This is a genomic window from Metapseudomonas resinovorans DSM 21078 (assembly GCF_000423545.1).
Taxonomy (GTDB): Bacteria; Pseudomonadota; Gammaproteobacteria; order Pseudomonadales; family Pseudomonadaceae; genus Metapseudomonas; species Metapseudomonas resinovorans.
Window position 1 is genome coordinate 1 of the sequence record NZ_AUIE01000009.1, and the last position, 113969, is coordinate 113969.

At 64.8% G+C, this 113969-nt stretch carries 109 protein-coding genes (1 of these 109 running past the window's edge); 78 read left to right on the forward strand and 31 right to left on the reverse strand.

Annotated features, from left to right (window positions below; translation table 11 throughout):
* The coding region (locus tag G559_RS0109825) for a transposase (RefSeq protein ID WP_036997285.1) at positions 1–287 on the reverse strand (287 nt) is incomplete at its 3' end.
* Between the two features lie 167 nt (positions 288–454).
* Between G559_RS0109825 and G559_RS0109830 the strand changes: the two genes are divergently transcribed.
* Both G559_RS0109830 and G559_RS29600 read left to right on the forward strand, forming a co-directional pair.
* On the forward strand, positions 455–1153 hold the full coding sequence (locus tag G559_RS0109830; RefSeq protein ID WP_028628054.1) for an ion channel: 699 nt from the start codon (positions 455–457) through the stop codon (positions 1151–1153).
* The gene (locus tag G559_RS29600) at positions 1150–1611 is read left to right on the forward strand and encodes a transposase (protein WP_051246537.1); all 462 of its coding nucleotides are present in this window, start codon (positions 1150–1152) and stop codon (positions 1609–1611) included. Before G559_RS0109830 ends, G559_RS29600 begins: the two co-directional genes overlap by 4 nt.
* Before the next feature lie 274 nt (positions 1612–1885).
* Here G559_RS29600 and G559_RS0109840 read toward each other — a convergent pair whose 3' ends face one another.
* The gene (locus tag G559_RS0109840) at positions 1886–2851 is read right to left on the reverse strand and encodes a LysR family transcriptional regulator (protein WP_028628055.1); all 966 of its coding nucleotides are present in this window, start codon (positions 2849–2851) and stop codon (positions 1886–1888) included.
* 308 nt (positions 2852–3159) lie between these two features.
* Here G559_RS0109840 and argH point away from each other — a divergent pair, with 308 nt between their 5' ends.
* From argH to G559_RS28790, 10 genes are all read left to right on the forward strand, one after another.
* Positions 3160–4587 carry an argininosuccinate lyase gene (gene argH, locus G559_RS0109845; RefSeq protein ID WP_028628056.1) on the forward strand — a complete coding sequence of 476 codons (1428 nt, stop codon included), beginning with the start codon at positions 3160–3162 and terminating at the stop codon, positions 4585–4587.
* Between the two features lie 92 nt (positions 4588–4679).
* On the forward strand, positions 4680–5558 hold the full coding sequence (locus G559_RS0109850) for an amino acid ABC transporter permease (RefSeq protein ID WP_028628057.1): 879 nt from the start codon (positions 4680–4682) through the stop codon (positions 5556–5558).
* Between the two features lie 26 nt (positions 5559–5584).
* On the forward strand, positions 5585–6349 hold the full coding sequence (locus tag G559_RS0109855) for an amino acid ABC transporter ATP-binding protein (protein ID WP_028628058.1): 765 nt from the start codon (positions 5585–5587) through the stop codon (positions 6347–6349).
* Positions 6350–6382: 33 nt separating this feature from the next.
* Positions 6383–7201 carry an ABC transporter substrate-binding protein gene (locus G559_RS0109860; RefSeq protein ID WP_028628059.1) on the forward strand — a complete coding sequence of 273 codons (819 nt, stop codon included), beginning with the start codon at positions 6383–6385 and terminating at the stop codon, positions 7199–7201.
* A gap of 15 nt (positions 7202–7216) precedes the next feature.
* Positions 7217–8065, forward strand: a complete 849-nt coding sequence (locus G559_RS0109865; protein ID WP_028628060.1) for a polysaccharide deacetylase family protein — start codon at positions 7217–7219, stop codon at positions 8063–8065.
* Positions 8058–8957, forward strand: a complete 900-nt coding sequence (locus tag G559_RS0109870) for a polysaccharide deacetylase family protein (RefSeq protein WP_028628061.1) — start codon at positions 8058–8060, stop codon at positions 8955–8957. Before G559_RS0109865 ends, G559_RS0109870 begins: the two co-directional genes overlap by 8 nt.
* Positions 8954–10315 (forward strand): MmgE/PrpD family protein, encoded by a 1362-nt coding sequence (locus G559_RS0109875; protein WP_028628062.1) that lies wholly within the window; start codon positions 8954–8956, stop codon positions 10313–10315. Before G559_RS0109870 ends, G559_RS0109875 begins: the two co-directional genes overlap by 4 nt.
* Positions 10316–10385: 70 nt before the next feature.
* A complete protein-coding gene (locus G559_RS0109880) occupies positions 10386–11564 on the forward strand; it encodes an MFS transporter (RefSeq protein WP_028628063.1) in 1179 nt (392 codons plus the stop codon).
* A 42-nt stretch (positions 11565–11606) separates the two neighbouring features.
* A complete protein-coding gene (locus G559_RS0109885) occupies positions 11607–11894 on the forward strand; it encodes a hypothetical protein (RefSeq protein WP_028628064.1) in 288 nt (95 codons plus the stop codon).
* A gap of 371 nt (positions 11895–12265) precedes the next feature.
* A complete protein-coding gene (locus G559_RS28790; RefSeq protein WP_051246540.1) occupies positions 12266–12508 on the forward strand; it encodes a BRO-N domain-containing protein in 243 nt (80 codons plus the stop codon).
* A 191-nt stretch (positions 12509–12699) separates the two neighbouring features.
* On the opposite strand, the gene rlmE is transcribed toward G559_RS28790, so the two are convergent.
* Entirely contained in the window at positions 12700–13320 is a 621-nt protein-coding gene (gene rlmE / locus G559_RS0109895; protein WP_028628065.1) for a 23S rRNA (uridine(2552)-2'-O)-methyltransferase RlmE, read from the reverse strand.
* 271 nt (positions 13321–13591) lie between these two features.
* Here rlmE and G559_RS0109900 point away from each other — a divergent pair, with 271 nt between their 5' ends.
* The 16 genes from G559_RS0109900 to G559_RS0109975 all read left to right on the forward strand — a co-directional run bounded on the left by G559_RS0109900 (position 13592) and on the right by G559_RS0109975 (position 29780).
* Positions 13592–15220: an NAD(P)/FAD-dependent oxidoreductase gene (locus tag G559_RS0109900; protein WP_028628066.1), complete on the forward strand. Its 1629-nt coding sequence runs from the start codon at positions 13592–13594 to the stop codon at positions 15218–15220.
* An 11-nt stretch (positions 15221–15231) separates the two neighbouring features.
* On the forward strand, positions 15232–15963 hold the full coding sequence (locus tag G559_RS0109905; protein ID WP_028628067.1) for a TrmH family RNA methyltransferase: 732 nt from the start codon (positions 15232–15234) through the stop codon (positions 15961–15963).
* 452 nt (positions 15964–16415) lie between these two features.
* Entirely contained in the window at positions 16416–17282 is an 867-nt protein-coding gene (gene purU, locus G559_RS0109910) for a formyltetrahydrofolate deformylase (RefSeq protein ID WP_028628068.1), read from the forward strand.
* Complete coding sequence (folD, locus tag G559_RS0109915; protein WP_028628069.1) at positions 17279–18202, forward strand: bifunctional methylenetetrahydrofolate dehydrogenase/methenyltetrahydrofolate cyclohydrolase FolD; 924 nt, start codon at positions 17279–17281, stop codon at positions 18200–18202. Before purU ends, folD begins: the two co-directional genes overlap by 4 nt.
* Positions 18184–19425: an FAD-dependent oxidoreductase gene (locus tag G559_RS0109920; protein ID WP_028628070.1), complete on the forward strand. Its 1242-nt coding sequence runs from the start codon at positions 18184–18186 to the stop codon at positions 19423–19425. The genes folD and G559_RS0109920 overlap by 19 nt, the downstream gene beginning before the upstream one ends.
* A gap of 53 nt (positions 19426–19478) precedes the next feature.
* A complete protein-coding gene (locus G559_RS0109925; RefSeq protein ID WP_028628071.1) occupies positions 19479–19781 on the forward strand; it encodes a sarcosine oxidase subunit delta in 303 nt (100 codons plus the stop codon).
* Positions 19778–22684, forward strand: coding sequence for an FAD-dependent oxidoreductase (locus tag G559_RS0109930; RefSeq protein ID WP_028628072.1), 2907 nt, complete (start codon positions 19778–19780; stop codon positions 22682–22684). The genes G559_RS0109925 and G559_RS0109930 overlap by 4 nt, the downstream gene beginning before the upstream one ends.
* 3 nt (positions 22685–22687) lie before the next feature.
* Entirely contained in the window at positions 22688–23257 is a 570-nt protein-coding gene (locus G559_RS0109935; RefSeq protein ID WP_028628073.1) for a sarcosine oxidase subunit gamma, read from the forward strand.
* A gap of 49 nt (positions 23258–23306) precedes the next feature.
* Positions 23307–24095 (forward strand): IclR family transcriptional regulator, encoded by a 789-nt coding sequence (locus G559_RS0109940; RefSeq protein ID WP_028628074.1) that lies wholly within the window; start codon positions 23307–23309, stop codon positions 24093–24095.
* 325 nt (positions 24096–24420) lie between these two features.
* Complete coding sequence (locus G559_RS0109945; protein WP_028628075.1) at positions 24421–25011, forward strand: amino acid synthesis family protein; 591 nt, start codon at positions 24421–24423, stop codon at positions 25009–25011.
* Positions 25012–25037: 26 nt separating this feature from the next.
* Entirely contained in the window at positions 25038–25871 is an 834-nt protein-coding gene (locus G559_RS0109950; RefSeq protein ID WP_028628076.1) for an alpha/beta fold hydrolase, read from the forward strand.
* Positions 25868–27349: an aldehyde dehydrogenase gene (locus G559_RS0109955; RefSeq protein WP_028628077.1), complete on the forward strand. Its 1482-nt coding sequence runs from the start codon at positions 25868–25870 to the stop codon at positions 27347–27349. Before G559_RS0109950 ends, G559_RS0109955 begins: the two co-directional genes overlap by 4 nt.
* 12 nt (positions 27350–27361) lie before the next feature.
* A complete protein-coding gene (locus G559_RS0109960) occupies positions 27362–27847 on the forward strand; it encodes a flavin reductase family protein (protein ID WP_028628078.1) in 486 nt (161 codons plus the stop codon).
* Between the two features lie 141 nt (positions 27848–27988).
* A complete protein-coding gene (locus G559_RS0109965) occupies positions 27989–28378 on the forward strand; it encodes a carboxymuconolactone decarboxylase family protein (protein WP_028628079.1) in 390 nt (129 codons plus the stop codon).
* A gap of 81 nt (positions 28379–28459) precedes the next feature.
* Positions 28460–29212 (forward strand): GntR family transcriptional regulator, encoded by a 753-nt coding sequence (locus G559_RS0109970; protein WP_028628080.1) that lies wholly within the window; start codon positions 28460–28462, stop codon positions 29210–29212.
* 4 nt (positions 29213–29216) lie between these two features.
* A complete protein-coding gene (locus G559_RS0109975; RefSeq protein WP_028628081.1) occupies positions 29217–29780 on the forward strand; it encodes an NUDIX hydrolase in 564 nt (187 codons plus the stop codon).
* 7 nt (positions 29781–29787) lie between these two features.
* Here G559_RS0109975 and G559_RS0109980 read toward each other — a convergent pair whose 3' ends face one another.
* Positions 29788–30081 carry a DUF1330 domain-containing protein gene (locus G559_RS0109980; protein ID WP_028628082.1) on the reverse strand — a complete coding sequence of 98 codons (294 nt, stop codon included), beginning with the start codon at positions 30079–30081 and terminating at the stop codon, positions 29788–29790.
* A gap of 80 nt (positions 30082–30161) precedes the next feature.
* On the opposite strand from G559_RS0109980, the gene ribBA reads away from it, so the two are divergent.
* The 5 genes from ribBA to G559_RS0110010 all read left to right on the forward strand — a co-directional run bounded on the left by ribBA (position 30162) and on the right by G559_RS0110010 (position 35538).
* Positions 30162–31271, forward strand: a complete 1110-nt coding sequence (ribBA, locus tag G559_RS0109985) for a bifunctional 3,4-dihydroxy-2-butanone-4-phosphate synthase/GTP cyclohydrolase II (protein WP_028628083.1) — start codon at positions 30162–30164, stop codon at positions 31269–31271.
* A gap of 318 nt (positions 31272–31589) precedes the next feature.
* Complete coding sequence (locus G559_RS0109995; RefSeq protein WP_028628084.1) at positions 31590–32615, forward strand: ABC transporter substrate-binding protein; 1026 nt, start codon at positions 31590–31592, stop codon at positions 32613–32615.
* The gene (locus G559_RS0110000) at positions 32600–33559 is read left to right on the forward strand and encodes an ABC transporter permease (protein ID WP_028628085.1); all 960 of its coding nucleotides are present in this window, start codon (positions 32600–32602) and stop codon (positions 33557–33559) included. The genes G559_RS0109995 and G559_RS0110000 overlap by 16 nt, the downstream gene beginning before the upstream one ends.
* 3 nt (positions 33560–33562) lie before the next feature.
* Entirely contained in the window at positions 33563–34372 is an 810-nt protein-coding gene (locus G559_RS0110005; protein WP_028628086.1) for an ABC transporter permease, read from the forward strand.
* 17 nt (positions 34373–34389) lie between these two features.
* Complete coding sequence (locus tag G559_RS0110010) at positions 34390–35538, forward strand: ABC transporter ATP-binding protein (RefSeq protein ID WP_028628087.1); 1149 nt, start codon at positions 34390–34392, stop codon at positions 35536–35538.
* A 447-nt stretch (positions 35539–35985) separates the two neighbouring features.
* On the opposite strand, the gene rfaH is transcribed toward G559_RS0110010, so the two are convergent.
* Positions 35986–36489, reverse strand: coding sequence for a transcription/translation regulatory transformer protein RfaH (rfaH, locus tag G559_RS0110015; RefSeq protein WP_028628088.1), 504 nt, complete (start codon positions 36487–36489; stop codon positions 35986–35988).
* Positions 36490–37000: 511 nt separating this feature from the next.
* Between rfaH and G559_RS0110020 the strand changes: the two genes are divergently transcribed.
* From G559_RS0110020 to G559_RS29615, 20 genes are all read left to right on the forward strand, one after another.
* Entirely contained in the window at positions 37001–38890 is a 1890-nt protein-coding gene (locus G559_RS0110020) for a phage tail sheath C-terminal domain-containing protein (protein ID WP_028628089.1), read from the forward strand.
* A gap of 13 nt (positions 38891–38903) precedes the next feature.
* Positions 38904–39422 (forward strand): phage tail protein, encoded by a 519-nt coding sequence (locus tag G559_RS0110025; protein ID WP_028628090.1) that lies wholly within the window; start codon positions 38904–38906, stop codon positions 39420–39422.
* 8 nt (positions 39423–39430) lie between these two features.
* Positions 39431–40165, forward strand: a complete 735-nt coding sequence (locus tag G559_RS29605) for a hypothetical protein (protein WP_051246543.1) — start codon at positions 39431–39433, stop codon at positions 40163–40165.
* The gene (locus G559_RS0110035) at positions 40165–41001 is read left to right on the forward strand and encodes a hypothetical protein (protein WP_028628091.1); all 837 of its coding nucleotides are present in this window, start codon (positions 40165–40167) and stop codon (positions 40999–41001) included. The genes G559_RS29605 and G559_RS0110035 overlap by 1 nt, the downstream gene beginning before the upstream one ends.
* A 2-nt stretch (positions 41002–41003) precedes the next feature.
* Entirely contained in the window at positions 41004–42173 is a 1170-nt protein-coding gene (locus G559_RS0110040; RefSeq protein WP_028628092.1) for a Pvc16 family protein, read from the forward strand.
* On the forward strand, positions 42170–44281 hold the full coding sequence (locus G559_RS0110045) for an ATP-binding protein (protein ID WP_028628093.1): 2112 nt from the start codon (positions 42170–42172) through the stop codon (positions 44279–44281). Before G559_RS0110040 ends, G559_RS0110045 begins: the two co-directional genes overlap by 4 nt.
* Before the next feature lie 16 nt (positions 44282–44297).
* Positions 44298–44549: a hypothetical protein gene (locus G559_RS0110050; protein ID WP_028628094.1), complete on the forward strand. Its 252-nt coding sequence runs from the start codon at positions 44298–44300 to the stop codon at positions 44547–44549.
* Positions 44546–45214, forward strand: coding sequence for a hypothetical protein (locus G559_RS0110055; RefSeq protein ID WP_028628095.1), 669 nt, complete (start codon positions 44546–44548; stop codon positions 45212–45214). Before G559_RS0110050 ends, G559_RS0110055 begins: the two co-directional genes overlap by 4 nt.
* A 9-nt stretch (positions 45215–45223) precedes the next feature.
* Positions 45224–45496: a hypothetical protein gene (locus G559_RS28800; protein WP_051246546.1), complete on the forward strand. Its 273-nt coding sequence runs from the start codon at positions 45224–45226 to the stop codon at positions 45494–45496.
* Positions 45497–45498: 2 nt separating this feature from the next.
* Positions 45499–46644: a hypothetical protein gene (locus tag G559_RS0110065; RefSeq protein ID WP_028628096.1), complete on the forward strand. Its 1146-nt coding sequence runs from the start codon at positions 45499–45501 to the stop codon at positions 46642–46644.
* Positions 46645–47232, forward strand: a complete 588-nt coding sequence (locus tag G559_RS0110070) for a phage baseplate assembly protein V (RefSeq protein ID WP_028628097.1) — start codon at positions 46645–46647, stop codon at positions 47230–47232.
* Entirely contained in the window at positions 47229–47555 is a 327-nt protein-coding gene (locus tag G559_RS0110075) for a hypothetical protein (RefSeq protein WP_028628098.1), read from the forward strand. Before G559_RS0110070 ends, G559_RS0110075 begins: the two co-directional genes overlap by 4 nt.
* A gap of 2 nt (positions 47556–47557) precedes the next feature.
* On the forward strand, positions 47558–47944 hold the full coding sequence (locus G559_RS0110080; RefSeq protein WP_028628099.1) for a GPW/gp25 family protein: 387 nt from the start codon (positions 47558–47560) through the stop codon (positions 47942–47944).
* A 12-nt stretch (positions 47945–47956) separates the two neighbouring features.
* A complete protein-coding gene (locus G559_RS0110085) occupies positions 47957–50518 on the forward strand; it encodes a baseplate J/gp47 family protein (RefSeq protein WP_028628100.1) in 2562 nt (853 codons plus the stop codon).
* Positions 50518–53172: a baseplate J/gp47 family protein gene (locus tag G559_RS0110090; protein ID WP_036997279.1), complete on the forward strand. Its 2655-nt coding sequence runs from the start codon at positions 50518–50520 to the stop codon at positions 53170–53172. The genes G559_RS0110085 and G559_RS0110090 overlap by 1 nt, the downstream gene beginning before the upstream one ends.
* Positions 53169–55514, forward strand: coding sequence for a phage tail protein (locus tag G559_RS0110095; RefSeq protein WP_211228787.1), 2346 nt, complete (start codon positions 53169–53171; stop codon positions 55512–55514). The genes G559_RS0110090 and G559_RS0110095 overlap by 4 nt, the downstream gene beginning before the upstream one ends.
* A 13-nt stretch (positions 55515–55527) precedes the next feature.
* Complete coding sequence (locus tag G559_RS0110100) at positions 55528–60240, forward strand: right-handed parallel beta-helix repeat-containing protein (protein ID WP_028628103.1); 4713 nt, start codon at positions 55528–55530, stop codon at positions 60238–60240.
* A gap of 345 nt (positions 60241–60585) precedes the next feature.
* Positions 60586–61554 (forward strand): eCIS core domain-containing protein, encoded by a 969-nt coding sequence (locus G559_RS29610; protein WP_211228788.1) that lies wholly within the window; start codon positions 60586–60588, stop codon positions 61552–61554.
* Positions 61555–61599: 45 nt separating this feature from the next.
* Complete coding sequence (locus G559_RS0110110) at positions 61600–62415, forward strand: hypothetical protein (protein ID WP_028628104.1); 816 nt, start codon at positions 61600–61602, stop codon at positions 62413–62415.
* Positions 62416–62502: 87 nt separating this feature from the next.
* Complete coding sequence (locus G559_RS29615) at positions 62503–63996, forward strand: eCIS core domain-containing protein (protein WP_211228789.1); 1494 nt, start codon at positions 62503–62505, stop codon at positions 63994–63996.
* Positions 63997–64109: 113 nt separating this feature from the next.
* Here the strand turns inward: G559_RS29615 and G559_RS0110120 are convergent, their stop codons facing one another.
* Entirely contained in the window at positions 64110–65015 is a 906-nt protein-coding gene (locus G559_RS0110120; RefSeq protein ID WP_028628105.1) for a LysR family transcriptional regulator, read from the reverse strand.
* 157 nt (positions 65016–65172) lie between these two features.
* Between G559_RS0110120 and G559_RS0110125 the strand changes: the two genes are divergently transcribed.
* Positions 65173–65817 (forward strand): hydrolase, encoded by a 645-nt coding sequence (locus G559_RS0110125; RefSeq protein ID WP_028628106.1) that lies wholly within the window; start codon positions 65173–65175, stop codon positions 65815–65817.
* Positions 65818–65884: 67 nt separating this feature from the next.
* Positions 65885–66442 (forward strand): antibiotic biosynthesis monooxygenase, encoded by a 558-nt coding sequence (locus G559_RS0110130; RefSeq protein ID WP_028628107.1) that lies wholly within the window; start codon positions 65885–65887, stop codon positions 66440–66442.
* A 298-nt stretch (positions 66443–66740) separates the two neighbouring features.
* Here G559_RS0110130 and G559_RS0110135 read toward each other — a convergent pair whose 3' ends face one another.
* Complete coding sequence (locus tag G559_RS0110135) at positions 66741–67649, reverse strand: LysR family transcriptional regulator (protein ID WP_028628108.1); 909 nt, start codon at positions 67647–67649, stop codon at positions 66741–66743.
* A 96-nt stretch (positions 67650–67745) separates the two neighbouring features.
* On the opposite strand from G559_RS0110135, the gene G559_RS0110140 reads away from it, so the two are divergent.
* The 4 genes from G559_RS0110140 to G559_RS0110155 all read left to right on the forward strand — a co-directional run bounded on the left by G559_RS0110140 (position 67746) and on the right by G559_RS0110155 (position 72005).
* A complete protein-coding gene (locus G559_RS0110140) occupies positions 67746–68612 on the forward strand; it encodes a pirin family protein (RefSeq protein ID WP_028628109.1) in 867 nt (288 codons plus the stop codon).
* A gap of 120 nt (positions 68613–68732) precedes the next feature.
* Positions 68733–69419, forward strand: coding sequence for a hydrolase (locus G559_RS0110145; RefSeq protein ID WP_028628110.1), 687 nt, complete (start codon positions 68733–68735; stop codon positions 69417–69419).
* Between the two features lie 55 nt (positions 69420–69474).
* A complete protein-coding gene (ycaC, locus tag G559_RS0110150) occupies positions 69475–70098 on the forward strand; it encodes an isochorismate family cysteine hydrolase YcaC (protein WP_028628111.1) in 624 nt (207 codons plus the stop codon).
* 101 nt (positions 70099–70199) lie between these two features.
* A complete protein-coding gene (locus G559_RS0110155) occupies positions 70200–72005 on the forward strand; it encodes a monovalent cation:proton antiporter-2 (CPA2) family protein (RefSeq protein WP_028628112.1) in 1806 nt (601 codons plus the stop codon).
* Positions 72006–72153: 148 nt separating this feature from the next.
* On the opposite strand, the gene G559_RS0110160 is transcribed toward G559_RS0110155, so the two are convergent.
* Positions 72154–73389: an NADH:flavin oxidoreductase/NADH oxidase family protein gene (locus G559_RS0110160; protein WP_028628113.1), complete on the reverse strand. Its 1236-nt coding sequence runs from the start codon at positions 73387–73389 to the stop codon at positions 72154–72156.
* A 125-nt stretch (positions 73390–73514) separates the two neighbouring features.
* On the opposite strand from G559_RS0110160, the gene G559_RS0110165 reads away from it, so the two are divergent.
* The 4 genes from G559_RS0110165 to znuA all read left to right on the forward strand — a co-directional run bounded on the left by G559_RS0110165 (position 73515) and on the right by znuA (position 77237).
* The gene (locus G559_RS0110165; RefSeq protein WP_028628114.1) at positions 73515–73937 is read left to right on the forward strand and encodes a MerR family transcriptional regulator; all 423 of its coding nucleotides are present in this window, start codon (positions 73515–73517) and stop codon (positions 73935–73937) included.
* A gap of 226 nt (positions 73938–74163) precedes the next feature.
* Complete coding sequence (locus G559_RS0110170) at positions 74164–74589, forward strand: CBS domain-containing protein (RefSeq protein ID WP_028628115.1); 426 nt, start codon at positions 74164–74166, stop codon at positions 74587–74589.
* 150 nt (positions 74590–74739) lie between these two features.
* Entirely contained in the window at positions 74740–76101 is a 1362-nt protein-coding gene (locus G559_RS0110175) for a hemolysin family protein (protein WP_028628116.1), read from the forward strand.
* Positions 76102–76274: 173 nt separating this feature from the next.
* Positions 76275–77237 carry a zinc ABC transporter substrate-binding protein ZnuA gene (znuA, locus tag G559_RS0110180; RefSeq protein WP_028628117.1) on the forward strand — a complete coding sequence of 321 codons (963 nt, stop codon included), beginning with the start codon at positions 76275–76277 and terminating at the stop codon, positions 77235–77237.
* A gap of 73 nt (positions 77238–77310) precedes the next feature.
* Here znuA and G559_RS0110185 read toward each other — a convergent pair whose 3' ends face one another.
* Together G559_RS0110185 and G559_RS0110190 are read right to left on the reverse strand one after the other, a co-directional pair.
* Complete coding sequence (locus tag G559_RS0110185; protein WP_028628118.1) at positions 77311–78021, reverse strand: hypothetical protein; 711 nt, start codon at positions 78019–78021, stop codon at positions 77311–77313.
* A 12-nt stretch (positions 78022–78033) separates the two neighbouring features.
* Positions 78034–78771, reverse strand: coding sequence for a HupE/UreJ family protein (locus G559_RS0110190; RefSeq protein WP_028628119.1), 738 nt, complete (start codon positions 78769–78771; stop codon positions 78034–78036).
* Positions 78772–79274: 503 nt separating this feature from the next.
* On the opposite strand from G559_RS0110190, the gene G559_RS0110200 reads away from it, so the two are divergent.
* The 3 genes from G559_RS0110200 to G559_RS0110210 are packed head-to-tail and all read left to right on the forward strand — an operon-like array spanning position 79275 to position 81450.
* A complete protein-coding gene (locus tag G559_RS0110200) occupies positions 79275–79562 on the forward strand; it encodes a metal-sensing transcriptional repressor (protein WP_028628121.1) in 288 nt (95 codons plus the stop codon).
* Positions 79563–79569: 7 nt separating this feature from the next.
* On the forward strand, positions 79570–80703 hold the full coding sequence (locus G559_RS0110205) for a nickel/cobalt efflux protein RcnA (RefSeq protein ID WP_028628122.1): 1134 nt from the start codon (positions 79570–79572) through the stop codon (positions 80701–80703).
* Between the two features lie 3 nt (positions 80704–80706).
* Entirely contained in the window at positions 80707–81450 is a 744-nt protein-coding gene (locus G559_RS0110210) for a TraX family protein (protein ID WP_081668016.1), read from the forward strand.
* A 9-nt stretch (positions 81451–81459) separates the two neighbouring features.
* Here G559_RS0110210 and G559_RS0110215 read toward each other — a convergent pair whose 3' ends face one another.
* From G559_RS0110215 to G559_RS0110240, 6 genes are all read right to left on the reverse strand, one after another.
* Positions 81460–82932, reverse strand: coding sequence for a sensor histidine kinase (locus tag G559_RS0110215; protein WP_028628124.1), 1473 nt, complete (start codon positions 82930–82932; stop codon positions 81460–81462).
* Positions 82933–83111: 179 nt separating this feature from the next.
* The gene (locus G559_RS0110220) at positions 83112–83564 is read right to left on the reverse strand and encodes a chromate resistance protein ChrB domain-containing protein (RefSeq protein WP_028628125.1); all 453 of its coding nucleotides are present in this window, start codon (positions 83562–83564) and stop codon (positions 83112–83114) included.
* A 20-nt stretch (positions 83565–83584) separates the two neighbouring features.
* Positions 83585–83905 (reverse strand): rhodanese-like domain-containing protein, encoded by a 321-nt coding sequence (locus G559_RS0110225; RefSeq protein WP_028628126.1) that lies wholly within the window; start codon positions 83903–83905, stop codon positions 83585–83587.
* Positions 83906–83915: 10 nt separating this feature from the next.
* Positions 83916–85280, reverse strand: coding sequence for a chromate efflux transporter (gene chrA / locus G559_RS0110230; protein WP_028628127.1), 1365 nt, complete (start codon positions 85278–85280; stop codon positions 83916–83918).
* Positions 85273–86217, reverse strand: coding sequence for a chromate resistance protein ChrB domain-containing protein (locus G559_RS0110235; protein WP_028628128.1), 945 nt, complete (start codon positions 86215–86217; stop codon positions 85273–85275). Before G559_RS0110235 ends, chrA begins: the two co-directional genes overlap by 8 nt.
* Positions 86218–86456: 239 nt before the next feature.
* Positions 86457–87317 (reverse strand): CAP domain-containing protein, encoded by an 861-nt coding sequence (locus tag G559_RS0110240; protein WP_028628129.1) that lies wholly within the window; start codon positions 87315–87317, stop codon positions 86457–86459.
* 522 nt (positions 87318–87839) lie between these two features.
* Here G559_RS0110240 and G559_RS31160 point away from each other — a divergent pair.
* From G559_RS31160 to G559_RS0110280, 9 genes are all read left to right on the forward strand, one after another.
* Positions 87840–87992 (forward strand): PSPA7_2676 family Cys-rich small protein, encoded by a 153-nt coding sequence (locus tag G559_RS31160; RefSeq protein WP_338053611.1) that lies wholly within the window; start codon positions 87840–87842, stop codon positions 87990–87992.
* Between the two features lie 107 nt (positions 87993–88099).
* Positions 88100–89272 (forward strand): methyl-accepting chemotaxis protein, encoded by a 1173-nt coding sequence (locus G559_RS31320; RefSeq protein WP_455429670.1) that lies wholly within the window; start codon positions 88100–88102, stop codon positions 89270–89272.
* 210 nt (positions 89273–89482) lie between these two features.
* Positions 89483–89848, forward strand: a complete 366-nt coding sequence (locus G559_RS0110250; protein WP_028628131.1) for a response regulator — start codon at positions 89483–89485, stop codon at positions 89846–89848.
* 21 nt (positions 89849–89869) lie between these two features.
* On the forward strand, positions 89870–91687 hold the full coding sequence (locus G559_RS0110255; protein ID WP_028628132.1) for a chemotaxis protein CheA: 1818 nt from the start codon (positions 89870–89872) through the stop codon (positions 91685–91687).
* Complete coding sequence (locus tag G559_RS0110260) at positions 91674–92159, forward strand: chemotaxis protein CheW (protein ID WP_028628133.1); 486 nt, start codon at positions 91674–91676, stop codon at positions 92157–92159. The genes G559_RS0110255 and G559_RS0110260 overlap by 14 nt, the downstream gene beginning before the upstream one ends.
* A gap of 18 nt (positions 92160–92177) precedes the next feature.
* Complete coding sequence (locus G559_RS0110265) at positions 92178–94184, forward strand: methyl-accepting chemotaxis protein (protein ID WP_028628134.1); 2007 nt, start codon at positions 92178–92180, stop codon at positions 94182–94184.
* A gap of 49 nt (positions 94185–94233) precedes the next feature.
* Positions 94234–95079, forward strand: coding sequence for a CheR family methyltransferase (locus G559_RS0110270; protein ID WP_028628135.1), 846 nt, complete (start codon positions 94234–94236; stop codon positions 95077–95079).
* Entirely contained in the window at positions 95076–95693 is a 618-nt protein-coding gene (locus G559_RS0110275) for a chemotaxis protein CheD (protein ID WP_028628136.1), read from the forward strand. The genes G559_RS0110270 and G559_RS0110275 overlap by 4 nt, the downstream gene beginning before the upstream one ends.
* 4 nt (positions 95694–95697) lie before the next feature.
* Positions 95698–96744, forward strand: coding sequence for a protein-glutamate methylesterase/protein-glutamine glutaminase (locus G559_RS0110280; protein WP_028628137.1), 1047 nt, complete (start codon positions 95698–95700; stop codon positions 96742–96744).
* Between the two features lie 110 nt (positions 96745–96854).
* Here the strand turns inward: G559_RS0110280 and G559_RS0110285 are convergent, their stop codons facing one another.
* From G559_RS0110285 to G559_RS0110315, 7 genes are all read right to left on the reverse strand, one after another.
* Positions 96855–97256 (reverse strand): DUF1850 domain-containing protein, encoded by a 402-nt coding sequence (locus G559_RS0110285; protein WP_028628138.1) that lies wholly within the window; start codon positions 97254–97256, stop codon positions 96855–96857.
* Positions 97253–99280, reverse strand: coding sequence for a TRAP transporter permease (locus G559_RS0110290; protein ID WP_028628139.1), 2028 nt, complete (start codon positions 99278–99280; stop codon positions 97253–97255). The genes G559_RS0110285 and G559_RS0110290 overlap by 4 nt, the downstream gene beginning before the upstream one ends.
* A gap of 54 nt (positions 99281–99334) precedes the next feature.
* The gene (locus tag G559_RS0110295) at positions 99335–100291 is read right to left on the reverse strand and encodes a TAXI family TRAP transporter solute-binding subunit (protein ID WP_028628140.1); all 957 of its coding nucleotides are present in this window, start codon (positions 100289–100291) and stop codon (positions 99335–99337) included.
* A 153-nt stretch (positions 100292–100444) separates the two neighbouring features.
* The gene (gene dmpG, locus G559_RS0110300; protein ID WP_028628141.1) at positions 100445–101479 is read right to left on the reverse strand and encodes a 4-hydroxy-2-oxovalerate aldolase; all 1035 of its coding nucleotides are present in this window, start codon (positions 101477–101479) and stop codon (positions 100445–100447) included.
* Positions 101480–101492: 13 nt separating this feature from the next.
* Positions 101493–102401, reverse strand: coding sequence for an acetaldehyde dehydrogenase (acetylating) (locus tag G559_RS0110305; RefSeq protein ID WP_028628142.1), 909 nt, complete (start codon positions 102399–102401; stop codon positions 101493–101495).
* Positions 102402–102417: 16 nt separating this feature from the next.
* Entirely contained in the window at positions 102418–103209 is a 792-nt protein-coding gene (locus G559_RS0110310; RefSeq protein ID WP_028628143.1) for a fumarylacetoacetate hydrolase family protein, read from the reverse strand.
* Entirely contained in the window at positions 103206–104033 is an 828-nt protein-coding gene (locus tag G559_RS0110315; RefSeq protein ID WP_028628144.1) for an alpha/beta fold hydrolase, read from the reverse strand. The genes G559_RS0110310 and G559_RS0110315 overlap by 4 nt, the downstream gene beginning before the upstream one ends.
* 230 nt (positions 104034–104263) lie before the next feature.
* On the opposite strand from G559_RS0110315, the gene G559_RS0110320 reads away from it, so the two are divergent.
* The gene (locus G559_RS0110320) at positions 104264–105037 is read left to right on the forward strand and encodes an SDR family oxidoreductase (RefSeq protein WP_028628145.1); all 774 of its coding nucleotides are present in this window, start codon (positions 104264–104266) and stop codon (positions 105035–105037) included.
* A gap of 79 nt (positions 105038–105116) precedes the next feature.
* On the opposite strand, the gene G559_RS0110325 is transcribed toward G559_RS0110320, so the two are convergent.
* The 7 genes from G559_RS0110325 to G559_RS0110355 are packed head-to-tail and all read right to left on the reverse strand — an operon-like array spanning position 105117 to position 110799.
* On the reverse strand, positions 105117–105560 hold the full coding sequence (locus G559_RS0110325; protein ID WP_028628146.1) for a nuclear transport factor 2 family protein: 444 nt from the start codon (positions 105558–105560) through the stop codon (positions 105117–105119).
* Positions 105557–105946: a nuclear transport factor 2 family protein gene (locus G559_RS0110330; RefSeq protein ID WP_028628147.1), complete on the reverse strand. Its 390-nt coding sequence runs from the start codon at positions 105944–105946 to the stop codon at positions 105557–105559. Before G559_RS0110330 ends, G559_RS0110325 begins: the two co-directional genes overlap by 4 nt.
* A 10-nt stretch (positions 105947–105956) precedes the next feature.
* Positions 105957–107159 (reverse strand): acetyl-CoA C-acyltransferase, encoded by a 1203-nt coding sequence (locus G559_RS0110335; protein ID WP_028628148.1) that lies wholly within the window; start codon positions 107157–107159, stop codon positions 105957–105959.
* Positions 107160–107199: 40 nt separating this feature from the next.
* Positions 107200–107658 carry a MaoC family dehydratase gene (locus G559_RS0110340; protein WP_028628149.1) on the reverse strand — a complete coding sequence of 153 codons (459 nt, stop codon included), beginning with the start codon at positions 107656–107658 and terminating at the stop codon, positions 107200–107202.
* A gap of 2 nt (positions 107659–107660) precedes the next feature.
* Positions 107661–108443, reverse strand: a complete 783-nt coding sequence (locus G559_RS0110345) for an SDR family oxidoreductase (RefSeq protein ID WP_028628150.1) — start codon at positions 108441–108443, stop codon at positions 107661–107663.
* Positions 108444–108457: 14 nt separating this feature from the next.
* Complete coding sequence (locus G559_RS0110350) at positions 108458–109645, reverse strand: acyl-CoA dehydrogenase family protein (RefSeq protein WP_028628151.1); 1188 nt, start codon at positions 109643–109645, stop codon at positions 108458–108460.
* Positions 109642–110799: an acyl-CoA dehydrogenase family protein gene (locus G559_RS0110355; RefSeq protein ID WP_028628152.1), complete on the reverse strand. Its 1158-nt coding sequence runs from the start codon at positions 110797–110799 to the stop codon at positions 109642–109644. Before G559_RS0110355 ends, G559_RS0110350 begins: the two co-directional genes overlap by 4 nt.
* A gap of 303 nt (positions 110800–111102) precedes the next feature.
* Here G559_RS0110355 and G559_RS0110360 point away from each other — a divergent pair, with 303 nt between their 5' ends.
* Positions 111103–112167 carry an alpha/beta fold hydrolase gene (locus tag G559_RS0110360; RefSeq protein ID WP_028628153.1) on the forward strand — a complete coding sequence of 355 codons (1065 nt, stop codon included), beginning with the start codon at positions 111103–111105 and terminating at the stop codon, positions 112165–112167.
* Positions 112168–112484: 317 nt separating this feature from the next.
* The gene (locus tag G559_RS0110365) at positions 112485–112910 is read left to right on the forward strand and encodes a hypothetical protein (RefSeq protein ID WP_028628154.1); all 426 of its coding nucleotides are present in this window, start codon (positions 112485–112487) and stop codon (positions 112908–112910) included.
* 247 nt (positions 112911–113157) lie between these two features.
* On the opposite strand, the gene G559_RS0110370 is transcribed toward G559_RS0110365, so the two are convergent.
* Positions 113158–113969, reverse strand: the 3' portion of a protein-coding gene (locus G559_RS0110370) for an SDR family oxidoreductase (protein WP_028628155.1). The gene runs 64 nt beyond the window's last position; 812 of the gene's 876 nt are visible here — the last part of the coding sequence; its start codon lies beyond the right edge, outside the window — the gene reads right to left on this strand; the stop codon is at positions 113158–113160.

A 113969-nucleotide genomic window follows, 5' to 3' on the forward strand; every position in this document is an offset into this window, starting at 1 on the left:
AAATACGCACTGGCCAGGCGCAGAATCTCGTTGGCTTTGCGCAGCTCGCGATTTTCGCGCTCCAGGGCTTTGATGCGTTCACGCTCGTCAGTGGTCGGCCCAGGACGTTGGCCGGCATCGGTCTGATGGCGACGAATCCAGCCATGCAGGGTTTGCGCTGCACAGCCGATCTTCGGGGCAATGGCCTCAATGGCCGCCCACTCGGAGGGGTAGTCGTTCAGGTGCTCCAGAACCATGCGCACGGCACGTTCACGGACTTCAGGGGAGTAGGTCGCAGTCTTTCTCATGGCCTCATCTTCTCAAGAGTTGAGGCCTCCACGAAACCCGGGGCGATTCAGAATCCCCTCACACGCAATCGCGACTAGAATTTCGCTGTCGACTCCTCTGAAGCCAGGTCAGATTTCCCCATGCAACGTCAGGTCACGAGCGTAAGTTCGGTCTCCAGGATACGGGTATGACAAATCGACATGATAAAGCTGAAGCCGACGAGGATTTAGCACAGCTGGTAATAGGCCACGGACCCTGCACTTATCTAATGCTGCTCTTACTGGGCTTGATCCTCCTGTTTCCCTTTCTTGAGGAAGGTATCTTCGCCCGCACATTGCTCGGCATTCTGTTTTCAATCGTGCTGCTCTTGGGCGCTTTTGCCACCAGGCAGACTCGGTGGGGGTTCAGTCTCAAACTGGGCTTGGCGTTGCTCGGGGTTGGCCTTCAATGGGCGGCATTGTCGACTGCGAGTATCGCGATTCTTAAACTTGCCGGGGTAGCTTATGCGACGTCTCTTGCCGTCTCGTTCAGCGGAGTGCTTCGCTATATTCTCAAGCGCGGGCCAATTACAGCCGACAAGCTGCATGGCGCGCTCGCGGGCTACATCATGCTGGCCTTCATGTGGTCCTTCATCTATGCCATGGTCGAGATATCCAGCGCTGGCTCATTTGGCCCTGGACACCTCGATTTCACACAGCCCGGCACTTTTTTCAAACTGATCTATTTTAGCCTGACGACGCTCACGACCACCGGTTTCGGTGATGTTCTTCCATTGACCAATCACGCTCGCTCACTTGTGATGGTCGAAGAATTTTCAGGCGTCTTTTACGTTGGTGTTGTGATAGCGCGGCTCGCCGGTCTTTATCCGTCGAATCAGACTAAGTGACGCTCGACTTGCCCGAGCCGCCTAAATACACAATCAACCTGACTCTTCAGAGATTCGGGCGGCGATGTGTCCAGGTTTACAAGGGTGAACATCTGAAGCTGGCTCCGGGCGAGCCCTATCGGGGGATCGGCGCGGGCGCCCATTGTAACGCCCGCGAGCATCGAGCGATCACCGCCTTTGCTGGGCTTACCCCCAAGTTGCAGGAATCGGGCAAGCACAAAGGGCACGTGCGCATTTCCCGTGTGGGGTCGGCTCGACTCCACTCAGGTCTGTACATGCCGGCGATCACCTCGATGACCCACTACCCAGCGATCAATGCCCTGGCACAGCGTTTACTCACCCGCGACAAGGCCAGCAAGCAGATCGTCTGCGCAGCCATACGCAAGCTGCTGCACATCGCGTACGGAGTCCTGAAATGGAGCAAGCCTTCCGATGTGCAAAAGGCACGTGCCCGATAGAAATCAAGACGGTATCTACGTACAAAAAGAGCGGCCTGCCCAAAGTCTGTGAGGGAGATTGCGTTCAGAAAAGAAGATGCGGCTAACAACTGGCACAATCTGTACCACCAAGGGGAAGCAACTCGTACTCTCCCGGCAACATGGGATGCAATCATCGGGATGGGGTGATGTCACTCATCCACGCACTCCTGATACAGCCGAGCAACTACGAAATTGTCGCTCCGAAGCTCGGCAACCCTGCCGAACATGGCTCAGTGGCATCAATGTCTGGCGTTCAGGGTGCACGCTTGAGATCGATCTTCATGGCATCAGCAAATGCCTTGATCAGAGGGCTTCGCGGCGTGTTGTGACGCAGAATCAGGCTGAAGGGTGTCTGGAGGCTGACAGCATCAGGGCGAATTGCCCTCAAACGCCCGTCCTTGACCAGTTGAGCGGCATACTGACAGGGAAGAAAACCGATGAATCTACCCGTGAGGATCAGTATTGCGACAGCTTCGACCTGCATCGCTGACGTGCTGACTTTCTCGGCATCAAAAAACTCTCTTTTGGCAGAATGTATCGCATAGCGATGATTGATGAAGTTAAAGTCTCTCAAATTCCCTATATCAACATCTTCATCTGACTGATCAAACAATTCGTGCCCAGCGCCGCAATACAAATTCGACTGCTCCTGATACATATCAAAATAATCAAACTCTTCCCGTTTCTGATAGACCGGAACGATTCCCGCCACGAACCTCCCCTCGACAACTCCCCGCTCAACTTCATCCAACTGAGAAACACTCAGTCGTATTCTGACCCTGGGGGCTTCATCAGTGATACTTTTGAGTGCAGATATTAGCAATGAGTTCTTATCGAACAGCGTATTATCAATAACCCCAATACTAAGATCGCCGATCAACTCATTCTGCGCACAACTTATCCTGTCGCGAAAACTCTCAACCGAGTTAAAGAGTTCGATGGATGCCTGATAGACCATCTGTCCCTCGTCGGTCAGGCTAAAACCCTCACGCCCCCGGCTGCATAGACGCATTCCAATGCGGATTTCAAGGTCAGAAATCTGTTTACTGATGGCCGCCAGGCCGACATTCAACTCGTTTTGCGCCGCACTGAAGCCACCTGCCTCCACAACTGCCTTGAAAACTTTCAGCAGTTTGAAGTCCTGGCCGCTTAGCGCCATGGGCGCTCGAATTCTTGTCTTTCCGGGCAGGTTTCCGGATGTGGAAAGTGAGGTTTCCATGATGATTATTTACCTCGCGGTCGGCATTCAACAGGCTAGATCCCACAACAAGAAACCAGCCGGCCTAATCATCATGAACACATACAACGGATCATTGCAACACGCTTTCTATCCGCGATTGAAGTCTCAACCGGCTGAATTCTATAGGTTTTATCTCGTCCACAAGGACAGGAAATCTTCCGCACTCCCATTCTGCCCAGAAACAAGTTATTGCCAGTGACCTTCAGGCCCTCAAGCATGTACTGAAAGACACTTCGAAGTATTTGGGTACAACCGTTCTAAGTCGAAAAACGCGAGGAAAAACAACAATGACTCAACCCACTGATCGCCTTTGGGGTGCCCGTTTCAAGAGTGGCCCGTCCGCAGCGCTGGCAGCTCTCTCGCGCTGCCCCGAACGCTACTTCCAACTCGCTCCGTACGATCTCGCCGGTTCCCGAGCGCATGCCCGCGAGCTGCAACGAGCCGGGCTGCTGGACGACGCAGAAACCCAGCGCATGCTGGAAGCAATCGACAGCATCGATGAAGATTTCCGCGCCGGCCGTATTAGCCCCACGCTGGACGACGAGGACGTGCATACCTTCCTTGAGCGCTTGCTGACCGAGCGGCTGGGCGCTTTGGGCGGGAAGCTCCGTGCTGGCCGTTCTCGAAATGACCAGGCCTCCAACGACCTGCGTCTTTTCCTGCGTGACCATGCCCGTAAGTTGGCCGTACAGGTCCTGGACCTCCAGGACGCATTGGTGGAGCAGGCCGAGCAGCATATCGAGACCATCTGCCCCGGTTTTACCCACCTCCAGCAGGCCCAACCCATCACTTTCGCCCATCAGTTGCTGGCCCATTCGCAAGCCATGTTGCGCGACATACAGCGCCTGGCCGACTGGGACGCGCGCACCGGGTTGTCGCCCCTCGGCGCTGCGGCCATGGCCGGTTCGGCCATCGCACGCCAACCCCAGCAGTCCGCTGTTGAAATGGGATTCACCGCCCCCTGCGAAAACTCCATCGATGCAGTCGCCAGCCGGGACCATGTCGCTGAGTTCCTGTTCGTAACCGCCATGCTGGGTATCAACATTTCCCGCCTGTCGGAAGAGTTCTGCCTGTGGTCCTCGCGCCAGTTCCGCTGGGTCGATCTGGATGACGCCTATGCCACCGGCAGTTCGATCATGCCGCAGAAGAAGAACCCTGATATTGCCGAACTGTCGCGCGGCAAGGCTGGCCGCCTGATTGGCAACCTGACCGGTCTGCTGTCAACGCTGAAATCTCTGCCGCTGTCCTATAACCGCGATCTTGCCGAAGACAAGAACGAAGTCCTGGACACCGTCGAAACGCTGAGCCTGGTCCTTCCCGCCATGGCGGGCATGGTCCGCACCATGCAGGTTCGCACGGACGAACTGCGCCGCCAGGCACCGCTCGGCTTCACCCTGGCAACCGAAGTCGCCGATTGGCTGGCAGTACGCGGCGTGCCGTTCAAGGAGGCCCACGAGATCACTGGCGCGCTGGTACGTGCCTGTGAGGAGCAGGACATCGAACTGTGGGAAGCCAGTCCCGCCACCCTGGCAGATATCGATTCGCGTCTGACTGCGGATGTGCGTGACAGCCTGACCCTAGAGGCAGCCATTGCTGCGCGCAGTGGTTGGGGCGGTACAGCTCCGGAGCGCGTCCTGGAGCAGATCACCCGGCTGAAATCGGCCCTGGAAGGCCAGCGGGAGTGGACCGCGAATTACACCGGCCCACGCATTTGAGCCTTACCTGAACGAAGCGCGCTCCCCTGGGACGCGCTTTCAAGATCGACCGATAAGCCGCAGCGCTCTTGCGCCGCCTTCGGAGCAACACCATGAGTCAATTACAAGCACAACGCCTGGCCGCCGAACGCAAGAAAGCTGAAAGCGAGTTCGACATCACGCAGTACGAGCATGTGCCACGTCGCTACTACGGGCGCATGTTCTTCGCCACGCTGATCGTGGTCCTGTTGATCGGCCTCGGGAACGCCTTCGCCAAGGGACAGATCGAGTGGTCCTACGTCGGCCAGTTCCTGACCTCAGAAGCGATTCTCTTCGGCCTCCTGAACACCATTGTGATGTCCGTGCTGGCCATGATCCTTGGGGTCATCTTCGGGGTAGTCACTGCGGTCATGCGCATGTCGCATAACCCTATCCTTCAGTACGTTGCCCTGGCCTATACCTGGCTGTTTCGCGGTACGCCGCTGATCCTGCAGCTGCTGCTGTGGTTCAACCTTGCGCTGATCTTCCCCGTCATCAGCATTCCGGGCCTTTTCCAGATCGAGACCGTGACCGTGATGACGCCCTTCGTCGCGGCCCTGCTTGGTCTGAGCATCAACCAGGGGGCCTACACCGCCGAAGTGGTACGTGCCGGTCTGCTCTCCGTCGATACCGGCCAATATGAAGCGGCCAAGTCCATTGGCATGCCGCGCCTGCAGTCGCTCAAGCGAATCATCCTGCCCCAGGCCATGCGGATCATCATCCCGCCGGTGGGCAATGAGTTTATCGGCATGGTGAAGATGACCAGTCTGGCCAGCGTCATCCAGTACTCCGAGCTGCTGCATAACGCCCAGAACATCTACTACGCCAACGCCCGCGTCATGGAGCTGCTGATTGTTGCGGGTATCTGGTACCTCGCCGTCGTTACCGTCCTGTCGTTCGGCCAGAGCCGGCTGGAACGCTACTTCGCCAAAGGCGCAGGCAAGCGCTCCTGATCGCCCACGTCGTGAGAGATATCCCCATGAGAAGCATCGTCAAGGCTGTCGGCCTGAATAAATATTACGGCGATTTCCACGCCCTCAAAGACGTCAACCTGGAGATCGAACAAGGCGAAGTGCTCTGCGTCATCGGCCCTTCCGGGTCGGGCAAGAGCACCTTCCTGCGCTGCATCAACCAACTCGAGAAAGTCGATAGCGGCGGTCTCTGGGTAGACGGCGAACTGGTTGGCTATCGCATGGTCGGCCGCAAGCTCTACGAGTTGAACGAAACCCAGATCGCCCGCCAGCGCCTGGCCACCGGCATGGTTTTCCAGCGCTTCAACCTTTTCCCGCACATGACTGTGCTGGAGAACATCGTCGAAGGCCCCTGTCAGGTACTCAAGCGTTCACCCAAGGAAGCCACCGACGAGGCCGTCGAGTTGCTGGCCCGAGTCGGTCTGGCCGACAAGCGCAATCACTACCCCATTCAGCTTTCCGGCGGTCAGCAGCAGCGTGTTGCAATCGCCCGGGCTCTGGCCATGCGGCCGAAGCTGATGCTGTTCGACGAACCCACCTCCGCACTCGACCCGGAACTGGTCGGCGAGGTGCTCTCGGTCATGCGTGACCTCGCCAAAAGCGGGATGACCATGGTCGTTGTAACCCACGAACTGGGTTTCGCCCGCGAGGTTTCCAACCGCGTGGTGTTCATGGATGGCGGCCAAGTCGTGGAAGCCGGAAGCCCTGAAGAAGTCCTGTTGACCCCACAAAATCCACGCACCCAAAACTTTATTTCTGCCGTTCGCGCCTAGTCGCCAATAACAATCCCAAGAGAATGAACGTACATGAAAAAGCTGATCCTCTCCTCCGTACTAATGGGCCTTGCCGTTTCCGCGCAGGCATCCGCTGAACTCCCGGCAGCTATCAAGGAAAAAGGCGAAATCGTTGCGGCAATCATGCCCAACTACCCGCCCATGGACTTCAAGGACCCCGCGACCAACGAGCTGACCGGCGTCGACTATGACCTCGGCAACGCGCTGGCCGAACGCCTTGGCGTGAAGATCAAATGGCAGGAAACCGCCTTCGAGCAGATGGTCAGCGCGCTGACCACCAAACGTGTGGACATCATCCTGTCCGGTATGACCGATACCGAGGAGCGACAGAAGACGGTCACCTTCGTCGACTATTTCACCAGCGGGCCGCAGTTCTACACCCTGCAGAGCCGCGAGGACCTCACGGAGATGACCGACCTCTGCGGCAAGAAAGTGGGGACCAGCCGACGCACCACCTTCCCCGCCGAAATCGCAGCCTGGAGCAAGGCCAACTGCGAAGCCGCCGGCAAGCCGGCAGTTATCGTCGTCGGTGCGGAAGGCAGCGCAGATGCGCGCGCCCAGCTTCGCCAGCGCCGCCTGGACGCCGCCATGCAGGGCAGTGAAACCGTGCCCTACATCATGTCCCTGGAGAAGAACACCTTCAAACCGCTGGGCAATGCCATCTCCCGCCAACTGACCGGGCTGGGCGTCAGCAACACCAACCCCGAGCTGGCCAAGGCTGTGGCCGATGCGCTGCAAAGCATGATCGCCGATGGCAGCTATCAGGCGATCCTGAAGAAATGGGACCTTGAGGAAGGCGCTATTGAGCGCGTCACCATCAACGGCAAGTAACTTCGGAGCACACTCATGTCCCCCTCGACCACGCCCAACTGGCCCGGCGAAAGCCGGGCCAGCATGGCCTTGGCCTTCGACGTTGACGGCCCGACGGGCGATGCGATGCTCAACGGATCGATCTGGCAAAAGCCTGAGTATTTCGGCTTCGGCGCATACGATCCTTATCGCGCCCTGCCACGCATCCTTGATCTGCTCGACGCCGTCCGCATCCCGGCGACATTCTTCGTACCCGCATGGGTGGTGGAGAACTGGCCCCGGCAGTGCCAGGCGATTGTCGAGCGGGGACATGAAGTGGCTTATCACGGCTACAAACATGAATCCTTCTATGCGCTGGAGCTGGAGGAGCAGCGCCAGGTGATGGAGAAGTGTCGGGAAGTCTTCTGGAAGGTTCTGGGTATCCGCGCCGAAGGATTCCGCACCCCGTCCGGAGATTGGCACACCCATACACCCGGAATGCTCCTGGACGCTGGCGTGATCTACTCCAGCAGCATGCGCGGCGATGACCGCCCCTACCTGGTCAACGTCGCCGGTCACTCCCGGCCGCTGGTGGAAATCCCGGGCCACTGGGAGCTCGACGACTATGCCTCCCTGGCTTACACCAAGGGGCCGAACTTCCCTTCCGGGCTGGACCGCACGGCCAGCTATGAACTGACCCTCGATAACTGGTGCCGCGAATTTGACGGCGCCATGGACGAAGGGTTGTGCCTGACCACCCTGTTCCATCCGAAGATTACCGGTAAGCCCGGCAGGCTCCTGCTTCTGGAGCGCCTCTTCGAGCATATGCGTAAACGTGACGATGTGTGGTTCGCCACCTGCCGCGATGTTGCGCACTGGACGCTGAAGGAGCATGGCAATGACTGACCTGCCAATCTGGCCCACTCCCTATCGCTGCGCGGTGGTGGTAACCGTCGACTACAACGACACTCACGGCATTCTCACCCAGGCACCTGCGGTAGCTGGCCGCGACAAGACATTGTCCGTCTGGCGCTATGGCACCACTCGCGGCGTCGCCCGCCTGCTGGATACCCTGGCGGACCTGAACGTACGTAGTTCCTGGTGCATTCCCGGCATAGTCGCTGAGGAAAACCCCGATCAGATCGATGCGATTCTCAAAGGCGGACACGAGATCGCCTGTGCCGGCTACCGGCACCAGGACTACGACTTGCTCAGCCTCGCTGAACAGGAGGCTGAACTGGAGCGCGGCTGCAGCGTCCTGGCCCGCCTCACCGGCCACAAGCCACGGGGTTTCCGCTTGCCTGCGGGCAACTGGGCACCAGGCTTCCCCGAAGCAATGCGCCGCCTGGGCATTCGCTGGTCGTCGTCCCTGCGCGGCGATGATCTGCCCTTTGCGCACCTGCAGTCAGTTCCGGGTAGCGCGCCCTTGATCGAGTTGCCGCTGCATTATGAGTTGGAGGACGAGCCCTATTTCGCGTTCAACCTCAGCCCAGCGGTGCCGCCCGCCCAATCACGAATTGCCTCGTATAGCCACACTCTGAAGAACCTGCAGATGGACTTCGCCGGGTTCCACCGCTATGGCCTTTGCTACGTGCTGCGGCTTCACCCGGAGATCATCGGAACTCCGGGCCGCATTGGACTCCTGCGCGAGCTTATGGAAGGCATCCAACAGCACCCAGATGTCTGGATCGCCACTGCCGAAGAGGTGGCGCAGTGGTGGGCGCAATCCGGCCCCGCACTCCCCGATGACCATCCTGCCGCTGTATACGCCCGCCATACCACGGAGCATCAACTGTGACTGCACGCTTCCAAAAACTGGTCCGTTTTGTGGTCGAGACCCGCTTCGACGACCTTCCCCCATCTCTGGTCGAGAAAGCCAAACGGCACATTCTGGATACCTTCGGAGCGACCCTGGCGGGCGCCGATAGTGAGATCTTCAAAGCCTCCTACCAGCTCTGCGTACAGCACGAAGCACCAGGCAATACCGTGCTGTGGGGCACCAACCATCGCGCCAGTCCGCGCAATGCTGCCCTGTTGAATGGTATTGCCGCACACTCCCTGGAACTGGACGATGCCGGCGGCTGCGACCATTCCGGCGCGGTTGTTCTGCCCGCCGTGATGGCAGCGTTGCAGGCAAGTGGCAAGGCAGTTTCCGGGAAGGAATTGCTGGTGGCCGTGGTCATCGGCTACGAAGTCGGCCGGCGTGTGCTCGAAGCCTGCGGCAGCTACTCCGCGCACAACGGTGCAGGGTGGCACTCGACCGCCACTTGCGGTGTGTTCGGCGCCGCGGCGGCATGCGCACGCATATTCGGGCTGGACCAGGTGCAGACCCTCTCTGCGCTCGGTATCGCTGGCAGTTTCAGTGGCGGCCTGTGGGCATTCATCCACGACGGCTCCCAGACCAAGAAGCTGCATACCGGCCGTGCGGCAGAGGGTGGCTTGCTCGCCGTCATGCTGGCGCAGCAAGGGATCACAGGACCGTCTTACCTCTTCGACGATGTATGGGGTGGGTTCCTCAAGACCCTAGCGAGAGACGACGCCGAGCCACAAGCCCTGGACGAAACCCTGGGTGAAATCTGGAAACTGGCGCGTTGCTCTATCAAACCCTATGCCTCGTGCCGGGGCACCCACGCCGCAATCGATGCAATCGGGTTGCTGCTGGAGAAGCTGAACATCACGCCGGATCAAATCGCCGAAATCCGCGTGGAGATGTGTGCATTCCTCAAGGACATGTGTGGCCATACCCGCATTGAGACGTTGGCATCGGCGCAGATGAGCCTGCCCTATGCGCTGGCGGCCAGGCTCACCTATGGCCACGCCGGACTGGACGCTTACGAGGACAAGTGCCGAGAAAACCCGGCGATCACTTCGTGGTTCAGGCGCATCCACCTTGACGTGAACCCTTCACTGTCCGAAGACGGTGAACCTATCGTCACCCTGCGCACTGACGACGGTCGCGAGGCCAGTCTGTGTGTTGAAGTGGCGCTTGGTGCGCCGGGCAACCCCATCAGTGACGAGGCTCTACTGGACAAGTTCTACAGCCTGGCTGTCCGCGTGCTCCCGCCACTCAAGGTCAAGCAGTTAGCCAACCTTCTCCTGAAACTGGAAGACGTGTCCTCTACCCAGCAACTTGCCGAGATGCTGTCAGCCGCATAGCGCAGCTGCATGCATCGAGTGGACGCTCCCACTCCATGACGGCAAGACTTCCAGGACAGACAGGATCTCTGTGACTACTTACTCGCTTGTCATTCGCCGCCTGATGGTGTGTTCGCTGACGATCGTGATCAGCCGGGCCATCACCAGCCCGTTGCTGGCACTCTTCCTCAGCACCCGGCTTGGGCTAGATCAGAAAGACGTTGGGCTCCTGGTGGGGATTGCCGCCTTCACCGGTACATTGCTTGGCCTCTACGGCGGCTACGTCGTGGACCGTTTCGAGAAACGCCGGCTGCTTATCCTGGCGATGCTTTCCAGTTCAATCGGGTTCCTCTTGCTGACCTTTGCCAGCAACCTGTATCTGGCAACGCTGACCCTGGTCATCACCGAGTCGGCCGCAGCACTGTTCGTCATTGGCTCCAAGGCCATCCTCAGCGACAACCTGCCTGTCGAACAACGGGCCAAAGCGTTCTCCCTCCGATACACCCTGACCAACATCGGATACGCCACCGGCCCGATGCTTGGCGTCATTCTCGCAGGCGCTCAACCCACGGCGCCCTTCTGGACCGCCAGCGCCATCGCCTTCCTGAGTATCTTCCTGATGAGTGCCGTGCCGCCCAGCAAGCACGCGAAGACATCCACTCAACTCCAGCCACCCAGCTTCCTGGCCACGCTGGCCACACTCAGAAATGATCGCACCCTGATCCTATTCACCCTGGGTAGCCTGCTCAATGCGGTGGTTCATGGTCGATTCACCATCTATCTGTCGCAGTACCTGCTGGTTGGCTATCCATCCGAGGAGGCCATGAGGATTCTCTCTGCGGTACTGGCCTGCAACGCGATCACAGTGATCGTTATGCAATACCAGTTCGGTCGTCTGCTCAAACGAGAGCACTTGGCGTTCTGGATGGGCATCGGCTCGATGTTGTTCATCAGCGGCCTACTGGGCTTCATGTACGCGGAGAACATGGTCAGTTGGTGCTTGGCGATGTTTGTTTTCACGCTTGGTGAAATGATCGTGCTGCCAGGTGAGTACCTGTTCATCGACAGCATCGCGCCAGAGCATCTGCGTGGCAGCTATTACGGCGCTCAGAACCTGGCCGCCCTTGGCGGCGCCCTCAGCCCCATTCTGTGCGGATACCTCCTCACCTATTCCGTACCCACCAGCATGTTTCTTGTCTTGATGGGGCTTTCAGCGTTGGGTGGGTTGCTTTGTTTCGCAACTGGCAGGCGGGTCCGGGCGAGGAATTGATCGTATCTCTCCTAGTATCAGTCGAAGCACAAAGGCTGCTAAATGAATAACAATCAGGAATTCCGCTTCATCAACGGGGCCTCCAAGCGACTGCTATTGGTAATCGAGCCGATCTCCAGCGAGTTCTGGATCGAAAGTCATGCCACGGTCAAGATTCTTGTGGAAGTAGAGGAAGCACCTGCGACCTTCGATGTCGAGTATCTGGCAGGCGGTATGGTGGTCTACACCCCTGAGGGAAGTCAGGTGCAGGTCTACAAGAATGGTCGCCACCTTCCCCACGGGAAACGCTCCAAACGCATGGCGTCGCGGCTAATCCGTCAACGCTCCTAGTGGGTGCTCTCCCTTGCCCTCCCCCTGCTCTGTCCCTATCCTGCCCCGGCCACGGTCTATCCCGTGGCCGGGTTTGACAGCCTGAACTAACGGGCGCGATTGCGCCGAACGGTGCATGCGAAAAACGGCGGACGTTTTTTGCAGGCACTCACACGCATGCAGTTTTCAACTGCTCTGCTTCATGGCAGATCGCGCGGGGAGATCCTCGTGGTCTGCCGGTTCCCGTTAGCCGGTCTGTCAACCCCGCGCGGTCTGCCGCCCTTCGATTGACAGCGATTGGTGGCAGCTCCTGACCCCATAACGGAGATTCGCCATGCACGACGCATACCCCCCTCGTTTTCTACCGCCACGCCCAGCGCCTGCGCTCCGTGATGATCGACCACCAGCCCTGGTTCGTCGCCGATGACTTCGCCCAGTTGATCGGCGCTCATTCCCAGCGCCTGCTCCGCGCCCAGGAGCGGTTCGAGAAGCGCAGCGTAGTGCTGACGTGCACCCGCGGCGTTCATGAGGAGGTGGAGGCCATTTGCGATGCCGGCGCCTACCGGGCCGTGCATCGCCTTGCCCGCCCGACGTGCAGCGATGTCAGTCGCTGGCTGAGCGAGGTGCTGACATGAGTGAAGCCCCGCTCGCCCCACACGAGCGGGGTTGTCGTCGGGACGGGGGGAGTTGTTGCCGGGCCGGCGGCATCAGGCTGGGGGCCGTTGTCGCGTTGCCGTCGTAGGTTGGCGCCGAGCCTGCGAGGCCCAACGCGGGGATTCGACCGGAATCGAAGCGGGCTCAATCGCACTTCAGCGCCGCGGGCGCCTTATCCTTTGAACCCTTTCCCCACCAGATAAACCTCCCTCGACCGTGGCCGCGACGCCTCTGGCTTGCGTATCACCACCTTCTCGAATGAGGTGCGAACGTCTTTCAGGAATTCGTCAGAGCCTTCGCCCTGAAAGACCTTGGCCACAAAGGTGCCATTGGGCTTGAGCACCTGCCGGACCATATCGAGGACGAGTTCGACCAGGTACATCGAGGACGCCTGGTCGGCGGCAGCGACGCCGCTGATGTTGGGGGCGATGTCGGAGATGATCAGATCGGGCTGGTTGCCGTCGAGCTTGTCGAGGATCTGTTGGAACACGGCATCGTCGGTAAAGTCGCCCTGGATGAAGTCGACGTTATCGAGTGGGTCCATCGGCAGGATGTCACTGGCCAGAACCCGCCCCTTCTCGCCCACGAGACGCCCGGCTACCTGCGACCAGCCACCGGGAGCCGAGCCAAGATCCATGACCAGCATGCCGGGGCGTATCAGCTTGTCCTTCTCGTTCAGCTCGATCAGCTTGTAGCTGGCACGGGAGCGCAAACCATCCTTCTGAGCCCGTTTGACGTAGGGATCGTTGACGTGTTCATCCAGCCAGCGACGGCTGCTTTTGGATCGTTTCATGATAGAGCCAACCACGGAGAATCAATGTGAGGAGCGGACCGATGCACGGGGCAGAGGGGAAGCTGTCGGACGCTGAGCGGCGGCAATTATAAGCCGATAACACTGTGCAGGTTACATTCGCAGGCAGGATCGCACAGCGCCGGCCAGCACGGCGCCTTCCGGCGAACCATCGGGCCAGGCCTGACAGGTGCTGGCGGCGGCGGGTACAATTCGCGCCTTACTCTCCCCTCTGTTGCTTCCTTTGCCGGAGTCACCGGCCAGGATTACCGCCATGATTCGCATCAACGAACTGTCCCTGCCCCTCGATCACTCCGCCGATGAGTTGCGTAACGCCATCGTCAAACGCCTGAACATCAGCGACGCCGATCTGCTGAACTTCACCGTGTTCAAGCGCAGCTACGATGCCCGCAAGAAGAACAGCGTCATTCTGTTCATCTACATCATCGATCTGGAGGCCCGCGACGAGGCGGCGATTCTGGCGCGCTTTGCCGATGACCACAACATACGTCCGGCCCCGGACACCCACTACTATCCAGTGGGACAAGCGCCGGCCGACTTGAGCGAGCGGCCGCTGGTCGTGGGCTTTGGCCCCTGTGGATTGTTCGCGGCGCTGTTGCTCGCGCAGATGGGTTTCAAACCCATCGTGCTGGAGCGCGGCAAGGATGTGCGCAGCCGCACCAAGGATACCTGGGCACTGTGGCGCAAAAAGATCCTGACCCCGGAATCCAACGTACAGTTCGGCGAGGGGGGTGCCGGTCTGTTCTCGGACGGCAAGCTCTACAGCCAGATCAAGGACCCCAAGTTCTACGCCCGCAAGGTTGTGCACGAGTTTGTCCGCGCCGGCGCTCCGGCGGAAATCATGTACGTGAGCAAGCCGCACATCGGCACCTTCCGCCTCACCGGCGTGGTGTCCACCATGCGCGAGGAGATCATCGCCCTCGGCGGCGAGGTGCGCTTTGAAAGCAAAGTCACCGATCTGCTGATCGACGATGGCCAGCTTGAAGGTGTGGTGCTGGCCAGTGGCGAAACGATCCGCAGCCGCCATGTCGTGCTAGCGCTGGGCCACAGCTCCCGCGATACCTTCCGCATGCTGCACCGGCAGGGCGTGTTCATCGAGGCCAAGCCCTTCGCCGTGGGTTTTCGCATCGAACACCCGCAGGGCATGATCGACCAGGCCCGCCTGGGCAAGTACGCCGGACATCCGGAGCTCGGCGCCGCCGACTACAAGCTGGTGCACCACGCCAAGAATGGCCGCGCCGTCTACAGCTTCTGCATGTGCCCCGGCGGCACCGTGGTGGCGGCCACTTCCGAGCCGGAACGCGTCGTGACCAACGGCATGAGCCAGTACTCGCGCAACGAACGCAATGCGAATGCCGGCATCGTCGTCGGCATCAACCCGGAGGAAGATTTCCCGGGCGGCCCACTGGCCGGCGTGGAGTTCCAGGAGCGCCTGGAATCCCGCGCCTACGAATTGGGCGGCAGCGACTACTGTGCGCCCGCGCAACTGGTGGGCGATTTCATTCGCGGCGTGCCATCGAGCGAATTTGGCGAGGTTGAACCCTCCTACAAACCCGGCGTGCGCCTGGGCGACCTTGCGCCCTCGCTACCGGCCTATGCGATCGAGGCCATCCGCGAGGCGCTGCCGGCATTTGGCAAGCAGATCCGCGGTTTTGATCGCCATGACGCCGTGCTCACCGGTATCGAAACCCGCACGTCCTCCCCGGTCCGCATCACCCGCGACAACGAGACGCTGCAAAGCCTCAACCTGCGCGGCCTGTTTCCCGCTGGCGAGGGCGCCGGTTATGCGGGGGGCATTCTGTCGGCGGGCGTGGACGGCATCAAAGTCGCCGAAGCGGTGGCCAAGTCGCTGCTGTCTCAGACCAAAGTGCAGAGCAACTGAGCGCCGCATTGATGAAACTCGACGACATCAAGAAGCTCCACCAGAAAAAATACCGGGCCGAGTTCGGCCATTTTCTGGTGGAGGGCGAACATCTGTTGCTGGAACTGCAAAAAGCGGCCTTGCAGAATCCGCTGCTACTGCGCAGTCAGCTGTATGTGACCAGCGCCTACGAGCACTGGCAAAGCCCGTTTGAAACCCATGTGATCAACGACCGCCAAATGGCGCAGATCGCCGACACCAAAACACCGCAGGGAATTATTGCGCTGGTGCCAATGCCGGCGACCGCCGCACCGGTTGCGGCCCCCGCTACTAACGAGCGCGCCATCTACCTGCATGAAATCCAGGACCCGGGCAATCTCGGCACCATCCTGCGCACACTGGCATGGTTCGGTAACTTTCGCTGCCTGCTCAGTCCCGGCAGCGTTGATCCGTATAACCCCAAAGTCGTGCGCTCCAGCATGGGCGCCATTTTTCATGCGCCCATGGAACTGGATGTGGAACTGGATTCCTTGCGCACACGCTTTGAACGCATCGCCTGCCTGGATATGAATGGCGAGCGCTTGCAATCCGCCAGTTTCAAATCGTTCGATTGTTATCTGTTCGGCAACGAAGCGCGCGGCGTGCCCCGCGAGCAACTGCTCGCGCTCAACGCCCAGCCTTTCACGATTCCCGGCTGTGGCGCCATCGAATCGCTCAACCTGGCCGCGACGGTCAATATGTGCGCGTACGAGCTGAACAGATAAGGGGTTGCGGAGCCCGGCCAGTCCCGGGCCTTTCAACGACCCGGGATAGTTCGACGCAGGATTGATGGTCATTGCCAAACCGCCGCATCAGGCTGAGTGCCATCGTCGCGATGCCGTCCTAGGTTGGCACCGAGCGCAGCGAAGCCCAATGCAGCAAGGCATGCGCGCATGGCCCACCCCGCCGATGGCTATCGCCCCGCTCGACCCATCCTACGCACGGTAGCGGGGTCGGCCGGGGGCGCCGGCTTCAGCCATGTTTTCACCCGCAAAACTTTCCTCTCAAGATAAAAATTTTCCCAATAGGCTAGACCTGCACCTTCGCTTCGCCTATAAAAGCGCCACAGGAATTTTATTTTCCTGCCAGTAAAAATTCTTCATGGACGAAATCCTGTTTTACCCACGCAATTTTTCCGCCTTGCGATGAGCTGCCGCCCCCCAATCGAGGACCCGACATGCAACATGCCACCAGCCACTTCATCCTCAAGATCAGCTGCCCGGCCACGTCCGGCATCGTTGCGGCGGTGACCACTTACCTGGCGGACAAGGGTTGCTACATCAGCGAGATGTCGCAGTTCGACGACGACACCAGCGGCCGCTTCTTCATGCGCGCGGTGTTCCGCTTTAACGACCAGTACGAAGGCGACATCGATGAGGTCGAGCAGGGTTTCGACGCGGTGGCCCGGCGCTTCGAGATGGACTGGTCCCTGCACGGCACTGCCCAGCCGATGCGCGTGCTGCTGATGGTGAGCAAGTACGACCACTGCCTGTCCGACCTGCTCTATCGCCACCAGAAGGGCGAGATGGACATGCAGATCACCGCCATCGTTTCCAACCACCTCGAGCTGCGCCCGATGGCCGAGCGCGAGGGCATCCGCTTCATCTACCTGCCGGTGACCCGCGACACCAAGGCCCAGCAGGAAGCGGCGCTGATGCAGATCATCGACGAAACGCAGACCGAGCTGGTGGTCCTGGCCCGTTACATGCAGATCCTCTCCGATGACCTGTGCAAGCAACTCTCGGGGCGCGCCATCAACATCCACCATTCCTTCCTGCCCGGTTTCAAGGGCGCCAAGCCCTATCACCAGGCCTATGAGCGCGGCGTGAAGCTGATTGGCGCGACCGCGCACTACGTCACCTCGGACCTCGACGAAGGCCCGATCATCGAGCAGGAAGTGCAGCGCGTGGACCACGCCTATCTGCCGGATGACCTCGTCGCCATCGGCCGGGATACCGAGACGGTGGCCCTCTCCAAGGCGGTGAAATACCACCTGGAGCACCGGGTCTTCCTCAATGGCGACCGCACGGTGATCTTCCGGTGAACACGCAAACCGCTCCGAAACTGATCGACGGCAAGGCCGCCGCCGCGCGCGTGCTGGCCGAGGTGGCCGAGGACGTGCGCGAGATGAAGACTCTCGGCATCGAGCCCGCGCTCGCCGTGGTGCTGGTCGGCCAGGACCCGGCCAGCCAGGTCTATGTGCGCAACAAGGTGCTGCGCGCCGAGGAATGCGGCATCCGTTCGCTGGAGCACAAGCTGCCGGCCGAGACGGAAGAGGCCACGCTGCTGGCACTTATCCACAGCCTGAATGCCGACGACAGCGTGCACGGCATCCTCGTGCAGTTGCCGCTGCCGGCGCACATCGATGAAACCCGAGTGCTGCAAGCCATCGACCCGCTGAAGGACGTCGACGGCTTCCACGCCGAAAACGTCGGCGGCCTCAGCCAGGGCCGCGAGGTACTCACGCCCTGCACCCCGGCTGGTTGCCTGCGCCTGTTGCAGGACACCTGCGGCGACCTATCCGGCCAGCACGCGGTGGTCATCGGCCGCTCCAACATCGTCGGCAAGCCGATGGCCGCCCTGCTGTTGAAAGCCCATTGCTCGGTGACCGTGGTGCACTCCAAAAGCACCAACCTGCGCGAGCTGTGCCGCCAGGCCGACATCGTCGTCGCCGCCGTCGGCCGTCCGCGCCTGGTGGATGCCGACTGGCTGAAGCCCGGCGCGGTGGTCATCGATGTGGGCATCAACCGCATCGAGGAAGACGGCCGCTCGAAGCTCGTCGGTGACGTGGACTTCGACAGCGCCCTCACCCGCGCCGCCGCCATCACCCCGGTTCCCGGTGGCGTCGGCCCCATGACCATCGCCTTCCTGATGAAGAACACCCTGGCCGCGGCGCGCCTCAAGCACCCGGCCCCCCTCTCCCAAACCCCGCTTCCGGAGGCGCCATGCCTTTCAATCTCCTGAAATACGGCCTGAGCTCCGAATACCCGGTGGAGGTGGACCTGCCGCCGCCCACCGAACTCAAGCCGTCCTATGACGTGGTCATCATCGGCGGCGGCGGCCACGGCCTGGCCATCGCGTACTACCTGTCCAAGTACCACGGCATCACCAATGTCGCGGTGCTGGAGAAGTCCTACCTGGGCGGCGGCAACACCGCGCGCAACACGGCGGTGATCCGTTCCAACTACCTCACCTCCGAAGGCGTGCGCTTCTACGCCGAGTCAGTGAAGTTGTTCCAGAACCTCTCCAACGAGTTCGACTTCAACATCATGTATTCCGAGCGCGGCCAGCTCACCCTGGCCCACACGGATGCCACGGTGCGCGCCTTCCGCCAGCGCGCCGAAGTGAACAAGCACTTCGGTGGTCGCACCGAGATGATCGACCGCCAGCAGATCCGCGAACTGGTGCCGACCCTCAACCTGGACCCCGGCCACTTGCCGGTGCTCGCCGGGCTCTGGCACATCGACGGTGCCACTGCCCGCCACGACGCCGTGGCCTGGGGCTACGCCAAGCAGGCGGCCAAGCGCGGGGTGGAAATCCACCCGCTCACCGAAGTGCAGGACCTGGTGATCGAGAACGGCCGCATTACCGCCGTGAAGACCAATCGCGGCACGGTGAAATGTGGCTGCGCGGTGCAGGCCATCGCCGGCCACAGCTCGCTGATGCTGGCCAAGGCGGGCATCCGCGCGCCGATCCACACCTACCCGTTGCAGGCGATGGTGACCCAGCCGTTCAAGCCTTTCCTCGATCCGCTGGTGAGCTCCTCCGCCCTGCACTGCTACGTGCAGCAGACCAGCCGTGGCGAGATCGTCTTCGGCGGCGGCTCCGACCCCTACCCGCTGTACAACACCCGCTCCACCCTGGACCTGAAGGAAAGCCTGCTGGCCCACGCCATCGAGATGTTCCCCTTCATGGCCAACGCCAAGCTGATGCGCCAGTGGGCAGGCATCACCGACATGACCCCGGACTACAGCCCGATCATGGGCCTGTCACCGGTGCAGAACTATTACCTCGACGCCGGCTGGGGCACCTGGGGCTTCAAGTCCACGCCCATCTGCGGCAAAACCATGGCCGAGCTGGTGGCCAGCGGCGGCAAGGTGCCGGACCTGATCAAGCCCTTCGCCCTGGAGCGTTTCAGCACCTTCCAGCAGGTCAACGAAATGGGCGCCACCGCCGCCAGCCACTGACAGATTCCCCCCTCGCCCTTCAGGGAGAGGGGCCGGGGGAGAGGGTTACCGACATGAAGATCATGATTTGCCCGCTGAACGGGCCGAGAAACATCAGCGAATTCACCTACGGCGGCGAGTTCAAGCAGATGCCCGATCCGGCCACCTGCACCGACGCCGAATGGGCCGACTACGTATTCAACAGCGACAACGCCGCCGGCGTGGTGCGCGAGTGGTGGATGCACAACGCCTCCAGCTACTGGTTCCTCGCCGAACGCCACACGGTCACCGACCAGATCATTCGCACCTTCGACCCGAAGGAACTCTTCACCCAGCGGGTCGAATTCGCCTCGCACACCCAGGAGATCGCCGGATGAGCCAGCCCAGCCGCCTCCCCGCCCCCATGGGCCTGCTGATCGACCGCGACCAGCCGCTGGCCTTCGATTTCGATGGCACCGCCTACCAGGGCTTTGCCGGCGACAGCATCGCCAGCGCCCTGCTCGCCAACGGCCGCTGGCTGCTCTCGCGCTCCTTCAAATACCACCGCCCGCGCGGCCCGCTGACCATGGCCGGGCAGGACGCCAACACCCTGGTGCAACTGCCGGACGAGCCCAATGTGCTGGCCGATGCCCAAGCCATTCGCTCGGGGCTCAGCGTCACCGCGCAGAACGTCAACGGCAGCCTGAACAACGACCGCGACGCCTACCTCGGCACGTTCTCCAAGTTCATGCCGGTGGGCTTCTATTACCGCTCCTTCTACAAGCCCAAGGGCATGTGGAAGGTCTGGGAACCGCTGATCCGCAAGAAGGCGGGCCTCGGCGTGCTCGACCTCAACTTCAAGCCGCAGTACTACGACAAGGTCTATCTGTTCGTGGATGTGGCCATCGTCGGCGCCGGCCCGGCTGGTCTTTCCGCCGCGCTCACCGCCGCCAATGCCGGTGCCAAGGTGCTGCTGATCGAGCAGCAGCCGGTGCTCGGTGGCTCGCTCACCTATGCCCGCTTCGATGTGGAAGGCCGCCGCGCCGAGCTGCTACGTCGCGAGCTGGTGGCTGCGGTCGAAGGCCACGCCAATATCCAGGTGCTGAAGGAGGCCACCTGCAACGCCTGGTTCACCGAGAACTACCTGCCGGTGATCCAGGGCCGCCGGATGTACAAGGTGCGCGCGAAGCAATGCATCGTCAGCGCCGGTTCCTTTGACCAACCGGTGGTGTTCCGCAACAACGACCTGCCCGGCGTGATGCTCACCAGTGCTGCCCAGCGCCTGATGAAGCTGTATGCGGTGAAGCCCGGCAAACGCGCCGTGGTGCTCACCGGCAACGACGACGGCTACCTCGCCGCCCTCGACCTCGCCGAACAGGGCGTGCAGGTGGCGGCCCTGGTGGACATGCGCCAGCAGCCCACCGACGCCGCGCTGAAAACCGCGGTGGAAAAGCAGGGCATCCCTTGTCACCTCGGCAGCACGGTTTATGAAGCCCTGCACGAGAAGGGCATGCGCCATGTCAGCGGTGTGGATATCCGCCGCATCACTGCCCAAGGCCAGGTTGCCGAGCACGGCCTGCAACTGTCCTGCGACCTGCTGTGCATGTCCGCCGGCTACATGCCCGTCTACCAATTGCTCTGCCAGGCCGGCGGCAAGCTGGCCTACGAGGAGCAGCGCGCCGAGTTCGCCATCAGCGGCCTGCCGGAAGGCCTGGCCATCGCCGGCTCGGTGAATGGCCGCCACAGCCTGGACAATGTGTTGCAGGATGGTGCCCAGGCCGCCGCGCACGCCAGCAAGGCCCTCGGCCTGGATGCCGGCATCGGCGAAGCCGGGTTCAATGGCGAGGCGCGGGTCAACTTCGACTGGCCGATCTTCCCCCACCCCAAAGGCAAGGATTTCGTCGACTTCGATGAAGACTTGCAGGTGCGCGACATCGTCAACGCCACGCGCCACGGCTACCGCGACGTGCAGCTGGTGAAGCGCTTCTCCACGGTCGGCATGGGCCCGTCCCAGGGTCGTCATTCGGCGCTGCCCACTGCGCGCCTGGTGGCCAAGGCCACCGGCCGCAGCATCAGCGAAACCGGCGTCACCACCGCGCGCCCGCCGTTCGAGGCGGAGAAGCTCGCCCACGTTGCCGGCCGCGCCTTCGACCCTTACCGGCAAACGCCCATGCACAGCCGCCACGTGGCGGCTGGCGCCAAGCTGATGCCAGCCGGCATCTGGCAGCGCCCGGCCTTCTACGGCAAGGCCGAGGACCGCGAACGCTGCATGCAGGAGGAAGCCCGCCACGTGCGCGAGCAGGTCGGCCTGATCGACGTCTCTACCCTGGGCGGCCTCGACGTACGCGGCCCGGACGCCGCCGAGTTGCTGGAGCGCATCTACACCCTGCCCTTCAAGAAGCAGCCGGTGGCGCGCACCCGCTATGCGCTGATGACCAACGAGCACGGCGTGGTGATCGACGACGGCGTCTGCGCGCGCCTGGCCGAGAACCATTTCTACGTCACCGCCACCACCAGCGGCGTGGACCGCATCTACCAACAGATGCTCAAGTGGAACGCCCAGTGGCGCCTGAATGTGGACATCGCCAACGTCACCGCCGCCCTGGCTGCGGTGAACCTGGCCGGGCCGTTGTCGCGCAAGGTGCTGCAGAAGCTCTGCGACGATGTCGACCTGTCCGCCGGAGCCTTCCCTTACCTCGCCGTGCGCACCGGCACCGTGGCCGGCATTCCGGCGCGGCTGATGCGGGTCGGTTTCGTCGGTGAGCTGGGCTACGAGATCCACGTACCCGCCCGCCACGGCGGCAAGCTGTGGGATGCACTGATGGCTGCCGGCACCGAGTTCGGCATCCGCCCGTTCGGTGTCGAGACCCAGCGTCTGCTGCGCCTGGAAAAGGGCCACGTGATCATCAGCCAGGACACCGACGGCATGACCCATCCGGGCGAGATCGACATGGAATGGGCGATCGGCCGCAAGAAGGCCTTCTTCGTCGGCAAGCGCTCCATCGAAATCCTCGAAGCGCAGCCACTGAAGCGCAAGCTGGTGGGCTTCACCCTGCCCAAGGGCAGCGCGCAGCCGCTGGAAGGCCACCTGGTGCTGAACGGCCCGGACATCAGCGGCAACGTCACCTCCTGCGAGTACTCCGGCACCCTCGGCCAGATCATCGGCCTGGCCTACGCGGGCGCGGACCAGGCCGAGCCGGGCTCGCTGATCCCGATCCGCGTCGAGGGTGGCCAGGTGGTCCAGGCCACCGTGGTGCAACTGCCCTTCTTCGACCCCGACAACAAGCGCCAGGAGCTCTGAGCCATGACCAGCCTCAACCCCATCGAGCGCTGCGCGCTCATCGACCTCACCGACCTGCCGCGCGTGGGCTTTCGCGGCATCGACGCCGCTGCCTTTCTCAGCGAACGCGGCTACACGCTGCCGGAGGCGCCCAACCGGGCGATGACGCAGGCTGACGGTGCACTGGTTGCGCGCCTGTCGCAGACCGAGTACCTGCTGCTGGGCAGCCTCGCCGACCGGGGCGAACGCATCGCCACCGAGGAGGCGGGCTGGCAGATCAGCGACAAGGGCAACTACCTGCTGCCGCGCCAGGACAGCCACGCCTGGCTGCAACTCTCCGGCCGCCACGTGGCGGAGGTGATGGCCAAGGTCTGCGGCGTTGACCTGCGCCCCGAAGCCTTCCCGGTCGGCGCTGTGGCGCAGACCTCGGCGGCGCGGATCAACGTCATCGTGATCAACGCCGGCACCGGCGAGCTGCCGCGCTTCCACATCCTCTGCGACCGGGCATCGCTGGACTACTTCCACGGCGCCATGCTGGATGCCATGGAAGAGTTCGGCGGCCAGCCGGTTTCGTTGGAAGCCTTGCTGGCCTGAACCGTTGGGTTTCGCTGCGCTCAACACCAACCTACAGGGAGGAGCCCCGATGACCGCCATCGAAACCCCGGAACGGGAAGCCGATTACCGCGTGCCCGCCCTGCAACGCGGGCTGACCATCCTCGGCATGTTCAATGCGCGCGTGCGCAGCCTGAGCATGAACGAGATGGCCGAACGCCTGGCGGTCAGCCCCTCGGCCGTCTACCGCATCGTGCAGACGCTGGTGGACATGGGCTACCTGCAGAAGGCCGGGCGCAGCGCCTTCGAGCTGGGCCCCCAGGTGATTGCCGACGGTTTCGTCTACCTGGCCAGCCGCGACATCGTCGAAGTCGCCATGCCCTACCTCAATGAGTTGCGCGACCGGACTTCGCTGTCCTGCCACCTGAGCATCCGCGAACAGACCGAGAGCCTTTACCTCTACCGCGCCTTCGCGCCCCAGCGGCTGACGGTGAACATCCCCATCGGCACCCGCCTGCCGTGCCACAGCACCGCACTGGGCCGGGTGCTGCTGACCGCGCTGGACGAAATCGAGCTGAGCCAGCTCTACCAGCACGTGCGCCTGGACGATTACCCACCGCCGGCGCCGCGCACCCTGCCCGAGTTGCAGCAACTGATCGGCCAGGATCGCGAGCGCGGCTGGGTATTGCACCGCTCCGACTATTCCACCGCCATCGCCACCGGCATCCGCGACCACAGCGGAAAGGTGGTCGCCGCCATCAACCTCTCCGGCCCCGATGCCGTGATGGACAGCCCCGATGCCCAGGCCACCTTCCTCCACGCCCTCGGCCAGACCCAGGCGCTGATCTCAGCGCAGCTCGGGGCTCCGGGGCTGGCCTGACGGACGCCTGCTTCTTGTGGGGCGAATTCATTGGCCAAGGGGCGCGCAGCGGCCCCAATGGTCCTCAAGGCCGAACCTGCGGTTCGGTTGGCGAATGAATTCGCCCCTACGGGATTAGTGGAATCTCGTATTACGGTATTCCACGTTTTACCTTATCCTTCGCGCCCCTTCCGCCGCGCACACGGCGCGGCGCTCCTGGCCTTTTTCCCTTTTCGAACGACCTTCCGTCGCCAATGCCGGCCCTCCCCTGGCGGCTGACTCTTGCATATTCAATATTATGGTATACCATCAGACAGCAAGAGACTTCCCAAACCAGGAGAGCCCAATGAGCTTCGAAATCCGCAAGATCGTCAGCTACGTGGAAGAGACCTTCATCGAAGGCGGCAAGGCCACCGACAAGCCAGTGACCATGGTGGGGCTGGCCGTGGTGATCAAGAACCCATGGCTCGGCCGTGGCTTCGTCGAAGACCTCAAGCCCGAGATCAAGGCCAACTGCTCCGACCTCGGCGCGATGATGGTCGAGCGCCTGACCGCTGCCATCGGCGGCGCCGCGAAGATCGAGGCCTATGGCAAGGCCGCCGTGGTCGGCGCCGACGGCGAGATCGAGCACGCTTCCGCGGTTATCCACACCCTGCGCTTCGGCAATCACTACCGCCAGGCGGTGAATGCCAAGAGCTACCTGAGCTTCACCAACAAGCGCGGCGGCCCGGGCACCTCGATCCAGATCCCGATGATGCACAAGGACGATGAGGGCCTGCGTTCCCACTACATCACCCTTGAAATGCAGATCGAAGACGCACCGCGTGCCGACGAAATCATCGTCGTGCTGGGCGCCGCCAACGGTGGCCGCCTGCACCCGCGCATCGGCAACCGCTACATCGATCTGGAAGAGCTGGCCGCCGAGCAGGCCCAGTGATCCCAAGGCCCGTGCAGGAGCGATCCATGATTCGGCTCACCGCTGAACGCACACCGGCCGGCACCAGTTATCTGGCGACCGGCCAAGGCCACCCCGTGGTACTGATCCACGGCGTCGGCCTGAACAAGGAAATGTGGGGCGGCCAGATCGTCGGCCTGGCCCCGCACTTCCAGGTCATTGCCTACGACATGCTTGGCCATGGCGCCAGTCCGCGCCCGGAAACGGGCACCGGGCTGCAGGGCTATGCCGAGCAACTGCGTGAACTGCTGGAGCACCTGAAGCTGGAACGGGCGACCGTCATCGGCTTTTCCATGGGTGGCCTGGTGGCACGGGCCTTCGCGCTGCACTACCCGCAGCACCTGGAGGGCCTGGTGATCCTCAACAGCGTGTTCAACCGCAGCGCCGAACAGCGCGCCGGGGTGATCGAACGCACCCGCCAGGCCGCCGAACACGGCCCGGATGCGAACGCCGAAGCGGCCCTGTCGCGCTGGTTCAGCCGCGAGTACCAGGCAGCCAACCCGGCGCAGATCGCCGCCATCCGCCAGACCCTTGCCAGCAACGATCCGCAGGGCTATCTGACTACTTATGAGCTGTTCGCCACCCAGGACATGTACCGCGTGGACGACCTGGGCAGCATCAGCGTGCCGACCCTGGTCGCCACCGGCGAACTGGACCCGGGCTCGACGCCCGAAATGGCCCGGCAACTGGCCGAGCGCATTCCCGGTGCCCAGGTGGCGGTGCTCGACGAGCAGCGGCACATGATGCCGGTGGAGTCGCCGCGTCTGGTCAACCAGGTGCTGCTGGACTTTCTCCAGCACGCGCAGACCTTACAGAACCAAGCAAAGGGGATCGTCGCATGACGCTCGCACGCTTCCAGATGTGCATCGATGGCCAGTGGGTCGATGCGCTGTCCGGCAAGACCTTCGAAAGCCTCAACCCGGCCCTGGCCGAGCCCTGGGCGGAACTGCCCGATGCCGACGAGGCGGACGTGGAGCGTGCCGTGCAGGCGGCCCAGAAGGCCTTCGAGAACCCGACCTGGCGCGGCCTTTCCGCCACTGCGCGGGGCAAGCTGCTGCGCCGCCTGGGCGATCTGATCGCCGAGAACAAGGAACACCTGGCCCAGCTGGAAAGCCGCGACAACGGCAAGCTGATCCGCGAAACCCGTGGCCAGGTCGGCTACCTGCCGGAATTCTTCCACTACACCGCGGGCCTGGCCGACAAGCTGGAAGGCGGCACCCTGCCGCTGGATAAGCCCGACCTGTTCGCCTACACGGTGCACGAACCGCTGGGCGTGGTCGCCGGGATCATTCCCTGGAACAGCCCGCTTTACCTGACCGCGATCAAGCTGGCCCCGGCCCTGGCCGCCGGCAACACCATCGTCCTGAAGCCTTCCGAGCACGCCTCTGCGACCATCCTGGAACTGGCGCGCCTGGCGCTGGAAGCCGGCATCCCGGCGGGCGTGGTCAACGTGGTCACCGGCTTCGGCCCGAGCACCGGCGCGGCGCTGACCCGCCATCCGCTGGTGCGCAAGATCGCCTTCACCGGCGGCGCCGCCACCGCGCGCCATGTGGTGCGCAGCAGCGCGGAGAACTTCGCCAAGCTGTCGCTGGAACTGGGCGGCAAGTCGCCCAACATCATCTTCGCCGACGCCGACCTGGACAGCGCCATCAACGGCGCAGTGGCCGGTATCTACGCCGCCTCCGGGCAGAGCTGCGTGGCCGGTTCGCGCCTCTTGGTGCAGGACGAGATCTACGACGAGTTCGTCGAGCGCCTGGTAGCCCGCGCCCAGCGCATCCGCATTGGCAACCCGCAGGACGAGAGCAGCGAGATGGGCCCCATGGCCACCGCGCAGCAACTCGCCGTGGTCGAAGGCCTGGTCGCTGACGCCCTCGCCGAAGGCGCGCGCCTGCGCATGGGCGGCAAGCGCCCGGCAATCGACGCACAGGGCTGGTACTACGAGCCGACCCTGTTCGAGTGCGACAGCAACTCGATGAAGATCATGCAAGAAGAAGTCTTCGGCCCGGTGGCCTCGGTCATCCGCTTCAAGGACGAGGCCGAGGCGCTGGCCATCGCCAACGACTCCCAGTTCGGCCTCGCCGCCGGCATCTGGACCCGCGACCTGGGCCGCGCCCACCGCATGGCCCGTGACGTGCGCTCCGGGATCATCTGGGTCAACACCTACCGCGCGGTCTCGGCCATGGCGCCCATCGGCGGTTTCCACAACAGCGGCTACGGTCGCGAGAGCGGCATCGATTCGGTGCTGGCCTACACCGAGCTGAAAACGGTGTGGATCAACCTCTCGCAAGCACCCATGCCCGACCCCTTCGTGATGCGCTGAGAGGACATCCCCATGATCGAACCCGGCATCTACAAAGAAGTGATGGGCTCCTTCCCGTCCGGCGTCACCGTGGTCACCACCCTGGACGCCGAGGGCGACATCGTCGGCATCACTGCCAGCGCCTTCAGCGCCCTGTCCATCGACCCGGCCCTGGTGCTGTTCTGCCCCAACTATGCTTCGGACACCTACCCGATCCTGCGCGATAGCAAGCAGTTCGCCATCCACCTGCTCTGCGCCGACCAGCAGGCCGAAGCCTACGCCTTCGCCAAGAAGGGCAAGGACAAGGCCAAGGGCATCGACTGGCACCTGAGCGAGCTGGGCAACCCGCTGCTGACCAAGGCCACCGCGATCATCGAATGCGAGCTGTGGCGCGAGTACGACGGCGGCGACCACGCGATCATCGTGGGGGCGGTGAAGAACCTGATCCTGCCCAAGGAAGAGGTTACGCCGATGCTCTACCACAAGGGCAAGCTGGGCGCCTTGCCGGAGATTTCCTGAGTCACCTTCAGGGCCGCTGGTCGCCACTCTCGACAGCGGCTTTTTTTTATTCCCGTACCTGTAGGAGCGAGCCTGCTGGCGAACCTGTCCCTGGAGCCTTCGCTGGCAAGCCAGCTCCTACAGAAGAAAAGGAGTCCCCCAATGAGCAACGAGAAATACGAAAAGGGCCTGGAGATCCGTACCCAGGTGCTGGGCGAGGCCTATGTGAACAAGTCGATCCAGAACGCCGACGACTTCACCCGCCCGCTGCAGGAACTGGTCACCGAGTACTGCTGGGGCCACGTCTGGGGCCGGGACGGCTTATCGCTGAAAGAACGCAGCATGATAAACTTGGCGATGATTTCGGCGCTCAACCGCCCCCACGAGCTGAAGCTGCATGTTCGCGGCGCCCTGCGTAACGGCCTGTCCCGCGAGCAGATCCGCGAAATCCTCCTGCAAGTCGGCATCTACTGCGGTGTGCCGGCGGCAGTGGACAGCTTCCGCATCGCCCGCGAGGCCTTCGCCGAGGCCGACGCAGAAGCTCAAGGTTGACCGCCGGCGCCACCCGATGAGGGAGCACGCGCAAGTGCTCCTTCGTTTCTCTTACGGACAGCCATAACCAGAGCGGACCACATGAAACGCTTGCCCCTCGACGACAGCTTCAAGGTCAACCGCAATCCCGTCACCCTGCGCGAGATCGTCCTCGACAAGCTGCGGGGCGCCATCCTGAACTTCCAACTGCTGCCGGGCGACCGCCTGGTGGAGCGCGACCTCTGCGACCGCCTGGGCGTCAGCCGCACGTCCGTGCGCGAGGCCCTGCGCCACCTGGAATCGGAAGGCCTGGTGGAATTTGCCGATGCCAAGGGTCCGCGCGTTGCCATCATCACCTTGGAAGATGCCTGTGATATCTACGAGCTGCGCTGCGTGCTCGAAGGCCTGATCGTCCAGCTCTTCACCCTCAACGCCAAGGCCAAGGACATCCGCGCCCTGGAGCGCGCCCTGGAGGAGAACCGCGAGGCCCTCGAACAAGGCGAGCTGCAACAGGTGCTGGAGTCCGTACAAGGTTTCTACGATGTGCTGCTGGAAGGCTCCGGCAACCACATCGCCGCGACCCAGCTGCGCCAGTTGCAGGCGCGCATCAGCTACCTGCGTGCGACCTCCGTTTCCCAGGAGAACCGTCGCGGCGCCAGCAACAAGGAAATGGAACGCATCGTCGAAGCCATCAAGAGCGGCGACCCGCTGGCCGCCCACCAGGCGTCGGTGGACCACGTGCGCGCCGCCGCAAAAGTCGCCCTGGACTACCTCAAGTCCAAGCAGGACGAGCCGGGCAAGGTCCGCGAGATCGCCAGCCCCATCGCCCTGAAAGAGCCGCGCATCGGGCGCTGATGACATGCCCTCCCCGCGCTTCTGTCCCGGTTGCGGCAGTGGCGGCCTGAGCCGCCAGTGCCCCGTCGGGGACACCCACGAAAGGCTGGTGTGCGCGGACTGCGGCTACATCCACTACGAAAACCCGAAGATCATCGCCGGCTGCATCATCGAGCAGGACGGCAAATACCTGCTCTGCCAGCGCGCCATCCCGCCGCGCCCCGGCACCTGGACGCTCCCGGCCGGTTTCATGGAGAACGGCGAAACCACCGAGGAAGCGGCCCTGCGCGAAGTCTGGGAAGAGAGCGGCGTACGCGCCGAGATCGTCTCGCCCTACTCCATCTTCAGCGTGCCGAAGATCAGTGAGGTCTACATCATCTTCCGCGCCACCGCGCTAGAAGAAACCGGCCAGCACGGCCCGGAAACCCTGGACTACCGCTTCTTCGCCCCCGAGGACATCCCCTGGGACGCCATCTACTACCCGGCCATCCGGCAGATCCTCGAACGCTACATCGAGGAGCGCGAGGCCGGGGTGTATGGCATCTACATGGGCAACGACGATACCGGGAAGATTCACTTCATCCGGTAGCCCTCCGTTAAGCCTCAACCCCCTCCACAATGATCACCTCCGCCTTGGCCACGCCCTGGCGATATCCACAGGCTTCCTGGTATTCCGCCGAGCGGTAGCAGGCCAGGGCCTGGTCATAGGATTCGAACTCGATCACCACGCTACGCTGGGGAGTAGCACGGCCTTCCATCGCCTCCGAACGGCCGCCACGGGCCAGCAACTTGCCGCCATATGTGGCGAAAGCGGCCGGGGCGCGGCGGGTGTATTCGCTGTAGCGTTCCGGGTCCGTCACATCGACGTAGGCGATCCAGTAAGCCTTCATGCTGACCTCTGCAGTTCCGGTTAAATTGGTATTATGGTATACCAGAAACCTTCCCTCTTGATCCAGCCAGGTGTCATGTCATGCCGTTCAACCGTATCGAAGAAATCATCGAAGACTTCCGCCAGGGCAAGATGGTCCTGCTGGTGGACGACGAGGACCGCGAAAACGAAGGCGACCTGCTGCTGGCGGCGGAAAAGTGCACCCCCGAGGCCATCAACTTCATGGCCCGCGAAGCCCGCGGCCTGATCTGCCTGACCCTGACCGACGAACACTGCGAACGCCTTGGCCTGGAGCAGATGGTGCCGGCCAATGGCAGCGCCTTCGCCACCGCGTTCACCGTCTCCATCGAAGCCGCAAGCGGCGTGACCACCGGCATCTCCGCGGCCGACCGTTCCCACACCGTGCTCACCGCCGTGGCCCCTGAGGTCACGGCAGACGACCTGGTACAGCCCGGCCATATCTTCCCGTTGCGCGCCCGCGAGGGTGGCGTACTGAACCGCGCCGGCCACACCGAAGCCGGCTGCGACCTGGCCCGCCTGGCCGGCTTCACACCGGCTTCGGTGATCGTCGAAGTGATGAACGATGACGGCAGCATGGCCCGCCGCCCTGACCTCGAAGCCTTCGCCGAAAAGCATGGCATCAAGATCGGCACCATCGCCGACCTCATCCACTACCGTCTCAGCACCGAGCACACCGTCACCCGCATTGGCGAGCACGAGCTGCCCACGGTGCATGGCACCTTCCGCCTGGTGACCTACGAGGACCGCATCGAGGGCGGCGTGCACATGGCGATGGTGATGGGGGATATCCGTCGCGACGAACCGACCCTGGTGCGGGTTCACGTGATCGATCCGTTGCGCGACCTGGTGGGCGCCGAGTACACCGGGCCGAAGAACTGGACCCTCTGGGCCGCCCTGCAAAAGGTGGCGGAAGTCGGCCACGGCGTGGTGGTGGTCCTGGCCAGCAACGAATCCTCCCAGGCCCTGCTGGAGCGCGTACCGCAGCTCACCCAGCCACGCCGACAGTTCAGCCGCTCGCAGTCGCGCATCTACTCCGAAGTGGGCACCGGCGCGCAGATCCTCCAGGACCTTGGCGTGGGCAAGCTGCGCCACCTCGGCGCCCCGCTGAAGTACGCCGGCCTCACCGGCTATGACCTGGAAGTGGTAGAGACCCTGCCGTTCGAGGGCTGAACGCCACAGATACCCCTTACAAACCTACCTGTGCATCCCCAAGGGCTGCTGACCACGACGCCACTCGTCCCCCGTAACCCGGCTAGCGCCCTCAATGGCGATAGCCGGCAAGGCGAAGTACTTGCACAAAGCTTGGAATACCATAATATGACATTCCGTAGGCCGGAGATTTATTGCGAGTGCGCCCGCCAGGGACCAGCATGAACAAGAGCACTCGACACGGCCGCCCTTGACGGCCCCATTGGGGTCCCCTGCTCCTGATAAGCGGGTTGAAGCGAAGCCCGCTTGCGTACAAACACAACAATGAGGGCAAGCAAGATGGTGTTCAAAAAACGTGCAACCGCGGTTCTCGCCGCAGCCTTCCTGGCCGCGACCGGTAATGTCGCCATCGCCGCCGACAACATCAGCTTCGTGAGCTGGGGCGGTACTACCCAGGATGCGCAGAAACAGGCCTGGGCCGAGCCCTTCAGCGAAGCCAGCGGCATTCGCGTGGTGCAGGACGGCCCGACCGACTACGGCAAGCTCAAAGCCATGGTCGAGAGCGGCAACGTGCAGTGGGACGTGGTGGACGTCGAGGCTGACTTCGCCCTGCGTGCCGCCGCCGAAGGCCTGCTGGAACCCCTGGACTTCGGCGTGATCCAGCGCGACAAGATCGACCCGCGCTTCGTGTCCGACCACGGCGTCGGCTCCTTCTTCTTCTCCTTCGTGCTCGGCTACAACCAGGGCAAGGTCGGCGCCAACGCCCCGCAGGACTGGACCGCCCTGTTCGACACCGCCAAGTACCCGGGCAAGCGCGCCCTCTACAAGTGGCCGAGCCCCGGCGTGCTGGAACTGGCCCTGCTGGCTGACGGCGTAGCCGCCGACAAGCTCTACCCGCTGGACCTGGACCGCGCCTTCAAGAAGCTCGACACCATCAAGCAAGACATCGTCTGGTGGGGCGGCGGCGCCCAGTCCCAGCAACTGCTGGCCTCCGGCGAAGCCACCCTCGGCCAGTTCTGGAACGGCCGCGTCTATGCCCTGCAGCAGGATGGCGCGCCGGTTGGCGTGAGCTGGAAGCAGAATCTGGTCATGGCCGATTTCCTGGTCATCCCCAAAGGCGCCAAGAACAAGGACGCGGCCATGAAGTTCCTGGCCAACGCCAGCAGCGCCAAGGGCCAGGCCGACTTCGCCAACCTCACGGCCTACGCCCCGGTGAACGTCGACAGCGTCGGTCAGATCAACGGCGAACTCGCCCCCAACCTCCCCACTGCCTACGCTAAAGATCAGATCACCCTCGACTACGCGTACTGGGCCAAGAACGGCCCGGCAATCGCCGCGCGGTGGAACGAATGGCTGGTCAAGTGAAGATGGCTGCCATCCAGCCCAACCCGCCGGCCAAGGCCACCGGAAGCGCAGCCCGCGCTTCCGGCAGCCCCCAGCCCAAGGCTGCGTCGATGAATCAAGTCAACGAGACCACCCTGCGCTGGCGCGGTGCCCGCAACCTGATCCCGGCCCTACTGTTTCTCGGCCTGTTCTTCCTCGCGCCGCTGATCGGCCTGCTGCTGCGCGGCGTGCTCGAACCCACGCCGGGGCTGGGCAACTACGAGCAACTGTTCGCCAACTCGGCCTATGCCCGCGTGCTGTTCAACACCTTCGCCGTCGGCGGCCTGGTGACCCTGATCAGCCTGCTGCTGGGCTTCCCACTGGCCTGGGTGATCACCCTGGTGCCGCGTGGCTGGGGCCGCTGGCTGCTGAACATCGTGCTGCTGTCGATGTGGACCAGCCTGCTGGCACGCACCTACTCCTGGCTGGTGCTGCTGCAGGCCTCGGGCGTGATCAACAAGATGCTGATGGCGCTGGGCATCATCGACCAGCCGCTGGAAATGGTGCACAACCTCACCGGTGTGGTGATCGGCATGAGCTACATCATGATTCCGTTCATCGTGCTGCCGCTGCAGGCCACCATGTCGGCCATCGACCCGATGGTGCTGCAGGCCGGCTCCATCTGTGGTGCCAGCCCCTGGACCAACTTCTTCAAGGTGTTCCTGCCGCTGTGCCGTCCGGGGCTGTTCTCCGGTGGCCTGATGGTCTTCGTCATGTCGCTGGGTTACTACGTCACACCGGCCCTGCTGGGTGGCGCGCAGAACATGATGCTGCCGGAGTTCATCGTCCAGCAGGTGCAGTCCTTCCTCAACTGGGGCCTGGCCAGCGCCGCCGCCGCGCTGCTGATCGCCATCACCCTGGCTCTGTTCTACGTCTACCTGAAGCTGCAGCCGGAATCGCCGGTGGCTTCGAGTACTGCGAGGTAAGCCATGCTGCTGTCACCCAACGCCATGGGCCTGCGCCTGCGCATCGGCCTCTACCTCACCACCGGGACGATTGCGGCCTTCCTGCTGCTGCCGATCCTGTTCATCGTGCTGCTGTCGTTCGGCTCGTCCCAATGGCTGGTGTTCCCGCCGCCGGGCTGGACGCTGAAGTGGTACGAGCAGTTCTTCTCCAACGCCGAGTGGATGGAGTCGGCCCTGGCCAGCCTCAAGGTCGCCGTGCTGACCACGATCTGCTCCGTGGCCCTGGGCTTGCCCACCGCCTTCGCCCTGGTGCGCGGCAAGTTCCCCGGCCGCGAGTTTCTCTACGGCCTGTTCACCCTGCCGATGATCGTGCCGCTGGTGATCATCGCGGTGGCCGTGTACGCGCTGTTCCTCAAGCTGGGCTACACCGGGACGCTGTTTTCCTTCGTGGTCAGCCACGTGATCGTCGCCCTGCCCTTCACCATCATCTCGATCATCAACTCGCTGAAGCTGTTCGATCAGTCCATCGAGGATGCCGCGGTGATCTGCGGCGCCACGCGGCTGCAAGCGGTGTACAAGGTGACCTTCCCGGCGATCCGCCCCGGCATGATGGCCGGCGCCCTGTTCGCCTTCCTGGTCTCCTGGGATGAAGTGGTGCTGAGCGTGATGATGGCCAGCCCGACCCTGCAGACCCTGCCCGTGAAAATGTGGACCACCCTGCGCCAGGACCTGACCCCGGTGATCGCCGTCGCCTCGACGCTGCTGATCGGCCTGTCCGTCCTGGTCATGGTGATCGCCGCCGTGCTGCGCCGGCGCAACCCTGCAAGCGCCTGAGCGCCGAGGTAAAGAGAATGAGTGCCGTTATCCAAGACACCCGCGAAAACAAGACCCTGGTCAGCCTGCGCAACCTGAACAAGCACTACGGCGACTTCGCCGCCGTGGACAACATCTCCCTGGACATCCAGGACGGCGAATTCCTCACCTTCCTCGGCTCCAGTGGCTCGGGCAAGAGCACCACGCTGTCGATGCTGGCCGGCTTCGAGACGCCCAGCTCCGGCGAAATCCTGGTGGACGGCAAGTCCCTGGTGAACGTGCCGCCGCACAAGCGCGACATCGGCATGGTGTTCCAGCGCTACTCGTTGTTCCCGCACCTGAATGTGCGCGACAACATCGGTTTCCCGCTGGACATCCGCAAGCAGGCCGCCGGCGAACGCGAGCGCCGCGTGGAAGCCATGCTCAAGCTGGTGCAACTGGAGCAATTCGCCCAGCGCCGTCCCGCCCAGCTTTCCGGTGGCCAGCAGCAGCGCGTGGCCATCGCCCGTGCGCTGGTGTACGAGCCGCGCATCCTGCTGATGGACGAACCCCTGGGCGCCCTGGACAAGAAGTTGCGCGAAGACCTGCAGGATGAGCTGCGCCACCTGCACCGTCGCCTCGGCATCACCATCGTCTACGTCACCCACGACCAGGAAGAAGCCATGCGCCTGTCCCAGCGCATCGCCATCTTCAGCCACGGCAAGATCGTCGGCCTGGGCAGCGGTTACGACCTCTACCAGAGCCCGCCGAACGCTTTCGTCGCCTCCTTCCTCGGCAATTCCAACTTCCTCAAGGTGAAGGCCCAGGGCAACGCCGGCGCCAGTTTCGAAGGTCAGTCGCTGGCCATCCGTCCCACCGCCGGCCTGCACAACGGCCAGGACCTGATCCTGATGGTGCGTCCGGAAAAGGCCCAGGTGCTGAGCCCGGAACAGGCGGCCAGCGAGCCATTGGCCGCCGGTTGGAACCAGATCCAGGCCAAGGTGGCGGAAACCGTGTTCCTCGGCGAAAGCCTGACCTGCAGCGTGATCACCGCAGGCGGCACCAGCCTGACCTTGAAGGAACTCTCCGGCACCACCGCGCCCCTGCAACCGGGCGCAACGGTGATGGTGCGCTGGGCCGCGGCGGATGCCTGCGTCTACACCGAGTGGAAGGAAAGCGACCTGGCCAAGGGCGCCGGGGCGCATTGAAAACGACCTCGGCCCCTCTGCTTTCGGGGGAGGGGCGGTGGCCGGCGGCTGACTCAAGCCCCCCGACCGCATGCCCCCCCATTGGCCACTGATCTCTAGCGTCGAAACAATCAGTTGCCCCTGCCCAATCGGCAACTGTCCGGGGTGGATATTCAGACGCTGATCAAATACAGGAAAAATGAAACACTGCGGAAAACGCAACGTTGGCCAACTCCAGAAAACAGCTCGATACGACATATCCAACGCTGCCTGACGCGAACGTTTGAAACTCTCCGGAAGTCCACCGAACAAGTGAATATCCGGGCAGAATCCGCATCATATGGCGACCAACGACGAGCCGTAAAAAAAACGTCAATAAATGAACTTCATAAACTTACAAATTATCACCCAGGCGACCATAAGCACCCCGAATATAAGAATCACGAAACTTGCAAATATATGCCTGACTCACGCAACAAGATGTGAAATTGGAATACTCACTTGTTGTTGGCGATTGAGGATATTCAGCAAGAGCATGACGCGTTGTTCGCCATCCATGGCCAGGAAGATCGCTTCCATCTCCGCATAGGGTCCTACGCGCACCTGGACACATTCCCCAGGGTGCAAGGCGGCACATTCATCCGCATTGGCGCAGCGCTGCTTGAGCTGTTCGACGATGCTCTCCGGCACCCGCGAGGGGCTGCTGGAGAAGCTCACAACCCGCATCACGCCTCGTGTCGAGCGCAAGGCTGTCCAGTTGTCCTGGGCGCGAAAATGCACGAAGAGGTAACCGGGGAACATCGGTTGGGTGAGTCGCCGCAACCGGCCGCCCTTGAGCACTTCAACGTCGAGGGTCGGACAAAAACAGTCGAAGCCCTGACGTACCAGATGGTCCCGGGCACGCTCGTCCTGGCGTGACTTGCATTGCACGAGGTACCAGGCGATTTCGGGGAGAAGTGCGTCCTTGCTCATGACAGTCCCTGGCGTGAAGAGTCTTTACCTGACGCTAGTTCCTGCCTGAAGTTCGTGCCGCCAGACAAAACTACTGGCCGACTAATGGTCATGCCGCCCGGACATCCGCTTGTCGGAAAACATTGGCAGTGCGCGCAGAAAGATTGTGCGCGTTAAAGGGCGAACTATCCTGACAACCTGTCTCTGGACAGCACTCATTGAAGGCACTCTGCCATCAATTAATGCACATGGAATTGTGATCCCGAGTTAGTACACAAGTTCCAGCCCGCAAACTTTCGCCCAACTTATTGACGGCGAGTGGCGGTAGCCATGTGTCCGGATATTCGAGCACGGTCCAACAGGAAGCGGCCCGAACATTCCCCGCCCCTCCGTGCCCCCTCGCGCCAGCAGCCCTGCCGGCGCCGCAACAACCCTGCCCCGCAGTCGAACCGAGTCACCCAAGAGTCCACCAGGGACGCCACCCGGCGCCTCCCTGGCTGGGTCCCCTGCACAGCGCAAAGGAGTCGGCGTCATGGTCCAAGTCAGCTATCCCGGTGTCTACATCGTCGAAAAGGCCAGCGGGGTACGCACCATTACCGGTGTCGCGACCTCCATCGCCGCCTTCGTCGGCTATACGCGCAAGGGCGTGCCCGACAAGGCCGTGGCCATCACCAGCTTCGCCGATTTCGAACGCGGCTACGGCGGCCTCGACCGCGACAGCCCGCTGTCCTACGGCGTGCGCCAGTTCTTCCTCAACGGCGGTACCCAGGCCCTGATCGTGCGGGTCGCGGTCGGCCATGGCACCAGCGCCTGGGTGCTGGAGAACGGCGCGGGCGACCCGGTCCTCGAAGTCAGCGCCGCCAGCCCCGGCACCTGGGGCAACGGCCTGCGCCTTAGCGTGGTGCACACCGGCGTGCGTAACCCCGACAGCGATTTCAACCTGGTGGTCTCGCAGCTGCAGGCCGACGGCACCACCCTGGTGCTGGTAGAAACCCACCGCAACCTCAGCCTCGATTCAAACTCGGCGCAGTACGCCGTCTCAGTGATCAACAACGCCTCCGCGCTGATCCGCGTCGCCCGCACGGGCGGCCTGACCTTCGCCGAAGCCGGTCGAGCCGTCAGCGCCGAGCTCACCAGCTTCCCACTTGATCCAGCCAACACCACCATCGGCGGCACCCTGGATGGCACCACGCCCTTCCTGCTCACTCTCCTGGATGCGCCCTGGGCCAACATCGGCGACCTGGTGACCTCCACCAACGATGCCATCGTCGCCGCCGGCCTGGCCGCCCAGTTGCAGGCGGCCGAAACCGGCGAAGACGGCGGCACCGGCAGCGACCACCTGACCCTGGAATCCCTGACCGCTGGCGAATCTTCCAGCGTCACCATCGCCGGCGGTGCCTTCGGTGGTCTCACCGCGACCCTCCACCTGGGACTCGCCAACCTGGGCCGCGAATTCACCGGTGCCGCCGAGCACCGTCCTGCCGTGGTCAGCAACCTCGCACCGGCCACGCCGGGGGCGGATGGCGCTCGCGGCGGCGCGCTCGAACTGGTGGGCAACGAGTCGGCCAAGACCGGTATCTACGCCCTGCTGGACGTAGACCTGTTCAACATCCTGGTCATCCCGGAGACCTTCGAAATGACCGCCGGCCAGGAAGCCGGGGTAATTCCCGCCGCCACCGCCCTGTGCGAAGCGCGGCGCGCGTTCTACATCGTCGATGCACCGTCCAACCGCACCCTGGCCAACATCGGCACCTGGACCAACGCCGCCTCGCAGTCGCGCAACGCAGCCACCTACTTCCCCGCCGTGCGCATCGTCGATCCCCTGGATGGGCTGCGACCACGGGCGATGGCCCCATCCGGCACCCTGGCCGGGGTCTACGCGCGCACCGATGCCACCCGGGGCGTGTGGAAGGCCCCCGCCGGCACCGACGCCGTGCTCAACGGCGTGCTCGACCTGGCCCTGCCAATCAACGACCTGGAGAACGGCCAGATCAACCCGCTGGGGGTCAACGTGCTGCGCAGCTTCCCCGCCTACGGCCGGGTTTCCTGGGGGGCGCGCACCATGAAGGGCGCCGATGCCCAGGCCGACGAGTACAAGTACATCCCGATTCGGCGCCTCGCCCTGTTCCTTGAGGAGAGCCTTTATCGCGGTACCCAGTGGGTGGTCTTCGAACCGAACGACGAGCCGCTCTGGGCGCAGATTCGCCTGAACCTGGGCGCCTTCATGAACGGCCTGTTCCGCCAGGGCGCCTTCCAGGGCAAGACGCCCCAGGAAGCCTTCTTCGTCAAATGCGACAAGGAAACCACCACCCAGGCCGACCGCAACCTCGGCATCGTCAACATCCAGGTCGGCTTCGCCCCACTGAAGCCGGCGGAGTTCGTCGTCCTCACCATCCAGCAGATCGCCGGCGATCTGCAATAAAGGGAGTCGGATCATGGCCCAATTCGCCGTCAACACCCATCGTTTCGATCCCTACAAGAACTTCAAATTCCGCATCAAATGGGATGGCCGTTACGTCGCCGGCGTGAGCAAGGTCGGCGCCCTCAAACGCACCACCGAAGTGGTCGAGCACCGCGAAGGGGGCGACCCCTCCACCTCGCGCAAATCCCCCGGACGCACCAAGTACGAGGCCATTACCCTGGAGCGCGGCGTCACCCATGACCTGGAGTTCGAGGCCTGGGCCAACAAGGTCTGGCACGTCGGCACCGGGCTCGGCGCTGAGACCAGCCTGAAGGACTTCCGCAAGGACCTGATACTGGAGGTCTACAACGAAGCCGGGCAGGTGGTGCTGGCCTACAAGATCTACCGCTGCTGGGTGTCCGAGTTCCAGGCACTGCCTGACCTCGACGCCAACGCCAACGCCATCGCGATCCAGACCCTGAAGCTGGAAAACGAAGGCTGGGAGCGTGACCCCGAGGTCTCCGAGCCCACGGAACCGGTCCTGGCGGGATGACCTGAGCCATGCACCCGCTTCCCTCGCGCATTGCCATGCGGCCCTTCGGCGAACTCGCGGACCTGGACCTCGACTTCGCCGACCGCGACCGTCCGCGCCTGGTCACCGAACTGCTGACCCAGTGCTCCACCGGCACCGACGCCGCCTTCTGGTGGACGCAGCCGGTGGGCACGCGCAGCGCTGCTCTGCTGCGCCTGGCGGCGGAGACCTGCGGTGTGTACAGCCTGCCCTTCAGCGCCCGGTGTCCGGCCTGCAACGAGGCGTTCGAATTCGAACTCCAGTTGGCGCCCTTGCTGGCCACTGCCGACGACGACGGGCCGATTCGCGTGGGCCTCGACCCGGACCGGCAGGTGACCCTGCGCCGCCCCACGGGCGACGACCTGCGCCGCTGGCGCCAGGCGCAACCGGCCAGCCCCGTTGAGGCGCGCCGGCTGATGCTCGACAGCCTGCTGCTGGAAGGACAGATACGCCCCGACGATGAAGCACGGCTTTCCGAGGCCGTCGCGACGGCGGACCCACTGGTAGCCCTGGCCGTGGCCTGTAGCTGCCCCGCCTGCGGTGCGGACAGCGAAGTCCCCATCGACCTCGACCACACCGCCCTGGCCCGCCTGGGCGCACGCCAGCGCGCCTTGTTGCGCGAAGTGCATTGCCTGGCCTCCCGCTACGGCTGGAGCGAAGCCCAGGTCATGGCGCTGTCCCCGGCGCGCCGTGCCCAGTACCTGGCCCTGATCGAGGCGTTCTGATGAGCGACTATTTCGCCGCGCTGATGCGCGCCAGTGGCCTGTTCGCCCCGGCCGCCGTGCCCGGCTTGGAAGCACCGCCTGAGCTGGGCGTGGAAGCTTCGGCACCTGCCTCGCAGCCCGAGCCCGCATCGCCGCAGGTCTCCTCGGTGCCCACAAGCACCGAAGCCCGGCGCACGGTGGCGACCATTGACCGCTCAACAGCCGACGCTCCGACAGCACGCCCACTGGCTGTGGATAACCCATCGGAATCCGTTCGCCCGTCCCCGAACCCGCTGCAGGACCGGCCCGCGCCGCCCCAGCAGAACGCGCCTATCCCGTCACTGCCAGAGCCGTCGACTCCACCGCCCGATAGTGAGCGCCACGAGGGCCGGCCGGTGGCTTCCCAAGCCGACGAGCGGGTGCGAATCGCCATGCGCTGGGTGGCAGCCGATCCGCAGTTGGCGACGCCCACGGAGCCGGTGCACCGACACAGCCAGACAGTGCTGGAGAGCAGTCACTCCCCCCTGCAAGCACAGCAACCTGCCTCGCCCTCCCAGCCGAGCCCGGTTCATGTGCCGCAGGCTCAGGCGGCGATACCGGCCCTGCAACCCGAAGTCCTGAGCGAGCCAGTCGCCGTAGCACAGCCGGCAACACCAAGGGGCGAACCCGAGGTATTCGAACCGGCACGGGAGGAAACCCTGGAAATATCCATCGGCGCCATTCACCTGCGGGTCGAAGCCCCGAGCCCGCAGACCGTGGCCCGGCCGGTTGCGCCGCCTGCCCGGGCGCAGCAGCCGACCACTCCGGCCTCTTCCACCCGTAGCGGCCTTTCGCGCCGCGCTCTGCGGCGGTTCTGATCATGGCCCTCGCGGACTCTGGCAAAGCCATCGGCGCGGTCACCCGCCTGCTGCAGGATCACCTGATCCGGCGCGGTTTCGATGTGTCCATCGGCAAGCCCGAGGACGCCGCGAACGTCAATTCCAACGAGAAGCTCAACCTCTTCCTCTACGAAACGGCCTTCGACCCGCAGTTGCGCAACCTGTCCCTGCGCGATGGCGAACCACCACCGCTGTGGCTGGTGCTGAAGTTCCTGCTCACGGCCTTCGACATCGGCGAAAGCAGTGACACCGCTGCCGCCCATGACCTGCTCGGCCAGGGCATGGCAGCACTGCACGAACTGGGCTTCCTGCCCCTCGATTCGCTGGTGGCGACGGACGTACGCCTGGCCCTGGAAAACAACCCCGAGCCGCTCAAGCTGAGCTTCGACGAATCCGGCGCCGACTTGCTGGCCAAGACCATGCAGGGCGCTGAGGAGCGCTACCGGCTCTCGGTGGCCTTCCAGGTGCGGCCGGTGATGATCGTGCCCGCCAGCCTGCCGCGCGGGGCCCTGCTGGTGGGCGTGGACTACAGCACCTCGCCCGAAACGCTGATCGGCCGTGAAGGCGTGCAAGTAGCAGTGATGCCCTCGATGGGCGCGCGCCTGGACCGGGTCGAGCCGGCCCGCTTCGAAGCGGGCGCCACCCTCACCCTGTATGGCGAAGACCTCAATCCGAGCAACCTGGAAGTGTTGCTGGGCAACATCCCGCTCACCGTGCTCGAACGCCAGCCACAGCGACTGGTAGTGAGCGCCGAAGGCAGCCCCGGAACGCCCATTGCCTCAGGTACCAGCCTGTCGGCGGGCGAGATGCCGCTGGTGGTGCGCCGACGCCTGTCGCCGACCCGCACCCGCTCCAGCAACCTGCTCGCCGCGCGCCTGCTGCCAACCCTGGACAGCGCCGCGCTGGTGGCCGGCGACCTGCACCTGCAGGGGACACTGCTGGGTACCGACAGCGATGATCTGATGGTGCTCTTCTACCGCGAGAGCGACGGCGTGACCGTGCACCTGTTCGACGAGGTCAGCACCGCCGTCGACCAGCAGAGCCTGGTGATTGCCGGCGCGGCTGCCGCTGTCCCGGCCGGCAGCTACCGGGTGATCCTGTGGGTGAACAACCAGCAGGCCAAGGCCAGCCCGAGGGTGGTGGTGCCATGACCAATCCCCTCAGCGCCCAGTCGCTGGCCGATCCGGTGGCCTTCCTGCCCGGCCTCCACGGCCAGGACGCCCTGGCGCGCTACTGGCTGTCCCAGGTCACCCTGCGCCTGCGCCGCGAAATCTGCTGGCTGTGGCGCGAGCGCGCCCAGCAGGGTGGCGACGATGCCGCACTGCCGCCAGCGGTGGACGGCGCACTGGCTGCGCTCGACCTGCTGCGCTACGAGCACGACAAGCGCGCCTTCTTCGCGGACGACATCACCGCGCGCTATCTCAGCGAGCGTATTGCCAGCGCTGCCCCGCCGGATCTGGCCGACGCGCCGCGCGGCTCCTTCGGCTGGGTCGCGCAGCAACTGGAGCTGGCCCCGGTGGAGCGCTTCGTGCTGGCACTGGCCCTGTTGCCCGGCGTCGACAGCGCCGCCGGACAGGTGATCGCCAGCTGCCTCAACGACCTCTCGCGCACCAGCCCCAACCTCGCCCTGGCACAGCGCCTGTGGGACGAGCCGGACGAACTGCTGCACTGCTTCGACCCGGCGCATCCCTTGCTGCGCCATGGCCTGCTGAGCAGCGCCCAGCCGCACGACTGGAACAGCGCCCTGCAGGTGCCGGTACTGGTCGCCCGCGAACTGCTGTTCCCCGCCGGCCGACTGCCATCGGCCTTGCAAGCAGTCCCCGTCGCGCCGTTGGCGTCAGGACTGGAGCCGGCTGCCGCACGGATCCGCAGCGCGCTCACGGCACCCCGCGGGGTGCAGTTGCTGCCACTGCTGGGTGCCGCCAACGCACCGCTGGCGGAAACCGCGGCGGCCTGCGCGGCGATGGCCGGCGTCGAGACGCTGCAACCCAGCGCCGCCCTGCCCCGCGAACACCTGGCCCAGGCGCTCAGCGCCGCCTGGTTGCGCGGCTGCGCGCTCTACCTGCCGGCACGGATGCTGGCCGACCCGACGGCCCACGACGGCGGCCTGGAAGCACCACCGCTGCCGGCACTGCCGCTGCTGGTGTTCATCGGTGTGCACGAGCGCAGTGCCTTGCGGGGCCTGGGGGAAACCCTGCCGGCACTGGACGTACCGCCACCGGACTTCACCCAGCGCCTCGACTGCTGGCGCCAGCAGTTGCCGGATGCCGGGTTGGCGCCGTTGCTGGCGGAGCTGGCGCGGCGCTTTCGCTACGAGCGGACCGCCATCGAGCGGGTCGCGAGCGAACTTGCCAGCCTTGGCCGGCCACCCAGCGCCGGCGAGCTGTTCGCCGCGGCGCGGGCCAACCTCGACCTCGGCGCCCTGGCCCAGCACGTTCCACCGCGCTTCGAGCGTGCCGAACTGATGCTCCCGGCGGCCCAGGCAGCGCAGGTCGACGAGCTGATCACGGCCATGCACAACCTCACCCGTGTGCACCACGACTGGGGCACCGCACGGGCCTGGAACGAAGGCGGCCTCAGCGCCCTCTTCGCCGGGCCACCGGGCACCGGCAAGACGATGGCCGCCGAAGCCATCGCCGCCGAGCTGGACCTTCCGCTCTACCGCATCGACCTGTCCCAGGTGGTCAACAAGTACATCGGCGAAACCGAGAAGAACCTGCGCCGACTGTTCGATGCCGCCGACTCGGCCGACCTGATCCTGTTCTTCGACGAGGCCGACGCCCTCTTCGGCAAGCGCACCGAGGTAAAGGACGCCCATGATCGCTACGCCAACCTGGAGATCAGCTACCTGCTGGAACGCATGGAACGCTTCAAGGGCCTGGCGATACTCGCCACCAACCGCCGCAAGGACCTCGACGAAGCCTTCCTGCGCCGTCTGCGCTTCGTGGTCGAGTTCCCCCTGCCTGGCGTGGAGGAACGCCTGCGCATCTGGCGCAGCGTGATCCCCGAGGGCGTCGACGCCAGCGACCTGGACTTCGAGTTCCTCGCCCAGCGCTTCGCCCTCGCCGGCGGACACATCCGCGGCGTGGTGTTCAACGCCTGCCTGCAAAGCGCTGCCGAAGGCGCGCCACGGCGCCTGGATATGCCCGCCATGGTGCGTGCCCTGCAACGCGAGTACGACAAGCTGGACCGCGCCAACAGCCTCGATCAGTTCGGCCCCTATGCCGCGCTGGTCGCGACGCACAGAACCCGCCGCTAGGTTTCTGGAGAGCACCATGAGTCGTCAGCTACGGATAGAGTCCCTCGAACTCGACCTGCGCGGCATCGCACCGGAGGTCGCCGAAGCCGCCGCACGCGCGCTCGGCCCGGCCCTGGCCGAAGCGCTGGCCGGACGCAACCTGCAACCCGGCACCCGCGCGCACCTCGATGCCGGGCACCTCACCAGCGGCGCGACCACACAGGCCGGCGACCTGGCGGCCGGCATCGCCCGGCAGATCGCCCGGAGCCTCGTCGGAGAACGCCCATGAGCCTGTTGCGCGGCGCACTGATCGAATACGGCACCGACCTGATCGGCCCGATTCCCAATGTGGTGATCTTCCAGTTCAACCCCGAGTCCCTCACGCGCAGCCTGGAGATTCCACCGCGCCCCACCGGCGCCACCCAGCGCGAAACCGCCCAGGCCGGGGAAAAGACCTTCGAGAAAATCACCTTCAAGGCCCACTTCAGTGCCGCCAACATGCTCGACGAAGGCAAGGTGCTGGCCGAATTGTTCGGCATCGGCCCACAGCTCGCCGCGCTGGAAAAGATGGTGCTGCCCAGCGCGAAGCTCGCCGGCTTGATCGGCGCCGCCCTGGACGCCATAGGCGACGCCCTTGGCGGCGGTGGCGACGACGCGCCGGCCCAGCCGATTCCCCGCGAGAAGTACCCGCGCATCCTGTTCATCTGGGGCCTGACCCGCGTGCTGCCGGTGACCATCGACTCGATGAGCATCACCGAGCTGGAGTACGACGCCCTGCTGAACCCGACCCGTGCCGAGGTGGACATCACCCTCAGCGTCATCGCCGTCGACGACTGCTCCGACGACGTGCTGGCCAAGGGCGCGCTGGAGTACTCCACCCTCGCCAAGGAAGCCCAGGCCATCGCCAACCTGGCCAACACCGCCGAACAGATCGTCGAGCTGATTCCACTCTAGGAGCCTGTCATGTTCCTGCCGAACTCCCGCTACGCCCGCGTCGCCACGGTGCAGACCACCAGCTCTACCGGCGAAACCGTGGTTGCCCTCAAGCTGCGCCATCTGACGCCGATGGCCGGTGATCCACGCATGGTCCAGGCCGGCGATCGCCTCGACCTGCTGGCCCACGCCATCGCCGGCGATGCCACCCAGTTCTGGCACGTGGGCGATGCCAACAGCGCCCTGGACGGCCGCAGCCTGGTGGAAAACCCCGGTGACACCGTACGGGTGCCCAGGAGCTGAGCATGGCCGAGCAACGCTTCCGCGTCTGGTTCGGCGACACCGCCGCCAGCGAAGACCAATTGCGCCGCATCGAGGAAATCGAGGTAACCCAGGAGATGGACGCCTTCTGGGAGGCGCGGCTGCGCATGGTGCTCTGCCTGGATGCCAATGGCACCTGGCTGCACTGGCCGGGCGACACCAGCGAGCCCTTCTCACGGGTACGGGTCGAGCTGGACATCGGCAACGGCCAGTTCACGCCGCTGATCGACGGGCCACTGGTGAGCCTCGACGCCGCCCTCGATTCGCAGCCGGGCCGCAGCACCGCGACGCTGGTGGTGCGCGACGACAGCGCCTTCCTCAATCGCGACGAGGAAACCGAAGCCCCCTTCGAGCACCGCAAGGCCAGCGAGATCGCCGAAGAACTCTTCGGCCGTTTCACCCAGCTCGCCAGCACCCGCATCGACGCCACCGACGCCACGCCGGAAACCACCACCCGCCGAGGCACCGTGCTGCAGTTCCTGCGCGAGCTGGCCAGCGCCAATGACCGCCACGCCTATGTCCTGCCGGGCGAGGCACGCGGTACCAGCGTCGGCTGCTTCCTCGCCGACCCGGCCGATGCGGCCGACCTTCCGCCCCTGGTGATGATCGGGAGCGGGCGCAACCTGGCCAACGCCAGCGTCACCCAGGACCCGGAAGGCGGCGAACGCACCAGCGCCCAGGTGCTGCGTGTCGACGACCAGGGCGTCACCCGCTTCGAGACCAGCGCCGCCGACCTCGGCCTGATGCGCGGCCTGCCGGCCCTGCCGGCGGACCTCACACCCCGGCGCATGCTGCCTCCGGCCGAAGCCACGGGCGAGGACCCGACTGCCGCCGCGACCTCGCGCGCACGGCGCAGCGGATACGTCTTCCACCTGGTCAGCCAGGTGATACCGGGCTGCTACGGCGCCGTGCTGAGCCCCTATCGCAAGGTGCGCCTGGACGCGGGCGCCACGCCCTACAGCGGCGACTACCTGCTCACCAAGGTGGTGCATCGCATCACACCGTCGCTCTACACCCAGGAGATCGAAGCCAAGGCCGACTCGCTGTCCGAAGTGTCGGGCGCAGCGGTGGCCGAGAACCTCGGCGGCGGCCTGCAACTCTCGGTTTCGGCAAGCGTGGGGATCTTCTGAATGGACGAACTGCTGGAACACACGGTCGAGCGCCTGGTCGAGCACGCCGGCAGCCGCTACTTCGGCAAGTACCGGGGCACGGTCACCGACATCGACGACCCCAACGACCAGTGCCGTATCCGCGCCACGGTGCCCGCCGTGCTCGGCGAACACCCGTGCGGCTGGGCCATGCCGGCCGCGCCATTCGCCGGCGACGGCCACGGCATGGTGCTGCTGCCGAAGATCGGCTCGGGGGTCTGGATCGAGTTCGAGGCGGGACGGCTGGACCACCCCATCTGGTCCGGGGCGTGGTGGGCCGAGGGGCAGCGCCCGGAACCCAAGGGTGCCGGAGTGCGCGTCATCGTCTCCGAGCAGGGCCACAAGGTGGTGCTGGACGACGAGGCCAACGAGGTCCGCATCAGCCACGGCGACGAGATGATCGCCAAGACCATCACCCTCACCGCCACGGAAATCATCATCACCTGCGGCGCCTGCGAGATCCGCCTGAGCAACGAGACCATCTCGTTGAACAACGGCCTGATCAAGGTGGGCCTGGCCGGGGTCAGCCTGGTCAATGGCGCCATGAGCTTCGGGGTGCCCCCCACATGATCCCGATCCTCACCACCAGCAGCACCGTCATGTGCCCCCACGGCGGAATGGCGCAGTTGCTCACCAGCAACACCGAGGCGCTGGTGGACGGCGCGCCGATGCTGTTGCAGACCGACATCCACCCCATCGTCGGCTGCCCCTTCACTCCCGGCACCTATTCCCCCTGTCTGTCGATCCGCTGGGTGACGGCGGCGACCCAGACCTCGATCCGTAACGTGCCGGTGCTGCTGCAGAACAGCGTCGGCCTCTGCCTCAATGCCGCGCAGGCGCCCCAGGGCACCGCCCTGGTGGTGCAGACCCAACAGAAAGCCAAAGGGATATGAGCATGGCACTCTCCAACGGACGGCACCTCGCCTTCCCCTTCCGCATCGGCGGCGACGGCCGCAGCGTTGCCCCGGCGGACGACGACGCCCATGTGCGCGACGAGCTGCTGCAGTTGCTGCTGACCAGCCCCGCCGAGCGCCTGTTCCTCCCGGACTTCGGTGGCGGCGTACGCAAGCTGGTGTTCGAGCCGGCTTCCGAGGCCCTGCGCGGGGTGGTCAAGGCGCGCATCACCAACGGCCTGACCCGCTGGCTCGGGCACCGGCTGACGGTGGAACTGATCGAGGTGGTCTGGGACGACGCCGCCGCCACCCTGGAAGTGACCCTCAAGTACCGACCCGCGGGCAGCCCCGACTCGCGGGTCATCAAGTTCCAGCGCAGCTCGCGCTAGGGATAGCCCAACATGGCCGCCATCAAGTTCCCCGACCTGGTAGACGAACGTGCCGACCAGTTGCAGAGCCACGGCCTGGATGGCCTGAAGCTGGCCCTGGTGAGCCTGCCGCCCGGCCCCAACCCCGGCCACGCGGACCTGGAGCTGCATTTCTTCAATGGCCTGCACCTGGCGGCCATCCTCGCCGACATTGGCGGCGACCCGGCACGCGCCCGGCAAGTGTTCCGCATTCGCGGCGGCGCACGGGTGGTCGCCGGCAACGCCAGCGGCCAGGTGCACGTCAGCGCGGTGGCGCCCCTCGATGCCACGCGCCTGTCCCTGCGCATCGAGCCGGTGGGTGACTACTCCACCTATCGCCTGGAACTGGTCTGGGACGCCGCCCTGATCGACCCCTTCTTCAGCGCCATGGGCTTTCGCTTCCGTCCGGGCTGTTTCACCAATGACTGCGCCCCGCCCCAGGGTGGTCGGCCACCGGCACCCAACCCCGCGATCGACTACCTGGCCAAGGACTACGATTCCTTCCGCCATACCCTGATGGTCGCCATGGCCGAGCGCGTACCGGGTTGGGCCAGCACCAGCGAGGCCGACCTGGACCAGGTGCTGATCGGCCTGTTCGCCGCCGCCGCCGACGAACTCAGCGACTTCCAGGACCGCGTCATGGCCGAGGCCTACCTGGCCACCAGCCGCAAGCGCGTGTCCCTGGCCCGCCATGCGCGATTGGTGGACTACCACCTGCACGAGGGCAACCAGGCCAGCACCTGGCTCGCCCTGGAGGTGGTCGCCGGGCAGGCGCCCTTCAGCCTGGGCGACCAGGAACTGGTGGCCTGGACCGGGGATGCTCCGCCCAGCGCAGACGCGGTGTTCTTCGCCAGCCGCCAGCGCCGCCTGGACGCCTCGCAACGCCAGTATCTGGACCCGCGCCTCAATCACCTGCACCTGTACACCTGGGGCAACGCCCAGCCGGCGCTCGCTGCCGGCAGCACCAGTGCCGACCTGGTATCCGAGCCGCCGCTGGCTTCCCAGGCCGATGCCGACGCCCTGCGTGACTTGGTGCGCCAGGGCCGCTGGCGCGAGCTGCTGATCGAGGAGCGCCTCAACCCGCTCACCGGCCAGCCCGCCGGACGCAACCCCGCGAAGCGGCAACTGCTGCGCTTGCTGCCCGGTGACGACCTCGACGGCGGCGCCGCCGAAAGCCGCTTCGACCCGCTTACCGGCACCTGGATGCTGCGGGTCAGTTGGCGCGAAGAAGACGCCCTGCGCTTCGACTTCGCCTTCACCAGCTTCTGCCCCGGCCCGCCGCCCACCGTGGTGGAGGGCATCTCGGTATTTCACGGAAACCTGCTGCCGGTGCATGAAGGACGACCGCTGCGGGTGCAGTTCCGCGAGCCGGGCAGCCCGTTGCCCAGCGATGTCCCCGGCCTGCGCCATCGCCACTACCAGCGCCTGGACCGTCACGGCGACGGCCGCGACTGGGTACTGGCCCAGTTGCCGGACGACGGCCCCCTCGCCTACCTGCCACCCCGTCAAGGCGGCACCCCCACGGGGGAAGAACCAGCCCGCTCCACCCTCTGGCTGCAGGTGGAAAGCCCCGGTGGCGCACGCGAGGACTGGGACGAGGTGGAAAGCCTGGTGCACAGCGACGACTCGGCGGAAAACGGCGACCACTTCATGGTCGAGACCGACGAACATCGCCGCAGCCTGCTGCGCTTCGGCAATGGCAGCAACGGCCGGCTGCTGCCGGCTGGCGCGGTGGTGCATGCCGAGTACCAGTTGGGTGGCGGCCATGTCGGCAACATCGGTGCGGACCAACTGGTCAACCTGCAGCCGCTGACCGGCGCCCTGAATGGCGCGGTATTGGGTGTCAGCAATCCCTTCGACGTCAGCGACGGACGCGACCCGGAACCGGTCGAACGCATCCGGCGCAATGCCCCGGAGGCCTTCCGTGCCCGACAACTGCGGGCGGTGACCCTGGCCGACTACGTCAGGCGCGCCGAGGAAGTGAGCGGCGTATCGCGTGCGGTGGCCCGCTATGCCTGGACCGGCAGCTGGCGCACGGTGCGTATCGCCATCGATCCGGCCGGTTTCACCGCGCTGGGCGACGAGCGCTCGGAAAGCCTGTGGGAGGAACTGCGGCCACGGGTGGCGGACCACCTGGAAGCCGTGCGGCTGATAGGCGAAGACATCGAACTGCGGCGGCCGCGCTATGTACCGCTGGATATCCGCGTGGTGGTCTGCGCCGACGACGCCTACTGGCGGGAAGACTTGCGCTACGAGCTGGAACAGGAATTCTCCGACGGTTGGACCGCCGACGGCCGCCGAGGCTTCTTCCACCCGGACCAATGGACCTTCGGCCAGTCCCTGCACCGCAGCATGATCGAAGGCCGCCTGCAGCGCATCGCCGGTATCCGCCACCTGGTCAGCCTGAGCATGAAGCGCTTCTGCGCACCATTGCCCGGCCTGCCCGGAGCACCGGTGCTGGAGATCGGCTTCGACGAGACCCTGTTGCTGGCCAATGAGCCGGACCACCTTGAACGCGGGCTGATCCGCTTCGAGATCCAGGGAGGGAGGCGCTGATGCCCTGCAATCCGCTGATCACCGACCCCTTCGTCTTCCCCCTGCGTGCCGACAACCGGCCGGGCCTGCCGCGCATCGCCTATCGCATCGGACGTTACGCAGACTTCCTGGAAGCCATGACCCGCGCCCTGGATGCCGCGCCGGAACTGGCCGCCTGGACCCACCGCGAGGCCGACGACCCCGGTATCGCCCTGCTCCAGGGTGCGGCCATCCTTGGCGACATCCTCAGTTTCTATCAGGAGCACTACGCCAACGAGGCCTACCTGCGCACCGCCGCCTGGCGCGAGAGCGTCGCCGAGCTGGTACGGCTCACCGGCTATCGCCTGGCCCCTGGTATCGGTGGGCGCGCCACCCTGGCTTTCGAGGTGCGTGGCGATGCCCCGCTGACCCTGCGCGCGGGCTTCCCGGTCAAGGCCGAACTACAAGGCCTGTCCACGCCCGCCGACTTCCAGACCGACGCCGAACTGCTCGCCTGGCCGCACCTGGGCCGCTTCAACCTGTACCGGCCACGGGCGTACAGCGCAACGCTCGCCGCTGGCGCCACCCGTTTCGAGCTGCACAGCGTCGGCAATGCCAGCGACAGCGCCAGCCTCGCCGCCTTCGAACTGAAGCCCGGCGACCAGCTGCTACTGATGCCGCCCGAACCAGGCTGGACCGCCAGCGGCAGCACCCTGACGCCCCAGCAGGCGCCGCAACAAGTCAAGGTGAAAACCGTCACCCGCCTGCTCGGTCGCGTGATCGTGGAAACCGATGCGCCGCTGCAGCAGAGCTGGAACCAGCCGGTGGCTGCCTTCCGGGTCGGCCGCAGCTTCCGCCACTTCGGCCATAACGCCCCGACCAAGACCATCACCAGCCGCAAGAGCGGCAGCGAGATCGTTGGCGCCCTCGAATCCGATACCGGCTTCCAGCGCCACCTCTACCCCCACGACTGCACCAACACCAGCGCCTCCCTCGCCTTGCCCGCCGACCTGCTGCCGCTGGATGCCGAAGTCACCGACCTGCGCCCCGGCATGCGCGTCGTGGTGCAGGTGCGCGTGGCAAAGAGCGGTGTCACCCATCCAGCTCCCCTGGCGGTGGTGCGCAAGGTCACCGCGCTGCGTACGGCCACCCTCGGCTTCGGTAACCTCAACGGTGCCAGCAGCCTGCTGACCCTGGACCAGCCACTGATCCGCCACGCCATGAGCGGCTCGCCGTGGAGCGATGTGCGCGACTTCCTGATCCGCGAAGTCACCAGCCCGGCACTCAGCCTCAAGCCGGTTTCCACTCCGTCCTCCAGCGCCTTTGCCACTGGCACCGGCGCCCTGTTCTTCCATGGCAGCGCCGCCCAGGCACGGGCCCTGGCCGGACGCCGGCTGTACTTCGCCCACCCCGACGGGCGCAGCGTCGAGCTGACCTGCACCAGCAGCCCCGCCAGCTTCCCCACGCCGACGCCCGATGTGGCCCGCCCCTGGCTGCTGAACTTCGACCGCCCGCCAGCGCCCTTCACCCGCGCCGACTTCGACGAGGCCGAGCCCCGGGTGACGGTCCACGGCAACCTGGTGGATGCCTCCCAGGGCAAGGCCGAGCAGGAGGCGGTGCTCGGCAATGGCGACCATCGCCAGCAGTGGCAGACCTTCCCGCTGCCCAAGGCGCCGCTCACGTACTTCCTCTCCGCCGGGGCCGTGCCACCGCAAACCCCTGAGCTGGAAATCTGGGTCGAGGGCCGCCTGTGGAACCGCGTCGACAGCTTCTACGGCCACGGCCCCGAGGAGCCGCTCTACATCGTTCGCGAGGATGCCGAGGGCCGCAGCTTCGTGCAGTTCGGCGATGGCGAGAGCGGCGCCCGACTGCCGTCCGGCCTGAAGAATGTCGTGGCGCGCTATCGCAGCGGCGTCGGCGCGCGCGGCCCGATCAAACCGGGCGCCACCCCAACGGCTGGCGAACGCCCAGCGGGCTTCGACAAGGTGTCCCTGGCCGGCATCGTTTCCGGCGGCGCCGATCCGGAGCCCGCTGACCGGGCCCGCGAGGCGGCACCGGGCAAGGTGCAGAGCCTGGGCCGGCTGGTCAGCATCCGCGATTACGAAAGCGAGACACTGTCCGTGCCCGGTGTGGTCCGCGCGGCAGCCGCCTGGGACCTGCACGAGGGCCTGCCGGCAGTGATCCTGCGGGTATTGCTGGCCGCCGGGCGCGAGGCCGAGTTCGCCGCGGTCCAGGCCACCCTGGCCCACGCGCAACGCTGCCGGGGAGCGGACCGCCACCCGCTGGTGGTCCAGCAGGCACGCCTGCGCCATGTCTTCGTGGACCTCAGCTATGCCCGCAGCCCGCAGTATCGTCAGGAGGACGTGGAAAGCGCCCTGCGCGCCGCCCTGGGCCTTGCCGGTGTCGTCGTCCACGAGCGCAGCGGGCTGTTCGGTCTCCAGGCGCGACGCCTCGGCGAGCCCGAGTACGCCAGCCGCATCGAAGGCTGTGGGCAGAACGTACCCGGCGTGCTCTGGTGCCGGCTCAGCGCCTTTGGCCTGTTCGCCGCCGGCAAGGACGGCAGCGCCCCGTTGCCCAACGCGCCAAGGCCCCTGGCCCAGGTCCTGGCGTGCAGCCCCTTCGAGCTGCTGCAACTGGCGCCGACGCACCTGACCCTGACCCCGATTGCCGAACCCGCCGCGGGGGAATGCCCATGAACCGAGTCCCCCTGTTCGAGCGCTTGCCTGAGATCTATCGCACCCGCGACGCCGAGGTCACACCGCCGAACCAGCTGCGCGCCTATCTCGGCGCCATCGAAGGCCCGTTCGACGCGCTGCACCAGAACATCGCCCAGCTCTATGAAGACCTGTTCATCGATACCTGCGACGACTGGGTCATCGCCTACCTGGCCGACCTGTTGGGCACCACCCACCTCAAGGGTGACCCGCGCACCCTGCGCGCCGACGTGGCCGACACCATCGCCCTGCGCCGGCGCAAGGGCACCCTGGGCGCCATCGAGCGGCTCGCGGTCAACCTCACCGGCTGGGCCTGCCGTGGCGTCGAGCTGCGCGAGAACCTCGGCTGGACCCAGCACCTCAACCACCAGCGCCCCGACGCCGGCGGCCAGCCTCCCTATGGCACAGCGGCACTCACCCGCTTCGCGGTGCCCCGTGGCGGTACCGCGCCACTCCGCGAACCGGCCACCCTGGCACTGCTCGGCACGCCGTTCGACCCCTTCGCCTACACCGCCGACCTGAAGCCCGCGGTGGACGACCAGCGCCATATCAACCTGCCCAACCTGGCGATCTTCCTCTGGCGCCTGGCCGCCTACCGGTTGCCCCGTGTCCGCCCCCTGGCCAAGGGGCGCATCGACCTGGGAGTGCAGGCGGCCGGGCTGGCGCGCTTCATCCTGCGTTTCGACCTGCACCCGCTGGATATCCCGGTACGCCTGTTCAACACCAGCCGCCCCGGTTTCCTCCGGGCAGCCACCTCAGGCGGTGTAGTTGCGCCACTGACCGAAGCCGATGCCGTGCCCGGCCCGATGCTCGACGCACGCCTGGCAAGCCATGCCGACGCCTATGTGCGGGTGGACTTCTACGATCCCGCAACGACGCCACCCAGCGGTTTCGACCTCGGCGACGTCGGCCTGCACCTGTTCCTGCCCCAGGACCTGGCGCCGCTGCTGGTGCCGCCTGCGCCGCAGAGCGAATGGCGCTGGCAGTTCCGGGGCGACAACCTCTGCGCCTGGGAGGAAGGCCTGCGCCGGCCCACCGCCATCGGCGAGATCATCATCGACCCGGACATCGGCCGCGTGCTGGTGGGCGTGGCCAGCGCCGAACAGGCCGACCTGCTGGTGACCACGGACAACGGCTCACTGCTTTCCCGCCTGCAGGCCAGCTTCACCTACGGCGCTACCGGTCCGGTGGGCGCGCATCCACTGGCGCGGCTTGTGCCCGCGGCACCCGCCGATACGGAGGTCCGCCACGTCGGCGAGGTCGCCGGCGGCATCAGCCTGCAACAGGCACTGGAAGGGCTGGAGACTGCCACCGGCCCGGTGATCGTCGAGATCCATGACAGCCTGGTACACCGGCTGGACCTCACCGCGCTGACCGGCACGGCGGTCGACGGCACCCATTCACTGCGCCTGGCGCACTCGCTGACCCTTCGCGCGGCAGGCGACCACCGCCCCATCCTGCTCCTGGCGCAGCCACTGTCCCTGCGGGTACTGGACGCCGCCGCCGCGACACCTTTCGCGCCCCAGGTGCGCCTCGAAGGGCTGTACCTGGCCCCGGACGCGGCGGCACCCTTCCCCGCTGGCCTGGCACTGATCGACCGTGTCGCGGTGGCTCGCCTGGAACTGGTCGGCTGCACCCTCGCGCCCGGCGGCCACAGCCTGCGCAACGGCCAGCGCGCGCCCATGCAACCGGCACTGCACCTGGTGGACGGCTACGGTTTCGATGCCGCCGACCGCGATGCTTTCACCCCCACGCCGGACATCCTGATCCAGCGCTCGATCACCGGCGCCATCGCCATCGACTCGCGCTACCGGCTGGATATCCAGGACAGCGTGGTGGACGCCGGCCTCGGCTTCGACGACGCCGCCAGCGGCCAGTACGCCATCGCCGCTGCCACCGACCCGGCCAACGCCTGGGGCTCCGCGCTCGACTTCCAGGGTCTGACCTGCTTCGGCCCGGTGCGGGTCGCCGCGGTCGGTGGCCTGGGCGGCATCTTCAGCCAGCGCTTCGAAGTGCTGGACAACCAGCACGGCTGTATCAAGTGGAGCGCCTTCAGCGGCGACCTCGACCGCCTGCCGGCCAACCACTTCTGCGTACACGCGCCGGATGCGCGGGTGTACTTCACCTCGGAACGCTTCAACGACCCGGGTTATGCACAGCTCCAGCGGGAAACCGATCGGCGCGCGCGTGAACTCGGGCCGGACGACGATGCGATGGGTGCCTTCGGCTTCCTGCTGGAGGCACACAAATGGACCAACCTGCACGTGCGGCTGCGTGAATTCATGCCGGTAGGCGTGAGGCCGCTGGTTGTACCCGTCACCTGACGAAGGGGGAGCCATGCAAGGCGATTTCTCGATACTGAACTTCGACCCCCACCAGCACGAACACGGGGTCAACCCGCCCGCCCAGGGCGTACTGCGCAACCTCAGCGGCGTGCTGCACCAGCAGGGTCGCGTAACCCTGGATGCCGACCTCACCGAAGGCGAGCTGCTGGAACTGGCCTGGAACGGCCAGGCCGGCCGCGACATCCTCGGTGCCGGCGTCTGCGCGGTGCCGGCCAGCGAACCCGAGGGCTTCCGCGTCGAAGCAGCGGCAGTCGTGGACGGCGCGGTGCAGCTGCGCCTGCGCCCGGGTCGCGCCTGGGTCGATGGCATCCTCACGCGCCTGCCGGGCATCGCGCCGGACCCGCTGGCGCTGGTCACGCGCCTGGCCACCTACTTCGGCCCGCCCCTGGCCACGCCTGTACCCACCACCGACCAGGTCGACGACGGCATTCGCGATGCGGTGATCCTCGAAGTCTCGGAAGAGGCCCTGCACGGTTTCCAGTACCCGCAGCGACTGATCGAACCTGCACTCGGCGGCCCGGACACCACTGAGCGCGCCTACGTCAATTTCCGCCTGCGCCTGCTGCGCATGGCGGCAGGCGAAGACTGCAGCAGCCTCCTCGCGCGACTGCGCGACGACCCCGCCAGCAAGGGTCGGCTCAACGTCACCCTGGCGCCGGTGCTGAACCTGGTGGGTGAGTGCCCGGTCGTAGGCGGTGGCGGCTACACCGGTTTCGAGCACTGCCTGTACCGCATCGAGATCGCCGACGCGCCGGAAGGTGCGCCGGTGCGCTTCAAGTGGAGCCAGTGGAACGGCGGCCTCGTCGGCCGTGGACGCTTCGACGCCAGCAGCGACCCCGACCGGGTGATCATCGACGCCGGCCGCACGGCCATCGTCAATTCCGGCCTGACCGAGTTCTATCTGGAGGCCCTGCAATACGACGAGCTGCTGGGCACCTGGGGAGTGGTCTACGGCAGCATGGCGCGCCTGAATACCGACCACGACCTGGAGCTGGAAGCCCCAGCCAGCTTCGGCAGCCTGCCGGGCACCACCGCCCCGGTGTTCTTCCGCCTGTGGAACGGCCTGGGGGAAATCCAGGACTACCCCGAGATCGCCGCCCCGAGGGAACTGCGCGATGGCATTCGCCTGGCCTTCGGCGCAACAGGCCACTACCGGCCGGGTGACTACTGGACCTTCAGCGTGCGCGCTGGCGAGATCGGTAACCCCCCGGTGCTGCTCGACCACGCACCTCCCGTGGGCATCGTCTACCACCGCGTGCCCCTGGCGGAGATCAACTGGACCGGCCGGCGCAACACCGAAATCTCCGGCAGCATCGAAGACTGTCGCAAGCGCTTCCGCCCGCTGACCAACCAGAAGGTCTGCTGCACCTTCCTGGTGGGTGACGGCCTGAGCAGTTTCGGCGACTTCAACTCCCTCGAAGAGGCTGCCACTCACCTGCCGGCGACCGGTGGCGAACTCTGCCTGCTGCCTGGCGTGCACCGCGCCAACCTGCGACTGGAAGGCCGGCGCAACGTGAAGATCCATGGTTGCCGCTGGCGCACCCTGGTGCTGCCGCGCCTGGAAACCCGCAGCCAGCCGCTGCTGCACTTCGTCGACTGCGCGGGGATCGAAGTCTGCGACCTCGACCTGGTGAGCTACGACGGCATCGCCGTGCGCATCGACGGCAGCCGCGAGGATGGCTGCAGGGACCTGAACATCCACGACAACCGCATGATCGCGCGCACCAACGCCATTCGCGCCAGCCTGGCCATCGGCCTGAAGATCGCCGGGAACCGCCTGCACCTGCTGGATACCGTCGACGGCCGCGCCACCCTGTCGATCGCCGCCGATGACGTACTGGTCGAGCGCAATACCCTGGTGCTGCTGCCCTTCATCGACACCACGCCGGATGAGCCGGACGAACCGGATGACGACCCCAACCGCGACCCCGCCGACCCTTGCGCCCGGCCGGAAATCCTTTACCTGCACCCGCAGCTGGTGCTGCGCTACGCCTTCGCCGCATGGGCCGTGCTGGTGGTGCAGTTGCTACCGCAGCAACCTTACCGCGCCATCGGCGGTATCCATGTGCGCGCCGGTTCCGAACGCGTGCGCCTGCTGGAAAACACCGTGGTCGGCGGCGCCGGCAACGGCGTCACCCTGGGCGGCGACCTGGACCCGGTGGACGCCCCACCAGCGCCGGAGCCGCCCGCCATCCTCGCCACGGGGGCAGCGGCAAGCGCGCCGGCAACCGTCAATGTCACCGCCAACGGGCAGTTCCTTGCCCTGGTGCAAGACGAAAAAGGCAAACCGCTGTCCGGCGTCGACCTCTACCTCGAGGACGCCACGGTCGCCACCGACCGCAGCGACGCGCAGGGCATGGCCAGCGTCAAGGCCGCTCCGGGCAGCTACCGCCTCGACGTATCGCCGCAGTACCAGGTGCAGCGCATCGCCGAGGCCCGGGACGAAGGCGTGCTGGTCAACGTCGTGACGCTGGCGGCGCGCGCCGCCGAGCAGATGCGCGGCTTCCTTCATGAAATCACCATCGAGGCCAACGACATTTCGATGATGGGCCTGTCGGGGATCGGCTTCGTCCCACGCAACGGTGCCGACCTCAAGGGTCCAGCCCGCGCGATCCCCGGCAACGACCCGAAGGCCGCCCTGCTGGCCTACCTCGACGCCGCGCTGCTGAACCTGGCGCTGACACCGCTGCTGCGGGCCACCGATCCGGTGCGCGACCTGGTGATCCTCAACAACCGCCTGCACCACAACCTGCGCAATCCCTTCACCGAGGCGCTGCTGGCCGAGGCGCAGTTCATCGGCCGTGGCGGTATCTCCCTGGCGCTGGTCGAAGCGGCCCGGATCAGCGGCAACCACATCCACGAGAACGGTCCCCGCGCCGTCGACCCGGCGTGCGGCGTGTTCGTCGGCTACGGCGACAACCTGGAGATCACCGACAACGTGCTCGCCGCCAACGGTGCGGCCACCACCGGTTTCGAAGAGAACCGCAACGCGGGAATCCGTGGCGGTGTGTACGTGCGCTTTGCCGGGGCGCTGACCGCGCACCTGTCGCAATCCAGCGGCCGTCACGCCGCGCTGCGGGTGCACGACAACCGTGTCGACCAACCGGCCGGACGTACGCTGACCGCCTTCACCTTCGGCCCGGTGTCGGTGGCCAACAACCACCTCAACAGCGAGCACAGTGGCCTGTTCGGCTTCCTCGACACGGCCGTTGGCGGCGTGCTGATCATCAACCTCGGTGGTATCCATCGTGTGCTGGCTCGGGTGTTCAGCGCCTACCTGGCCTTCGAGCCTGGGCAGACTGCCAAGGGCCGCTTCGCCGCCGTCGCCGAACGCGCGTTGCCGGGCGGCGAGACCCTGTTCGACGACAACTACGTGCGTCTCGGCCTCGACAACCGCTCGATCACCTCGCAAGTGCTGCTGACCCTGGACGACCTGGGCTATGCCGCGAATACCTCGGCTGTGTACCGTGGCGACCCGTTCTTCGCCAACGCGGTGCTGATGGGCGACAGCGTACGTGTCACCGCTTCCCGCCTGCGCGAGGACGTGACCCGGACCCTCTCGCTGTTGAGCACGGGCATGCGCATGAACATGACGGCCCTGAACCAGGCGGACCACTGCATCGTCGCCCAGCCCAGCGCCGGGACCGCCCCGCTGCCGACGGTGGACCAGCCCAACCAGGTGCTGGATGCCGACCTGTGCAGCCGGCTGTTCGCCAACCGCGCGGCCGTCGGCCAGTTCCTTGTCACCGTGCTGGCCGCCAACGCCAACCAGCTCGGCGGTACGCTCTCGTCCAGCGCATTCAGTTCGGCGGAACTGGGCAGCCTGACGCAGCAGACCACCGCCCGCGCCATCGCCCAGGTCAACTCGACCCAGGTGGCCACCAGCAAGGCCTACCAGGCCGAAGCGCTACGCATGACGCGCAAGCACGGCGCCGACTTCCCGGCCAGCGCCGCGCTCAACGCCCGCAGCCAGGCCAGCGCGGAAACCAGCGGTCTGCTGGCCACCAGCTCGGAAACCCTGGCGATCCGGGTACCGGACAGGCCCGAGGGTGGTTCGGCCTTCAGCGGTCGCCTCATCAACGACCGCGGCCAGGGTCAGGTCGACTACACAGTGGCGCTGCTGCGCGGAAACGGCAGCCAAGTCGAAACCCTGGGCCAGACCGATGCCAACGGCGCATTCGCCGCGACCTTCGACAAGGCGCAGACCGCGCGCCTGGCCAAGGAAGGAGAGCTCTTCGCACAGGTCACCAACCTGGCCGGCAAGGAAGTGCTGCGCGACAAAACTCCGCTGCGCTTCGCCAGCGACGCCTCGCTACAGGCCACCCTGGTGGTGCCGGTGCGCGTGGTGCCCAAGTCGGTTGCGGTTAACGCCACGCTGATCCATGGAACCCCCGTCGAGCCCACACCCACGGCGCCCACACCGCATCCGACCGAGCCGGTGCCAGGGCCGGCGGTGCGTACCTCACTCGACAAGCTGCAACTGGACGAAGCCACGCTCAAGCAACTGGCCAAGGGCAAGATCCAGGATGTCGAGGGCATCCTGGAAACCGACCCCACCCGGCTGGCAAGCATCGTGGGCGGTGAAGACAAGGCGAAGAAACTGATCGAGATGGCCAGGCGGCTGCTCGGCCAGACGCCGCCCCCCAGCCCGACCCGGAAGGTCGCCGCGACCGTGAAGAAGGCGGCGCCCAGGAAGAAGGGGTGATCATTCATGAGCCACGGGCGACAAAGCATGGAAGCGTCCGGTGAACGTCGGCGTCGGACGGTTCAGCCAACCAGCGCGAGCGAGGTTCTGCCCGGCGCCGCTGGCCGCCCCGCGCAGGATACGCCGGCCGGCCGACCCTGTGCCTGCGGCGGGGCCTGCCCCCGCTGCCGTGGCACGGGGAAGCTCGCCATCAGTGAGCCGGGAGACAGTCACGAGCAGGAAGCGGACCGGGTTGCGGCCGAGGTGATGGCGCACCCGCCGTCAAGCGGCGTTGGCACGACGCCGGTGCAGATCCAGCGCCATGGCGGGAGTCGCGCAAGCGAGCGGCAAACGGCCCCGGAAAGCGTGGAACGGACCCTCGCCAGCCCCGGCCAGGCACTGGAGCCGGGAGTGCAGGCGAACATGGAGCAACGCTTCGGGCATCCCTTCGCCGATGTCCGGGTGCACCGGGGAGGCGAGGCGGAGCACTCCGCCCGCGAAGTCGGTGCCGACGCCTATGCGGTGGGCCGCGATATCGTCTTCGGCGCCGGCCAGTACGCCCCCGACACCCTGGCCGGACAGCACCTGATCGCCCACGAACTGACCCACGTCGTGCAGCACCGTGGGGCGCCGGCGACAGGCGCCGCGCGCAGTCTTTCGCGTTACCGCAGCAAGGGGCCGGACACCATCGCCTTCGATGCCGCCAACGAAACCCTTACCGACCCGAAGAAACAGCCGTGGGTCGAGACCATCAACATTCACTTCGACAAAGCGGTGGTCGATAGCGGGCACAAGGCCGATGCCAAAGCAGCTGGGCAACCGGAACCGCGCATGCCCACCGGCAGCCTGGTGGCCAAGTACAGCAGCAAGTCGAGCAAGGTCCTTGCCGATGTGAAACTGCCCATCGCCGGCGGCTCCACCATGCTCGGCATCGGCCTGACCGATCGCGTCAAGAACGCCAAGGTCAAGCGCCTGGAAGGCCTGGGCTACACCGACTCGGAGAACGTCCGTCTCGGTAACCTCACCGACCCGGTCGCGAAGACCGGCAAGGGCGCCCGCTATTCGAAGAGCGGCGCCGGCACCATGAACTACGCGATCTTCTTCAAGGGCATCCAGGCGATCCACGAAGGGCTGCTCAACACCGGCTCCCACGCCTGCGTGCATGTCGGCAACGGCACTTCGATGCGCGACCTCAACTACCACACGCGGATCGGCGTCACCACGGTGACGGTGAGCTACGACAGTTCCGTGCTTTCCGACCTGTGCTGCCATCGCAAGAAGACCGGCAACACCAACTGGGACACCAATCCCTGCGAATCGACCAAGTGCCCCTGAGCGAGGCACCGACCCACCGCCTATCCGCGAAGGAGGGCAAGCGACATGTTCAGTACCTTGCAGGAAGAGGCCGCCCTGCGTGCCGGGCGCAAGGGCGCCCCGCCACCCCAGGCAAACCTCGTCCCACCCACCGCACGCTCACGCCGGTTCGCGCGCTCGACCTGCGCCTGTGGTGGCAGTTGCCCGACATGCAGTGAGGAGAAACGCCCCAGCGGCCCACGCCAGGCCCGCGACGGCGACCTGGCCCCGGTCGCCGACCCGGCCGAAGCCCTGGCCGAACCGGCGGCTACCCCTGCATTCCGTGACTGCAGCGAGCGCATCACCGGCATCACCGACGCCAACGAACGCTTGGAAACCGCCCGCCAGCGCGCCCGTGAATTCGTCGGTGCCGCGCGCCGCGCACTGGGCGCCGCCCCGGCCGCTGGCACCACCTACGAGACCGCCCTCGGTCGCCACTTCATCGCCCCCAGTGCCGCCCAGCGCGCCACCATCGAAGACAACTACCGGCAGATTCTCGGCACCCTGGTGGTGTCCAACTACATCTGCAACAGCCAGAACATCTGCGAAGGCGAACAGGCCTTCTGGATCGAAGCCGACGACCTGGTCCACGTGTGCCGGCCGTTCTGGGAACTGTCGCCGACCTGCCGCGCCATCATCCTCATCCACGAAGGTGCCCACGATGTCGGCATCGGCGTGGCCGGGGCGCACCCGCCAAACCGTGGCAGCGCGCAGTACCCCACGGGCAACACGGCCGCCCCAGCCGGCCAGACCACCGCGGGCCGCATGGATAATCCGGATGCCTACGCCTTCTTTGCCGCGCACATCTGGCGCGATACCGACACCGGCAGATCCTGCTTCTAGGCGGTTACCGTGATGAAGAGCCCAGCCAGCCTTCTCCAGGCCAGGCCACGCCAACCGGGCACAGACAGCCACGCCCCGGCGCCGGTGTTGTCCAGGTCCCCCCTCGCGTCGGGGCCGTCCTCCTGCGCCTGCGGGGGGGGTTGTCCGCGCTGCCAGCCCAAGTCCCGCCTCAAGGTCGGCGCACGCGAAGATGCCGCCGAGCGCGAGGCCGACGCCATGGCCGACCAGGTGATGGGGACGCCCAGCGGCACAGTCAGCACCGGCCCGCAGGGCGACGACCGCCCCAAGGTGCGCCTGCAGCCGTCGGCCTTGGGCGGTGGGGCCGAGCGCCCGGCCCCGGCCAGCGTGGATGCGGCGCTGAATGCCTCCGGGCAGCCGCTCGACCGCACCACTCGCGCCTACTTCGAGCCGCGCTTCGGGCACGACTTCTCCGGCGTCCGCGTGCATACCGACATGGCCGCTCAACGCTCGGCGCGAGAGGTCAATGCCCATGCCTATACGGTCGGCCAGGACATCGTTTTCGATGCCGGACAATTCGCCCCGGCATCCCGCGAAGGCCAGCACCTGCTGGCCCATGAGCTGACCCATGTGGTGCAACAGCGCGGTACCGCTGGCGCGGTCCTGCGTCGCGATCCCGGCGACGAGGAACTCACGCCCGAGATCGTCGGCCAGGAGCCCGGCCTGCTGCTTTGCTTCGCCCTGTGCGAACTCGGCGTGCCGCCGGCCATCTGGCGGGACATCACCGAGATGTTCCTCGGCGCTGTCTGGGAGGAATACCGGGAAAGCTATGGCCGGGCGCGGGGGAACGCACGATTCCGTACCTTCCAGAATGCTTTCCGGAGCTACTCGGTCCTGAACTCGGTCAAGACCATCCTCGGTTTCGTCGTCCATGGACGCGTTGGTTTCATCCCGATCCGCACGGCGTCGGGTCGTGCGGCACAACAGGCGCTGTTGCGTTTCCTGATTGCCCGAGGCGCCACCGAGGCGGGTGTGATCGCCGCCGAACAACTGGTGCGCCGCATCGCCATTGCCATCGAAGTGGCCATCGCCGCGGGTTGTGGCGCCTTCTGTTCAGTACGCAGCTACGCCTTGTTGATGCGCGACCTGGCCGACCAGATGGCGGCAGGGTTGGTAGCCGTGGCTGAAGGCATGGAAAGCCTTGGCGGCATCGTCAGCGGCCTGGCCACAGCAATCCTGGTGCGCCCGGTCCTCTACGCCGAAACCCTGCTGGAAGTGTCCAACTGGAACCTCAGCCACATGCCCGCCGGAGCACGCGCCGACACCATCGCCCTCGGCCTGTACTTCAGCAGCGTGATCGAGGGCGAGGATTTCGACACCCTGATCGCCTCCCACGCCCGCCCCATCAGCAGCTACCCCACCGCCGCCAGCCTGGTGCGCGAAGTGATCGCCGAGATCAACCGCGACCGCGTCATCACCGAAGAGCCCCCGCTCGACACCGAGTCCCTGGTCAACGGCAACCCCGCCGCTTTCTTCAGCCTGCTGGCGGAACAGGGATACCTCGACTTCGAAGAAGACCCCGAGCAACTGGTCGACGCAATGCTCGAAGGGCCCTCTCCCTAGCGTTTCGCTGGGGGGCGAGCTCTTTCACCAGGCCTGCCCCTGCCAGACGCGGACGGCAGACCTTCGGCCTGCATGGCGATTGAAATCGCCCCTACAGGTTTCCTGGTCCTGAATCAGCACGTCACCCGCTCATTAGCCCGGGTCATCTCCTCCACCAGGAAATCGATGAAGGCCCGTGTCTTCTGTGGCAGGCGGCGCCCCGAGGGGTAGACGGCGTTGATGCTGATGGGCGGTGCCTGCCATTCGCAGAGCACCGCCACCAGTCGCCCCGCCGCCAGGGCCTCGTCGACGATGAAGCTCGGCAGCAGGGCGATGCCCATGCCGGCCTCCGCGACCTGAGCGAGGAAGTCGCCGTTGTTGGCCTGCAGTGGACCGTTCAATTGCACGCGGCGGGTTTCCTCGCCGTTGCTGAGCGCCAGGCTGACACCGCTCTGCAGGTAGCCGTACCCGAGGAAGGCATGGCTGGCGAGTTCCTCCGGCAACTGCGGCACGCCGGCCCGTTCCAGGTAGGCCGGTGAAGCCACCAGGTAACGCGGTGCCGGCGCAATGGTGCGGGCGACCATGGAGGAGTCCGCCAAGCTGGCGATGCGGATGGTCACATCGAAGCCGCCGCGCACCGGATCCACCTGCTGGTCGCTGAGCACCAGTTGCAGTTCGATCTGCGGATGCCGTTCATGGAAGAGCGGGATCAGCGGTCCCAGCTTGCGCAGCCCGAAGGACATGGGCGCGTTCACCCGCAACACCCCTCGCAGCTCCCCCACCCCATCGCGCGCACGTTGCTCGGCCTCGTCCAGGGCTGCCAGCAGGTCCCGCGCCGACTCGAAGTATTCCGCCCCCGCCTCCGTCAGATGCAGGCTACGCGTCGTGCGCACCAGCAACTGCACACCGATCGCCTCCTCCAGCGCCTGCACCTGCTTGCTCACGGTGGAGCGCGGTACGTCCAACGCCCGCGCCGCCGCCGCAAAGCCGTTGCTGCGCACGGTTTCGACAAAGGCGCGCATGCACTCGACCCTGTCCATCAGTGTCTCCAATTCAGAATCAATGAAGTTCAATTATGCCTAATTGTTTCTCTTAATGGGCGCGATCAGAATTCATCCCACGTCGGAACCAAACAGCCTCACGAACGAGGCACCGGCCAGGAAGCAATCAGACAACCCACGCTCCAGGAGAAATGCCATGTCCATCCGCGAACTGCTGAACCCGACCAATTCCGCACTGATCCTGATCGACCACCAGCCGCAAATGGCCTTTGGCGTGCAGTCCATCGACCGCCAGCAACTGAAGAACAACACCGTGGCCCTGGCCAAGAGCGCCAAGATCTTCAACGTGCCGACCATCCTCACCAGCGTCGAAACCGAAAGCTTCAGCGGCTACATCTGGCCAGAACTGCTGGGCGTGTTCCCGGGCCAGCAGCCCATCGAACGCACCTCGATGAACTCCTGGGAAGACGACAAGTTCGTCGCCGCCGTGAAGGCAACCGGCCGCAAGAAACTGATCATGGCCGCCCTCTGGACTGAAGTCTGCCTGACCTTCCCCGCCCTGGAAGCCATCGAAGCCGGCTACGAGGTCTACATTGTCACCGACGCTTCCGGCGGCACCTCCAAGGAAGCCCATGACATGTCGGTGCAACGCATGATCCAGGCCGGCGCCATTCCGGTGACCTGGCAGCAGGTCCTGCTCGAGTACCAGCGCGACTGGTCGAAGAAGGAAACCTACGACGCCGTGATCGGCCTGGTGCAGGAGCACAGCGGCGCCTACGGCATGGGCGTGGACTACGCCTACACCCTGGTGCACAAGGCGCCCCAGCGCCAAGTGAACTAAGCCCCGGCAGGCCGGAGGCGCCCAGCGCCTCCGGCCTTCTTCATCGCCTTGCACGGAGCACCTCACCATGACCACCGACGACATCGTCACCCTGCTGATCCGCCATCGGGTCAAGGAAGGCCGGGAACAGGAATACGAAGGCTGGCTGCGCCGCATCATCGGCATCGCCCAGGGCTACCCCGGCCACCTCGGTATCGACGTGGTGCGGGATCGGAAAGACGGCCTGCATCTGTTCACCTGCGTCCTGCGCTTCGCCAGTACCGCTCAACTCCAGGCCTGGCTGGATTCCACCGACCGTAGCAGCCTGATCGAGGAGGTCAGCCACCTGCTGGCCGATGGCGACCAGGTGGAGATCAACCCAGAGCGCGAATTCTGGTTTACCCCGGAAAACGCCGACGCGCCGCAACCGCCGCGCTGGAAGCAGGCCTGCGTGACCTTCCTGGTGATCCTGCCGCTGGCCCTGCTGGTGCCGCTGCTCTGGCAGCCGTTGTTCAAACTGCAGCCCTGGTTGACCGGCTACGTCGCGAGCAACGTGGTGATCACGGCCAGCATCGTGCTGCTGGTGGTCTACTTCTTCATGCCTCCGGTGACGCGTTTCTTCGCCGGCTGGTTGAACCAACGCTGACATCGGGAGGGTTTCATAGGCGAGCGAACATCCACGTTCGTAGAACGTGGACTTGCCGATGGCCCCCCTCGGATGCAGCCGGGCTAATGACGTGTAGGAGCGAGCCTGCTCGCGAAATATCCTGCTCGGACTGTTCGCGAGCAAGCTCGCTCCTACAGACAATCCGACTTCATCCTGTAAATCAGGCATTTCGATCGTCACAGGCAGAGCCGATGACTCATGACCACGCCCTAAGGACGTGGTTTCCCACGTTCGAATGAATTCGCCCCACAGGAAGAGCCGTTCGCACCCCACAGCCTCACCTGATCCCACTCTCCTTGAACGCCTCCGCCAAGAAGTCGATCAGGGTCCGCACCGAGGGCAACAGCCCACGCCGGGACGGAAACGCGGCATGCACGATGCCGGTCCTGGGTACCCAGTCCGGGGTCACCTCTATCAGTTTGCCGCTGGCCAGCCCATCCCGTGCCACCACCCAGGGAATATGCACCACGCCCACCCCCGCCTCGGCTGCCTGGCGCAGCACCAGCAGGTCATCCGTAACCAGCCGGGGATGATGGCGCACGGCGGCGCTCGCCCCGTCCGGGCCGTCCAGTTGCCAGGTGTACTCGCGCAATGCAGCGCCCCAATGCAGGCTCGGCAGGCCGGCCAGATCCGCTGGCACCAACTGCTGCGGCAGGCCTTCCAGCAGGGTCGGAGCGGCCACCAGACACTGGGTGCTATTGGCCAGCACCTTCATCACCAGATCGGTGTCGTCCAGAGGCGGGAAGCGCACCCGCAGGGCGATGTCGATGCCTTCCTGGATCAGGTCCACCTGGCGGTTGGTGCTCTCGATATGCAACTCCACCAACGGGTACTCCACCATGAAGCGCGTCAGCATCGGCCCCACCCAGAAGTCCAGCAGCGCCGTGGGGCAGCTGATCCGCACCACGCCCTGGGGTTCGGAGCGGTTGCGCTCGATCACCTCGGCGGCGCCTTCCGCTTCCACCATCATCGCCACGCAATGGCGGTAATACTCCTGGCCGATCTCGGTGACCGAGAAATGCCGTGTCGAGCGCTGGATCAACCTCACGCCCAGCCGCTCTTCAAGGTTGGCGATGCGCCGGCTCAGCTTGGACTTGGGCATGTCCAGCGCCCGCCCGGCCGGGGCAAAACCGCCGTGTTCCACCACCTGGGCGAAGTAGTAGAGGTCGTTGAGGTCTTCCACCAGCGTTCTCCAAATAGGACTCTGAGAGCAATTTAGCCCGACTACCGGAGTCAGTGTTGCAGTTTCAAGATGTGCCCCATGCACGTCAGGAGGCACACCATGAAAAAGATCCGTGGCATCTACACCAGCCCCAGGCCCCATTGGGTGGGTGACGGTTTTCCGGTTCGCACGCTGTTTTCCTACGACAGCCTGGGCAAGCACATCAGCCCGTTCCTGCTGCTGGACTACGCCGGTCCCGCCGAGTTCGCCCCAGCTGATCGTCCACGCGGCGTCGGCCAGCATCCGCACCGGGGTTTCGAGACCGTGACCATCGTCTACCGGGGCGAACTGGAACACCGGGACTCCACCGGTGCCGGCGGACTGATCGGCCCCGGCGACGTGCAGTGGATGACGGCGGCCTCGGGCATCCTCCACGAGGAGTTCCACTCCGAAGCCTTCACCCGCAGTGGCGGCACCCTGGAAATGGTCCAGCTCTGGGTCAACCTGCCGGCCCGCGACAAGCTGGCAGCCCCCGGCTACCAGACCCTCCTCGACGCTGAAATTCCCCACCTGCCATTACCCGACGCTGCCGGCAGCCTGCGCCTGATTGCCGGCGAGTTCTCCGGCAAGCGCGGGCCGGCACGCACCTTCACGGAAATGGATGTCTGGGACATCCGCCTGAACCGTGGCAGGCCGGTCAACCTGGGCCTCCGGCCCGGCCGCAACACTGCCCTGGTGGTGCTGCGCGGCGCCCTGCTGGTGAACGGCGAAGAATTGGTGCGCGAAGGGCAACTGGCGCTGTTCGAACCCGCTGGCGACGAACTGCTGCTGGAGGCCAACGACCAGGCCCTGGTACTGCTGCTTTCCAGCGAGCCCATCGACGAGCCGATCGTCGGTTACGGCCCCTTCGTGATGAACAGCGAAAGCGAGATTCGCCAAGCGATCCAGGACTTCCAGAGCGGCCGTTTCGGCCACATGGACGACTGACGGTCACACACCGGGCCGGGCGCTTGCCTAGTCTGGACAATCCCCCACGACGGAAACGTGGGCCGGCGGGCAACCGCTTCGGCCAGGACGGCCATCACCCTGAAAAAGAGGTAAGACGCCATGAGCAACTTCGCCCAAATCGCCAACTTCAACGGACAGATTCCGAGAATCGACCCCGATGATGCCGCGATGCTGCTGATCGACCATCAGAGTGGGCTGTTCCAGACGGTCAAGGACATGCCCATGACCGAGCTGCGGGCCAATGCCATCACCCTGGCGAAGGTCGCCACCCTGGCCAGGATGCCAGTCATCACCACCGCTTCGGTGCCCCAGGGCCCGAACGGCCCCTTGATCCCGGAGATCCACGAAGCCGCGCCCCACGCCCAGTACGTGGCGCGCAAGGGCGAGATCAACGCCTGGGACAATCCCGAGTTCGTCGCCGCCGTAGAGAAAACCGGCCGCAAGACCCTGATCATCGCCGGCACCATCACCAGCGTATGCATGGCCTTCCCCAGCATCAGCGCGGTGAACGCCGGCTACCGAGTGTTCGCTGTCATCGACGCGTCAGGGACCTACTCGAAGATGGCCCAGGAGATCACCCTGGCGCGCGTCGTCCAGGCCGGTGTGGTGCCGATGGACACCGCGGCCGTCTGCTCCGAAGTGCAACGAACCTGGAACCGTTCGGATGCGGCCCAGTGGGCCGAAGCCTACAGCCATGTATTCCCGCACTACCAACTGCTGATCGAGAGCTACATGAAGGCTCAGCAGGTGGCCAAGGACAACGAAGTGCTGGATTCGCAACGCTGACCCCCGCTGTCCACCTCTCGAAGGCGGACGACCAATCGAAGCAAGGAGAACCACCATGTCTTTCCAATACAAACGCCTGGACAAGAACGACGCCGCAGTACTGCTGGTCGATCATCAGACCGGCCTGCTCTCGCTGGTACGGGACATCGATCCCGACAAGTTCAAGAACAACGTGCTGGCCCTGGGCGACCTGGCCAAGTACTTCAAGCTGCCGACTATCCTCACTACCAGTTTCGAGACCGGCCCCAACGGCCCGCTGGTGCCTGAGCTGAAAGAGCAGTTCCCCGATGCGCCCTACATCGCCCGCCCCGGCAACATCAATGCCTGGGACAACGAAGACTTCGTCAAGGCGGTGAAGGCCACCGGCAAGAAGCAGTTGATCATCGCCGGGGTGGTGACCGAGGTCTGCGTGGCCTTCCCGGCATTGTCGGCCCTTGAAGAAGGCTTCGACGTATTCGTCGTCGCCGACGCGTCCGGCACCTTCAACGAAGTCACCCGTGACGCTGCCTGGCGCCGAATGGAAGCTGCCGGGGCGCAATTGATGACCTGGTTCGGCGTGGCCTGCGAGCTGCACCGCGACTGGCGCAACGACATCGAAGGCCTCGGTACCCTGTTCTCCAACCACATTCCCGACTATCGCAACCTGATCACCAGCTACAGCACCCTCACCGCCAAGTGAGCCATACAGGGGCCGCGTCGTATCGGCGCGGTTCCCTGCCCGGATGCGCGCCCCTGCTCTAAGATGTCGCCCCCCACGAGCACCACACAAAGGAGTGACACATGCCCCACGACGGCAACCTGCTGCAGGTCGCAGTGATTTTCCTGGTCGCAGCCGTCCTCACGGTGCCCCTGGCCAAGCGCCTGCAACTGGGAGCCGTACTGGGTTACCTCGCCGCGGGGGTGCTGATCGGCCCGTCCGCACTGGATCTGATCAGCGACACGGAAAGCGTTGCCCGCCTTTCCGAACTGGGCGTCGTGTTGCTGCTCTTCATCATCGGCCTGGAACTCTCGCCACGGCGCCTCTGGGTCATGCGCCACTCGGTATTCGGTATCGGGCTTGCCCAGGTGCTGCTGACCAGCCTCGCCATCGGCGCCGTCGCCTGGCTGGGCTTCGCCCAATCGCTGAACACCGCCGCGGTGCTGGGCCTTGGCCTGGCGCTGTCATCCACAGCCTTCGGCCTGCAGATACTCGCCGAGCGCAAGGAACTGACCAGCCCCCACGGCCGCCTGGCCTTCGCCATCCTGCTGTTCCAGGACATCGCCGCCATCCCGCTGATCGCCCTGCTTCCGGTCATCAGTGGCGCCGGTGAGCTGGAGGCTGATCGCGACACGCTGGTCCACCTGCTCCAGGTCGTGGGCAGCGTGGGGGCGGTCATCGTCGGCGGCCGCTACCTGCTGCGGCCGGTATTCCGCATCGTCGCCAAGACCAATCTGCAGGAAGTCTCCACTGCCACCGCGCTGCTGGTGGTCATCGGAACTGCCTGGCTGATGGAACTGACGGGCGTCTCCATGGCCCTCGGCGCTTTCATCGCCGGCTTGCTGCTGGCGGACTCGGAATACCGCCACGAGCTGGAATCCCAGATCGAACCGTTCAAGGGCCTGCTGCTGGGCCTGTTCTTCATCAGTGTGGGCATGACCGCCGACCTCAGCCTGTTGCTGAACCAGCCACTGGTAGTGATCGGCCTGACCCTGCTGCTGGTGCTGATCAAGCTGCCGCTGCTGTTCCTGGTCGGCCGTCTTGGCGGCGGGCTGGATAACGCCCACGCACTGCGCCTGGGCATCGTTCTCGCGGCCGGCGGCGAATTCGCCTTCGTGGTGTTCAAGCTGGCCTTCGAGCAGAACCTGCTGGATAACCACCTGCACAACCTGCTGGTGCTCGCCATCACCCTCTCCATGGCCATCACCCCGCTGCTGGTGCTGACCCTGTTCCGCCTGTTCAAGACCAGGCCGGCGCCGGTGACCGTACCGGAGGAATACACCCGCATCGACAACGACGCGCCGCGCGTGGTGGTCGCCGGCATGGGTCGCATGGGCCAGATCATCGCGCGGATGCTGCGCGCCCAGCGGGTGCCCTATGTGGCGCTGGACACCAACGTGGAAATGATCGAGTACGGTCGTAGCCTGGGCCGCATGCCCATCTACTACGGCGACCCGCTGCGCCCGGAAATCCTTCGCGCGGCCAAGGTGGACAAGGCCGAATTCTTCATCGTCGCCACCGATGATCCGGACACCAACCTCAAGACCACCGAGCTGGTGAAACGCCTCTACCCGCACATCAAGGTCATCGCCCGCGCGCGCAACCGCCAGCACGTCCATCGCCTGCTGGACCTCGGTGCCGTGCCGGTGCGCGAAACCTTCCACTCCGCCCTGGAAATGAGCCGCCAGGCGCTGCTCGGCATGGGCCTCGACGAGGATCAAGCCAATGCCCGCATCCGCCGCTTCCAGCGCCACGACGAAGAAGTGCTGGCCGCCCAGCACCTGGTCTACGACGACGAGGCCGCCGTGATCCAGACCGCCCGCGAGGCCCGTGCCGAGCTGGAACACCTGTTCGACGCCGACCTGATCGAAGACAAAGGGGTGAAGTAACCACCGCGCCATCGATATCCATGAAGGCGACAGCCTCGATGAAAAGGCACTGGCGGCGCTGATTCACGCCGCCGTGGCACTCAACACGGCCAGTTCCCAGAAAAAGAAGCACGCCAGACCGGCCGGATGAGCGGCGTTAAGAGAAGTCTCAGCTGGCCCGGTTACTCATACGCCGCCGGTATTGTCGTGCGCGGTGCAGGGTCTTCCACTGCTCCTGCAGCAATGCCCGCAGGGGGGAGGCGTTCGGGTCCGGCTGGTTGCCGCGCGCCAGGCGCTGCATCTGGAGTTTCACCAGGGACATGTAGGCCAGCGCAGCGAAGGCCTTGCGCTTCCAGCGGATCGGCGGCAGCTCGGCGCTGGCCAGGGCCTGGCCCGCTTGCCAGAGCCGCGGCAGGGCCGGGTTGACCGCCAGTGCCGTGGCGATGCCAGCCATGGCCACGCCGCCGGCCAGCACCTGTTCCACCACCGGCAGGCGACGGATTCCGCCGGTGACCATCACCGGCACGGTCGCTATTGCAGCGATCTCCTGGGCGAACTCCAGGAAGTAGGCTTCGCGGGCCAGGGTGCGGCCATCGCGGGCATCGCCCTGCATGGCCGGCGCCTCGTAGCTGCCACCGGAGAGCTCCACCAGGTCCACCGACAGCTCGCTGAGCCAGAGCACCACCTGGCGCGCATCGCTCGGCTCGAAGCCGCCGCGCTGGAAGTCCGCCGAGTTCAGCTTCACCGCCACGCAGAAGCCCGGCGATACCGCTGCGCGCACAGCCTTCACCACCTCCAGCAACAAGCGCGCACGGTTCTCGATGGAGCCGCCCCAGCGGTCCTCGCGGCGGTTGCTCAGGGGCGAGAGGAACTGGCTCAGCAGGTAGCCGTGGGCGGCATGCACTTGCACCCCGCTGAAGCCGGCCTGTTCGGCCAGCGCTGCGGTGCGGGCGAAGCGCTGGATCAGCGCGGCAATCTCCGCTTCATCCAGCGCCTTGGGCACCGGGAACAGCTTCGACAGCCCCCCCATGTCCAACGCCACGGCAGAGGGCGCCACGGTGGGCTGGCCGAGGTTGGCCTGCATCTGCCGGCCGGGGTGGTTGATCTGCATCCAGAACTGCGCCCCTTGCGCCCGGCCGATGCGTGCCCATTCGCGGAAGCGCTCCAGCCGCTGCCCCTCCTCCAGCACCACGCCGCCGGGGCCGGTCATGGCGCGGGCGTCCACCATCACGTTGCCGGTCAGCAGCAGCCCGGCGCCCCCCTCGGCCCAGGCGCGGTAGAGGCGCAACAACTGGTCGGACGGGGTCTGGTCCTGATTGGCGAGGTTTTCCTCCATCGCCGCCTTGGCGATGCGGTTCGGAATGACGGCGCCATTGGGCAACTGCAGGGACTGGAACGGCGACATGGAGGCTCTCCGGAAAGGTGGGGCGCCGTGCGTCGGTTTGTGGATAACCGGGCGAAGGCGGGACTATGTCGCGGCAAAGCCTAAGGTTAAAGTCAACTTTAAAGTCAATAGGGGAGCCCCATTCAATGAAGATCGGCGAACTCGCCCGGCGCAGTGGCCTGGCCACCTCACGCATCCGCTTCTACGAAGCCAGTGGCCTGATCAGCGCCCGGCGCCTGGGCAACGGCTATCGCGACTATTCCGAGCAGACACTGCACGCGCTGGAGATCATCGCCTGTGGACAACAGGCTGGCTTCAGCCTGGAGGAAATGCGCAACCTCATGCCCGACCCCACCCAGCGCACCAGCAACCACGACCTGCTGCTGGAAAGTCTTCAGCGCAAGGTCAGTGAAATCGACGCGATGCAGCAACGCCTGGCGCAGAACCGCGCGCGGTTGCTGGAAATCATCGCCGGCATCGAAGGCAAACCCGAAGGCATGGACTGCGAGGAAAACGCCCAGCGCATGCTGGCCGGGTGGCGGGACAGCGCGAACGGGGCTGAACGCTAGTGCGCGCCGGCTTGACGCGGGTTGGACCGCGTCGGGTCGAAAGCCGACTGGCGCCATCCCAGTGCATCCAGATGTCCCGTGGTCTGTGCCACGCCCATCTTCCCTATCCTGCCTCGGCCACGGTCACGTAACATCCGCTGCACGCGAGGTGGCGCTGGTAGCACAGCGTTCACCCCAGCCGCTGGCCTTTTCAACCTACGGCCTATTTTTGCCTTGAGCCAAAGCCTTGAGCAGCCCCATTGCGCTGTGCTCCGTCATGACGGATGTCTCCTGCCTTGAGACGATTGATATCTCAATCAGCTACGAGTCCATGCGGCAAATCATCATGCAGTCCCAGCATTCCTGCCTGGTGGTGCTCGATGGCACATCGGCTGGTTCTCCCCGTGGTTACATCTTGAAAAAACAACTGGCCATTGAGCTGTTGACCGGAAATCGTCCCAACCTTGAACGTCTGATTGTGTTCGGGCCTTCTTTTGCCGCGGATGTCAGCCTTGCTGAAGCGGCTAGCGGCCTTGCCGCCAGCGACGCTCATCTGGGTTTTGTCCTCAGCGAGGGTCGGCTGATCGGCATAGTCACCCCGAGCGATGTTGAAAATGCTCTGGCGAAGTCCCAGATATCCGAGCCTGCGAATCGGCCAGCTGACAAGCCTTAGAGTGTTCCTAGACTCACCTTTTCAGTCTCGGCCTTACCCTGGTTCGCCAGGCCCCTTAAATAACAGCGCCGGATCATCCGGCCATGATCTGAGCAGATCGCTTGGGTTTATTTCGACAGCACCCCGATAAAGGTGCGAAGGAGACAGGTGGTGGAAATCTTTGCGTTGGCCTTGCTGATTGTCCTGAATGGCGCGTTCGCCATGTCGGAAATCGCACTGGTTGCGGCCAGGCGGGCCAGGCTGATGAAGTTGGCAGCAGATGGAGACTCGTCGGCAGCGGTGGCCCTGAAGCTGGGCGAGGATCCTACTCAGTTCCTGTCCACCATCCAGATTGGCATCACCTCCATCGGTATCCTCAACGGTATCGTGGGTGAGGCGGTGCTGGCGGAGCCGTTATCGAAATGGCTGCAGTCAGTGGGAGTCCCTGAAACGACTGCGGCCATTGGCGCTACCGCTGGCGTGGTTATCGTCATCACGTATTTCTCCATTGTGATCGGCGAATTGGTGCCCAAGCGCATCGGCCAGCTCAACCCAGAGGCCATCGCGCGCATGGTGGCCCGCCCCATGGTGACGTTGTCCTTCCTTACCAGGCCCTTCGTGCTCCTGCTGTCCTGGTCGACCCATACCATCCTGCGCATCATGGGCGTGCGGCAGGTCAACAACTCGGGGGTCACCGAAGAAGAAATCCACGCCATGCTGGAGGAAGGCTCGGAGTCCGGCGTGATTGAGCAACATCAGCATGAAATGGTCCGCAATGTGTTTCGCCTGGACGACCGTCAACTGGGGTCCCTGATGATTCCCCGCTCGGACCTGGTGTTTGTCGATATCCGTAAATCGCCCGAGGAAAACCTTCGGCTGATGATCGAGTCGGAGCACTCGCGTTTTCCGGTCTGCGACGGCAGCCCGGACAACCTGCTCGGCGTCATTCATGCGAAACAGGCCATGGCGCAATTGGCCCATGGGCAGGCACCGGACTTCACCGAGCAACTCCAGTCCTGCGTCTTCGTTCCGGAAACCCTTACCGGCCTGGAGTTGTTGGAGCAGTTCCGCGGCAACAGCATGCAGATGGCCTTCGTCATCGACGAGTACGGTGAGTTGGAAGGCATTGTCACCTTGCAGGATTTGCTTGAGGCGGTAACCGGTGAGTTCACGCCGAACAACGCCGAGGATGCCTGGGCCGTCCAGCGGCACGACGGTTCCTGGTTGCTCGATGGCGCCATTCCAATCCCGGAGTTGAAGGATCGACTGACCTTGAAGACCGTCCCCGAGGAATCGCGTAATCGTTACCACACGGTCAGTGGGATGTTCATGCTGCTGCTCGGTCGGGTTCCGTCGACAGGGGAGCGCGTTCAATGGGGCGGATGGATGTTCGAGGTTGTGGACATGGATGGAAAACGCATCGACAAGATCCTTGCGACGCCCGTTGAGGAAGATTCAGGGGAATCGGCTGAGGGTCCTAACGCTTCCGGCAGTGAGCCTGGCGAGCGCGATAGCAGGGATTCGAACTCCTAGGCGACCTTGTGAATGCAGTGGGGGGGGGGCGAGAGTCCCCCGACTGCATAGCGTCCTGCGAGCGCGCGAGGTACCGTCTTTCTTCTGGGCGACCCTACCGTGCGCACGCCAGGCAATCTGATCTCGTCACTGAGTATGTTATGTTGTAACAACTTCATACTGAGACTCTCACCATGCGTCATCTTCCCTCCCTTTTGGTCGCCGCCTCGATGGCATTCACCTTTGCCCCGTCTGCCGGGGCGGAGGTTCGTGTCCTGACCAGTATCAAGCCACTCCAGTTGATTGCCGCCGCCGTCCAGGATGGCGTCGGCACGCCTGAGGTACTGCTACCGCCTGGCGCTTCGCCACACCATTTCACCTTGCGGCCGTCCGATATTCGCCGGGTGCGGGAAGCAGATCTGCTGTACTGGATCGGGCCAGATCTGGAGAGCTTCCTGCCGCGGGTGCTTGAGGGGCGGAGCGACCCCAGTTTGGCTGTGCAGAACATCGACGGTCTGCACCTGCGTCACTTCGGCGAGGAGCACCGGCATGAGGATGGACATGCCGAAGAGCATGAAGATGACGAATCCACTGATGGCGAAGCAGAGGGCGAGCATGACGATCTGCATCGCCCTGGCGCGCTGGACGCCCATCTTTGGCTGGACCCAGGTAATGCACGTTTGATCGCTGCGCGTATGGCGAGCGATCTGGCGGCTGCCGACCCGGAGAACGCCGCCCGGTATCAGGCAAATCTCAAGGCGTTCGACCAGCGTCTTTCTGCCGTGGACGCAAAGCTCAAGGCGCGCCTCAAGCCGTTGTCCGGCAAGCCCTTCTTTGTCTTCCATGAGGCCTTCGACTACTTCGAAGAGGCCTACGGTTTGAAGCATGCAGGGGTCTTTGCGGTCAGTGCTGACGTGCAGCCGGGGGCCAGGAAAGTGGCCAACATGCGTGAGCGTCTGGAGTCCGCCGGACCGAGTTGTGTGTTCAGTGAGCCGCCGATGCAGCCACGCTTGGCACAGACCTTGAGCGAGGGGTTACCTGTTCGGATGGCGCTGCTGGATGCGCTCGGATTTGACCTCAAGGTCGAGGCGGATGGATATGAGCGTCTGCTGATGTCGTTGGGTAACGATCTAGCCAACTGCCTCGAGCAGTTGTAACGCTGTTTGAACAGCTCAACTCGGACGTGACAACAAGTAAAGAGACCGGCCCCTTGCGGGGCCGGTCCTGTTTTCAGATCACGCGCTTGATGCTGATGTAATCGCCCTGGGTACGCAGGGTGACGGTCACCGGCTTGTTGGTGCGGTTGCGCCAGAACCAGCCGTGCTTGCCATCGAAGGCGGCTTCCAGCACGCCGGAGTCTTCCGGAGTGGCGCGGCCCTTGCCATAGCCGTGGTAGAAGTCGCGCGGGGCGTTGTAGGGGTCGCCATGGGTGTCGTAGTTCACCACGCTGCCGTTGGCGGTCCACAGGTAGTTCACTTTGGCGCCCTCCTTCATCTCCAGCTTGATCTCGGCCCCCTGGTTCGGCTTCAGGGTGATGCTCATCTCATGCTGTTGGCCAGCCACTTGCGGCTGAGGCGCGGCCGGTGCTTGGGCGGGAGCAGCTTCAACAACCGGGGCGGGAGCCGGGGCGGACTGGACTGGGGCCGCAGCAGGCGCGGGCGCCGGGGCGGCAGCAGCCACGACCGGAGCAGCTGCAGGGGCTTGAGAGTTCGGGGCAGCGGCTTCGTCAGCGACGGCCTCCTCGGCCAGTTGCAGCTTGATCTCGCCCATCTGGGTCAGGCCAAGCGCTCGGCCGACGCCGGTGGGGTCGATGGCGTATTCCGAAGGCATGACCACGGTAACCAGCAGCACACCGGCGGTGATCAGCGCAATCACGGTGGAACGCAGCAGCTGAGCCGAAGACGGGAGTTCGTTGAGGGTTGGGAGCTTGGTATTGAACATGGTGAGAATTCCTTACTGAGAGACGATGAGACCGGTGAACTGGTAGCCCATGAGCAGGAAGCCTGCGCTCATCATGGCGACGTTGGCGGTATAGGCATGGCGCCAGAAGCTGGCGGTGCGTCGCCAGTAACCCATCAGAATAAGAATGGTGCCGAGGGCCAGGAGTTGGCCGATCTCGACGCCGACGTTGAAGGCGATCAGGTTGGCGATCAGGCCGTCTGGGGAAATCTCGAATTCCTGGATCTTGGTAGCCAGGCCGAAACCGTGGAGCAGGCCGAAGATCAGCGTTGCTGCGCGGGTATCGGGTTGGTAGCCGAACCAACGCTGGAAGGCGCCGAGGTTGTCCAGGGCCTTGTAGACCACCGAGAAGCCGATGATTGCATCGATGACGTAGGCGCTGATGCTGATGCTGCTCAGCACGCCGAACAGCAGGGTGACCGAGTGCCCGACCGCGAACAGAGTGACGTAGAGCCCTACGTCCTTCATGCGGTAGAGGAAGAAGATCACGCCGAAGAGGAACAGCAGGTGATCGTAGCCGGTGATCATGTGCTTGGCGCCCATGTAGATGAAGGGCAGCAGAAGCACACCGGTACTTTCCTGGATGAAGCCCTTGTCGCCTTCTGGTACGCCATGGGCCAGCGCGTCGGGCATGACCGCGAACAGGAGGGCGATTGCCAGCAAGGGCAGGAGCAGCGGCCGACGCAGGCGCGCGACGACGGCACCCACTCCGCTCTGGAATTGCGAATGCATTGAGATAGTCCTGGTTGTGATGGTCGGGGCTGCGTAGCGGCAGCGTTCAGAGCACAAGCCGGGAGCGCGGGGGCCTTTCGATCAGGAATATCGGTGCGTTGGGCATGGGCAACTGCGGCAATGCAGCGGGAAAACTGCGATCAGGCTGAGCCGGAAGATCCAGCCGCGCGTTGAGGTGTGGGGTCTCGTGCAAGTGATCAGCGGTGTAGGGAGCGTGAAAGTGATCACTGCACGTCCGGCAGCCCTGCGGTTCCAGATCGTCGTGCGAATGGGGCTGCATCGCCTCTGAGACGGGCGGTTTTGAGCTGGACAGCAACGCAGAAGCGTGCCCCACCCAGGCCATGAACATGGCCAGGAGCAGCGCTAATACCACGTGCGTTCTGACAGCGTTGCCTAGCATTTCCGATCTTCAAGCCCCGAAAGATGACCGCCTGCGCGCTTGATAGCATCCCCCCCAGGGGGATAGGATGCAACGATCCATATCGTTGCACGGGGCTCTTGCGATGGGCAAGCACGAACACAGCCACCAGCACCAAAGTCATAGCGAAATCATCAAAAGGTTGAAGCGGGCAGATGGTCACCTGCGCAGCATCGTCACCATGATCGAAGATGGGCGAGCCTGCGTGGATATCGCGCAGCAGCTGCATGCCGTAGAGAAGGCCGTCTGCCAGGCCAAGCGTACGCTGATCCAGGACCACATCGATCACTGCCTGGAGCACACCGTGGGTGCGCTGACCAACGGTGAGCGCGCCCCGCTTGAAGAGTTCAAGCAGATCACCAAATACCTCTAGGCCCGCCATGTCCAATTTCGCCGAACTGCTGCAACAGGGCACGGCTCACGCCTGGCTCTACTTCCCCAGCGCCATTCTCCTGGGAGCCTTGCACGGACTGGAGCCGGGCCATTCGAAGACCATGATGGCGGCCTTCATCGTCGCCATTCGCGGCACCGTGAAGCAGGCTGTCCTGCTTGGGCTCGCCGCGACCGTTTCACACACTGCTGTGGTTTGGCTGGTCGCTGTGGGTGGTATGTACCTGGGCCAGAACCTGGACGCCGAAACCACCGAACCGTACTTCCAGCTCGCATCTGCGCTGATCATCGTGGTCATCGCGCTCTGGATGCTCTGGCGCACCTGGCGTGGCGAGCAGATGTGGCGTTTCGAGCAGGACGATGACCATCACCACGACCACCATCATGACGAAACCCGGCGTATCGACACGGGCCATGGGCGTGTTGAACTCGCGATTTTCGAGGACGGGGCGCCGCCGCGCTGGCGAATTAACGTGCTCAGTGGCCACGCCTGGGCGGCCGGAGAAGTGACCTTGCAGACCACCCGCCCGGACGGTCGCATGCGTCGCTTTGCGTTCGCCGATCGGGGCGGCTACCTGGAGTCCGTGGATGAGGTTCCGGAGCCCCATGAGTTCAGCGCGCGGCTCAGCCTGGGCCATGGCAACCATTCCCACGATTACGACCTGGACTTCCGCGAGCATGGCCACGATCACGCGCATGCCGAACTGGAGGGGCTGGAGCTGTCGCTGGAGGGCTATCAGGATGCCCACGAACGGGCCCACGCCAACGACATCCGCAAGCGCTTCGCCAACCGCAATGTGACGACCGGGCAAATCATTCTGTTCGGCCTGACGGGAGGGCTGATCCCCTGTCCGGCAGCGATCACCGTGCTGCTGCTCTGCCTGCAAGTGAAAGAAGTCGCCCTTGGCGCCGCGCTGGTGTTGTGTTTCAGCATTGGCCTTGCCCTTACCCTGGTCAGCGTGGGAGCGGCAGCGGCCATCGGCGCTCGGCGGGCCTCCAATCGCTGGCCCTGGCTGGGAGCGGTGGCGCGACGAGCGCCCTATCTGTCCAGCCTGCTGATCATCGGCGTGGGTATCTACATGGGCATCCACGGCTGGATCGGGCTGAATGCCCCGCACGGATAAACGATGGCGGATGAGCAGGTACCCTCCCCTTCATCGATCCGAAACGGCAGCCTGGGCCTCATAAAGTGGCTGGCAATGCTGACGATGGTGATGGATCACCTGCGTTACATATGGCCGGAGGCCAATGGCCTGTATGTGCCCGGGCGAATTGCCTTTCCTTTCTTCTGCCTGGCCATTGCCGCCAACGTGGCGCGATCCCGGGTTGGTGATGTGTTCACCGCCGGGAATGCCCGCTATCTAGTCTGGCTGCTGCTTTTCGCGGCGCTGTCCGAAGTGCCTTACCGCAGCTATTTCTACGGAACCACGTCACTCAACGTGCTGCCAACGCTGTTACTGGGACTGGTGATTGCCTGGGGCGTCCATCATCAGACGCGCGAGGCCTACACAATGGCGCTGGTCGCAGCTGCGCTAGCGTTCGTCCTCGATGGCCCGTTGATGTACGGCTTTATCGGTGCGCTGGTGCCCGCTGCGTTGCTGGTAGCGATCAGACAGCCCGGGCTGCTGTGGCTGCTGCCGGCGGCACTGTGTGTGCTGATGAACGTGCGTGACCACCTGCTGAGTGGAGTGGCCAGCTACCAGCTCTATCCGATCCTGGTGCTAGCCACTGCGTTCGTCGCGCCCTTGTTCGGCCTGTGGTTGCTGCGGCAATCCACGAAATTCAACGTGTGGCCGGTGCGACGTTGGGGCTACCTCTTTTACCCAGTACACCTGGTCATTCTGCAGGTGGTGCGCATCGCTACCTTGTAGGGGCGGTCGCTACGGTTGCACCTGTTCTGGGTCCGGCTCAGCAACCTTGAAGCAGAGGCAGACACGGGTGCCTTCGTTCTCGCGACTGGTCAGACTGGCTCGCCCCCCAAAGCGCTCCATGATCTGTTTCACCATGATCAAGCCAATCCCCAACCCACCTTGCTTGGTGGTGTAGAAGGACTTGAAAGCCATCGCTTCCTGCTGACGCGACATGCCTTGGCCGGTGTCGCTGATGTTCATGTAGAGCCACCGACCTGTAACGTCCGCTTCGATACTGACCTTGAGCTTGCCGCCCTTTTGCATCGCCTCAATGGCATTGGCGACGACGCTGTTCAGCACCTGGGAGAGCAGCATGTGGTGGCTGACCACCTTGGGTGGAGAATCATTGCTCATCTCAACCTGGATGTTCGCCTTCGCCAGTTGCGCTGCGAAATGCTCCAGGGTTTCTTTCATGATTTCGACCGGCTCAACCTTTTGCGACTCACCGTGCAGGGGGCGCAGGCAGAGAAGGAGCTCACGAACCCAGGTGGACATGCGATCAACCTGGCTGATGATGTCGCGCACGCACTTCTGTAAATCCGGGCCATCCAGCTCCTGGGCCAGTTCGGCGCTGGAGCGGATCGAGGCCAGGGGGTTGCGCAGGCTATGGGCAACAGCCGACGACATTTCCCCAAGGCCCACATAAGTCCGGTTGGCTACCAGCTGGTTCTGCTGCGAGGCCAGCAGCCGCGAGGCACGCCGCACAATCCAGAACAAGCCGAAGTAGATCAGCAGGCCACCGACTGCGGTCGCCAGCCAGATCATCCTGTAGCCTCGGTTCACCCGCTCGATCAGGTCCACGGGCTCCTTGTAGATCTCGACCATGGACAGAACCTTGCCTCGTCCATCGGTCAGCGGGATGTAGTTCTCGATGAAGAAGTTCTTGGGCGGCCGCAGGAACTGCTGCTCGACGCGCTTTTCCCCGACCTCGGTGTATTCGGCTGAAACTTCGGTCGCCGAACTGAAGGCCTTCTCCATTTCTTCGTCACCCTCGACACGCTGGCCGATCAGGGCGGGATTGGTCGACCAGACGACAACGTGGTCAGGGGAGTAAATGGTGGCCAGCAAGGCGTCCGGCAAGTGGGAAAGGTGTTCGAGAAACTCGGAACGGGCGCGTTCCCGTCGGTGTCGCTCGTCCTCCGACAGTTCAGCGGCGTCCTGGAGAAGCAGCAGCTCGCCCATGTCCATGCCTGGCAGACGGTGATGCCGGACTTCGCCAGCGGCGAGGGTCTGGATGAACTGCGCAGTCAGGAGGGCGTCCCGCGCCAGGCTCTCATTGACCACGAAGCGTGTGGCGATGAGCCCGAGCCCCACGGCGACAGAGCTGATGATCACCAGACTGATGATCGAGAACCAGCGGAGCAGGTTGAACGACTCGGTAGGCGCGATGGCATCCGTATCCCGCTCCCATATGTATTTCCCCCAGACAGTCGCCAGTTGCATGAGCGGCCCTCCCTAGTGTTTTTCGATCCTGTATAGCAGCAGTGGAGACAGGGCCATTTGCGGCCCCGTCAGCGCTGCGCCAGGTGGTCGAGTTCAGGGAATGATTGGAGACCAGTCGGACGAGCGGCCCCGATTACCATGCCCATTGAATCATCGCCCTTCGAGCCGGGCTGGCCGCCTCACATCTGGGGCGGCCAGTTATGGGCTTCGGCCTGGCAGTCCTTGCACCAGGCATAGAGCGCGTTGTAGATCACCAGGCCGTGAGCCAGCATCTCGTGGTCATCGGCGAAGTTGTGCGAGAGCCCCAGCGAGATGGCATAGAGGCCCGCCGATTGAGGGGTGAAATCGAGTCGCGACGTGTCGGCGCCGCGCACGATGGCGGCCAGCTGTCGCAAGGCAGGATCAACCAGGGCGTACTTCTTCAGGAAGGCATCGAAGCTGCATAACTCGCCATCGTGGCTGAGTTCGACATTGGGTATGTCGTAGGGGGCCGCATCCTGCTCGGCAGCCACACGCAGTACCTCGGAAGCCGGCACATAGAGAAACTCCGGCTGCGGATCGATGAAACGCTGGATGAGCCAGGGGCAAGCGATACGGTCGATCTTCGGACGTTCACGGGTAACCCATTTCATGGAGCACCTCCCGCCTGCGTCTACAGGCTCCGGGTGGGCCGGCCGGCGTCACGCCAGCCGGAAAAACCATCGATCAGGTAGCGCGCATCGAGCCCCATGGCGTCCAGCGTGGCGGCGATACCCTGGCTGATTTCGTGGCCATGGGCGCAATAGAGCACCACGGGCCTGTCCCGTGGTACCGAATCCTTCCAGGTAAACACCGACTCGGGATCGAGCCAGCGCGCGTCAGGAATGGCCGCCGCGTCAGCCGCACGTACCGCTTCGCGGCGCACATCCAGCAGGGTGAAATTGCGTCCTGCCGCTTGCCACTCCATCAATTCGCAACTCGTGATCCGGCTCATTTCACACCTCTCAGGTACGCAACAGGTGCACCAGCAACCCCACCAGGGCACAGGCCAGCAGCACCGGGATGACGCCTCGCTTGAATCGGAACAGGGCAATCGCCGCTGCCACGGCGATCAGCGCCGACGGCCAATCGAAGCGACCGTCGAAGCCTTGTGGCCAGAGCACGTGGTAGCCGAAGAAGAGGGCCAGGTTGAGGATCACCCCCACCACCGCGGCGGTGATGCCGGTGAGCGGGGCAGTGAATTTCAGCTCGCCATGGGTGGATTCCACCAGCGGGCCGCCCGCGAGGATGAACAGGAATGACGGCAGGAACGTGAACCAGGTGACCAGGGTGGCGGCCACGGCGCCGGCCAGAAAGGCCTGGTCGGCACCGAACATCGGATTCACGTAGGCGCCCACGAAGCCGACGAAGGCGACGACCATGATCAACGGACCCGGCGTGGTTTCCCCCAGCGCCAGGCCGTCGATCATTTGCGTCGGGGTGAGCCAGCCGTAGTGGCCCACCGCGCCTTGATAGACATAGGGCAACACCGCATAGGCGCCACCGAAGGTAAGCAGCGCCGCCTTGGTGAAGAACCAGCCCATCTGGGTGAGCGTGCCGTGCCAACCGAAGACCGCCGTCAGCAGGCCCATGGGCAGCAGCCAGAGCACGCCGCCGATGACCGCCAGTGCCAGCAAACGAGGCCAGCGAAAGCGCGCATGCTCGGGCGTGGGCGTGTCGTCATCGATCAGCGCCGGCCCATAGGTGGCTTTCGCCGCAGCATGACCACCGCCCAGCGCGAACTTGTCCGGGAAGAGGCGTCCACCCACGTAGCCGATCAGTGCCGCGCCCAGCACGATCAGGGGAAACGGAACATTCAGGGCGAAAATGGCGATGAAGGACGCCGCGGCGATACCCCACAACCAATTGTTCTTCAAAGCGCGCGAGCCAATGCGGTGGGCGGCCTGGACCACGATGGCGGTGACCGCCGGCTTGATGCCGTAGAACAATCCGGCTACCACCGGCACCTCACCAAAGGCGATGTAGACCCAGGACAGCGCGATGAGGATGAACAGCGACGGCAATACGAAGAGCGCGCCGGCAATGACACCTCCCCAGGTACGGTGCATCAGCCAGCCGATGTAGGTCGCGAGCTGCTGGGCCTCAGGTCCCGGCAGCAACATGCAGTAGTTCAGGGCATGGAGAAAACGCCGCTCGCTGATCCAGCGCCTCCGTTCCACCAGCTCCTGGTGCATGATCGAAATCTGCCCGGCGGGCCCGCCGAAGCTGATGAAACCGAGCTTGAGCCAGAACAGGAAGGCCTGGAACAGGCTTACGGGACGGGCACCGGATGGCGACTGTTCGTCGGCGCGCATGGTGTTTTCACTCATCGTTTTTCTCTTCATTGGCAAAGGCAGTCAGCAGGCCATCGAAAATGGCGCTGGCGGCGGTCAGGAGCTGATCATCATCCAAGATGCTTTCCCGCAGGCCGGCCAGAACCCGCTCGATGCCCGCCGCCTCCAGCGGCTGAACACCGCCTACGTCCAGGTAGTGCACCAGGGCGGCGACTTTCCCCAGGGACGGTGCGTTCAGCTCGAAGCTGGCTTGCAGGGTCTCGAAGGTGACGCGGTTGCCGACGTGGCTGAAGGTGGCGCCATCGAAATCGAAACCGAGGGCATCCGCCGGGCAATCATGGGGTGAGTCCAGCCAGAGGATTCGAGCGCCGTCGTCGATGTAACGACGGATGAGCCAGGCGCTGGCCAGACGGTCGACCCACGGACGCTTTCGCGTGGCCCAGAGGCGGCCCTGGTAGTCCTGCCGCCTGAGAACGGGGATGGGCTGGTCATGGCTACAGGGCTCATCTGCCGACAGGGCACGGCTCAGGGCGGTTTCCAGGCCTTGCAGTGCCACGTCGACATCCTGACCGGCTCGACCCGGGAAAAAGTCGATGGCTGCAAGCTGGGTGAAGGACTTGCGCAGCTTGCGGATCTGCCTGGTAGAGGCCAGCGCATTCTCGGCTGTCAGTTGGCCGCGACAGACCTCGATCTCGGCGCGCAGCGCCGCATAGTCCTCGGCACGATCGAACAGCGGGATGAAGCGCTCGCCCTGGGGATCATGGATGGGCAGCAGGTAGGCCGTGCCCTGGATCGAAAGGATGTCGCGCTCGATGGCGGCCAGCGCCGTGCGGCAGACATCGCTGTCTGGCAGCAGATACACCCCGTCTCGGAGCACCGCAGCACCACAGGCCTTCAGCGCCCGCCAGGCGCGCATGCGCGCAGTGGCATTGGCAGTGGGGAGGGTGAGGACGAGCGAGAGCCAATCTTTCATGTAGGATATCTAACATAATTTGTCTCTTACTCTACATTATTCCTTATCCAGGCTCAGGAAAAGCCCCGCCCGTCGAAGAGGCCTCGGCCACTCAGGGCGATTTCGTGTGGCTGTAGATGCCCGCCCTGCCCGAAAGACCAAGCAACGCGGGATGAGTCGAGTCGGCGGCGAATGCCTTTGGCGGACAGGCAGCGATGGAGCTAACAGGATGGACGGGCAGCGATACCCGTCCTGCGGATTCAGGGCGCGCCGAACATCATGGTCCAGTAGATACCGTTCTCGCTGCGGGTCTGCGAGGCGTAGGCGGCGCCGACCTGGGTGAACCTGGGGTTCATCAGGTTGGCGCAATGGCCGGGGCTGGCCAGCCAGCTGTCCATGGCCGCGCGGGGTGAACCCTGGCCGGCGGCGATGTTTTCGCCGACCTGTCGTCCCTTGAAGCCCGCCGCGCGGGCACGGTCGAAGGGCGAATCGCCGTCGGGGCCGTTGTGGGAGAAGTAGTCGCGGTTGGCCATGGAGCGGCTGTGCTGTTGGGCGGCCTTGCCCAACGCGGTGTTCCAGGTCAGGGCGCGGGCGGCGCCGAAGCGCTTGCTACCGCACTGGCGCGGCGTGGCCCGCGCGGCGTTGACCTGGGCCAGCAATGCCTGCCCGGCCGAGCGGGCATCCCCCAACTGGGCACTGGCCAGCGGCCGCGAGAGCACCAGGCGCCATTGGTTGCCGCTGCGACTGATGCCGATATCGGAAACCTGGCTGTCGAGCAGCTCCGCGCAGTAATCGTCGCGAAGCATGTTGAAGGCCGCCCGCGCATCTCGCGCCCGCGACAGGCTGATGCTGCGCACCTCTGCGGCCTGATACCCGGCCTCACGCAACTTGCGCCGCATTTCACCCGAGTAGCCCACCGGCAAGGCCAGGTTCGATTTCAACACCAGCGGCGACGTGGCCTGGAAGCTGCGCCAACCGCAGCGCTGGTTATGAGTGCGGTAGTCGTTGATGGCCGCCAGCAACTGACGCTCATCGCCGGCATGGGCCGGGTTGGCGAGCAGGGAAATCAGGGCGGCGGGGAACAGGGGGAGCAAGCGAAGGGTTCGGACGATTGGGCGCATGAATGGGCTTGTGGAGAAGGTTGATGGATCAGGCCGGTGTATGACTGCTGCGCGAAGAGCAGGTTCATGAGCGCAGGGGATATCTGCCACACGTCTGATGGGTGGCCGTGGGGCAGCTTCGCCGCCCTTGGCGAATGAATTGGCTATATCTGCATTGCGTGTTGCAAGCACTTACATCGCCCGTAGGAGCTGGCTTGCCAGCGAATGGCCCCGTTTCGCTGGCAAGCCAGCTCCTACAAGGCTCTTGGCCCGATGGTAAATCTCTAGCAACAGCTAACGCAGACAGAGCCAATGAACTCGCCCCCACAGGGTGTGGGCCCTGACAGGGATTGCCCTGGATCAGCCCGCCGGCCGCCGCTTCTCCCCCGACCAACGGTGCCACCGTCCGCCCCTTTAGGTTGTGGGCTCTAGAGCCGGCGGACAATCCTCGCGGCGACCCATGCCTCCAACAAGAACAAGGCACGTGCAGTTCCATCCAATACTGCCCGATCGAACCAAGGGGTACGCCCCTGGGGAGGAGCCATGCGAATTCGTTGCTTTGTGCTCGGTTGTCATTGGACCGAGGGTTTTCGTACCGAAGTGGGCACTGTGCCCATGATCTGCCAGCGCTGCCTGCGCTGCGGTGCCCATCGCTACTTGAGCCTGTCGGAGGAGGAGGCAGAAACAGCCGGATGAATGGCGCAGGCAGCCGACGGGTAGCCATTTGACAGTACGCTGCGAGCCTCTAGCTTTAACCAGCGTTGCCGATGGCTTTCAAAGAGCCGCATTTCGGTTCAACCATCCTGGCAAGGGAGTGCTCCATGTCGCATCCGTCGTCCACCAACCCCATCAAGGGCCTGGCCCTGCATTCCCTGATCTGGCTGGCCTGCGCCGGCATGGTCGCCGTCGGCCTGCCGGCCTGGCTGGCCTTTGCCGGTGGCTGGCTGGCCAGCCTGTTGCTGGTCTGGCTGCAACGGGAAGCACGCGTCCATGCAGCGCAGGCCAATGCGCAACCGGTGGTGGCGACGCCCGACTGGCAACAAACGCAGGATGCGCTGGATGAGCAGCTCGGTACCCTGCAGGCCCATGCCGGGCAGGTCGATGGCCTGCTGCAGGATGCCATCGGTCGCCTCGGCGACAGCTTCCACGGCCTGGCCGCGCGCATCGACCAGCAGCGTGCGCACTCCCACTCCCTGATCGAACGCTATGGCAACCAGCAAGGTGCCGATGACGGCATGAACTTCCAGGAGTTCATTGCCACCACCCGCAACACCCTTGGCCTGTTCGTCGAGGCCACGCTGGAAACCAGCCAGACCTCCCAGGAGCTGGTCAAGCGCATGGACCGGGTGACGCAGAAGATCGCCGATATCCTGAAATCCACCCACGATATGGATGCCATCGCCAAGCAAACCAACCTGTTGGCGTTGAATGCAGCCATCGAGGCCGCCCGCGCCGGCGAGAGCGGCCGGGGTTTCGCCGTGGTGGCCGACGAGGTGCGGGCCCTGTCCACCCGCTCCACCGGGTTCTCCGAACAGATTCGCGAGCATGTGGATGTGGTCTACCGCGAGATCCAGGATGCCGAGTCGGCCATTGCCCAACTGGCGGACAAGGACATGGGCATCGCCCTGGAATCCAAGCAGCAACTGCATCACATGCTGGAAGACCTGGAAGGCATGAACCGCCACACCCTCAAGGTGATCCAGGAGCTGGACCGAATCTCCCTGGAGGTGGGCGCGGGTGTCGACCAGGCCATCACCGCCCTGCAGTTCCAGGACATGAGCAGTCAGTTGATCGGGCAGATGCGCAAGCACTTCGCCAAGCTCGGCAGTTTCGCGACGGGTATCGGCGGGCTGCACGCGGTAGCGCCGGAGCACTGGGCGGAACGGGTCGAAGAGGAAACCGCCGAACTGAGGAAACCGGTCGCCAACCCCGTGAGCCAGAACAGTGTCAACGCGGGCGAGGTAGAGCTTTTCTGAGTCGATAGCCCTCAGCCATTTGCCGCTCATCCGCGCGACGAATGGCTGACGCCGGTGGCTGGACGCTCGATAGGTGCCCATCTACACCTAATCGTGGCCACTAGCCAGCAAACGGATGCATCACCTTGTAGGGACGAATTCATTCGCCAAGGGCGACGAAGGTGCCCCTACAGAAAAACCAGAAAAAAAGCGGCATGGAGAGCGGCACTGATGAGCAAGCAGATCCTGATAGTCGACGATTCGGCATCCATACGGCAGATGCTGAGCTTCACCCTCAAGGCCGCCGGGTACCTCGTGGACGAGGCGGTCGATGGCAAGGATGGCCTCGGCAAGGCACAGAGCAAGGCCTACAACCTGGTGTTCACCGACCAGAATATGCCCAACATGGACGGGCTGAGCCTGATCCGCAGCCTGCGAGGGCTGCCCGGCTACCGCGCCACCCCCATCCTGATGCTGACCACCGAGTCCAGCGACACCATGAAGCAGCAAGGCAAGTCCGCCGGCGCCACTGGTTGGCTGGTCAAGCCCTTCGATCCGCCGAAACTGCTGGAAGTCACCCGCAAGGTCCTCCCCTGACCCCTGCACAAGGCGCTTCCCATGAGCGACGGGATGAATCAGTTCCTCCAGGTGTTCTTCGAGGAAACCGAAGAGCACCTGGCCAACCTCGAGCTGCTGCTGCTCGGTCTCGACCTGCAGCAGCCTGACGCCGAAGAGCTCAACGGCATCTTCCGCGCCGCCCATTCCATCAAGGGCTCGGCCGGCATGTTCGGTTTCGATGACCTGACCGCCGTGACCCACGAGCTGGAAACCCTGCTCGACCGCATCCGCAGCGGCCAGATGGCCCTGCACGCGGAGATGGTCGACCTCTTCCTGCAGGCCCGTGATGTGCTGATGCGCCTGCTGGACGCCCATCGCCAGCAGCGCCCGGACCCGAGCGTGCCGGTGGCGGAGACGGTCGCCCGCCTGCGCGAGTTGCTGGAGGCCGCACCGGCTCCCCGTGAGGAGGCGAGCTTCGGCTTCTTTGACGAAGCGCCGGAGGCGAAAGCCGGCGACGACTTCGGCTTCTTCGACGATGCGCCCGGTACGCCCGCCCAGGCCGAATCCAGCGACTTCGGTTTCTTCGATGACGCCCCCGGCCTACCGGTCCAGGTCGCCGCCGAGCCGCCCAAGCCAGTGCCAGCGGCGATATCGGCCACCAGCAAACCGGCAGCCGCTGAAGGCGAATCCAGCTCTATCCGCGTCAGCGTCGAGAAGATCGACAGCCTGATCAATCTGGTGGGCGAGCTGGTCATCACCCAGGCCATGCTCGGCCAGCTCGGCGGCGCGCTGGACCCGAGCGCCCACGAACGTATTCACCAGGCCCTGGCGCAACTGGAACACAACACCCGCGACCTGCAGGAATCGGTGATGTCGATCCGCATGTTGCCCATCAGCTTCATCTTCAGCCGCTTCCCGCGCCTGGTGCGCGACACCTCGGCGCGGCTCGGCAAGCAGGTTGAGCTGGTGCTGCAGGGTGAGCACACCGAGTTGGACAAGGGCGTGATCGAGCGCCTCAGCGACCCGCTCACCCACATCGTGCGCAACAGCATCGACCACGGTATCGAGTTGCCCGAGGCGCGCCTGGCCGCCGGCAAGCCAGCCAGCGGCACGGTGCGTCTCGGCGCCTTTCATCAGGGCGGCAGCATAGTCGTCCAGATCAGCGATGACGGCCGTGGCCTGGACCGTGAGCGCATCCTCGCCAAGGCCCGCGAAAAGAACCTGGCGGTGCATGAGGGCATGAGCGACGCCGAAATCTGGCAACTGATTTTCATGCCCGGCTTCTCCACCGCCGAAGTGGTCACCGACCTCTCCGGGCGCGGCGTCGGCATGGACGTGGTCAAGCGCAACATCCAGTCCATGGGCGGGCGTATCGACATCGACTCGGCCGCGGGTCTGGGCACCCGCATCAACATTCGCCTGCCGCTGACCCTGGCCATTCTCGACGGCCTGATCGTCGCGGTGGCGCGCACCCACTACGTGATTCCGCTGACCTACATCGTCGAATCGCTGCAGCCCAAGGCGGCGGACATCCGTGGCCTGGGGGGCGAGGAAGGCGCGGTGATCCGCGTGCGTGGCGAGTACCTGCCGCTGCTCTCGCTGCACGACCTGTTGGGCGAATCCACCCCGCCGCTGCCGGCGGAGCAGTCCATCGTGGTCATCCTCGAAGCCGACGGGCGCCACTTCGCCCTGCTGGTGGATGACCTGGTTGGCCAGCAGCAGGTGGTGATCAAGAGCCTGGAACAGAACTTCCGCCGGATCGAAGGCATCGCCGGCGCCACCATCATGGGCGACGGCAGCGTCGCCCTGATCCTGGATATCGACGCCCTGCCGGGCCTGGCCCAACAACAAGGAGCGGTACTGCATGAACTCACCTAGTGCGGAACAGGCCGGACAGCCGGCCCAGGAGTACCTGACCTTCACCCTCGGTCGCGAGGAGTACGCCATCGACATACTCCGGGTGCAGGAAATTCGCGGCTATGACCAGGTGACCGCCATCGCCAACAGCCCGGCCTTCATCAAGGGCGTGATCAACCTGCGCGGCGCCATCGTTCCCATCGTCGACCTGCGCATCAAGTTCAACCTGGCCGACGTCACCTACGACCCGTTCACCGTGGTGATCATCCTCAACATCGGCCGGCGCATCGTCGGCGTGGTGGTGGACTCGGTGTCCGACGTGATCGCCCTGTCGGGTGAGGAGATCAAGCCACCGCCGGAGTTCGGCGCCAGTTTCGATACGGAATACCTGCTGGGCCTTGCCACCGCGGCCGAGCGGATGTTGATCCTGGTGGATATCGAGAAGCTGATGACCAGCCGCGAAATGGCCCTGGTCGAAGCAGCCGCAGCCTGACACGCAAGGGGATAATCCATGGGTCTGTTCAACGGAAAAGCACAAGCACAGCTTCGCGCGCAGCACATTGCCGGCCTGATCCAGGGCCTGGCCGACGGGAACCTCGACCAATCGATCGGCGCCGGCGACGACCCGATCTGGACGCCGGTCTACGACAGCCTCGCCCGCCTGCAGAAGGGTCTGCGCCAGCAACAGACGGAAACCACCCAGACCGAGGCGCTGGACAAGGCCCTGGTGGAAATGACCCGTCAGCATAGCGACGGCTGGATCGACGAAGTCATCCCGGTGGCACAGTTCAGCGGCACCCAGGCGCGCATCGCCAAAGGCGTCAATGATCTGGTGGCCGCCCATATCGCGGTGAAGATGCAAGTGGTGCGCGTGGTCACCGCCTATGGCGATGGCGACTTCAGCCAGGACATGGACCGCCTGCCCGGCAAGAAGGCGCAGATCACCCAGGCCATCGACAAGGTCCGCGACCAGTTGCGCAGCGCTGCCCAGGCCGCCAGCGAGAACATCCGCATCAAGAGCGCCCTGGACAACTGCAGCACCAACGTGATGATCGCCGACGGCGAGCGCAACATCATCTACATGAACAAGACCGTCACCAGCATGCTGCAGAACGCCGAGGCCGACCTGCGCAAAGCCTTGCTGAGCTTCTCGGTGAGCAAGCTGCTGGGCGGTTCGATCGACCAGTTCCACAAGAACCCGGAACACCAGAAACGCCTGCTCGCCACCTTCACCAGCACCTTCCGTGCGCAGATCGAGGTTGGCGGGCGCACCTTCGGCCTGGTCGCCAACCCGGTCATCAGCGACAGCGGCGAGCGTCTCGGCTCGGTGGTGGAATGGGCCGACCGCACCCTGGAAGTGAACGTCGAGCGCGAAGTGGCCGGGCTGGTCGGTGCCGCCGCCAACGGCGACTTCTCCAAACGCATCAACGAAGAGGGCAAGACCGGCTTCATCCTCAACCTGGCGACCGGTCTCAACCAGTTGGTGGACACCGCCGACAAGGGTCTCAAGGACGTCTCGCGGATGCTCGGCGCCCTGGCCAAGGGTGATCTTTCGCAGAGCATCAGCGCCGACTACCAGGGCACCTTCGGCGAACTCAAGGACTACTCCAACGAAACCGCGCAGAGCCTGTCGCGCATGCTCGGACAGATCCGCGAAGCCGCCGACACCATCAACACCGCTGCCGGAGAAATCTCCAGCGGCAACGCCGAGCTGTCCACCCGCACCGAGCAACAGGCCTCCAGCCTGGAAGAAACCGCCTCCAGCATGGAGGAACTGACCAGCACGGTGAAACTCAACGCCGAGAACGCACGCCAGGCCAACTCCCTGGCGGTGAACGCCTCGGAAGTGGCCACCGAAGGCGGCAATGTGGTGCAGAAGGTGGTCAGCACCATGACCGCCATCAACGAGTCGGCGCGGAAAATCTCCGACATCATCGGGGTCATCGACGGTATCGCCTTCCAGACCAACATCCTCGCCCTCAACGCTGCGGTGGAAGCCGCCCGCGCCGGTGAGCAGGGACGTGGCTTCGCCGTGGTGGCAGCCGAGGTACGCACCCTGGCGCAGCGCTCGGCGGCGGCAGCCAAGGAGATCAAGACGCTGATTTCCGACTCGGTGAGCAAGGTGGAGAACGGCAACACCCTGGTGGCCCAGGCGGGCCAGACCATGAGCGACATCGTGATCGCCATCAAGCGGGTCACCGACATCATGGCGGAGATCGCCGCCGCGTCCGCCGAGCAGAGCCGTGGCATCGAGGAGGTCAACGGCGCGGTCAACCAGATGGACGAAATGACCCAGCAGAACGCCGCCCTGGTGGAAGAGGCCGCCGCGGCAGCCGAAGCCCTGCAGGAACAGGCCGGGCTGATGGCCCAGTCAGTGGCGGTGTTCAAGCTGGACCCGGCCCATGCCGGCCAGCCCGCCGCAGCCCTCGGGGCCACTCGGCACAAGTCGCCCGCGAGGCCGCAACGCGCGGCCGGCCGCGTCGGGCGAAGCAAGGAAGAGGAATGGGAAGAATTCTAGTCCCAGGCCATAACCCCGGCGCTTGCGCCGGGGCTTTCGAGGTGACGCGATGAACGCGCTGGTACTTGGCGAACACGAGTTCGGCTACAACGATCACGACTTCGAGCAGGTGCGCGAGCGGCTCTATCGCCGCGCGGGCATCAGCCTGGCCACCAGCAAGCAGCAGATGGTCTACAGCCGACTGGCACGTCGCCTGCGCCAACTGGAACTGCGCAACTTTTCCAGCTACCTCGCCTACCTCGACCAGCATCCCGAGGAATGGCAACCCTTCATCAACGCGCTGACCACCAACATCACCGCGTTCTTCCGCGAACGCCACCACTTCGACCAGCTCATCACCCTGGCGCGCGAACACCAGCAACGAAGCCGGCCACTGCGTTTCTGGTCAGCCGCCTCCAGCACCGGCGAAGAGCCCTACTCCATGGCCATCGCCCTGCACCAGGCGCTGGGCGAGCGGGCCCAGGGCATGCAGATCATTGCTTCCGACATCGACACCGGCGTGCTGGAAATCGCACGCCGCGGCGTCTACCCGCTGGAACGCATCGAGCAGTTGGACCCGGCATTGAAAAAGCGCTATTTCCAGCGCGGCACCGGAGCCAACGCCGGCCTGGCGCGCGTAGTGCCGGAGCTGCGGCAGATGGTTGAGTTTCGCCGCATCAACCTGCTGGATGCCGACTGGCACCTCAGCGGCGGGCTGGACGCCATCTTCTGTCGCAACGTGATGATCTATTTCGACAAGCCCACCCAGGTGCGCCTTCTGGAACGCATGGTGCGCCTGCTCAGGTCCGACGGCCTGTTCTTCGCCGGTCATTCGGAAAGCTTCGTCCAGGCCAACCATGTGGTGAAGCTGGTCAGCCGCACCGTCTACCAGCCCGTGCCGGGAGTCCTGACATGAAAGGTGAAACCGCAGGCGCCATCGCCGCCACCCGCTATTTCGACCCGGACCACCAGTTGCCGGCCGTCAAGCTGCTGCCCGGCGAGTACTACGCCACCACTGAAGACCAGGTGCTGGTCTCGGTGCTTGGCAGCTGTGTGGCGGTCTGCCTGTTCGACCTGCAGCGCGGCATCGGCGGCATGAACCAGTTCCTGCTGCCCGAGCCCGGCCCCGGCAGCGGCAGCGGTCTGGCCAGCGCGTCCACGCATCACGGCGTGCGCATGATGGAGCAGCTCAGCGAGGAGCTGCTGCGCCAGGGCGCCCGCCGCCACCAGTTGGAAGCCAAGGTCTTCGGCGCCGGCAACCTGCCCAACGACCTGCTGCGGGTCGACACCACCCTGCGCACCGTGGAGTTCGTCCACAGCTACCTGGATACCGAAGGCGTTCCCCTGCTGGCCGAGGACGTGATGGGCGCCGAGGCGCGCAAGGTCTACGTATTCCCTTCCAGCGGCAAAGTGCTGGTGAAGAAGCTGAAGAGCCTGCACAACGACACCATCCTGCAGCGCGAGCTGGAATACATCCTCTACCTCAAGCGTGGGGAAGCGCTGGGGCCCTACGACCTGTTCAAGGAGTGAACATTTGACCATCAAGGTACTGGTGGTGGATGACTCGGCGCTTATCCGCAGCCTGCTCAGCGAGATCGTCCGTGCCGACCACGAACTGCAACTGGTGGGCGTGGCGCCCGACGCCTATGTGGCCCGCGACCTGATCAAGCAGCACTCGCCGGACGTCATCACCCTGGACGTGGAAATGCCGCGCATGGACGGCCTGACCTTCCTCGACAAACTGATGAAGGGCCGGCCGACGCCCGTGGTGATGATTTCCTCCCTCACCGAGCGCGGCTCCGAAGCCACCCTGCGGGCCCTAGAACTGGGCGCCATCGACTTCATCGCCAAGCCCAAGCTGGGCATCGCCGAAGGGATGCAGGCCTATGCCGAAGAGATTCGCGCCAAGCTCAAGGTGGCCGCACGCGCGCGGATGATCCGCCGCATCGCCGCGGAACGTCCGGCAGAGCGCGGCCTGCCCATTGTCGGCACCGAGAAACTGATCGCCATCGGCGCCTCCACCGGCGGCACCGAGGCCATCAAGGAAGTGCTGCTGGGCCTGCCAGCGGACAGCCCCGGCGTGGTCATCACCCAGCACATGCCCGCGGGCTTCACCCGCTCGTTCGCCGCGCGCCTGGACAAGCTCTGCCGCATCAGCGTCAGCGAAGCCCGCGACGGCGACCGCATCCTCCCCGGCACCGCCCTCCTCGCCCCCGGCGGCCTGCACATGGAAGTGACCCGCTCCGGCGCCAACTATGTCGCGCGACTGTCGGACGCACCGCCGGTCAACGGCCACCGTCCGGCCGTGGATGTGATGTTCAACAGCGCCGCCCGCTGCGCCGGCCGCAACCTGATCGCCGCCCTGCTTACCGGCATGGGCAAGGACGGCGCCCGTGGCCTGTTGGAAATCCGCGAGTCCGGCGGCTACACCCTGGCCCAGGACGAGGCCAGCTGCGTCGTGTACGGCATGCCCCGGGAAGCGGCGGAAATCGGCGCGGCGGAAGAGGTGCTGCCGCTGGAGGAGATCGGCCCGGCGCTGCTGGCGCAGGCACGGCGCCGGGGCAGTGGGAACAGGGTGTGAGGGCCGAGGGTGGGTGCACGGACAGCTCCCTCTCCCTTCAGGGAGAGGGCAGCCAGGAGGGCTCGGTCCATCACCCTTGCCTACGACGTTGAGCTTCGCCCATCACCCATCTACAAGGGCGCTGTGTGCCTGCCCTCGCAGGCCCAAAGCTCCACCATCGGCTGATCGGCATCCGGCGGCCCCAGCCACTCGGCCAATTCGCGGCACCGACCGTTGCTGCAAAGCTGGTAATCCCCCGCCTCCGGCGTCCGCCCGAGGCGCAGGGGATTCAAGGGTGGCAACGGGCGCCGGTAATGCCAGGCGCCGTCCCGCAGTACGGCGCCGTCGGGAATGTCCATACCCGCCCCGCTGCCGCGCACCCGTGCCTCGCGCAGTTCCAGGCCCTGCGGGGTAATTCGGTAGTCCTCCTCCCAGCGCACTTTTTCCACCGTGTGCTGCCAGGCCAGGGTGAACTCGGTGACCGGTAGCGTCGCCCAGACGCTACCGGCCAACCCCAGGCACAGGCCGATCATGCGGTGGCGGCGCCTGCCCGACGGGCGCGCCAGACATGCTGGGCGATGAACAAGAAGGACAGGACGAAGCCCAGCTCATCGGTCACCGGCAAGGCGAGGATCAGCAATGCGCCAGCGGCGAAGGCCAGGATGCGCTCCCACCACGCCAGCCCCACCTGCAGGTGCCCGGTGAACACCGCGCCCCACAGGCCGATGGCCAGGACCGCCTTCAGCAATACATAGAGCGTCGCCCAGCCGCTTTCACCCTGTAGCATCAGCGCCGGATCGTAGACCGCCATGAAGGGCACCACGAAGCCCGCCACCGCGATGCGCACGGCCCAGAAACTGATCAGCAGCCCCCGCTCGCGGGCAATCGGCGCCGCCGCGAAACAGGCCAGAGCAACCGGTGGCGTAAGGTCGGCCATGATCCCGAAGTAGAAGACGAACATGTGCGACACCAGCAGCGGCACGCCCAGTTCCAGCAGCGCCGGTGCGGCGATGGAGCTGGTGATGATGTAGTTGGGAATGGTCGGGATACCCATGCCCAGCACCAGGCAGGTGAGCATCGTCAGGACCAGGGAAAGGAACAGGTTCTCCTGGCCGATGGCGAGTATGTAGCCGGCAAAGGTGGAGGCCGCACCGGTCAGGCTGACGACGCCGATGATCACCCCCACCAGGGCACAGGCGATGCCCACCGGCACCGCATGGCGTGCGCCTTCCACCAGCGCATGGAGGCACAGGCGCAAGGTTGCCCGGCCGCCCTTGACGAACCAGCAGGCCGCCACCAACGCGGCGATCACGCCGAAGATCACCCCGATGCCCAGTTGGAAGAACCCTGCGCAGAGCAGCCCCAGGGCGATCCAGAAGGCGATACGCAGGCCGAAGGACGACACCCGCAGGATGATCGCCGAGCCGAGGATGACGATGGCCGTCAGCGCCAGGCCAACGGTGCCGGAGAACAGCGGCGTGCGTCCGGAGAACAACAGGTAGATCAGCACGAACAGCGGTATCAGCAGGTACCAGCGGTCCCTCACCGCCCCCCAGGCGCTCGGGCACTGCTCCTTGGGCAGGCCCACCAGATTGGAGCGCCGCGCTTCCAGGTGGACCATCCAGAAAGTCGAGCCGAAGTAGAGCAAGGCCGGAATCAACGCCGCCTTGGCCACTTCGAAATAGGGCAGGTTGATGGTCTCGGCCATGATGAATGCCACCGCCCCCATCACCGGCGGCATGATCTGGCTGCCCATACTCGCGGTGGCCTCCACCCCGCCGGCAAAGGCAGCCCGGTAGCCGAAGCGCTTCATCAGCGGAATGGTGAACTGGCCGGTGGTGACCACGTTGGCCACGCCCGAGCCGGTGATGGTGCCCATCAAGGCCGAAGACACCACCGACACCTTGGCCGGCCCGCCGAGCTTGTGGCCGAACAGGCCGAGGGAAAAATCGGTGAACAACTTGATCATCCCTGCCTGTTCGAGGAAGGCGCCGAACAGGATGAACAGGAAGATGTAGGTCGCGGACACGTAGGTGGGCGTGCCGTAGAACCCCTCGGTGCCGAAGGACAACTGGTTGACGATCTGATCCAGCCCGTAGCCCCGGTGCGCCAGGTCGCCCGGCAGGTACTCGCCAAGCAGGCCGTAGGCGAGGAACACGCCGCAGATCAGCGGCAGCGCGATACCCATCACACGGCGCGCCGCCTCGAACACCAGCGCGATCAGCAACAGGCCGACGGCCATGTCGGCGCCGGTGAGGTCGCCCGAGCGCTGGATCAGGTCAACCTCGAAGATCCACTGGTAGGCCGCGGTGGCCGCACCCGCCAGGGCCAGCAGCCACGCCAGCGGTTGCCAGGGCGGCGTCCGGCCAACGGCGGGATAGCTGAGGAACACCAGCATCAGCAGGAAGCCGACGTGTACGGCCCGCAGTATCTGCGTGGAAACCGGGTGGAAAGCGGCGGTTACGATCTGGAAGCAGGTGAACAGCAAGGCGACGACGAACAACGCCTTGGGCCAGTCCGACACGCTGGCGCCGAGCCCCGAATGGTCTTCTGTCATGACACGTCCTCTACTGCCTGGAATGCCGGCGGCCCCCGCCGCCGGCGCGGGCCATCACTTGAGTACGCCGGCTTCCTTGTAGAAGCGCTCTGCACCTGGATGCAGAGGGATGGGCAGGTTCTGCGCCGCCGTTTCCAGCTTGATGTCCTTGGCGGCGGCATGGGAGGTGACCAGACGACCAAGGTTGTCGAACATCAGTTTGGTCATCTGGTAGGCCAGTTCGTCGGACACGCCTTCGTGTGTCACCAGGATGTTGGTGATGGCCACCGTCGCTACATCCACGTCCTGGCCGTCATAGGTCTTGGCCGGGATCACCGCCGGCTGATAGGCCGCATTGCCGATCTTGGCCGTGACCTCCTTCGGTACCTCGACAAAGTTGATCGGCATGGTTGCGGACAGGTCGCGGATTGCCGCCATACCCAGCCCCGAGGACTGCAGCGTGGCGTCCAGCTGGCGGTTCTTGATCAGCTCCACCGACTCGGCATAAGGCAGGAACTCGACCTTGCCCATGTCTTCGTAGCTGAGGCCGGCTGCCGCGAAGATCGCCCGTGCGTTCAGTTCCGTACCGGACTTGGGCGCCCCCACCGAAATGCGCTTGCCCTTGAGGTCGGCCAGGGTTTTGATCCCCGACTCCTTGGCGGCGACGATCTGGATGTAGTTCGGGTAGGTGGCAGCGATGGCCCGCAGCTTCTTCAATGGCGCCTTGAAGCCCGCCTCTTCGACGCCTGTCCAGGCGTCGCTCACCGAGTCGCCCAGCGCCAGGGCCAACTCGCCACGCCCGGCCTGCAGCAGGTTGAGGTTCTCCACCGAGGCCTTGGTGGCCTGCACCGAGGTCTTCGAGCCTTCGATGCCGCTGCCGTAGATCTGCGACAGACCGACACCGATGGGGTAGTACACCCCGCTGGTGCCGCCGGTGAGGATATTGATGAAGGTGGGCGCGGCCAGTGCTGCGGCGCTGGCCGCCAGGGCGGAAAGAAAGGCAATGGAACGGATCGAGGTACGCAGTCGCATGGGGGGACTCCCTTCTTGTTGTCATGGTCTCAAAGGATTGACTCTAGACCATCGGACAGAAGGGATGCAGCCCATGCGCACCGGGCCGAAAGGAGCATTGCGCCAAGACCGGAAATGGTGTTGACGCTCCTCGATCCAGTGCCCGAAGCCCCCTCAGGTCGGCAACACCTCGCGCTGGCGCGACAGGGTCAACGCCAAGTCTTCGATCATGTCTTCCTGACCGCCCACGGTGCCTCGACGCCCCAGTTCCACCAGCAGTTCGCGGGCCTGGATGCCGTACTTTTTCTCGGCGCGCTTGGCGAACAGCAGGAAGGAGCTGTAGACCCCGGCATAACCCAGGGTCAGGGCATCGCGGTCGACGCGGATCGGCTGGTCCATCATCGGCACCACCAGGTCCTCGGCCACGTCCATGATCTTGTAGAGGTCGATGCCGGTCGCCACGCCCATGCGTTCCAGCACTGCCACGAACACCTCCAGCGGGGTGTTGCCGGCACCAGCCCCCAGGCCCGCCACCGAGCCATCGATGCGCGCGGCCCCCGCCTCGATGGCAGCCAGGGAGTTGGCGATGGCCATGCCCATGTTGTGGTGACCGTGGAAACCGACTTCGGTGCCGGCGTTCAGCCCGTTACGCAGCACGGCGATCTTCTCGGTCACTTCATCGGGCAGCATGTAGCCCGCAGAGTCGGTGCAGTAGATGCAGTTGGCGCCGTAGCTCTCCATCAGCTTCGCCTGCTCCAGCAGTTTCTCCGCGCTGACCATGTGCGCCATCATCAGGAAGCCGACGGTGTCCAGGCCCATCTTCGCGGCCATGCCGATGTGCTGGCCGGAGACATCCGCCTCGGTGCAGTGGGTGGCGACGCGGATGGTGGAAACGCCGAGGTCATGGGCCATTTTCAGGTGCTCGACGGTACCGATGCCCGGCAGCAGCAGCGCCGAAACCTTGGCCTGCTTGAGCTTGGGAATCACCGCGTCGAAGTATTCCTCGTCGCTGTGCGCCGGAAAACCGTAGTTCAGCGAGCTGCCGCCCAGGCCATCGCCATGGGTGATCTCGATCAGCGGCACGCCGGCTGCATCGAGGCCGGTGGCCACGGCGACCATCTCGTCCAGGCTGATCTGGTGGCGCTTGGCATGCATGCCGTCGCGCAGGCTCATGTCGTGCAGGCGCACGTGCTTACCTTGCAGGTTCATGGGGTATCTCCACTCAACGGACGGGCAGTTGCAGGGCGCCCTTGTGGGCTTCTTCGGCGAACATCTCGGCGGTGCGCAGGCCGGCGGCGGTCATGATGTCCAGGTTGCCGGCGGACTTGGGCAGGAAGTCGCCCAGGCCTTCGACCTCGATGAAGATCGACACCTTGCGACCGTCGAACACCGGGCCGTTGATCAGCTTGTAGCCCGGCACGTAGCGCTGCACTTCCTTGACCATGTGCAGCACCGAAGTGCGAATCTCCGCCTGGTTCGGCTCGCCTTCGGTGAGGCAATGGATGGTGTCGCGCATCATCAGGGGCGGCTCGGCCGGGTTGATGACGATGATCGCCTTGCCGCGCTTCGCCCCACCGATCTTCTCCACGGCACCGGCGGTGGTGCGGGTGAATTCGTCGATGTTCTGCCGGGTACCCGGCCCCACCGAGCGGGACGATACGGTGGCGACGATTTCGCCGTACTCCACCGGCTGCACGCGGGACACCGCCGCCACCATGGGAATGGTGGCCTGGCCGCCGCAGGTGACCATGTTGACGTTGAGCGCCAGCTTCTCCGCGTGCTCCTTGAGGTTGACCGGCGGCACGCAATACGGGCCGATGGCCGCTGGGGTGAGGTCGATCATGATCACGCCCAGCTCATTGAGCTTGCGGCTGTTCTCGGCATGCACATAGGCCGAGGTGGCGTCGAAGGCAATGCGGATGTCGTCGTCCAACACATGCGGCAGCAGGCCGTCGACGCCATCAGCGGTGGTTTTCAGGCCGAACTCGGCGGCGCGCTTGAGCCCCTCCGAGGTCGGGTCCACGCCCACCATCCACACCGGTTCGATCCATTCCGACCGACGCATCTTGATCAACAGGTCGGTACCGATATTGCCCGGCCCGATAATGGCCGCCTTGAGTTTCTTGCTCATCACCACTCCCCCAGAGTCAGGCACAGAAGGACAGCCGGGCACTGCCCAGGCCGTCGATGGTCAGTTCGAAGCGGTCACCGGCTCGCGCCGGTTCCAGTGGTACCAGCGAGCCGGAGAGGATGATCTCGCCGGCCAGGAAGGGGATGCCCAGCTCACCCAGGGTATTGGCCAACCAGGCCACCGCCGTGAGCGGGTTGCCCTGTACTGCCGAGCCCAGCCCTTCGCTGATCTGCACACCGTTCTTGAACACGGTCATGCGCAGGTTGGGCAGGTCCAGCTCACGCGGGTCCACCTGCTCGCGACCGAGGACGAAGACCCCGCACGAGGCGTTGTCGGCGACGGTGTCCTGGATGCGGATTCTCCAGTCGTGGATGCGCGAGTCGACGATCTCGAAACAGGGCATCACGCATTCGGTGGCGTCCAGCACATCCTGCTCGGTCACGCCCGGCCCCTTGAGGTCACGCTTCAGCTTGAAGGCGATTTCGCCTTCGGCGCGCGGCTGGATCAGGCGGTTGGCGGACAGGGAAATCTCCGCGCCATGGTCGAACCCCATATCGCGGGTGATGAAGCCAAAGTCTGGCTGGTGCACATCGAGCATCCGCTGCACAGCGGCAGAGGTGACGCCGATCTTCTTGCCGACGATGGCATCGCCCGCCGCCACCCGGCGCTCGATCGCGTGCAGGGAAATGCGGTAGGCGTCGTCGATGGTGATCGCCGGCCAGCGGTGGGTCAGGGGTTCCAGGGTGCGCCCGTCCTGCAGGGCCTGGTAGAGCTCTTCGCCGTATTGGCGATGCAGTGCGTCGCTCATGGCCGGCCCTCCGCGAGGAAGTCCAGGCAGGTACGGTTGAACAGTTCGCGGTGCTCCACCATCACCCAGTGGCCGCATTCGCTGAGCATCACGAAACGAATGTTGCGACAGGCTTCGAGCATGGTCTGGGCGCCGGAGGACGGGCAGAACTTGTCGTTCATGCCCCAGAAACCGAGGATCGGGCAGGACAGCTCGGAAAGGCGCGCGGCCATGTTCGGCACCTGCATGGTGCTGAGCACGCAGCGCGGCTGCTGTTGCACCACGGCGACCCGCTCGTTGACGGTCTCGTCGGCAATCAGCGAGGCATCGTAGAGCTGCAGGCCGAGCAGGCGACGCATGCCGTCTGCATCGTTCAGCTCGCCATTGGCGAAGGCCGCGCCCATCTTCTGGATGCCTTCCATCTGCAGGTAGTACTGCTCCTTCTCCATCAGTCCACCGGGGGCCATCAGTACCAGGCGACTGACGCGCTTGGGCGCATCCAGCGCCAGCTTGATGGCGATGGCACCCCCCAGGGAGTTGCCCACCAGCACGCAGCGCTGAATGTCCAGGGCGTCCAGCAGACCGGTCAGGGCGGTGACGAAGAAGTCCAGGCTGTAGGTGGTTTCCGGTTTGTCGGAAGCGCCGTAGCCCGGGAGGTCCAGGACGATGGCTCGGTAGCCGAAGCTGGCGAATACCGGGTAGTTCTGCTTGAAGTTGCTATGACCACTGGCGCCTGGGCCACTGCCGTGGATGAACACCACCGGCTCGCCCTCGCCCGCTTCGATGTAGTGCAGTCGCAGGCCATCCGGCAGCGTGACGAAACGCCCTTGCGGTAGTGCGCCCATGGGACTCTCCTCGGCTTGTTGTTTGCCGGGATTATTCGGGCGGGCCGGCAGGCCAACATCGTCCGAGAGGACTAGCAGCCTGCTCGGCCCTCAACTCCGCTGGTGGATGGAAAAGCGCCATCCACCCTACAGAAATGGCCACCAAACGTGGTGCCCTAGTCCTCCCGGACGTAGGCGCCCCGCCCTGCTCGCCCTAGCCTCTGTCCATCGACATTTCAGAGGAAACGACCATGGGCGATGCATTGGATTTCAGCGGCAAGTTGGTGCTGGTAACCGGCGGCGGCAAGGGTGTGGGTCGGGGCATCAGCCTGCGTTTCCTGGAGCAAGGCGCCGAGGTGGTGATCTGCGGGCGCCAGGCGCCAGAAAGCCTGCCCGAGCATGAAGGCCGCAGCGCCCATTTCACGCCCTGCGATGTACGCGATATCGAGCAACTGCAAGGCATGCTGGACGACATCGTCGAGCGCTTCGGACGCCTGGACGTGTTGGTGAACAACGCCGGTGGCGCCCCTCACACCGACGCTGCCACGGCGTCGCCACGCTTTTCCGAATCCATCATCCGCCTCAACCTGCTGGCGCCGCTGAACCTCTGCCAGTTGGCCAACCAGGTGATGCAGCGCCAGCCTGAAGGCGGCGCCATCATCAACATTTGCAGTGTCAGCGCCGTCCGCCCCTCCCCCGGCACCGCCGCCTATGGCGCGGCCAAGGCCGGCCTGCTCAATCTCACGCGTTCGCTCGCAGTGGAGTGGGCACCGAAGGTGCGGGTGAATGCGGTAACGGCGGGGTTGATCCTTACCGAACAGGCCGAGCTGCACTACGGCAACGCCGACGGTGTGGCGCGGGTGGCGGCAGGAATTCCGCTGCAACGCATGGCAACCCCCGAGGACATTGGCGATGCCTGCCTGTACCTCGCTTCCCCCCTGTCCAGCTATGTGAGCGGGGCGGATATCTGCGTGCATGGCGGCGGAGAGAAACCGGCGTTCCTCGAAGCAGCCGGGGTGAATTGAAAAGCCGATGGGTTTCGCAGGCTCTACCCATCCTACAAATATGGCACCCGTAGGATGCGGTAGAGCGAAGCGAAACCCATCAATTCGAACCCACCGACTCCACCAACGAATGGCCCCGGAACACCGTCTCGACGATCTTCCAGGCGCCATCGATGCACCGATAGCGGTCCTGGTAGAACCCGCCCAGCTGCCGCGTGGCGCCGGTTTCAGCGTCGAGGTTGAAGTAGTACAGCGCCCAGCGCGCCCTGGCCTCATCCTCGGCGACCAGCTCGACCTCCGGGTTGGCGCCGTGGTGCAGGTCGATCACCCGTTCGTTGCAGGCCAGGGACTGGTACAGCGCAACAAAGCTGTCGCGGTCCCGGAAGGTCCCCACGGGGCCGTAGTCGATGGCGACTTCACCCTCGGCGAAGCACGCGCGGATCGCCTCCACGTCCTTCAGGTCGCAGGCGTTGAGATAGCGGTGCTTGAGCCGGCGAATGGCCTCGAGTGCTTCAAGGCGGGCAAGACGCTGCTCCAGGGTCATGACACCTCCCTCCCCACGACGTTGGCCTCGCCCCAGAAGGCCTTCATGGAACGGATACGGCCTTCGGCGTCGAACTCCATCACGTCGATCACCTGGATGGAGCAGGCGCGGCCGTTCCAGTCCAGGTCAACGCAGAAGGGAACCGCGCCGCTGCCGGCATGACTGGCCGATACCGGACCAGTGCGGCGGGCCCGGGCGTTGGCGCGGCCCAGTCCCTCGCGGTAGAAGCGGTCAATGGCCTCGATGCCCACATGGGGCGGGCTGCCCACCGGGTCTTCCACCGTGGCATCGGCGGCATAGAGCGCGATGATGCCGTCGATATCACAAGCGTCCACCAGCTCGACGTAGCGAGCCATGATTTCCTGTACCTGCTGCGGACTGATCATTGGATTCTCCTCACGCCACTTCAAACAGGGCGGCGGCACCCATGCCGCCACCAATGCACATGCTCACCACCACATAACGCAGACCCCGGCGCCTGCCCTCGATCAGCGCGTGTCCGACCATGCGTGCGCCCGACATGCCGAAGGGATGGCCGACAGCGATGGCGCCGCCGTTGACGTTCAGGCGCTCGTCCGGAATCCCCAGGGTGTCGCGGCAGTGGATGACCTGGCAGGCGAAGGCCTCGTTCAGCTCCCACAGGCCGATGTGGTCCATGGAAAGGCCGTGGCGCTTGAGCAGCTTGGGAATGGCGAACACCGGACCGATGCCCATTTCGTCGGCATCGCAACCGGCCACCGCCAGGCCACGGTAGAAGCCGAGGGGTTCCAGGCCACGGCGTTCGGCTTGTTGCGCGCTCATCAGCACCGAGGCACTGGCGCCATCGGAGAGCTGCGAGGCGTTGCCGGCGGTGATGAAGCGCCCGGCACCGGTCCACTGCCCGCCCTGCCAGACCGGTTCCAGGGCGCTCAGGCTTTCGCGGGTGGTGTCCGCGCGGTTGCACTCGTCGCGGCCCAGGGTCACGGTTTCGTGGCGGCTTTCGCCGGTGGTCTTGTCCATCACCAGCTTGCGCGCGGCCAGCGGCGCCAATTCGGCATCGAACCGGCCGGCGCCCTGGGCCAGGGCGGTGCGCATCTGGCTCTGGTAGCTGTACTCGTCCTGCGCCTCACGGGAAATGCCATAACGCTCGGCAACGATTTCCGCCGTCTCGATCATCGGGATATAGGCGCGTGGGTCCTGCGCCAGCACCGCCTCGGACTGGTTGCGGTAGCTGTTCTTGTGCTTGTTCTGCACCAGCGAGATGGACTCCAGACCACCGGCGACGGCGATGTCGATTTCATCGCACATGATGCTCTTGGCAGCCAGGGCGATGCTCATCAGCCCCGAGGAGCACTGGCGCTCCACCGCCATGCCGGAAACGCTGGCCGGCAGCCCGGCGGCGGTCGCACAGAGACGGCCGAGGTTGTAGGCCTGGGTGCCCTGCTGGGCGGCGGCGCCCATGATCACATCGTCCACTTCGCCCGGCTCGACGCCCGCGCGCTGCAGCGCCTCGCGCACCACATGGCCGCCCATCAGCGGCGCCTCGGTGTCGTTGAAGGCACCGCGGAAGGCTTTGCCGATGGGCGTGCGGGCGGTGGATACGATTACGGCTTCTTTCATGGGTTACTCCAGAATTCTTCAGTTCCTAACGAAATCGGCCCTACGCGGGGTAATACCGGCTGATGGTGTCCACGACGCAACCTGGGCGCTCTTCGCCCTCGATCTCCACCGTAACGCGGATGGTCGCCTGCACGCCGCCTTTCACTTCCTCGGCGGCCACCAGTTGCGCACTGCCGCGCACGCGGCTGCCGGCGCGGACCACATTGGGGAAGCGGACCTTCTCGCAGCCGTAGTTCACCCCCATGGATATGCCCCGTACTTCGACAATCTGTGGCAGGAAGAGATTGACCAGGGCGAGGGTCAGGTAGCCGTGGGCAATGCAGGCACCGAAGGGGCCGCCGGCGGCGCGCGCCGGGTCGACGTGGATCCACTGGTGGTCACCGGTAGCCTCCGCGAACTGGTCGATGCGCGACTGCTCCACACTCAGCCAGTCGCTGTGGCCCAGCTGTTCGCCAACGCGCTCCAGCAAGGCCACCGGGGTGTCGAAGATCGTTGCCATGCTCAGGCCCTCTGGCTGGAAACCGACAGCACTTCGCCGGTCATGTAGGAGCTGTAGTCACTGGCCAGGAACATCATCACGTTGGCCACTTCCCAGACTTCCGCGGCGCGGCCGAAGGCTTCGCGAGAGGCGAGTTGGTCCAGCAGCTCCTTGGGTGCGGACTTCTTCAGGAATTCGTGCAGGGCGATGCTCGGGCTCACCGCGTTGATGCGGATGCCGTGCTCCGCCGCTTCCACCGCTGCGCAACGGGTCAATGCCATGACGCCGGCCTTCGCCGCGGCATAGTGGCTCTGCTCCTTCTGGGCACGCCAGCCGAGCACCGAGGCGTTGTTGACGATCACCCCGCGTTGCCGGGCAATCATCGTCGGCAGCATGGCGCGGGTCATGCGCATGGTGCCGGTGAGGGTCACGTCGAGGACGCGGTTCCATTCCTCGTCGCTCATCTCGACCAACAACCGCGAACCGCCCAGGCCGGCGTTGTTGATCAGCACGTCAACGCCATCCAGGTCGCGTTCGGCGGCAGCCACCAGGGCCTGCACCTGTTCCTCGGACGTGACGTTGCATTCGCGGGTGTAGACCCGGTCCAGCCCGGTGGCCTCGCGGATCTTCAGCGCCGCTTCCTGCAGGCGGCCCTCATGGATGTCGCTGATCATCAGTGCCCGGCAGCCTTCCTCGGCAGCGCGCAGGGCGGCGGAAAAACCGATGCCGGCCCCCGCGGCGGCGGTGATCAGCACCGACTTGCCGCGCAGCAGGCCATGGCCGGGAACGTAGGTGGGAGTAGTCATGCAAGGTCCTCGGATCAGGCGCGCACGCGCGGCTCGCGGGGCATGCCCAGCGCGCGTTCGGCGATGATGTTGCGTTGGATTTCGTTGGTGCCGCCGTAAATGGTGTCGGAGCGGCTGAAGAGGAACATCGATTGCAGGCGCCCCAACTGGTAGGGGCCGCCCTCCAGCAGTTCGGCGTCCGGGCCGAGCACGTCCATGGCCAGCTTGCCGAGGGCAACGTGCCAATTGGACCAGCACAGCTTGTAGATCATCGCCTCGCGGCGCAGCGAGCCGTCCTGGGCGCCGGAGAGCATGCGCAAGGAGTTGTAGCGCAGGATGCGCAGTCCGCTCCAGGCGTCGGCGATGCGCTGGCGCAGCAGCGGGTCGCGGGCGGCTCCGTTGGCGCGGGCGATGCGGATGATTTCCTCCAGTTCGTTCTGGAACAGCATCTGCTGGCCAAGGGTGGAGACGCCGCGCTCGAAGCCCAAAAGCGCCATGGCGATCTTCCAGCCATCGCCCGGGGCGCCGAGGATGTTACTGGCCTCGGTGACGGCCTCGTCGAAGAACACCTCGTTGAATTCCGAGGTGCCGGTGAGCTGCTCGATGGGCCGCACCGTAACGCCCGACTGGTGCATCGGCACCAGCAGGAAGGACAGCCCCTGGTGCCCGACACTGCCCGGCTCAGTGCGGGCGATGACGAAGCACCATTCGGATTCGTGCGCCAGCGAGGTCCAGACCTTCTGGCCGCTGATGCGCCACTGGCCGTTCTCCAGCACCGCGCGGGTCTTCACGTTCGCAAGGTCGGAGCCGGCCCCCGGCTCCGAGTAACCCTGGCACCAGAACTCGGTGCCGGCGACGATGCCCGGGAGCAGGCGGCGTTGCTGTTCATCAGTGCCGAAGGCGGCGATGGTGGGCCCGGCCAGGCCTTCGCCGATGTGCCCCATGCGGCCAGGGCCCCCGGCACGGGCGTACTCCTCGTGGAAGATCACCTGCTGGCTGATGGACAGGCCGCGTCCGCCATGCTCAGGCGCCCAGCCCACGCAGGTCCAGCCGCCTTCGGCCAGCTTGCGCTCCCAGGCTTTGCGTTCTTCGGGAAAGCTGTGTTCGTCACCCGGGCCACCGCGAAAGCGCAGGACCTCGAACTCGCCGCGCAGATTGTCGGCAAGCCAGCCGGCCACGTCACGGCGGAAGCATTCATCCGCCTCACTGAAACTGATCTTCATGCGATCTCCCCCAGAAGGGCTGCGGCAATCCGCTCCCGGTGCCAGGACGGCGCGCCGAACAGGGCTTCACTGGCCCGGGCGCGCTTGAAGTAAAGGTGCGGGTCGTACTCCCAGGTGAAGCCGACGCCGCCATGCAACTGGATGGACTCCGCCGCGCAGTGGAAGAAGGCTTCCGAGCAACGCGACTTGGCCAGGGCGGCGGCCAGGGACAGCTCGGCAGCGACACCCTTGTCGCCATGCGGCGCCAGGGCTTCCTCGGCCACGCAGGCGGCGTAGAGGGCCGCCGAACGCGCGCATTCCACTTCCAGCATCATGTCGGCGGCGCGGTGCTTGATGGCCTGGAAGCTGGCGATAGCACGACCGAACTGCTGGCGCTCGGCGGTGTAGGCAAGGGTCAGGTCCAGGGTCTGCTGGGCACCGCCTGCCTGCTCCGCGGCCAACGCCACGCACGCCAGGTCCAGGACCTGATCGAGCAGTTCACCGCCCTGCCCCGGCTCACCCAACTGGGCATCGGCGCCGACGAAGACCTGACTGAACTCCACCTCGGCCAGCTTGCGGGTCTGGTCCAGGGTTGGGATCAGGCGGCGGCGGACGCCAGGCGTGTCGGCGGGTACAGCGAACAGGCCGATACCCTGCCGGCCGCGCGCGGCCACTATCAGCAGGCCGGCGCTGTGGCCGTCCACCACCTGGCGCAGGCAGCCGTCGATCACGACTCCACTGCCCTCGACGCGATAGCTCGCCTGCACCGCATCGCGGCCATTGAGGTTGTTGCTGGCAAAGGCCAGGGTGGCGGTCAGGCTGCCATCGGCGAGCTGCGGCAGCCAACGGGCCTTCTGTTCCTCACTGCCGCCCAGCAACAACGCCGGGGTGGCCAGGCAGGCACTGGCGAAGAACGGCGAACAAAACAACCGGCGACCCATTTGCTCAAGCAGGATGGCCAGCTCGACGAAGCCCAGTCCGAGGCCGCCGTATTGTTCGGGGATATGAATGGCCGGCCAGACCATCTCGTTGCACAGTCGCCGCCAGAGGTCCGGGTCATGGCCCAGCTCGGTGGCCATGGCCGCCCGCACGGCGGCGGAATCGGAAACGTCCGCGAGAAAGCTCTCGGCGGACTCGCGGATCATCTCCTGCTCATCGCTGAACGCGAATTCCATAAGGCTGCCTTTTTGTGATTCTTGGGGCTGGCAAGGAGTCTGGCGACTTGCGCCGGGCGGGGAATCGTCCGGATGGACGACGAGGGGAAAGGCCGTTGTGGCGAGGTAAACGTCCGTATGGCCCGCCCCAGCGAAGGCCAGGATCGCTATGCATCACAGTGTGTCTGAAATGCATCGAGATACATGGGCACCGATTTGGCCAGGGAACTGACACAGGCCAGATAACTCGGGGTGTTCAACTGCATGCGTCACTTGAAAGGGGTCGACCGGCCCCGGCCAATCGCTTGCAACGGAGACTTCCCCATGAAGATGGCAGTGCAGAACAAGGCAACCGGCAACAAACGCCGCCGCTGGGTCGGCTCGTCGATTCTCGCTCTGACCCTGATGCAACTTGGCGTAGCCCAGGCGCAAACTTCCCCGGGCGCGGAACCCATCGCGACCGGTGCCGGCACCCGGCAGGCTTCCGCCTCCCCGTTCGGTCCGCTGAAGCATGTAAAGGCCGGGCTACTGGACGTGGCATACGCCGAGGCCGGCCCCGCCGACGGGCCTGTGGTCATTCTCCTGCACGGCTGGCCTTACGATATCCACAGCTATGAGAAGGTCGCGCCTCTGCTGGCGGACAAGGGCTATCGGGTGCTGATGCCCTATGCACGGGGCTATGGCGATACGCGCTTCCTCTCCGAGCAGTCCGTTCGCAATGGTCAGCCCGCCGCGCTGGCCACTGACGTCATCGATTTCATGGATGCACTCAAGATCAAACAGGCCGTGCTCGGCGGCTACGATTGGGGTGCGCGCTCGGCCGACATCGTCTCCGCGCTTTGGCCGGAACGGGTCAAGGCGCTGGTGTCGGTCAGCGGCTATCTGATCGGCAACCAGGCCGCTGGCCAGAAGCCGCTACCGCCCAAGGCCGAACTGCAGTGGTGGTACCAGTTCTACTTCGCCACCGAGCGCGGCCGCGCCGGCTACGAGCAGAACACCCATGACTTCGCCAAGCTGATCTGGCAGTTGGCCTCGCCGAAATGGGCGTTCGACGACGCCACTTTCGATCGCAGCGCCGCCGCCCTGGACAACCCCGACCACGTCGCCATCACCGTTTACAACTACCGCTGGCGCCTGGGCCTGGAGAAGGGGGAAAGCCGGTACGCGGCCCTGGAGCAGAAGCTGGCCACTTCACCCTCCATCAGCGTGCCGACCATCACCCTGGAAGGTGACGCCAACGGTGCGCCGCACCCGAAGGCCGAAGACTATGCCAAGCGCTTCACCGGCAAGTACGAGTACCGGCTGATCACCGGCGGCATCGGCCACAACCTGCCCCAGGAAGATCCGCAGGCCTTCACCAAGGCCGTCATCGACGCTGACAACCTCTGAAGCGCAGACAGGGCAAGCTCGCTGCCACCGGCGCGCCTGGTGGCAGCGAGGTCCTCGATTCACCAGATGCTCAGAAAACGAGCAAAACCAGCCCGAATACATCCATAAAGTTGATTATTCCTGGTCACGGAAAAAGCCGTTCCACTTAACGAAACTGCGCCGTTTAAAAGACATAAACAGTTGTTTTTATTTGAAATAAATCAACCATCAATAGCATCGATGGTAACCATTACGCAGCATCACTTCTTCATCGAAATCACATCAGTAACATGGGCCCCGTAGACGAATTCCAACCCCTTCCAACCAAGGTGACCAAAATGAAAAAGCAAATCTTCGCCAGCCTGTTCATCGCCAGCCTGTCCGCCTCCGCTTTTGCACTGTCGGTTGCCGAGGGTGGTTCCGACCGCACGTCCATCCACCGCGTCGCCGAAGGTGGCGCTGACCGCACCAGCATCCACCGCGTCGCAGAGAATGGCTCCGAGCGCTCCCAGTCCCTGCGCGTGGCTGAAGGCGGTTCCGACCGTACCAAGGCCTTCGATGTCGCCGAGAACGGCTCCGAGCGCTCCCAGTCCCTGCGTGTAGCTGAAGGCGGTTCCGACCGTACCAAGGCCTTCGATGTTGCCGAGAATGGTTCAGAGCGCTCCCAGTCGCTGCGCGTTGCCGAAGGTGGATCCGACCGCACCCAGGCTTTCCAAGTGGCTGAAGGCGGTGCAGATCGCACTGGCGCCAACCGCATCAGCTAATTCCCGGAGCAGTTCAGAGGCAGGCAGTTCATGATGTATGCACCTCGAAAGGCAGAAGGCGCCACCTGTGGCGCCTTCTTTCTTTTTGGGGAATGTGAAATCTATGGGAGCGGATTTGGGGTGGGGTTGTTCACGAGCAGAGCTCGCTCCTACGGCGGTTGTTGGGCGCCGGGCATGGGGGGCAGCTGCGCTGCCCTTAGCGAATGAATTCGCCCCCACAGAAGAAAGAGCGGGAGGGTAGCGGGGATCAGGTGCCGTAGACCTTCTGCGCCGGGACGGCTTCGGCCAGCAGGCGTTCGACCACCTCGCCCACTTCGCCGGGCTGGTAGCGCGCGCCCTTGTCGAACTCGGGGCCGCGGCGCCAGCCGTCGGCGATGGAGAGTTTGCCGCCTTCCACTTCGAACATCTTTCCGGTGACGGATTGGGATGCTTCCGAGCCTAGCCACACCACCAGCGGCGCGACGTTCTCGGGGGCGAAATAGTCGAAGCCGTCGTCCGGCCTTTTCATCACCTCGGCGAACACGTCTTCGGTCATGCCGGTGCGGGCAGCCGGGGCCAGGGCGTTGGCGGTAATGCCGTAGCGCGCCAGTTCGGCGGCCTGCACCAGGGTCAGGGACGCTATGCCTCCCTTGGCAGCGGCGTAGTTGGACTGGCCGATGGAGCCCTGCAAGCCGGCACCGGAACTGGTGTTGATGATCCGCGCCTTCACCTCCAGGCCGCCCTTGGCCTGTTCGCGCCAGTGCTTCACCGCATGGCTGGCCAGGCAGAAATGGCCCTTCAGGTGCACGGCCATCACCGCGTCCCAGTCGGCTTCGGTGAGGCTGGCGAACATGCGGTCGCGGCAGATGCCCGCGTTGTTCACCAGCACGTGGAGGTCGCCGAAAGCTTCGATGGCCTGGCGGACGATTTCACCGGCAGCGGCGTAGTTGGTGATATCGCCGTTGTTGGCGATGGCCTGGCCGCCGTTGGCACGGATTTCAGCGACCACGGCTTCGGCGGCGGGCAGGTTGATGTCGTTGACCAGTACCTTGGCGCCTTCGGCGGCGAAGGCCAGTGCAT

Excerpts from the sequence above, each read along its gene's own strand:
- G559_RS0109830 (WP_028628054.1), top strand. The coding sequence starts at position 455 with ATGACAAATCGACATGATAAAGCTGAAGCCGACGAGGATTTAGCACAG.
- G559_RS0109840 (WP_028628055.1), bottom strand. The coding sequence starts at position 2,851 with ATGGAAACCTCACTTTCCACATCCGGAAACCTGCCCGGAAAGACAAGA.
- argH (WP_028628056.1), top strand. The coding sequence starts at position 3,160 with ATGACTCAACCCACTGATCGCCTTTGGGGTGCCCGTTTCAAGAGTGGC.
- G559_RS0109850 (WP_028628057.1), top strand. The coding sequence starts at position 4,680 with ATGAGTCAATTACAAGCACAACGCCTGGCCGCCGAACGCAAGAAAGCT.
- G559_RS0109855 (WP_028628058.1), top strand. The coding sequence starts at position 5,585 with ATGAGAAGCATCGTCAAGGCTGTCGGCCTGAATAAATATTACGGCGAT.
- G559_RS0109860 (WP_028628059.1), top strand. The coding sequence starts at position 6,383 with ATGAAAAAGCTGATCCTCTCCTCCGTACTAATGGGCCTTGCCGTTTCC.
- G559_RS0109865 (WP_028628060.1), top strand. The coding sequence starts at position 7,217 with ATGTCCCCCTCGACCACGCCCAACTGGCCCGGCGAAAGCCGGGCCAGC.
- G559_RS0109870 (WP_028628061.1), top strand. The coding sequence starts at position 8,058 with ATGACTGACCTGCCAATCTGGCCCACTCCCTATCGCTGCGCGGTGGTG.
- G559_RS0109885 (WP_028628064.1), top strand. The coding sequence starts at position 11,607 with ATGAATAACAATCAGGAATTCCGCTTCATCAACGGGGCCTCCAAGCGA.
- G559_RS28790 (WP_051246540.1), top strand. The coding sequence starts at position 12,266 with ATGATCGACCACCAGCCCTGGTTCGTCGCCGATGACTTCGCCCAGTTG.
- rlmE (WP_028628065.1), bottom strand. The coding sequence starts at position 13,320 with ATGAAACGATCCAAAAGCAGCCGTCGCTGGCTGGATGAACACGTCAAC.
- G559_RS0109900 (WP_028628066.1), top strand. The coding sequence starts at position 13,592 with ATGATTCGCATCAACGAACTGTCCCTGCCCCTCGATCACTCCGCCGAT.
- G559_RS0109905 (WP_028628067.1), top strand. The coding sequence starts at position 15,232 with ATGAAACTCGACGACATCAAGAAGCTCCACCAGAAAAAATACCGGGCC.
- purU (WP_028628068.1), top strand. The coding sequence starts at position 16,416 with ATGCAACATGCCACCAGCCACTTCATCCTCAAGATCAGCTGCCCGGCC.
- G559_RS0109920 (WP_028628070.1), top strand. The coding sequence starts at position 18,184 with ATGCCTTTCAATCTCCTGAAATACGGCCTGAGCTCCGAATACCCGGTG.
- G559_RS0109925 (WP_028628071.1), top strand. The coding sequence starts at position 19,479 with ATGAAGATCATGATTTGCCCGCTGAACGGGCCGAGAAACATCAGCGAA.
- G559_RS0109930 (WP_028628072.1), top strand. The coding sequence starts at position 19,778 with ATGAGCCAGCCCAGCCGCCTCCCCGCCCCCATGGGCCTGCTGATCGAC.
- G559_RS0109935 (WP_028628073.1), top strand. The coding sequence starts at position 22,688 with ATGACCAGCCTCAACCCCATCGAGCGCTGCGCGCTCATCGACCTCACC.
- G559_RS0109940 (WP_028628074.1), top strand. The coding sequence starts at position 23,307 with ATGACCGCCATCGAAACCCCGGAACGGGAAGCCGATTACCGCGTGCCC.
- G559_RS0109945 (WP_028628075.1), top strand. The coding sequence starts at position 24,421 with ATGAGCTTCGAAATCCGCAAGATCGTCAGCTACGTGGAAGAGACCTTC.
- G559_RS0109950 (WP_028628076.1), top strand. The coding sequence starts at position 25,038 with ATGATTCGGCTCACCGCTGAACGCACACCGGCCGGCACCAGTTATCTG.
- G559_RS0109955 (WP_028628077.1), top strand. The coding sequence starts at position 25,868 with ATGACGCTCGCACGCTTCCAGATGTGCATCGATGGCCAGTGGGTCGAT.
- G559_RS0109960 (WP_028628078.1), top strand. The coding sequence starts at position 27,362 with ATGATCGAACCCGGCATCTACAAAGAAGTGATGGGCTCCTTCCCGTCC.
- G559_RS0109965 (WP_028628079.1), top strand. The coding sequence starts at position 27,989 with ATGAGCAACGAGAAATACGAAAAGGGCCTGGAGATCCGTACCCAGGTG.
- G559_RS0109970 (WP_028628080.1), top strand. The coding sequence starts at position 28,460 with ATGAAACGCTTGCCCCTCGACGACAGCTTCAAGGTCAACCGCAATCCC.
- G559_RS0109975 (WP_028628081.1), top strand. The coding sequence starts at position 29,217 with ATGCCCTCCCCGCGCTTCTGTCCCGGTTGCGGCAGTGGCGGCCTGAGC.
- G559_RS0109980 (WP_028628082.1), bottom strand. The coding sequence starts at position 30,081 with ATGAAGGCTTACTGGATCGCCTACGTCGATGTGACGGACCCGGAACGC.
- ribBA (WP_028628083.1), top strand. The coding sequence starts at position 30,162 with ATGCCGTTCAACCGTATCGAAGAAATCATCGAAGACTTCCGCCAGGGC.
- G559_RS0109995 (WP_028628084.1), top strand. The coding sequence starts at position 31,590 with ATGGTGTTCAAAAAACGTGCAACCGCGGTTCTCGCCGCAGCCTTCCTG.
- G559_RS0110000 (WP_028628085.1), top strand. The coding sequence starts at position 32,600 with ATGGCTGGTCAAGTGAAGATGGCTGCCATCCAGCCCAACCCGCCGGCC.
- G559_RS0110005 (WP_028628086.1), top strand. The coding sequence starts at position 33,563 with ATGCTGCTGTCACCCAACGCCATGGGCCTGCGCCTGCGCATCGGCCTC.
- G559_RS0110010 (WP_028628087.1), top strand. The coding sequence starts at position 34,390 with ATGAGTGCCGTTATCCAAGACACCCGCGAAAACAAGACCCTGGTCAGC.
- rfaH (WP_028628088.1), bottom strand. The coding sequence starts at position 36,489 with ATGAGCAAGGACGCACTTCTCCCCGAAATCGCCTGGTACCTCGTGCAA.
- G559_RS0110020 (WP_028628089.1), top strand. The coding sequence starts at position 37,001 with ATGGTCCAAGTCAGCTATCCCGGTGTCTACATCGTCGAAAAGGCCAGC.
- G559_RS0110025 (WP_028628090.1), top strand. The coding sequence starts at position 38,904 with ATGGCCCAATTCGCCGTCAACACCCATCGTTTCGATCCCTACAAGAAC.
- G559_RS29605 (WP_051246543.1), top strand. The coding sequence starts at position 39,431 with ATGCACCCGCTTCCCTCGCGCATTGCCATGCGGCCCTTCGGCGAACTC.
- G559_RS0110035 (WP_028628091.1), top strand. The coding sequence starts at position 40,165 with ATGAGCGACTATTTCGCCGCGCTGATGCGCGCCAGTGGCCTGTTCGCC.
- G559_RS0110040 (WP_028628092.1), top strand. The coding sequence starts at position 41,004 with ATGGCCCTCGCGGACTCTGGCAAAGCCATCGGCGCGGTCACCCGCCTG.
- G559_RS0110045 (WP_028628093.1), top strand. The coding sequence starts at position 42,170 with ATGACCAATCCCCTCAGCGCCCAGTCGCTGGCCGATCCGGTGGCCTTC.
- G559_RS0110050 (WP_028628094.1), top strand. The coding sequence starts at position 44,298 with ATGAGTCGTCAGCTACGGATAGAGTCCCTCGAACTCGACCTGCGCGGC.
- G559_RS0110055 (WP_028628095.1), top strand. The coding sequence starts at position 44,546 with ATGAGCCTGTTGCGCGGCGCACTGATCGAATACGGCACCGACCTGATC.
- G559_RS28800 (WP_051246546.1), top strand. The coding sequence starts at position 45,224 with ATGTTCCTGCCGAACTCCCGCTACGCCCGCGTCGCCACGGTGCAGACC.
- G559_RS0110065 (WP_028628096.1), top strand. The coding sequence starts at position 45,499 with ATGGCCGAGCAACGCTTCCGCGTCTGGTTCGGCGACACCGCCGCCAGC.
- G559_RS0110070 (WP_028628097.1), top strand. The coding sequence starts at position 46,645 with ATGGACGAACTGCTGGAACACACGGTCGAGCGCCTGGTCGAGCACGCC.
- G559_RS0110075 (WP_028628098.1), top strand. The coding sequence starts at position 47,229 with ATGATCCCGATCCTCACCACCAGCAGCACCGTCATGTGCCCCCACGGC.
- G559_RS0110080 (WP_028628099.1), top strand. The coding sequence starts at position 47,558 with ATGGCACTCTCCAACGGACGGCACCTCGCCTTCCCCTTCCGCATCGGC.
- G559_RS0110085 (WP_028628100.1), top strand. The coding sequence starts at position 47,957 with ATGGCCGCCATCAAGTTCCCCGACCTGGTAGACGAACGTGCCGACCAG.
- G559_RS0110090 (WP_036997279.1), top strand. The coding sequence starts at position 50,518 with ATGCCCTGCAATCCGCTGATCACCGACCCCTTCGTCTTCCCCCTGCGT.
- G559_RS0110095 (WP_211228787.1), top strand. The coding sequence starts at position 53,169 with ATGAACCGAGTCCCCCTGTTCGAGCGCTTGCCTGAGATCTATCGCACC.
- G559_RS0110100 (WP_028628103.1), top strand. The coding sequence starts at position 55,528 with ATGCAAGGCGATTTCTCGATACTGAACTTCGACCCCCACCAGCACGAA.
- G559_RS0110110 (WP_028628104.1), top strand. The coding sequence starts at position 61,600 with ATGTTCAGTACCTTGCAGGAAGAGGCCGCCCTGCGTGCCGGGCGCAAG.
- G559_RS0110120 (WP_028628105.1), bottom strand. The coding sequence starts at position 65,015 with ATGGACAGGGTCGAGTGCATGCGCGCCTTTGTCGAAACCGTGCGCAGC.
- G559_RS0110125 (WP_028628106.1), top strand. The coding sequence starts at position 65,173 with ATGTCCATCCGCGAACTGCTGAACCCGACCAATTCCGCACTGATCCTG.
- G559_RS0110130 (WP_028628107.1), top strand. The coding sequence starts at position 65,885 with ATGACCACCGACGACATCGTCACCCTGCTGATCCGCCATCGGGTCAAG.
- G559_RS0110140 (WP_028628109.1), top strand. The coding sequence starts at position 67,746 with ATGAAAAAGATCCGTGGCATCTACACCAGCCCCAGGCCCCATTGGGTG.
- G559_RS0110145 (WP_028628110.1), top strand. The coding sequence starts at position 68,733 with ATGAGCAACTTCGCCCAAATCGCCAACTTCAACGGACAGATTCCGAGA.
- ycaC (WP_028628111.1), top strand. The coding sequence starts at position 69,475 with ATGTCTTTCCAATACAAACGCCTGGACAAGAACGACGCCGCAGTACTG.
- G559_RS0110155 (WP_028628112.1), top strand. The coding sequence starts at position 70,200 with ATGCCCCACGACGGCAACCTGCTGCAGGTCGCAGTGATTTTCCTGGTC.
- G559_RS0110160 (WP_028628113.1), bottom strand. The coding sequence starts at position 73,389 with ATGTCGCCGTTCCAGTCCCTGCAGTTGCCCAATGGCGCCGTCATTCCG.
- G559_RS0110165 (WP_028628114.1), top strand. The coding sequence starts at position 73,515 with ATGAAGATCGGCGAACTCGCCCGGCGCAGTGGCCTGGCCACCTCACGC.
- znuA (WP_028628117.1), top strand. The coding sequence starts at position 76,275 with ATGCGTCATCTTCCCTCCCTTTTGGTCGCCGCCTCGATGGCATTCACC.
- G559_RS0110185 (WP_028628118.1), bottom strand. The coding sequence starts at position 78,021 with ATGTTCAATACCAAGCTCCCAACCCTCAACGAACTCCCGTCTTCGGCT.
- G559_RS0110190 (WP_028628119.1), bottom strand. The coding sequence starts at position 78,771 with ATGCATTCGCAATTCCAGAGCGGAGTGGGTGCCGTCGTCGCGCGCCTG.
- G559_RS0110200 (WP_028628121.1), top strand. The coding sequence starts at position 79,275 with ATGGGCAAGCACGAACACAGCCACCAGCACCAAAGTCATAGCGAAATC.
- G559_RS0110205 (WP_028628122.1), top strand. The coding sequence starts at position 79,570 with ATGTCCAATTTCGCCGAACTGCTGCAACAGGGCACGGCTCACGCCTGG.
- G559_RS0110210 (WP_081668016.1), top strand. The coding sequence starts at position 80,707 with ATGGCGGATGAGCAGGTACCCTCCCCTTCATCGATCCGAAACGGCAGC.
- G559_RS0110215 (WP_028628124.1), bottom strand. The coding sequence starts at position 82,932 with ATGCAACTGGCGACTGTCTGGGGGAAATACATATGGGAGCGGGATACG.
- G559_RS0110220 (WP_028628125.1), bottom strand. The coding sequence starts at position 83,564 with ATGAAATGGGTTACCCGTGAACGTCCGAAGATCGACCGTATCGCTTGC.
- G559_RS0110225 (WP_028628126.1), bottom strand. The coding sequence starts at position 83,905 with ATGAGCCGGATCACGAGTTGCGAATTGATGGAGTGGCAAGCGGCAGGA.
- chrA (WP_028628127.1), bottom strand. The coding sequence starts at position 85,280 with ATGAGTGAAAACACCATGCGCGCCGACGAACAGTCGCCATCCGGTGCC.
- G559_RS0110235 (WP_028628128.1), bottom strand. The coding sequence starts at position 86,217 with ATGAAAGATTGGCTCTCGCTCGTCCTCACCCTCCCCACTGCCAATGCC.
- G559_RS0110240 (WP_028628129.1), bottom strand. The coding sequence starts at position 87,317 with ATGCGCCCAATCGTCCGAACCCTTCGCTTGCTCCCCCTGTTCCCCGCC.
- G559_RS31160 (WP_338053611.1), top strand. The coding sequence starts at position 87,840 with ATGCGAATTCGTTGCTTTGTGCTCGGTTGTCATTGGACCGAGGGTTTT.
- G559_RS0110250 (WP_028628131.1), top strand. The coding sequence starts at position 89,483 with ATGAGCAAGCAGATCCTGATAGTCGACGATTCGGCATCCATACGGCAG.
- G559_RS0110255 (WP_028628132.1), top strand. The coding sequence starts at position 89,870 with ATGAGCGACGGGATGAATCAGTTCCTCCAGGTGTTCTTCGAGGAAACC.
- G559_RS0110260 (WP_028628133.1), top strand. The coding sequence starts at position 91,674 with ATGAACTCACCTAGTGCGGAACAGGCCGGACAGCCGGCCCAGGAGTAC.
- G559_RS0110265 (WP_028628134.1), top strand. The coding sequence starts at position 92,178 with ATGGGTCTGTTCAACGGAAAAGCACAAGCACAGCTTCGCGCGCAGCAC.
- G559_RS0110270 (WP_028628135.1), top strand. The coding sequence starts at position 94,234 with ATGAACGCGCTGGTACTTGGCGAACACGAGTTCGGCTACAACGATCAC.
- G559_RS0110275 (WP_028628136.1), top strand. The coding sequence starts at position 95,076 with ATGAAAGGTGAAACCGCAGGCGCCATCGCCGCCACCCGCTATTTCGAC.
- G559_RS0110285 (WP_028628138.1), bottom strand. The coding sequence starts at position 97,256 with ATGATCGGCCTGTGCCTGGGGTTGGCCGGTAGCGTCTGGGCGACGCTA.
- G559_RS0110290 (WP_028628139.1), bottom strand. The coding sequence starts at position 99,280 with ATGACAGAAGACCATTCGGGGCTCGGCGCCAGCGTGTCGGACTGGCCC.
- G559_RS0110295 (WP_028628140.1), bottom strand. The coding sequence starts at position 100,291 with ATGCGACTGCGTACCTCGATCCGTTCCATTGCCTTTCTTTCCGCCCTG.
- dmpG (WP_028628141.1), bottom strand. The coding sequence starts at position 101,479 with ATGAACCTGCAAGGTAAGCACGTGCGCCTGCACGACATGAGCCTGCGC.
- G559_RS0110305 (WP_028628142.1), bottom strand. The coding sequence starts at position 102,401 with ATGAGCAAGAAACTCAAGGCGGCCATTATCGGGCCGGGCAATATCGGT.
- G559_RS0110310 (WP_028628143.1), bottom strand. The coding sequence starts at position 103,209 with ATGAGCGACGCACTGCATCGCCAATACGGCGAAGAGCTCTACCAGGCC.
- G559_RS0110315 (WP_028628144.1), bottom strand. The coding sequence starts at position 104,033 with ATGGGCGCACTACCGCAAGGGCGTTTCGTCACGCTGCCGGATGGCCTG.
- G559_RS0110320 (WP_028628145.1), top strand. The coding sequence starts at position 104,264 with ATGGGCGATGCATTGGATTTCAGCGGCAAGTTGGTGCTGGTAACCGGC.
- G559_RS0110325 (WP_028628146.1), bottom strand. The coding sequence starts at position 105,560 with ATGACCCTGGAGCAGCGTCTTGCCCGCCTTGAAGCACTCGAGGCCATT.
- G559_RS0110330 (WP_028628147.1), bottom strand. The coding sequence starts at position 105,946 with ATGATCAGTCCGCAGCAGGTACAGGAAATCATGGCTCGCTACGTCGAG.
- G559_RS0110335 (WP_028628148.1), bottom strand. The coding sequence starts at position 107,159 with ATGAAAGAAGCCGTAATCGTATCCACCGCCCGCACGCCCATCGGCAAA.
- G559_RS0110340 (WP_028628149.1), bottom strand. The coding sequence starts at position 107,658 with ATGGCAACGATCTTCGACACCCCGGTGGCCTTGCTGGAGCGCGTTGGC.
- G559_RS0110345 (WP_028628150.1), bottom strand. The coding sequence starts at position 108,443 with ATGACTACTCCCACCTACGTTCCCGGCCATGGCCTGCTGCGCGGCAAG.
- G559_RS0110350 (WP_028628151.1), bottom strand. The coding sequence starts at position 109,645 with ATGAAGATCAGTTTCAGTGAGGCGGATGAATGCTTCCGCCGTGACGTG.
- G559_RS0110355 (WP_028628152.1), bottom strand. The coding sequence starts at position 110,799 with ATGGAATTCGCGTTCAGCGATGAGCAGGAGATGATCCGCGAGTCCGCC.
- G559_RS0110360 (WP_028628153.1), top strand. The coding sequence starts at position 111,103 with ATGAAGATGGCAGTGCAGAACAAGGCAACCGGCAACAAACGCCGCCGC.
- G559_RS0110365 (WP_028628154.1), top strand. The coding sequence starts at position 112,485 with ATGAAAAAGCAAATCTTCGCCAGCCTGTTCATCGCCAGCCTGTCCGCC.